Annotated in this window: 104 protein-coding genes and 1 pseudogene (2 of these 105 only partly in view); 55 read left to right on the top strand and 50 right to left on the bottom strand. The window is 40.9% G+C overall.

What is annotated here, in order from left to right:
• From xdhC to ACOI22_RS11210, 7 genes are all read left to right on the top strand, one after another.
• Window positions 1-226, top strand: partial view of a xanthine dehydrogenase accessory protein XdhC gene (xdhC, locus tag ACOI22_RS11180; protein WP_420672109.1) — the 3' end only. 650 nt of this gene lie to the left of the window's left edge; 226 of the gene's 876 nt are visible here — the last part of the coding sequence; its start codon lies off the left edge, out of view; the stop codon is at window positions 224-226.
• Window positions 223-741 (top strand): 2-oxo-4-hydroxy-4-carboxy-5-ureidoimidazoline decarboxylase, encoded by a 519-nt coding sequence (gene uraD / locus ACOI22_RS11185; protein WP_420672110.1) that lies wholly within the window; start codon window positions 223-225, stop codon window positions 739-741. The genes xdhC and uraD overlap by 4 nt, the downstream gene beginning before the upstream one ends.
• 2 nt (window positions 742-743) lie before the next feature.
• Window positions 744-1,067, top strand: a complete 324-nt coding sequence (gene uraH / locus ACOI22_RS11190) for a hydroxyisourate hydrolase (protein WP_420672111.1) — start codon at window positions 744-746, stop codon at window positions 1,065-1,067.
• Window positions 1,067-2,401, top strand: coding sequence for a guanine deaminase (gene guaD / locus ACOI22_RS11195; RefSeq protein ID WP_420672112.1), 1,335 nt, complete (start codon window positions 1,067-1,069; stop codon window positions 2,399-2,401). The genes uraH and guaD overlap by 1 nt, the downstream gene beginning before the upstream one ends.
• Before the next feature lies 1 nt (window position 2,402).
• Complete coding sequence (locus ACOI22_RS11200; protein ID WP_420672113.1) at window positions 2,403-3,632, top strand: urate hydroxylase PuuD; 1,230 nt, start codon at window positions 2,403-2,405, stop codon at window positions 3,630-3,632.
• Between the two features lie 185 nt (window positions 3,633-3,817).
• A complete protein-coding gene (locus ACOI22_RS11205; protein ID WP_420672114.1) occupies window positions 3,818-4,072 on the top strand; it encodes a hypothetical protein in 255 nt (84 codons plus the stop codon).
• 53 nt (window positions 4,073-4,125) lie between these two features.
• A complete protein-coding gene (locus ACOI22_RS11210) occupies window positions 4,126-4,515 on the top strand; it encodes a rhodanese-like domain-containing protein (RefSeq protein WP_420672115.1) in 390 nt (129 codons plus the stop codon).
• A gap of 296 nt (window positions 4,516-4,811) precedes the next feature.
• On the opposite strand, the gene ACOI22_RS11215 is transcribed toward ACOI22_RS11210, so the two are convergent.
• The 3 genes from ACOI22_RS11215 to ACOI22_RS11225 form a co-directional block, all read right to left on the bottom strand.
• Entirely contained in the window at window positions 4,812-5,387 is a 576-nt protein-coding gene (locus tag ACOI22_RS11215) for a YceI family protein (protein ID WP_420672116.1), read from the bottom strand.
• 27 nt (window positions 5,388-5,414) lie between these two features.
• Window positions 5,415-5,972: a cytochrome b gene (locus tag ACOI22_RS11220; protein WP_420672117.1), complete on the bottom strand. Its 558-nt coding sequence runs from the start codon at window positions 5,970-5,972 to the stop codon at window positions 5,415-5,417.
• A gap of 235 nt (window positions 5,973-6,207) precedes the next feature.
• On the bottom strand, window positions 6,208-6,630 hold the full coding sequence (locus tag ACOI22_RS11225) for a CBS domain-containing protein (RefSeq protein WP_420672118.1): 423 nt from the start codon (window positions 6,628-6,630) through the stop codon (window positions 6,208-6,210).
• A 289-nt stretch (window positions 6,631-6,919) separates the two neighbouring features.
• Here ACOI22_RS11225 and ACOI22_RS11230 point away from each other — a divergent pair, with 289 nt between their 5' ends.
• Both ACOI22_RS11230 and ACOI22_RS11235 read left to right on the top strand, forming a co-directional pair.
• Window positions 6,920-8,653, top strand: a complete 1,734-nt coding sequence (locus tag ACOI22_RS11230) for a M64 family metallopeptidase (RefSeq protein ID WP_420672119.1) — start codon at window positions 6,920-6,922, stop codon at window positions 8,651-8,653.
• A gap of 13 nt (window positions 8,654-8,666) precedes the next feature.
• A complete protein-coding gene (locus tag ACOI22_RS11235; protein WP_420672120.1) occupies window positions 8,667-9,119 on the top strand; it encodes a hypothetical protein in 453 nt (150 codons plus the stop codon).
• A 78-nt stretch (window positions 9,120-9,197) separates the two neighbouring features.
• On the opposite strand, the gene ACOI22_RS11240 is transcribed toward ACOI22_RS11235, so the two are convergent.
• From ACOI22_RS11240 to ACOI22_RS11255, 4 genes are all read right to left on the bottom strand, one after another.
• Window positions 9,198-10,394 (bottom strand): HD-GYP domain-containing protein, encoded by a 1,197-nt coding sequence (locus ACOI22_RS11240; RefSeq protein ID WP_420672121.1) that lies wholly within the window; start codon window positions 10,392-10,394, stop codon window positions 9,198-9,200.
• Window positions 10,395-10,516: 122 nt separating this feature from the next.
• Complete coding sequence (locus tag ACOI22_RS11245) at window positions 10,517-10,807, bottom strand: high-potential iron-sulfur protein (RefSeq protein ID WP_420672122.1); 291 nt, start codon at window positions 10,805-10,807, stop codon at window positions 10,517-10,519.
• Between the two features lie 253 nt (window positions 10,808-11,060).
• Window positions 11,061-11,729, bottom strand: coding sequence for a flavin reductase family protein (locus ACOI22_RS11250; protein ID WP_420672123.1), 669 nt, complete (start codon window positions 11,727-11,729; stop codon window positions 11,061-11,063).
• Window positions 11,729-11,920, bottom strand: coding sequence for a CPXCG motif-containing cysteine-rich protein (locus ACOI22_RS11255; protein WP_420672124.1), 192 nt, complete (start codon window positions 11,918-11,920; stop codon window positions 11,729-11,731). The genes ACOI22_RS11250 and ACOI22_RS11255 overlap by 1 nt, the downstream gene beginning before the upstream one ends.
• 152 nt (window positions 11,921-12,072) lie before the next feature.
• On the opposite strand from ACOI22_RS11255, the gene ACOI22_RS11260 reads away from it, so the two are divergent.
• The gene (locus ACOI22_RS11260) at window positions 12,073-14,226 is read left to right on the top strand and encodes an exonuclease domain-containing protein (RefSeq protein WP_420672125.1); all 2,154 of its coding nucleotides are present in this window, start codon (window positions 12,073-12,075) and stop codon (window positions 14,224-14,226) included.
• Between the two features lie 87 nt (window positions 14,227-14,313).
• Window positions 14,314-14,583 carry a TIGR03643 family protein gene (locus ACOI22_RS11265; protein ID WP_420672126.1) on the top strand — a complete coding sequence of 90 codons (270 nt, stop codon included), beginning with the start codon at window positions 14,314-14,316 and terminating at the stop codon, window positions 14,581-14,583.
• 1 nt (window position 14,584) lies between these two features.
• Here the strand turns inward: ACOI22_RS11265 and ACOI22_RS11270 are convergent, their stop codons facing one another.
• Window positions 14,585-15,625, bottom strand: coding sequence for a zinc-binding alcohol dehydrogenase family protein (locus tag ACOI22_RS11270; RefSeq protein ID WP_420672127.1), 1,041 nt, complete (start codon window positions 15,623-15,625; stop codon window positions 14,585-14,587).
• Between the two features lie 122 nt (window positions 15,626-15,747).
• On the opposite strand from ACOI22_RS11270, the gene ACOI22_RS11275 reads away from it, so the two are divergent.
• From ACOI22_RS11275 to ACOI22_RS11285, 3 genes are all read left to right on the top strand, one after another.
• The gene (locus tag ACOI22_RS11275; protein WP_420672128.1) at window positions 15,748-16,680 is read left to right on the top strand and encodes a LysR substrate-binding domain-containing protein; all 933 of its coding nucleotides are present in this window, start codon (window positions 15,748-15,750) and stop codon (window positions 16,678-16,680) included.
• A 76-nt stretch (window positions 16,681-16,756) separates the two neighbouring features.
• A complete protein-coding gene (locus ACOI22_RS11280; RefSeq protein WP_420672361.1) occupies window positions 16,757-17,416 on the top strand; it encodes a DsbA family oxidoreductase in 660 nt (219 codons plus the stop codon).
• 120 nt (window positions 17,417-17,536) lie between these two features.
• Window positions 17,537-18,520 carry an MDR family oxidoreductase gene (locus ACOI22_RS11285; protein ID WP_420672129.1) on the top strand — a complete coding sequence of 328 codons (984 nt, stop codon included), beginning with the start codon at window positions 17,537-17,539 and terminating at the stop codon, window positions 18,518-18,520.
• Window positions 18,521-18,597: 77 nt separating this feature from the next.
• Here the strand turns inward: ACOI22_RS11285 and ACOI22_RS11290 are convergent, their stop codons facing one another.
• Window positions 18,598-20,031: a methyl-accepting chemotaxis protein gene (locus tag ACOI22_RS11290; protein WP_420672130.1), complete on the bottom strand. Its 1,434-nt coding sequence runs from the start codon at window positions 20,029-20,031 to the stop codon at window positions 18,598-18,600.
• A 309-nt stretch (window positions 20,032-20,340) separates the two neighbouring features.
• On the opposite strand from ACOI22_RS11290, the gene ACOI22_RS11295 reads away from it, so the two are divergent.
• Window positions 20,341-20,781, top strand: a complete 441-nt coding sequence (locus tag ACOI22_RS11295) for a nuclear transport factor 2 family protein (protein WP_420672131.1) — start codon at window positions 20,341-20,343, stop codon at window positions 20,779-20,781.
• Between the two features lie 125 nt (window positions 20,782-20,906).
• Here the strand turns inward: ACOI22_RS11295 and ACOI22_RS11300 are convergent, their stop codons facing one another.
• The 3 genes from ACOI22_RS11300 to ACOI22_RS11310 all read right to left on the bottom strand — a co-directional run bounded on the left by ACOI22_RS11300 (window position 20,907) and on the right by ACOI22_RS11310 (window position 22,677).
• A complete protein-coding gene (locus ACOI22_RS11300) occupies window positions 20,907-21,593 on the bottom strand; it encodes a DUF4919 domain-containing protein (RefSeq protein ID WP_420672132.1) in 687 nt (228 codons plus the stop codon).
• 16 nt (window positions 21,594-21,609) lie between these two features.
• Window positions 21,610-21,936 carry a hypothetical protein gene (locus tag ACOI22_RS11305; protein WP_420672133.1) on the bottom strand — a complete coding sequence of 109 codons (327 nt, stop codon included), beginning with the start codon at window positions 21,934-21,936 and terminating at the stop codon, window positions 21,610-21,612.
• Window positions 21,937-22,011: 75 nt separating this feature from the next.
• Entirely contained in the window at window positions 22,012-22,677 is a 666-nt protein-coding gene (locus ACOI22_RS11310) for a TetR/AcrR family transcriptional regulator (protein ID WP_420672134.1), read from the bottom strand.
• 235 nt (window positions 22,678-22,912) lie between these two features.
• Here ACOI22_RS11310 and ACOI22_RS11315 point away from each other — a divergent pair, with 235 nt between their 5' ends.
• On the top strand, window positions 22,913-23,443 hold the full coding sequence (locus tag ACOI22_RS11315) for a DUF962 domain-containing protein (protein ID WP_420672135.1): 531 nt from the start codon (window positions 22,913-22,915) through the stop codon (window positions 23,441-23,443).
• 80 nt (window positions 23,444-23,523) lie between these two features.
• On the opposite strand, the gene ACOI22_RS11320 is transcribed toward ACOI22_RS11315, so the two are convergent.
• Both ACOI22_RS11320 and ACOI22_RS11325 read right to left on the bottom strand, forming a co-directional pair.
• Window positions 23,524-26,625, bottom strand: a complete 3,102-nt coding sequence (locus ACOI22_RS11320; protein ID WP_420672136.1) for an efflux RND transporter permease subunit — start codon at window positions 26,623-26,625, stop codon at window positions 23,524-23,526.
• A gap of 59 nt (window positions 26,626-26,684) precedes the next feature.
• Window positions 26,685-27,809, bottom strand: a complete 1,125-nt coding sequence (locus tag ACOI22_RS11325) for an efflux RND transporter periplasmic adaptor subunit (protein WP_420672137.1) — start codon at window positions 27,807-27,809, stop codon at window positions 26,685-26,687.
• Between the two features lie 164 nt (window positions 27,810-27,973).
• Here ACOI22_RS11325 and ACOI22_RS11330 point away from each other — a divergent pair, with 164 nt between their 5' ends.
• From ACOI22_RS11330 to ACOI22_RS11375, 10 genes are all read left to right on the top strand, one after another.
• Complete coding sequence (locus tag ACOI22_RS11330; RefSeq protein WP_420672138.1) at window positions 27,974-28,591, top strand: TetR family transcriptional regulator; 618 nt, start codon at window positions 27,974-27,976, stop codon at window positions 28,589-28,591.
• Window positions 28,592-28,666: 75 nt separating this feature from the next.
• Entirely contained in the window at window positions 28,667-29,218 is a 552-nt protein-coding gene (locus ACOI22_RS11335; protein WP_420672362.1) for a sigma-70 family RNA polymerase sigma factor, read from the top strand.
• Window positions 29,215-29,943, top strand: a complete 729-nt coding sequence (locus ACOI22_RS11340; protein WP_420672139.1) for an anti-sigma factor — start codon at window positions 29,215-29,217, stop codon at window positions 29,941-29,943. Before ACOI22_RS11335 ends, ACOI22_RS11340 begins: the two co-directional genes overlap by 4 nt.
• 169 nt (window positions 29,944-30,112) lie before the next feature.
• Window positions 30,113-31,705 carry a DUF4331 domain-containing protein gene (locus ACOI22_RS11345; RefSeq protein ID WP_420672140.1) on the top strand — a complete coding sequence of 531 codons (1,593 nt, stop codon included), beginning with the start codon at window positions 30,113-30,115 and terminating at the stop codon, window positions 31,703-31,705.
• Between the two features lie 11 nt (window positions 31,706-31,716).
• On the top strand, window positions 31,717-32,223 hold the full coding sequence (locus ACOI22_RS11350) for an Ig-like domain-containing protein (RefSeq protein ID WP_420672141.1): 507 nt from the start codon (window positions 31,717-31,719) through the stop codon (window positions 32,221-32,223).
• Window positions 32,224-32,271: 48 nt separating this feature from the next.
• On the top strand, window positions 32,272-33,360 hold the full coding sequence (locus ACOI22_RS11355; RefSeq protein WP_420672142.1) for a tetratricopeptide repeat protein: 1,089 nt from the start codon (window positions 32,272-32,274) through the stop codon (window positions 33,358-33,360).
• Window positions 33,357-34,484: a HupE/UreJ family protein gene (locus ACOI22_RS11360; RefSeq protein ID WP_420672143.1), complete on the top strand. Its 1,128-nt coding sequence runs from the start codon at window positions 33,357-33,359 to the stop codon at window positions 34,482-34,484. The genes ACOI22_RS11355 and ACOI22_RS11360 overlap by 4 nt, the downstream gene beginning before the upstream one ends.
• 362 nt (window positions 34,485-34,846) lie before the next feature.
• Window positions 34,847-37,762, top strand: coding sequence for a TonB-dependent receptor (locus ACOI22_RS11365; RefSeq protein WP_420672144.1), 2,916 nt, complete (start codon window positions 34,847-34,849; stop codon window positions 37,760-37,762).
• 165 nt (window positions 37,763-37,927) lie between these two features.
• Window positions 37,928-39,418 (top strand): tryptophan halogenase family protein, encoded by a 1,491-nt coding sequence (locus tag ACOI22_RS11370; protein ID WP_420672145.1) that lies wholly within the window; start codon window positions 37,928-37,930, stop codon window positions 39,416-39,418.
• A gap of 152 nt (window positions 39,419-39,570) precedes the next feature.
• Window positions 39,571-40,371 (top strand): MerR family transcriptional regulator, encoded by an 801-nt coding sequence (locus tag ACOI22_RS11375; protein WP_420672146.1) that lies wholly within the window; start codon window positions 39,571-39,573, stop codon window positions 40,369-40,371.
• A gap of 580 nt (window positions 40,372-40,951) precedes the next feature.
• Here the strand turns inward: ACOI22_RS11375 and ACOI22_RS11380 are convergent.
• From ACOI22_RS11380 to ACOI22_RS11410, 7 genes are all read right to left on the bottom strand, one after another.
• Window positions 40,952-41,245 carry a HigA family addiction module antitoxin gene (locus tag ACOI22_RS11380; RefSeq protein WP_420672147.1) on the bottom strand — a complete coding sequence of 98 codons (294 nt, stop codon included), beginning with the start codon at window positions 41,243-41,245 and terminating at the stop codon, window positions 40,952-40,954.
• 59 nt (window positions 41,246-41,304) lie between these two features.
• Entirely contained in the window at window positions 41,305-41,523 is a 219-nt protein-coding gene (locus tag ACOI22_RS11385; RefSeq protein ID WP_420672148.1) for a type II toxin-antitoxin system RelE/ParE family toxin, read from the bottom strand.
• 428 nt (window positions 41,524-41,951) lie between these two features.
• On the bottom strand, window positions 41,952-42,305 hold the full coding sequence (locus ACOI22_RS11390) for a hypothetical protein (RefSeq protein WP_420672149.1): 354 nt from the start codon (window positions 42,303-42,305) through the stop codon (window positions 41,952-41,954).
• A gap of 117 nt (window positions 42,306-42,422) precedes the next feature.
• Window positions 42,423-42,611 carry a hypothetical protein gene (locus ACOI22_RS11395; protein ID WP_420672150.1) on the bottom strand — a complete coding sequence of 63 codons (189 nt, stop codon included), beginning with the start codon at window positions 42,609-42,611 and terminating at the stop codon, window positions 42,423-42,425.
• 194 nt (window positions 42,612-42,805) lie between these two features.
• Window positions 42,806-43,204: a hypothetical protein gene (locus ACOI22_RS11400; RefSeq protein WP_420672151.1), complete on the bottom strand. Its 399-nt coding sequence runs from the start codon at window positions 43,202-43,204 to the stop codon at window positions 42,806-42,808.
• Window positions 43,205-43,606: 402 nt separating this feature from the next.
• The gene (locus ACOI22_RS11405) at window positions 43,607-44,653 is read right to left on the bottom strand and encodes a LacI family DNA-binding transcriptional regulator (RefSeq protein WP_420672152.1); all 1,047 of its coding nucleotides are present in this window, start codon (window positions 44,651-44,653) and stop codon (window positions 43,607-43,609) included.
• A 200-nt stretch (window positions 44,654-44,853) separates the two neighbouring features.
• A complete protein-coding gene (locus ACOI22_RS11410) occupies window positions 44,854-46,329 on the bottom strand; it encodes a tryptophan halogenase family protein (RefSeq protein WP_420672153.1) in 1,476 nt (491 codons plus the stop codon).
• Between the two features lie 250 nt (window positions 46,330-46,579).
• On the opposite strand from ACOI22_RS11410, the gene ACOI22_RS11415 reads away from it, so the two are divergent.
• The 4 genes from ACOI22_RS11415 to ACOI22_RS11430 all read left to right on the top strand — a co-directional run bounded on the left by ACOI22_RS11415 (window position 46,580) and on the right by ACOI22_RS11430 (window position 50,927).
• Window positions 46,580-47,968: an MFS transporter gene (locus tag ACOI22_RS11415; RefSeq protein ID WP_420672154.1), complete on the top strand. Its 1,389-nt coding sequence runs from the start codon at window positions 46,580-46,582 to the stop codon at window positions 47,966-47,968.
• A 19-nt stretch (window positions 47,969-47,987) separates the two neighbouring features.
• Entirely contained in the window at window positions 47,988-49,670 is a 1,683-nt protein-coding gene (locus ACOI22_RS11420; protein WP_420672155.1) for a glycoside hydrolase family 13 protein, read from the top strand.
• A 633-nt stretch (window positions 49,671-50,303) separates the two neighbouring features.
• The gene (locus tag ACOI22_RS11425) at window positions 50,304-50,759 is read left to right on the top strand and encodes a WapI family immunity protein (protein ID WP_420672156.1); all 456 of its coding nucleotides are present in this window, start codon (window positions 50,304-50,306) and stop codon (window positions 50,757-50,759) included.
• The gene (locus tag ACOI22_RS11430) at window positions 50,760-50,927 is read left to right on the top strand and encodes a hypothetical protein (protein WP_420672157.1); all 168 of its coding nucleotides are present in this window, start codon (window positions 50,760-50,762) and stop codon (window positions 50,925-50,927) included.
• 43 nt (window positions 50,928-50,970) lie between these two features.
• Here the strand turns inward: ACOI22_RS11430 and ACOI22_RS11435 are convergent, their stop codons facing one another.
• Both ACOI22_RS11435 and ACOI22_RS11440 read right to left on the bottom strand, forming a co-directional pair.
• Window positions 50,971-51,705, bottom strand: a complete 735-nt coding sequence (locus tag ACOI22_RS11435) for an SDR family oxidoreductase (protein ID WP_420672158.1) — start codon at window positions 51,703-51,705, stop codon at window positions 50,971-50,973.
• A gap of 67 nt (window positions 51,706-51,772) precedes the next feature.
• Window positions 51,773-52,039 (bottom strand): DksA/TraR family C4-type zinc finger protein, encoded by a 267-nt coding sequence (locus ACOI22_RS11440; protein ID WP_420672159.1) that lies wholly within the window; start codon window positions 52,037-52,039, stop codon window positions 51,773-51,775.
• Between the two features lie 492 nt (window positions 52,040-52,531).
• On the opposite strand from ACOI22_RS11440, the gene ACOI22_RS11445 reads away from it, so the two are divergent.
• From ACOI22_RS11445 to ACOI22_RS11465, 5 genes are all read left to right on the top strand, one after another.
• Window positions 52,532-55,264 carry an ATP-binding protein gene (locus tag ACOI22_RS11445; protein WP_420672160.1) on the top strand — a complete coding sequence of 911 codons (2,733 nt, stop codon included), beginning with the start codon at window positions 52,532-52,534 and terminating at the stop codon, window positions 55,262-55,264.
• A gap of 172 nt (window positions 55,265-55,436) precedes the next feature.
• Window positions 55,437-58,229: a M16 family metallopeptidase gene (locus ACOI22_RS11450; protein ID WP_420672161.1), complete on the top strand. Its 2,793-nt coding sequence runs from the start codon at window positions 55,437-55,439 to the stop codon at window positions 58,227-58,229.
• Window positions 58,230-58,505: 276 nt separating this feature from the next.
• Window positions 58,506-59,873 carry a serine hydrolase domain-containing protein gene (locus ACOI22_RS11455; RefSeq protein ID WP_420672162.1) on the top strand — a complete coding sequence of 456 codons (1,368 nt, stop codon included), beginning with the start codon at window positions 58,506-58,508 and terminating at the stop codon, window positions 59,871-59,873.
• Window positions 59,874-60,031: 158 nt separating this feature from the next.
• The gene (locus ACOI22_RS11460; RefSeq protein ID WP_420672163.1) at window positions 60,032-60,943 is read left to right on the top strand and encodes a 2OG-Fe(II) oxygenase; all 912 of its coding nucleotides are present in this window, start codon (window positions 60,032-60,034) and stop codon (window positions 60,941-60,943) included.
• A 225-nt stretch (window positions 60,944-61,168) separates the two neighbouring features.
• A complete protein-coding gene (locus ACOI22_RS11465) occupies window positions 61,169-61,834 on the top strand; it encodes a LiaF domain-containing protein (protein ID WP_420672164.1) in 666 nt (221 codons plus the stop codon).
• 61 nt (window positions 61,835-61,895) lie between these two features.
• Here the strand turns inward: ACOI22_RS11465 and ACOI22_RS11470 are convergent, their stop codons facing one another.
• The 3 genes from ACOI22_RS11470 to ACOI22_RS11480 form a co-directional block, all read right to left on the bottom strand.
• Window positions 61,896-64,247 carry a TonB-dependent receptor gene (locus tag ACOI22_RS11470; protein ID WP_420672165.1) on the bottom strand — a complete coding sequence of 784 codons (2,352 nt, stop codon included), beginning with the start codon at window positions 64,245-64,247 and terminating at the stop codon, window positions 61,896-61,898.
• 161 nt (window positions 64,248-64,408) lie between these two features.
• On the bottom strand, window positions 64,409-65,947 hold the full coding sequence (locus tag ACOI22_RS11475) for an NCS1 family nucleobase:cation symporter-1 (RefSeq protein ID WP_420672166.1): 1,539 nt from the start codon (window positions 65,945-65,947) through the stop codon (window positions 64,409-64,411).
• A gap of 577 nt (window positions 65,948-66,524) precedes the next feature.
• Window positions 66,525-66,950, bottom strand: a complete 426-nt coding sequence (locus ACOI22_RS11480) for a MarR family winged helix-turn-helix transcriptional regulator (RefSeq protein WP_420672167.1) — start codon at window positions 66,948-66,950, stop codon at window positions 66,525-66,527.
• 312 nt (window positions 66,951-67,262) lie between these two features.
• Between ACOI22_RS11480 and ACOI22_RS11485 the strand changes: the two genes are divergently transcribed.
• Window positions 67,263-68,129 (top strand): alpha/beta fold hydrolase, encoded by an 867-nt coding sequence (locus ACOI22_RS11485; RefSeq protein ID WP_420672363.1) that lies wholly within the window; start codon window positions 67,263-67,265, stop codon window positions 68,127-68,129.
• Between the two features lie 184 nt (window positions 68,130-68,313).
• Complete coding sequence (locus ACOI22_RS11490; protein WP_420672168.1) at window positions 68,314-69,120, top strand: CLCA_X family protein; 807 nt, start codon at window positions 68,314-68,316, stop codon at window positions 69,118-69,120.
• 53 nt (window positions 69,121-69,173) lie between these two features.
• Here the strand turns inward: ACOI22_RS11490 and ACOI22_RS11495 are convergent, their stop codons facing one another.
• Both ACOI22_RS11495 and ACOI22_RS11500 read right to left on the bottom strand, forming a co-directional pair.
• Window positions 69,174-69,974 (bottom strand): TIGR03915 family putative DNA repair protein, encoded by an 801-nt coding sequence (locus ACOI22_RS11495; RefSeq protein ID WP_420672169.1) that lies wholly within the window; start codon window positions 69,972-69,974, stop codon window positions 69,174-69,176.
• Complete coding sequence (locus ACOI22_RS11500; RefSeq protein ID WP_420672170.1) at window positions 69,974-71,242, bottom strand: putative DNA modification/repair radical SAM protein; 1,269 nt, start codon at window positions 71,240-71,242, stop codon at window positions 69,974-69,976. The genes ACOI22_RS11495 and ACOI22_RS11500 overlap by 1 nt, the downstream gene beginning before the upstream one ends.
• A gap of 338 nt (window positions 71,243-71,580) precedes the next feature.
• On the opposite strand from ACOI22_RS11500, the gene ACOI22_RS11505 reads away from it, so the two are divergent.
• The 3 genes from ACOI22_RS11505 (at window position 71,581) to ACOI22_RS11515 (ending at window position 74,479) form a co-directional block, all read left to right on the top strand.
• Window positions 71,581-72,510, top strand: coding sequence for a LicD family protein (locus ACOI22_RS11505; RefSeq protein WP_420672171.1), 930 nt, complete (start codon window positions 71,581-71,583; stop codon window positions 72,508-72,510).
• 69 nt (window positions 72,511-72,579) lie between these two features.
• A complete protein-coding gene (locus ACOI22_RS11510) occupies window positions 72,580-73,848 on the top strand; it encodes an HAD-IB family phosphatase (protein ID WP_420672172.1) in 1,269 nt (422 codons plus the stop codon).
• The gene (locus ACOI22_RS11515) at window positions 73,838-74,479 is read left to right on the top strand and encodes a class I SAM-dependent methyltransferase (protein ID WP_420672173.1); all 642 of its coding nucleotides are present in this window, start codon (window positions 73,838-73,840) and stop codon (window positions 74,477-74,479) included. Before ACOI22_RS11510 ends, ACOI22_RS11515 begins: the two co-directional genes overlap by 11 nt.
• A 78-nt stretch (window positions 74,480-74,557) precedes the next feature.
• Here the strand turns inward: ACOI22_RS11515 and ACOI22_RS11520 are convergent, their stop codons facing one another.
• Window positions 74,558-75,133: a uracil-DNA glycosylase family protein gene (locus tag ACOI22_RS11520; RefSeq protein ID WP_420672174.1), complete on the bottom strand. Its 576-nt coding sequence runs from the start codon at window positions 75,131-75,133 to the stop codon at window positions 74,558-74,560.
• 296 nt (window positions 75,134-75,429) lie between these two features.
• On the opposite strand from ACOI22_RS11520, the gene ACOI22_RS11525 reads away from it, so the two are divergent.
• Window positions 75,430-76,476 (top strand): oxidoreductase family protein, encoded by a 1,047-nt coding sequence (locus tag ACOI22_RS11525; protein WP_420672175.1) that lies wholly within the window; start codon window positions 75,430-75,432, stop codon window positions 76,474-76,476.
• A gap of 49 nt (window positions 76,477-76,525) precedes the next feature.
• Here ACOI22_RS11525 and ACOI22_RS11530 read toward each other — a convergent pair whose 3' ends face one another.
• Both ACOI22_RS11530 and ACOI22_RS11535 read right to left on the bottom strand, forming a co-directional pair.
• The gene (locus ACOI22_RS11530; RefSeq protein ID WP_420672176.1) at window positions 76,526-77,125 is read right to left on the bottom strand and encodes a nucleotidyltransferase family protein; all 600 of its coding nucleotides are present in this window, start codon (window positions 77,123-77,125) and stop codon (window positions 76,526-76,528) included.
• Window positions 77,126-77,206: 81 nt separating this feature from the next.
• On the bottom strand, window positions 77,207-78,235 hold the full coding sequence (locus ACOI22_RS11535; RefSeq protein WP_420672177.1) for an XdhC family protein: 1,029 nt from the start codon (window positions 78,233-78,235) through the stop codon (window positions 77,207-77,209).
• Window positions 78,236-78,473: 238 nt separating this feature from the next.
• Here ACOI22_RS11535 and ACOI22_RS11540 point away from each other — a divergent pair, with 238 nt between their 5' ends.
• On the top strand, window positions 78,474-80,204 hold the full coding sequence (locus ACOI22_RS11540) for an amidohydrolase (protein WP_420672178.1): 1,731 nt from the start codon (window positions 78,474-78,476) through the stop codon (window positions 80,202-80,204).
• Window positions 80,205-80,414: 210 nt separating this feature from the next.
• Complete coding sequence (locus ACOI22_RS11545) at window positions 80,415-80,777, top strand: hypothetical protein (RefSeq protein WP_420672179.1); 363 nt, start codon at window positions 80,415-80,417, stop codon at window positions 80,775-80,777.
• A gap of 120 nt (window positions 80,778-80,897) precedes the next feature.
• On the opposite strand, the gene ACOI22_RS11550 is transcribed toward ACOI22_RS11545, so the two are convergent.
• The gene (locus tag ACOI22_RS11550) at window positions 80,898-81,476 is read right to left on the bottom strand and encodes a TetR/AcrR family transcriptional regulator (RefSeq protein ID WP_420672180.1); all 579 of its coding nucleotides are present in this window, start codon (window positions 81,474-81,476) and stop codon (window positions 80,898-80,900) included.
• A 124-nt stretch (window positions 81,477-81,600) separates the two neighbouring features.
• Here ACOI22_RS11550 and ACOI22_RS11555 point away from each other — a divergent pair, with 124 nt between their 5' ends.
• Together ACOI22_RS11555 and ACOI22_RS11560 are read left to right on the top strand one after the other, a co-directional pair.
• Window positions 81,601-83,022, top strand: a complete 1,422-nt coding sequence (locus tag ACOI22_RS11555; RefSeq protein WP_420672181.1) for an NAD(P)/FAD-dependent oxidoreductase — start codon at window positions 81,601-81,603, stop codon at window positions 83,020-83,022.
• A gap of 24 nt (window positions 83,023-83,046) precedes the next feature.
• Window positions 83,047-84,111: a DUF2855 family protein gene (locus tag ACOI22_RS11560; RefSeq protein ID WP_420672182.1), complete on the top strand. Its 1,065-nt coding sequence runs from the start codon at window positions 83,047-83,049 to the stop codon at window positions 84,109-84,111.
• A 78-nt stretch (window positions 84,112-84,189) separates the two neighbouring features.
• Here the strand turns inward: ACOI22_RS11560 and ACOI22_RS11565 are convergent, their stop codons facing one another.
• The 3 genes from ACOI22_RS11565 to ACOI22_RS11575 form a co-directional block, all read right to left on the bottom strand.
• Window positions 84,190-86,676, bottom strand: a complete 2,487-nt coding sequence (locus ACOI22_RS11565) for an ExeM/NucH family extracellular endonuclease (RefSeq protein ID WP_420672183.1) — start codon at window positions 86,674-86,676, stop codon at window positions 84,190-84,192.
• A gap of 280 nt (window positions 86,677-86,956) precedes the next feature.
• On the bottom strand, window positions 86,957-89,140 hold the full coding sequence (locus ACOI22_RS11570) for a TonB-dependent receptor (RefSeq protein ID WP_420672184.1): 2,184 nt from the start codon (window positions 89,138-89,140) through the stop codon (window positions 86,957-86,959).
• Window positions 89,141-89,294: 154 nt separating this feature from the next.
• Complete coding sequence (locus ACOI22_RS11575; RefSeq protein ID WP_420672185.1) at window positions 89,295-91,235, bottom strand: glycoside hydrolase family 13 protein; 1,941 nt, start codon at window positions 91,233-91,235, stop codon at window positions 89,295-89,297.
• A 165-nt stretch (window positions 91,236-91,400) separates the two neighbouring features.
• On the opposite strand from ACOI22_RS11575, the gene ACOI22_RS11580 reads away from it, so the two are divergent.
• The 5 genes from ACOI22_RS11580 (at window position 91,401) to ACOI22_RS11600 (ending at window position 96,988) form a co-directional block, all read left to right on the top strand.
• Window positions 91,401-93,281: a M1 family metallopeptidase gene (locus ACOI22_RS11580; RefSeq protein WP_420672186.1), complete on the top strand. Its 1,881-nt coding sequence runs from the start codon at window positions 91,401-91,403 to the stop codon at window positions 93,279-93,281.
• 309 nt (window positions 93,282-93,590) lie between these two features.
• Window positions 93,591-94,208 carry a paraquat-inducible protein A gene (locus ACOI22_RS11585; RefSeq protein ID WP_420672187.1) on the top strand — a complete coding sequence of 206 codons (618 nt, stop codon included), beginning with the start codon at window positions 93,591-93,593 and terminating at the stop codon, window positions 94,206-94,208.
• Entirely contained in the window at window positions 94,192-94,821 is a 630-nt protein-coding gene (locus ACOI22_RS11590) for a paraquat-inducible protein A (RefSeq protein WP_420672188.1), read from the top strand. Before ACOI22_RS11585 ends, ACOI22_RS11590 begins: the two co-directional genes overlap by 17 nt.
• Window positions 94,818-96,434 carry an intermembrane transport protein PqiB gene (gene pqiB, locus ACOI22_RS11595; protein WP_420672189.1) on the top strand — a complete coding sequence of 539 codons (1,617 nt, stop codon included), beginning with the start codon at window positions 94,818-94,820 and terminating at the stop codon, window positions 96,432-96,434. Before ACOI22_RS11590 ends, pqiB begins: the two co-directional genes overlap by 4 nt.
• Window positions 96,434-96,988 (top strand): PqiC family protein, encoded by a 555-nt coding sequence (locus ACOI22_RS11600; protein ID WP_420672190.1) that lies wholly within the window; start codon window positions 96,434-96,436, stop codon window positions 96,986-96,988. The genes pqiB and ACOI22_RS11600 overlap by 1 nt, the downstream gene beginning before the upstream one ends.
• Window positions 96,989-97,038: 50 nt before the next feature.
• Here ACOI22_RS11600 and ACOI22_RS11605 read toward each other — a convergent pair whose 3' ends face one another.
• The 4 genes from ACOI22_RS11605 to ACOI22_RS11620 all read right to left on the bottom strand — a co-directional run bounded on the left by ACOI22_RS11605 (window position 97,039) and on the right by ACOI22_RS11620 (window position 100,390).
• Window positions 97,039-97,518 (bottom strand): hypothetical protein, encoded by a 480-nt coding sequence (locus tag ACOI22_RS11605; RefSeq protein WP_420672191.1) that lies wholly within the window; start codon window positions 97,516-97,518, stop codon window positions 97,039-97,041.
• A gap of 15 nt (window positions 97,519-97,533) precedes the next feature.
• Window positions 97,534-97,809, bottom strand: a complete 276-nt coding sequence (locus ACOI22_RS11610; protein ID WP_420672192.1) for a hypothetical protein — start codon at window positions 97,807-97,809, stop codon at window positions 97,534-97,536.
• Window positions 97,810-97,965: 156 nt separating this feature from the next.
• Window positions 97,966-98,268, bottom strand: a complete 303-nt coding sequence (locus ACOI22_RS11615; protein ID WP_420672193.1) for a hypothetical protein — start codon at window positions 98,266-98,268, stop codon at window positions 97,966-97,968.
• Between the two features lie 379 nt (window positions 98,269-98,647).
• Window positions 98,648-100,390 carry a hypothetical protein gene (locus ACOI22_RS11620; protein WP_420672194.1) on the bottom strand — a complete coding sequence of 581 codons (1,743 nt, stop codon included), beginning with the start codon at window positions 100,388-100,390 and terminating at the stop codon, window positions 98,648-98,650.
• Window positions 100,391-100,766: 376 nt separating this feature from the next.
• Here ACOI22_RS11620 and ACOI22_RS11625 point away from each other — a divergent pair, with 376 nt between their 5' ends.
• Complete coding sequence (locus ACOI22_RS11625; protein WP_420672195.1) at window positions 100,767-100,997, top strand: type II toxin-antitoxin system CcdA family antitoxin; 231 nt, start codon at window positions 100,767-100,769, stop codon at window positions 100,995-100,997.
• Complete coding sequence (locus ACOI22_RS11630; protein WP_420672196.1) at window positions 100,990-101,283, top strand: CcdB family protein; 294 nt, start codon at window positions 100,990-100,992, stop codon at window positions 101,281-101,283. The genes ACOI22_RS11625 and ACOI22_RS11630 overlap by 8 nt, the downstream gene beginning before the upstream one ends.
• 195 nt (window positions 101,284-101,478) lie before the next feature.
• On the opposite strand, the gene ACOI22_RS11635 is transcribed toward ACOI22_RS11630, so the two are convergent.
• The 5 genes from ACOI22_RS11635 to ACOI22_RS11655 form a co-directional block, all read right to left on the bottom strand.
• Window positions 101,479-103,536, bottom strand: coding sequence for a YncE family protein (locus ACOI22_RS11635; RefSeq protein ID WP_420672197.1), 2,058 nt, complete (start codon window positions 103,534-103,536; stop codon window positions 101,479-101,481).
• A 520-nt stretch (window positions 103,537-104,056) separates the two neighbouring features.
• Window positions 104,057-104,203 (bottom strand): hypothetical protein, encoded by a 147-nt coding sequence (locus ACOI22_RS11640; RefSeq protein WP_420672198.1) that lies wholly within the window; start codon window positions 104,201-104,203, stop codon window positions 104,057-104,059.
• A gap of 196 nt (window positions 104,204-104,399) precedes the next feature.
• Entirely contained in the window at window positions 104,400-105,434 is a 1,035-nt protein-coding gene (locus tag ACOI22_RS11645; protein WP_420672199.1) for an alpha/beta hydrolase family protein, read from the bottom strand.
• Between the two features lie 637 nt (window positions 105,435-106,071).
• Window positions 106,072-106,509 (bottom strand): nucleoside deaminase, encoded by a 438-nt coding sequence (locus ACOI22_RS11650; protein ID WP_420672200.1) that lies wholly within the window; start codon window positions 106,507-106,509, stop codon window positions 106,072-106,074.
• A 10-nt stretch (window positions 106,510-106,519) separates the two neighbouring features.
• Window positions 106,520-107,749 (bottom strand): helix-turn-helix domain-containing protein, encoded by a 1,230-nt coding sequence (locus tag ACOI22_RS11655; RefSeq protein WP_420672201.1) that lies wholly within the window; start codon window positions 107,747-107,749, stop codon window positions 106,520-106,522.
• Window positions 107,750-107,952: 203 nt separating this feature from the next.
• Here ACOI22_RS11655 and ACOI22_RS11660 point away from each other — a divergent pair, with 203 nt between their 5' ends.
• The 3 genes and pseudogenes from ACOI22_RS11660 (at window position 107,953) to ACOI22_RS11670 (ending at window position 110,696) form a co-directional block, all read left to right on the top strand.
• Entirely contained in the window at window positions 107,953-108,762 is an 810-nt protein-coding gene (locus ACOI22_RS11660) for a DUF2306 domain-containing protein (protein ID WP_420672202.1), read from the top strand.
• Between the two features lie 195 nt (window positions 108,763-108,957).
• Window positions 108,958-109,152, top strand: a pseudogene (locus ACOI22_RS11665) (OsmC family peroxiredoxin); the annotation flags it as partial.
• A gap of 422 nt (window positions 109,153-109,574) precedes the next feature.
• Entirely contained in the window at window positions 109,575-110,696 is a 1,122-nt protein-coding gene (locus tag ACOI22_RS11670; protein ID WP_420672203.1) for an energy transducer TonB, read from the top strand.
• Window positions 110,697-110,798: 102 nt separating this feature from the next.
• On the opposite strand, the gene ACOI22_RS11675 is transcribed toward ACOI22_RS11670, so the two are convergent.
• From ACOI22_RS11675 to atpD, 6 genes are all read right to left on the bottom strand, one after another.
• On the bottom strand, window positions 110,799-111,827 hold the full coding sequence (locus ACOI22_RS11675) for a serine hydrolase domain-containing protein (protein WP_420672204.1): 1,029 nt from the start codon (window positions 111,825-111,827) through the stop codon (window positions 110,799-110,801).
• Between the two features lie 367 nt (window positions 111,828-112,194).
• Complete coding sequence (locus tag ACOI22_RS11680; RefSeq protein ID WP_420672205.1) at window positions 112,195-112,677, bottom strand: hypothetical protein; 483 nt, start codon at window positions 112,675-112,677, stop codon at window positions 112,195-112,197.
• 238 nt (window positions 112,678-112,915) lie between these two features.
• Window positions 112,916-113,632, bottom strand: a complete 717-nt coding sequence (locus ACOI22_RS11685; RefSeq protein ID WP_420672206.1) for an SH3 domain-containing protein — start codon at window positions 113,630-113,632, stop codon at window positions 112,916-112,918.
• Between the two features lie 5 nt (window positions 113,633-113,637).
• On the bottom strand, window positions 113,638-114,171 hold the full coding sequence (locus ACOI22_RS11690; RefSeq protein WP_420672207.1) for a hypothetical protein: 534 nt from the start codon (window positions 114,169-114,171) through the stop codon (window positions 113,638-113,640).
• Between the two features lie 287 nt (window positions 114,172-114,458).
• Window positions 114,459-114,872 (bottom strand): F0F1 ATP synthase subunit epsilon, encoded by a 414-nt coding sequence (locus ACOI22_RS11695; RefSeq protein WP_420672208.1) that lies wholly within the window; start codon window positions 114,870-114,872, stop codon window positions 114,459-114,461.
• 46 nt (window positions 114,873-114,918) lie between these two features.
• On the bottom strand, window positions 114,919-115,343 hold the end of the coding sequence (gene atpD, locus ACOI22_RS11700) for a F0F1 ATP synthase subunit beta (RefSeq protein ID WP_420672209.1). The gene runs 958 nt beyond the window's last position; only the last 425 of its 1,383 coding nucleotides appear in the window; its start codon lies beyond the right edge, outside the window — the gene reads right to left on this strand; its stop codon occupies window positions 114,919-114,921.

Raw genomic sequence — 115,343 nt, forward strand, 5'->3', positions numbered from 1 at the left:
AGCTCATCGCGGGTTCACGCCTGAGCAAATTGCTCAGTTAATTAGCCCCATTGGCGATACCAGCATTCCAGGTAAGCGCCCTGTTGAGGTGTCGGTGTCGGTGTGTGCGCAGCTTATTAAGCGTTTACACAAGTTTGATACCAACAACAGCAAAGCGGTGCCACAAGATGCCAAACCCCATAGCGCCAAAACATTACAAGCAAGCTCGCTTGAGGACAAATTATGAAAACACTCGCTGCGCTAAATAGCGCGAGCAAAGAAGACGCCATTGCTTGGTTTATGCAAACATGTACGGCATCTAGTTGGTGTGAATTAATGAGTGAGGCGCGCCCTTTTAGCTCTGTTGATTCACTGCAATCATGCGCCGCTAAAATATGGCAAACCATGCAAAAAGCTGATTTTATGGAAGCCTTTGAAGGCCACCCCATGATTGGCGATGTTAGCACTTTACGTGCAAAATATGCCAACACCAAAGCACTTGCCAGTAACGAACAATCAGGCACAGCTAATACCACTGAAGCCACATTAGAAGCCCTGCACACTGGTAATTTAGATTACCTAAACAAGCATGGTTTTATATTCATTATTTGTGCTACGGGTTTGTCTGCTGAAGCAATGCTAGAAAAACTGCAAGCGCGCTTGCCAAATGAAACCAATATTGAAATGCAAACCGCGGCTAATGAGCAACTTAAAATTACTCAGTTGCGCATTAATAAAGCCTTAACACCCCAGGAAAATTAAGAATGAATAGCTTATCTAGCCACGTATTAGATACCACTACAGGGCGTCCTGCTGCCAACATGGCACTTGAGCTCACCTTACCAAATGGGATTAAAATTGCAGGTAAAACCAATGAAGATGGCCGCTGCAAAGATTGGGGCGATACAGTATTTGATGCCGGTATTTACTGCATGCGTTTTAAATGCAAAGCCTACTTAGAAGCCCTACACGGCGAAAGCTTTTATCCGTTTGTTGATATTCATTTTGAAATTAAAGAAAACGGCGGCCACTACCATGTACCTTTACTTATATCGCCGTTCGGCTTTAGCAGTTACAGGGGTAGCTAGTGGTAAATTCCCTTAGCCTTTACCGGGCAAGTATATTGCATTTTGCGCAAGCAACTGACGCACCACAAAACGATGCTCAGTATTTTGCCGACGGTGCATTGGTAGTAGAAAACGAGCGCATTGTTGCCATAGGGGATTACGCTGAGCTTGCCAAGCAATATGCCAACGCGCACTACGTAGATTACCAAAAGCGCTTAATTATTCCCGGCCTAATTGACAGCCACTTGCATTATCCGCAAACAGAAATGATTGCGAAATACGGTGAGCAGTTGTTGTCATGGTTAGAAAACTACACTTTTCCCACAGAAAACAAGTTTGCTTCGGTGCAATACTGCGAGCTTATTGCAAAGCATTTTATACAGCAGTTAATTGCTAATGGCACTACCACGGCCTGCGCCTACTCAACGGTTCACAAACACGCTGCCGATGCATTGTTTAAAGAAGCATCTTTGCACAATATGGCCTTTATTGCGGGCAAAGTATGTATGGATAGGCATTGTCCTAGTGCCATTCAAGACACACCTGAACAAGCCCAGCTCGACAGCCACAAGTTAATTGAAACTTGGCATGGGAAGGGGCGTAATTTGTATGCCTTAACGCCGCGTTTTGCCCCTACTAGTAGCGCTAAGCAGCTAAGTTTATTGGGCGAACTTGCCCAGCAATACCCTGATGTATTTATTCAAACGCATTTGTCAGAAAATCAAAATGAAATTGAGTGGGTGAAAAGCTTATACCCCCAACATTGCAATTATTTGGATGTGTATGACCATTACAACATGGTGCGCCCTAGGGCTTTATTTGGCCATTGCCTGCATTTGTATGATGAAGAATGGCAACGCTTGAGTGAAGCAAAGGCCACCGCAGTATTTTGCCCTACCTCTAATCTATTTTTAGGTAGCGGTTTATTTAATATTGAAAAAGCGAAACAAGAAAATGTATCTATTGCGCTGGCTACCGATGTGGGCGCGGGTACTAGCTTCAACATGCTAAATACTTACGGTGAGGCATACAAAGTAGGGCAACTTCAAGGCCAAGCCTTAAACGCTTTAGAGGGTTTGTATCTTATGACCCAAGGCCCTGCATGCGCATATAGCTTAAATGACCAAATTGGTAATTTAAACCCCGGCACATACGCTGATTTTGTAGTGCTAAATCCCAGCTTTAATCGTTTAGGCGAATTACGCTGTGCAAGTTCATTTGAAAGCCAAGCGAATGGCTCTAGTGGCGACGGCGAAGACATTCTTTTCGCCCTTAGCTTTATTGGTGACGACCGAGCAGTAGAAGCAACCTACATTGCAGGGACTCAACGCAAACACACTTTATTGGAGGGCTAGTATGCCTTGGCTTGAATGGTTATCACTTTTTGTTAGATGGTTTCACGTTATTGCAGGCGTTGCCTGGATTGGTGCTTCTTTCTATTTTATTTGGCTTGACAACAACTTACGAACACCGCCGCAATGGAAGCAAGATAAAGGCATTAAAGGTGATTTGTGGGCGGTACACGGTGGCGGCTTTTACGAAGTAGCAAAGTACGCCTACGGCCCTGAAAAAATGCCTTCTACACTACATTGGTTTAAGTGGGAAGCTTATACCACGTGGTTAAGTGGCATGGCATTGCTAGTGCTGGTTTATTACTTCGGGGCATCGGCCTACTTGATTGACCCAAGAGTAATGGAATTAAGCCCTGCTCAAGCGGTAACTTATGGCCTAGGCTTTATTTTTGGTGGCTTAGCTATTTACGAAGCCGCTTGTAGAAGCCCTTTAGGAAATTACCCTAAATTGTTCGCACTGTTTTTAGTAACTTTCGTAGTGCTAATTTGCTGGCTAGCAACATCATGGTTTAGCGGGCGCGGTGCATACATTCATGTAGGCGCGCTAATAGGCACCATTATGGTGGGTAACGTGTTTTTCAATATTATGCCTGCCCAACGTAAAATGGTAAAAGCGGTAAGCGAACAACAAGACATAGACCCAAGCTGGGGCGCAGGCGCTAAGCTTCGTTCAGTGCACAATAACTATTTCACGCTTCCCTTGTTATTCATAATGATAAGCAACCACTACCCTATGACCTATCAGCATGAACTAAACTGGTTGGTACTGGTAGTTATAATTGCGTTGTCGGCGTGGATACGGCATTTCTTTAACCTAAAACATTTAGGGGTAGTTAGGCCTTCTATTTTAGTTTCGGGTGCCATTGGTATGGCTTTATTGGCGCTTTGGGTGTCGTTTCCACGCAACACGCTAGAAACACCACAAGTAAATGTAGAGCAAACCAGCAGTACTAGCATAGTTGAAACCGCGAGTAATCTTAGCCCGCTTGAGCAACAAGCATTTGAAATCATTCAAACTCACTGTGTTGGCTGTCATTCGGCTCAGCCTACAGACGATATATTTCGCATAGCACCTTTAGGGGTTATGTTAGATAGTTGGGAGCAAATTGATGGCCTAGCGAGCAAAATAATCAATCGAACGGTAGTAACTAAAGATATGCCTTTAATGAATAAGACAAATATGACCGAAGAAGAAAGGTTAGTTTTATTAGCATGGTTTGAAAAACAAAACTAAAGTCGAGTTTTTACGTATAAAAGCATAGGTAAAACCCTATGCTTTTAATTAAATTGGCATGAAAGGTTTATTTTTCACCTTTTTTTGTGGTTTACTACAGTTATGCAATGTTCTGCCGATACAGTTACCGGATAGTAACGTATTGCCTTTTATCTTATTGAAACAATAACTAACAGGAGAAAAAAATGTATATACCTACACACTTTCTTCCCATAAAAACGAACAAACCAAAACCTACCAAACGTAGTGAAGTACAATTTGATAAAGCTGAAAGCAATCCTGATACTTCAAAGCAAATGCTACAAGCGGGCGTGCCAATGTACGACAACCGCCAAGGTGAAGACCGCCGTAAGCGTTCGGTTAAGCCATTGCTTGATACGCGTTCTGGCCGTGATCGCCGCTACGATCAAGACAACCCCCCAATAGATATTAAAGCCTAATATACTCAAACCTATTGCACTAAAACCTAGTGCATCCACTTAGGCACAAATTTATGAATACATTCAAACGTTTGATCACCAGCATATCAATTATGATTTCGGCGTTGTTAACGCCGGTTTCAAGCGCATACAGCACCAATATTTCTGCAGAAGACTTAAACAAACTTGAAGACGGCAATTACGTGTTGGTAGATGTAAGAACCGCTAAAGAATATCAACAGGGATACATTCCTGGTGCAGTTAACATCCCCTTACAAGCACTGCCTGAGCGTTTACCTCAACTAAAAGACAAAGAACAAAAATTAGTAGTGTATTGCCGTTCAGGGCGCAGAGCGGCTAAAGCTATAAATTACATGCATGAACAAGGGTATAAGAATATTGTGCATTTAGAGGGTGACTACCTTAAGTGGGTAGAACAAGGGCGCCCAGTTTCAACACCCTAATTGCGGTAGCATTCTGTATTCAATGAAACAGGCTTTGCACATTCTCTGAAGATATTACCTCCATTTTCTACGCTAGATACGTATTCCTTAACCTTTTCAAAATCGATAGTTATCTTTTCGTATTGCGATTCATTCAAATCAAATTTCTTACTTTTAAGATGTTGAGAGCCTTTCACTGCTTTTGTGAATGATGTGCATGCCTAAACGCGCGTTTTGGCGCTCAGAAACGATAACTAAAAAGGTGTAAACAACACTGACCCCCTTTTTTTAGGGGAGGGTTACACCAATATCAGTATTTACTTCTTAACGCCTTCAACAACAAGGCTTAGCTCTACGTTTGCAGAAGCAGGACCTAAGTCCATTTTCACATCAAAATCTTTCATCTTAAAGCTAGTAGTGCCCGTAAAACCTGCGCGATAACCACCCCATGGATCATCGCCTTCACCAATGGCAACCGCATCAATACTTAGCGGTTTAGTTACACCGTTAAAAGTGAAATCACCGTTAATCACAAACTTGTCATCGCCTTTGCTTTCAATTGAGGTTGAAGTAAAGCTAGCTTCAGGGTATTTGTTGGTATTTAAGAAATCAGCACCGCGCAAGTGCTTATCACGCTCGGCGTGGTTTGAGTCTACGCTTGTAGTATCTATGGTCACATTCACTTTCCCCTCTGATAGCTTGTTTGCATCATAAGAGAAATCACCTGAGAAATCGTTAAAGCGGCCCACAACAAAACTATAGCCTAAATGGCTTACACTAAATTGAATGGATGCATGAGCACCTTTGGTATCAATCACGTAGTCAGCCGCATTAGCAGCAAATGGCAATAATAATGATGAAGCAAATAGTGAAGCAATAATATGTTTTTTCATTTTTGGTTCCTTAAATTTTAGTAAAAATTAACGTTGGTCATTTGACACAGGCTTTAGCATTCTGCGTAAAGTCGCATCTTTATCTACTACATGGTGTTTAATTGCCCCAGCTGCATGTAATACAACCAACACAATTAAACTGTAAGCTGCATATTTGTGAATAGCGCCAGCAACATCGGCTTGATTATTAAAAAGCTCACCAGGAAACGGCACTTCAAACCAGTCGAATACCCAAATATTGCGGCCATCTGCGGTTGAAATCAAAATGCCTGAAAACATAATGCTTAGCATAAGCAAATAAAGTAACAGGTGCGTGAACGAGGCAACTTTTTGCTCCCATTTAGCATGAGAAAGTGCGTCAGGATTTTTCGAAAACCATCGCCACAATAAGCGTCCAAAACTCAATGCTAGTAACAGCAAGCCAACACTTTTGTGTATGTGCGGTGCATCTTGATACCACGCGCTGTAATAGGTTAATTCAACCATCCAATAACCCAATGCGAATAAGCCCAGTATTGTAAAACCTGACACCCAATGAAATATTATACTGATGAGGCCATAACCCTCAGGCTTGTTTGCTAACATCTGTTCACTCCCCAAATAGTGAACATTATTATAAGACTAATTTTGGGAAAGAAAATCACTAAAAATAGGCAATACCTTTCGATTTATTAGAAGGGTCTGAGTGCATTTTTTTAAAAGGAAATTTTGGTAGGTACGGAGTTTTTAGAAGATGAAGTTCACGCCACGCTAAAACATATGTAAACAGAGCAGCCCAAGCTACCCTGTTTGAACACTAAGCATACATGAAATGCTTGGCTTATCTCTTTTTGTTTTCATAACCCGAATGGAGCTGAACATCAATTGCGTTTAACACCTCCGAACGACTAATAGAACCTATTAACACACCTGATTCATCAAGCACTGGATATACTTTTGGCTTCTCTTTAATCATCATTTGTGCAAGTTCAATAATAGAATCGTTACCTTGAACTGATAACACTGGCGTTTTCATAATATCTTCAACACGAGCTACTTGTTCTCGGTAATAACTTGAGGTAATCATTTGGCTTAAGCAATCTTGTTCTGACAAAAATCCAATGAGTTCATTTTGCGAATTTACTACAGGCCCTCCCGTTTGCTTACTAAGTAATAAACGCTCTACGGCTTCTGCCACCGGCATACTCGGTAACAATTTTACAGCGCGACGATTCATATAGTCTTGAACTTTCAATGATTCCATTGTTTCTCCTCAATAGAGTACCGTGTTGTTGAGGGTGTAATTAGTCAAAAACACCTTGCTCCACAGCTTAGTCTATTTTTTGTTCATATTCACCACTTATTCAAACAAACAACTAAGCAAATAGTGGTATCTATTTGCCTGTAAAGTAATACGCTGAAAATGATTATTAGGCAAACGTCGCGCTAGTTAATTGTAAACACACGAACAGAACGCCATAACTTTATCTTGCAAATGAACTGAACTAAGTTTAAAACTGATAGTTTATGTAAGCCATTTTGGAGTCAACTATTTGCTTAAAATACAAAGAGTCATCATTCTAGGATTCTGCTTCTTAATATTTGCCTGTGGCGGCGGGGGAAGCGGCGACACAAATACAGTTGAGCTTCCTCAATCACCTGATCCTGATGTATTGCATACCCTAAGTGGCACACCTGCTACGTCAGTAAACGAAGATGAAGAATATGCTTTCCAAGTTACCGTCAACAACAGTGACAACGACCCTCTTACCTTTAGTTTAGATAACGCGCCATCTTGGCTTAGTATTTCAAATACGGGTTTGGTAAGTGGGATGGCAAACACCGATGCCGATACAGGCATATTTGCTGACATTGTGATTTCAGCCACCGATAACAAGCAAAATACCGTATCGCTGCCCGCTTTCACTCTCAGTGTTTATGCGGTTAATGACACTGCGATCATCACGCTCGAAAACAGCTCTTTTTCAGCTGATGGAAGAAGCACTTTTACTATACCTTATACAATAGAAGATGAAGAAAATAGCGCGTCTATAAGCTTAGAAGGCTTGGAAAACTTTATTAGTTACACTGTTTTACAAACCGAAATAGAAATTACCGTAGCCGATATCAATGAAGTCATTAGCGACACAATAACCATGGTTGCGGGTAATGGCGCTGATGCCTCAAGAGCAAGTATAGAATTACAGCTATATCCAATGAATGCCTCTGGTTTAGGGCGAACGATAAAAGGCAAGCGTGAGGGTAGCGGTGTTCACTTGCTAATTTTAGGAGATGGATATCAAGAAACTGAGCTAAGTACCTACGAAGCTGACGCATTTAAATTTATTGATATTTTATATTCAGACCCTGATATAAGCGAGCACTTGTCTGTATGGAATGTACATGTGGTAAACATGCCATCGAATGATTCGGGCATAGATGATACTTATAATACAGACACCGCAGACACTGTATTTAATAGTGGCTATAACTGCCAAAATATTCAGCGTTTAATTTGCGCTAATACCAGTACTGTCTTTGCAACTTTAGCTGATGAATATCCTTGGGCAGGCGAAGTGGTATTAATTGTAAACAGTGAGCAATATGGTGGCAGCGGTGGTGCTATATCGATTTACAATAGAACCTCTCCAGAAATAGCATTACACGAAATGGGCCACTCATTCGCAAGCCTTGCAGATGAATACGTTGATAGCCAGTTAGCCGATGATAGGGCTCAATCGTATGTACAAGGCAGATATGCGAATGTGTCGAATTCGAACGATCCCCTCGACGCGCCATGGGCGCATTGGATAGATGATCTTGAAAATTATCCTAGTGCTGCAGGCGAAACAGGAGTAGGGGTATTTGAAGGCTCGTATTACAACGCAACAGGCTTTTATCGCCCGCAATATGATTCAAGAATGCGTAGTAATAACGCTAATTTTGGCCCGGTTAACGCAGAACAATGGCTGCTTAATACTTATGCCGGTGCCGGCGGCGCAATTAATGAAGTATCGCCTGAGTCTGCCACTATTAATTTAACCAGCGGTGAATCTATAAGCTTAAGCGCTGTACCCACTTTTAATGTCCATGTTCAAAACATCTCATGGTTTTTAAATGGAGATGCCTTAAATAATGAGGCAGGCAATGAATCTATATCGCTTACACTCGCGCAAGGAACACATTCTGTAGTGGTAAGCCTAAATGATGCCACAGGCAAAATCCGAACTTCTGATTATTCCTACATACACGAGGAATCATTTGAGTGGACAATAACCGTTGATTAAATTAGAGTACTTTATGAAATTACAGGCTTTTCCTCTTAAGGCGTTAAGTACACTTCTTTTGCTTTGTGCTTTCACTAGTAAAGCCGATACTTTGTTGGTAGTAGAGTTTGAAGGCAACCACCATGTAATCACTAAAAAAGTAGAAGTACTTAGTGCATTGAGTAAAAACAAACAACAATTAAAAACAAGCTTGCAGCAACGAAGTACATTAAGTAGCACTGCAACCGCCTCAATCATCGGGTTTGCCGATTCACAAGCATTTGAGCTTGCAGTGCCAAATATACTTACGGTATATGCGCCCTTAAGTGAGGGCCAAGGACACACAGCCGCTCAGCTACAATCGGGGGCATACCGCCTTAGATTACCTACAGATAAGCTTGATATAGAGAGCCTAAGCCTTGTTATACGTTCAGGTAATGATAACGGCAAAGTACAAAAAACAATAAAATTAAGCAACGCTTTGTAATAACGAGAACACTGTAGCTAATTGGCCTGAGGATTTACTTATCACAATAGTGGTAAATAGGTAACTCAAGCATAGGCTCTAAAGTACATTGCTTAAATCTAGTTTGTATTGACTTGCCAACACAGGCTTTAGAATAGTGAGAGAATCAGGATATAGCACTAAATCTACGTTATTAGGCTTAATGTAGTGTTTTCCAATAGCCGAATAAAAAACTTTCACCTGGGGCTGAGTGGGTTTGTTTACGTTATTTTTTAAAACCACTGCAATGCGTTTATTTGATAGCATCACCAAGCTGCCAACCGGATATACACCTAAAGCACGAATAAACTGTAGTACTAACTTTTGATCATAACCATTAGCGGGCGTGCTTAAATGCTTTAGTGCCGATGTGGGTGTTATGGCATCTTTATAAACACGTTGGGTGGTTAAGGCATCATAGCAGTCAATCATAGCTAATATGCGGCTCCACTTACTTATTTTGGAGCCTGAATATGCACTTGGATATCCTGAGCCATCTAGCCGTTCATGATGCTGTTCTACCGCTAACATCATTTCGCTATCTAGTCGAAGTGGTTTTAAAATATCAAGGGAATGACGCACATGCGATTGCATAATACTACGCTCGTCAATATTTAAGGCACCGGGCTTTTTAAGTAGCGTAGCGGGTAACTTTAGCATGCCTATATCATACACATATCCAAGCAAACTCATGCGCTTGCAGTCATGCTCTGACATGCCTAATTGCTTCGCAAAATAACATGCTAATACCGACACACGCATTGAATGCTTAGAAATGTACTCATCACTTTCCATAAGCATGGAAACAATTAATAAGGCGTTTGGGTTGCGAGTTAAAGAGATATAAATATCGCTTACCAATTCACTCGCATGCAATACGTTAATTCCAAGGCCTTGCTTTAGCTCACGTACGAATGCTTTGTGCAACACTTTACTTTGTTTAACAAGTTTTGAGGCGTGTGCTAACTCTATTGATAGCTCATTGTGTTTTATTTTGTTGAAGGCTTCTTGCTTGTTGTGCTGTAAAAGCTGCTTTTTATCATTTAACTTTTGTAAAGTGTCATTTGATTTTAGCTTAGCTCGTTCAACATATACGGATATCACCCCATTTGAACTGAGTTGATCAATAAGAGTTAAGTGGCTAACTGTGCCTTTACTTTTTACCACGAGTTTACCTGCTTGCTTAGCAATACCGTGCACTACCATGCCAAGTTTTAGGTCACCTACCAGTACAGTTTCAAGTTCAGTTACAGCCATTTTTTTATTTAATAATATGCCCATCTTATAGGTATCGGCATTTATAAAATTCTCTGTAAAAAAAAAGGCCGGCTTAATGCCGACCTTGCTGTTTATTCATTTTTGTAGCTAGGTAAATTCAATTATGATTTTTTCAACCAAGCTGAACACCAACCCTTAGCGTTTACTACTTTACCTGGGAATATTGCGCAAGGACGCCATTCTGCGCCGGCTTCACCTTGTACGTACATACAATTTGCACAATTTGAACCCTCTACGGTTGAAGAGTGAGTGTATTTAAGTGCAACTGCAGTAGCATCTTCAGGAGATACTTTTTCTTGTGCACTCGCTTTTAGCGCAACACCGCCAAGTGTTAAACCAATTAAACTAGTGCCTGACAATTTTAAAAAATTACGACGGTTAACTGTTTTCATAACGCTTTCCTTTTTTACATAATGCAAATGATAATAATTCTTTTTTACTGCCTGTTTAAAACAACAAAGGCTTGCCATCATGAACGATATGCAAGCCTTTGTTATTATGCCAACCTAGCTCTTATGGAGTCAGGTACCACTGTGGGGCAACAAAAATATGTTTTGTAATGCTTATACTGTGTATCAAGCTATTTGGATTGTAAAGATTTAAAATTCAAGTTATTGATCTATGTTAATAAAACTGAACACTTTTTTAACTCTTTGTGCCTGAAGAAGCGGATACTGGCACAACACTTGGTTCAATATCGCTTTTTGCGTAGCTAAATCGCGCCAGTCTTTTTGTACTGTGGTAGCTATCTAAACCTGAGACCGCAACTGAACCAGAAGATTCAATATCAAGGTAACCATCTTCAAGTAAATGTTCATCATGGAATATCACCTCAACAATCTTGCCAATTAACATTTCGGTTTTATTGAGTTCAATTAGCGAAATTTGTTCTAATTCTAGTCCTATTTTAACAAATGATTCTGCCACGTAGGGTGCTGCAATTTTGCTCGATGGCTGCGCAGTTAGGCCAACTGCATCAAATTCACTTATATCACTGCCAAACCGCGCTGAACAATGGTGAGCCTGTTTAACAAAACTATGGTGCACATGATTAATAGTATACACGCCGGTTTGTTTAATGTTCTCAAGGGTATCGCGTACAACCGTGTGCGGCCGCATTATCATGCCCATTAAAGGTGGGCTGGCGCCAATGTGAAAAGCAGAACTTATAGTTGCCAAATTATGTACGCCGTGGGTGCTTTGCGTACCCACTAAATTTGCGCTCTTAAAGCCCGACAAGCTATTGACAAAATTAGCACGTACACGCTGTGGCAGCGCCTTAATATCATGCTCACTGAAGACTTTTTTAGCCATTACTCGTCATCTCTTTTCGCCACAATTTTAATGCCAAATTCAGAATCATAAACAGTGACCTCAATAGGTGAACAACATATTTGGCAATCCACAATTTGTTGTTGATTAAAATCGTTCACTTCGTCAACCTCAATATCGTTAATTGTCATACAGTAGGGGCACTCAAATCTTTCGGCTCTTGATAAGCTCATCCAATATAAGTCCTTCTTATAATGTAAAACTAAGTATACGAGCTAAGTATCAAAGTGGATTGATTCATTTACTGCAAATACTCATCAAACATGTGCAAATTTATCGCAAGCACTGTATATTAACACAGTGTTCGTTCATTTAAGATATTAATATGCCTCGCAAAACGTTGCCTACTTTTTATTATCACAGCCATTTTTTGGAGTTTTTAGAGTTTGTGCGCGGCCCAAGTGCCCACTTGCTCAACCAAGATCAAAAAGCGTTTTTATCTTTATTTGATACTTTAGATACCTTGTGCCAGTGCACCTTAGTTCGCTTACTTAACCGCAAAGGCCGCGTGGTTAAAATTGCGAGTTTAGTATTTGCAGAAATTCCTAGTATTGAACAAGAGCTTAATAAGCTAGCGCAACATGGGCTAGTAAGCGCCTTACAAACAAACCATCACTCTGATTTTATTGCTGCCTTAACAAAGGCGGAGTTATTTGATTTATACACTGAATGCGCTGATGCAAACATGCCTGCTATTAAGAAAAGCATTGCAAAACCTGCCTTGCTTGAAAGCTGCGCTAAGCTTAACCGTGAACACGTAGTGGCTAGTGTGCTTGCACAGCAGTATGTAGTGACACAATGCGAGCATCACATTGCTTATTTCTTGTTTCTTTACTTTGGCCACAACAAAGGTTTGTTAAACCAATTTTCAATGCGTGATTTAGGGCTTATGAGAACCCGCGATGAACAAGCGCAAATGCAATCAAGGTTCAGTGATTACGAAAGCGCATTTAGCAGCTTTAGCTTACAAAGTATTGCGCAAGCGCTTAAAAACCAATGCTTTAATAGTATTGCGGATATAGAGCAATTTTCACTCGCTTTACCAACAGCCCACGGCGAGCAAGCGCAGTCGTACTTAGATAAAATCAACTTCTTACTGGCTAAACTTATGCTTAACTTTGATGCCAATAAAGCGCTTAATATAGCCGCAGGAGTTAATTCGGCGATAGCGCAGGAGTTTTGGTGCCGCCAAGCCTATAAGCTTGGCTTAAAAAGTGACGTACAGGAAAAGCTTGAAGCAATCATTAATGACCCATTATCAGAACACATATTGCAGTTTGCTGAAGATTTCCTAGCGCGCAAGTACAAACAAAAGCGCACCAGTGTATTGACCGATATGCTGCGCGAAAATAACCGCCATTTAAGTATTGATGAAACCTACAAAGGTGCGGTTGAAAGCGGTGTTGTAGCTTACTACAAAGCGCGTAACATTGAAGCATGGCGCACCGAAAATACACTATGGAATAACCTATTTGGTTTAGTGTTTTGGCATGAACTATTTAATTTAGAGGGTTTGGGTTTAGCCACACCTTTTGATCATCTTCCCTTATGTATAAAGCAGCAAAACTTTATGTCCCTTGCTGAAAATGAAATTCAAACAAGGCTGGCCGCTTTCGATACAAGCAACGCTTTGTATTTACATTTAACCAAAAGTGCAGCAGCACATTTTGGGAAAAGCCAGGGTATAGTGCGCTGGCATCCATCTATGCTTGAAAAGCTGCAGATTTTAGTGACCCATGCACCGCTTGAAGGTTTAAAAAAGCAGCTTTTACTTATGTGCAGTAACTACAAACTTTATAACGATGGCTACCCTGACATAATGGTGCTTGAAAATAATAAACTGCGCTTTGAAGAAATAAAGGGCACCGGAGACAGTTTAAGGCGCAATCAACTCGCCCAAATTCAGGCGCTTAAACAACATGGCTTTGATGTGGGTATTACTACGGTGGAGTACCAAGTAGATCCCATGCAAGCCTATGCAGTAGTTGACATCGAAACCACCGGTGGACGTGCGGGAAATCATAAAATAACCGAAATAGGCATTGTTAAAATGGTTAACGGTGAAGTTGTAGACCAATGGCAGAGCTTACTTAACCCCCAGCGACGCATTCCTGGCATGATCACTCGCTTAACAGGCATAAGCGATGACATGGTTGCCGATGCGCCTTTGTTTATTGATATAGCCGATGAGCTTGAGCAGTTTACAGAAGATTGCGTTTTTGTAGCACACAATGTGAATTTTGATTATGGCTTTATACGTGAAGAATTTGCTCGAATAAACCGCCATTACAAACGCCCTAAACTATGTACCGTACAAACTATGCGGCAGCACTATAAAGGCCTTGCTAGCTATTCATTAGCTAACTTAAGCAAACACTTTAATATTAACATGCAGCAGCATCACAGGGCTTTATCAGACGCTATAGCAGCGGCAGAGTTATTGAAGCTAGTTAACCAAGCTCGCATGGCTGAGCAATAAGTTAAAAAATGTAAGCCGTGTGGGTAATCTAGTTTTGATTTAATTGCGTAAAAACAGTGAGTATATTATTAGTTAGCGATAGGCATAATGGATAAACACAATTTATCACCTGAGGATACATCACGAATCATTGAAATGGCGTGGGAAGATCGCACGCCATTTGAAGCAATTGAAAGGCTTTACGGTTTTAGCGAATCGCAGGTTATTAATTTGATGCGCAGTAACATTAAGCGCAAAACATTTAATAACTGGCGGGCCAGAGTAACAGGGCGTAAAACAAAGCACAGCAAGTTGCGCAGCCCCGATGTATCGCGCGGCTATTGCGCCACGCAATACAAGCCAGTTAGAAAACGCTAGTTTAGAAGCCCTCTAGTACCAGTTTGCCAATAGCCGTACCTGACTCAAGCTCACTGTGGGCTTGCTTTAAGTTTTCGGCGCAAATTTTGCCCAAGTTTTTACCTAAAGTGGTTTTCACTTTGCCTTGGTCTATGAGTTCGGCCACTTGGTTAAGCAAGTTGTGCTGTTCAATCATATCGCTAGTGGTAAACATAGAACGCGTAAACATAAACTCCCAATGCAAAGAAATACATTTGCGCTTTAATAAGCCAATATTAAAAGACGCAGGGTCGTCAATTAGCCCTATTTTGCCAAAAGGCTTGAGTACTTCGGTAAAAGCTTCTACGTATTTTTCAGTGCCGTTGAGGCTGGCTACGTGACTTACGTCGCCAATATTCAGCGCCTTAACTTGGCTAACTAAGTCTTTAGTGTGATCAACCACAAAGTCAGCACCTAAATCTTTCACCCAATTAGCGGAAGCCTCGCGTGATGCACTGGCAATAATGGTGGCATTCGTTAAAACCTTAGCGAGTTGAATAAAGATAGAACCCACTCCACCGGCAGCACCAATTACTAAAATAATAGGCTTGCCGTCCTCACCGTTTGCTTCATTGGATAGTGGAATAGATAGCCCGTTGAAAAGCAGTTCCCACGCAGTAATGGCGGTTAATGGCAAAGCCGCGGCTTGGGCATCGTTTATGCTTTTGGGTTTGCGCCCTACTATGCGCTCATCTACGAGTTGATACTCCGCATTGCTTCCGTCACGCGTTAAATCACCTGCGTAATACACTTCATCACCCACAGAAAACAATGAAACATCATTGCCTACCGCTTCAACAACGCCCACGGCATCCCAACCAATTACCTTAAACTCACCATTTTCTGGTGGCATGTTTTGTCTAATTTTGTAGTCAACTGGGTTTACCGATATGGCTTTTACCTTAACCAGTAGGTCTCGGCCGCTAGCCTGAGGTTTAGTAACTTGAATATCTACTAATGAATCTGCCTCACTAATCGCTAGGCTTTTTTGAAATCCAATGGCTTTGGTTTTTATATTACTCATGCTGCGCTCCATGTTTGGCAGTGGCTACATTACGAATTATTACTAGGACTACATACTACCGCTTGAATACAAAATTATTAACCGCATAATAATAGAATGATTATCAATAGATATTTGAAAATATGCTACTAGAAGATTTGCATGTAGTGCTAAAAGTGGCCGAGTTTAAAAGTATTACCGCTGCTGCGGCTAGCTTAGACATGCGTGTTGCTACGGCAAGTGCCGCGCTGAAAAGGGTTGAGGCTAATTTAGGCACAGAACTATTTACCCGCACCACGCGCAGCTTAAAGCTATCTAGTGCTGGCGAGCGCTACCTTCCGCAGTGTGAAGAAGCACTTGGCCTGTTGTTAAACGCCAAACAAAACATGAAAAGTGAACAAGGTCTAATAGACGGCGAATTACGTATTGGGGTGTCTTCTGATTTGGGACGCAACATAGTAGCGCCATGGCTTGACCAATTCATGCAACAGCATGCCGGCATATCGCTTAAACTTCATTTAAGTGACAGCAATATAGATTTTTACCGTGACCCAGTCGACATTGCCTTGCGTTACGGCCTACCTAATGATTCAAGTTTGTATGGCTTTAAAATTTGCAATGTTCCTCGCTTACTTTGTGCGTCGCCTACTTTTATAGAAAAGCACGGCGCGCCAAAACATCCTAATGAATTAAGCCAGTACAACGGTTTGTTTTATCAGCTTTACGACATTGTAAATAACCAGTGGGAATTTTCTAAAGGCGAAAACAACTTTAAAGTGAAAATGAAAGGAAACCGCGCAACAAATGACGGCGACATGGTCAAACGCTGGTGTTTAGCAGGGCATGGGCTAGCGGTTAAATCAGCCCTTGATACTTCTGAATTTTTATTAAATGGAGAGCTAGTAAGGGTAATGCAAGGCTACCAGCACAAACCATCAGAGCTTTGGATTGTGTGCGCTGGCCGCCAATCAATTACCCCAGCGGTAAGATTAATAAGAGACCAACTCCGAGAAAAAACACTTGGCGTGTTAAATGAACTTGCGCAAGCTAAAATACTCCAAAAGGGAGAGTTTTAAGATAAACAAGCGCAACTTTTTGTTACCTTCAATCGTTTCTGCAAGCAGAGGCGTTGAATCAAATTTAAGGCTATAAATTATGCAACAACTACAAATTGATATTGTGTCAGACGTTTCATGCCCTTGGTGCATTGTGGGTTACAGTGCACTTAAAATAGCACTTGAGCGCATTAAAGATGATGTTTCTGCCAATATTACTTGGCACCCGTTTGAGCTAAATCCACAAATGCCCAGTGAAGGCCAAGAAATTAATGAACATCTGGGTGAAAAGTACGGCATTGACCAAGCGCAAATTGATCAAAACAGAGAAATGATAAAACAGCGCGGCGCCGATGTTGGTTACGACTTTGGCGTGCGCGGTGGTGGTCGAATTTACAATACGTTTAATGCTCATAGATTGTTGCACTGGGCTAAAAACTTCAACAAACAAACCGAGCTTAAACTGCGCTTATTTGACTTGTACTTTCAACAAGCAGGTGACCCAAGTGATCATAAGCAGCTATTAAAATGCGTGGAAGATGTAGGCTTGCCGTTAAGCGAAGCGCAAAACATATTAAACAGTACTCAGTTTGAAGAAGATGTTCGCAAAGAGCAGCAGTATTATCAGTCTATGGGAATAAGCTCGGTGCCCGCAGTGATTGTAAACCAAAAGCACTTAATTAGCGGCGGCCAACCAGCTGATGTTTTTGAACAGGCGCTGGTTCAAATTAGTCAAACACAAGTACAACAATCATAATTCTAAATGGCTATTGTGCCTAAGTCGTATAGCCTAAATTAAAGATGGCATGTAATAGTAACGCTCATGTTTACACGTCTAATGATTTAGATTATTCAGAAAAGAAAAGCGAGGCAAATTATGTTCAATGCAGTAGTAATAAACAAAGACGACACCGGCTACTCGGCTAATTACCAAACAGTAAATGAAGGCGACTTACCAGCAGCTGACGTAAGCGTTAAGGTTGCGCATTCAACCTTAAACTACAAAGACGCCCTAGCAATTACGGGCAAAAGCCCTGTTGTGCGAAGTTTTCCAATGGTAGCCGGAATAGATTTTGCTGGTGAAGTCACGCATTCAGACTCGGCTGACTTTTCTGTAGGTGACAAAGTAGTGCTAAATGGCTGGGGCGTAGGTGAACGCCACTGGGGCGGGCTGTCAGAACAAGCCTGCGTAAATGCAGATTGGCTTGTTCCTTTGCCCAAAAGCTTCAGTACCGAGCAAGCTATGGCAATTGGTACCGCTGGATATACCGCTATGCTATGCGTAATGGCCTTAGAAAAACAAGGCGTGCGCCCGAGTGACGGCGAAATTTTAGTGTCGGGCGCAACCGGCGGTGTGGGTAGCGTAGCCATTGCCATACTAGCAAAACTGGGATACACCGTAGTAGCACTCACGGGAAAACTTAGCGACGAAAGCTACTTACGTAATTTAGGTGCCAGTGAAATCATTCACCGCGACGAATATTCATCTCCTGGCAAACCTATGATCAAAGAGCGCTGGGCAGGCGCAATTGACGTAGTGGGCAGCCATACGCTGGCAAATATTTGCGCATCACTTAAATATGGTGGTTCGGTAGCCGCTTGTGGTTTAGCAGGCGGTATGGACTTACCGGCTACAGTTGCACCATTTATTTTACGCGGTGTTAAGCTAATAGGGGTTGATAGTGTAATGTGCCCTAAAGCACAGCGCTTAGAAGCATGGGAGCGTTTAGAAAAAGACTTAGACGTAACTAAGCTAGAAGCTTTGAGCCAGTATATAGGGCTTAGCGAAGCTATTGAATATGCCAATAAGTTTATGGACGGCACGGTCAAAGGAAGGGTCGTTGTTGACGTAATGAAGTAAAATTAGAACGTAAAAAAAGGGCTTAAATAAAAATTAAGCCCTTTTTTATGTATCCGTTTTATTTCAGCCTACGCTATTTACATAAAGCGCGCTAAGTTGCTTTTTAGTTTATTGACGTTTGTTTCTAAGTCTTTAAAACTAACGTCGGTTTGCTCAGCATGATGCGATAAGCTTTCAGAGGTTGTTGCCAACATACTGGTAGACTTTGAAATCTCAGTAGATGCAATAGACTGTTCTTTAATGGCTGACGAAACCGACGCCATGTTGTCACTTACCGAAGTAATGCTTGCTACTACTTCGTCAATAATACTCAAGGTTGAATCAGAAGAAGCGCCCACCTTGTCAGAAGTACTTAAACATACTTTCATTTTCTCAACCGATAGGTTCGAATCTTGAATTAAAGAATGCGTAATTTCACTTATTTGTGCGGTATTATCTTTAGTACGCATAGCGAGCTGTCTCACTTCATCGGCTACTACAGCAAAGCCTCGACCATGCTCACCAGCTCGAGCTGACTCAATGGCCGCATTTAACGCCAGTAAGTTAGTTTGATCAGATATTGCCGTTATTGAAGCCATAACGCTTTCAATTTGCTGGCACTTTTCAGACAAGCTCATAATAGACGTAGATGTTGTGCTTAAATCTGTTTTAAGCGAGCTTACCTCATGATGCGAATCAACAATAATAGACTTTGCTTTATCACTGGCATCACGCGCTGTTTTTGAAATTGAATTAACATTTGCGGCTCTATCAGAAACCGATTCATTGTTCGCGGTCATTTCTTCGGTTGCTGCGGCAATGGTTGATACTTGCCCACTAGTATCTAAACTTGCTTGTTTTACGTCACTTGCTAGGCTGCTAACAGTACCTGATACGTCCCAGATATTTTCTGCAACTGCTTTAGTTTGATTGATAAATGTTAAGAACGATGAAATAAGCGTGTTAAATTGCTTAGATGTAGTGCTGTATTCTGGCACTTCTACATGCAAGTTAAACTGCCCTTCCGTTTCCATAATTTTGTGAATAGCGTCTTGCAGTTCTACCGCTTCTTTACCATCTTTAAAAGCTTGGTGGTTAATGACGCATAAAATTGCGCCCTCGGCGATAGCAAATAGTGCATGAATTGCTAATATTGAAAGCGTTAAGTATTGCTCTTCAAATATGTATACAGGCACATTTGATGTTTGCAGGTAATAGAATAGGAAATGATGCACTGCAACCACTACTACACTGGATATAACCACTTTCCAATCACGATACACGGTAGTGACCGCCATTATCGCAAATATTTCGAAGTGCATATATGTAGCGCCCATGCTTTGCTCAATGTGCAAGGCAACAAACAACTGCGAGGCAATCACAGCCGCGTGGCGAGTATAAACCGCGTTGGGGCTTATCTTAAAAAGAGCCAATGGTAAAGCAATAATCACAAGGCCGGCTATAATGCCAAGGCCAAGGCTATCGGTAAAAAAGCCAATTACGCCGCTCAATACCAATTGGATAATTAACACAATTTTATATGTTTGATTGCCCTTTTCGAACCATGGATATATTTTCATAAGATAGAAATAAATTAAGTGATTGATTTTTTTCTTTATCGGCTTTTTTCAGCTTATATTAAGCACCTATGTAGAGCACCTTAGTAAGCGTTTGTTTTTTATGCAAAAATATAATAAATAATGAACATCAAAAGGGCATTTAAATTATCTAAACCCCTTGTTTGTGTTGCCTTTATCGCTACACGCGCTTGCGATTAAGGGCAATATCATCAAGAATGGTTCAACTAACAGCGCTAGATTCCACTAGGAACCACTTAAACCATGAAGCAAAGCGTATTATTTATATTTGCTGTTTTTTCATTAATGGCTTGTGAGCCGGCTCCTAAAAATACAATAGAAGCCAAGGCACAGGAATATTTTAATGTATACACTGAACGCCAGTCATTTGAGCGCTTCATAGCATTTTATGCACCCAATGCTGTGCTAAAAGATATTGTTTCAGGCGAAGAATTTGAGGGTAAAGACAAAATCAAAGCATTTTTAGATTGGTCTAAAGGCGATTTCGTTATGCCTGAGCAAGGCAAATTAATGAATGTTGATAAACAAATAGTAAAGGGAAATACAGTGGTTACCCAAGGGACCTTTCATGCCTTTACCTACAACGGGCAAAGCCTTGGTCCATGGGAATTTGTGATAGTGCAAGAATACAATGACGCGCAATTAATTATTAAACAAAGTGACTGGATAAACTACGCGTATTAGCTGCGGCTGTTGGCCAGTTATTAATTACCGTCATCCCCCCCTCCTTTCGTCATTCCCACCCTCCTTTCGTCATTCCCACGAAGGTGGGGACCTCCTAAAGTACTCTCGCACCATAAAGAGCCAGCTCAACGCTCAAGTTGGTCTATTAATCCACGTCTAAATTGCGCAGTTACATCAAAGTACCAAGTTGAACTTCGCATGGTTTCTGGGTTTTGTACTTTTATCGCTTGAATAGGTAAGTCATTTACATAAGTAAACGCTTGGCCGGTTGCCACCATTTGATGAAGCTGAATAAAGGCATATAAGTCAGGCGCGCTATTAATCACAAAAGGCGTTTGCGGGGTTTGCCCATTACCCGTTCGCCAAATAGCCTCAATAAAGCTATCAAGCACAAAGTGGTGGTAACGCCCTGTATCAATATCACTCATTTCAGTGGCGCAAATAGCCGCGCCATAATGACCCGTTAAAGATGTGTAGTTAAGTGCAAGTAAGGCTTGGTTTAGCTCAAAACACTTCTGCCAATTTTGTGCTTCCATGGAACTCTGAGAAAGTAACTTTGCTTTTTGCTCATTTTTGGCTGACGCTCCGTAAAATGACGTTAAGGGATACAGCTTTAGCAGAGTGTCGTAGTCTTGGGCGCTGGCTGAATTGTTTTTAATTTTAGCAATAAGCGCTAAGTAATCAGCATCACTTTTTTCATAATTAAGCACTTGGTTTTTTGAGGGTTCGTTATTGCTGTTTAGTGAATCAGTTTGATTGCTCGCACATGCTTGCAACAGCATAAACAAAACAATAAAAAGTATATATTTCATGAAAAAATTAACGCAATTAATTGAAATGAGGATGAGTTTGTATAGGCATGTTAAGCTCAGCACCTACGCCTTTCATTACACGTGCGGGCCCTATTATAGAGCCTTCGTTAGTAAGTGACCAATTACATAGTAAGCTAATACTACCTTTACGCAGTTTTCCGCTCCATGCGGTATTCCCATCTAGTTGAAGAGACGTGTATGAAAACACTTCCCAGCCTTGATCATGGTATTGGTCAATGATAGCCGTGAATTCAGTAATTGAAATACCTTCAATAATGTTGCGCTTATGCTTTTTGTATTGCCATACTACATATCTACGGCGCAAAGTTTTAAATACATTCATAATAAGCTAGCTTCCATTGTACCAATTGTTAATACTTATAAGCCTGAAACTCATTAAAGCAACATTACCAATAACTTACAATGCTAATTCGTCAATTTTATTGAGCAAGATAGTATGCATTTCTTTGCTGGCGTCGGCCGCTAAGGTAACGTAAGCCGCGCTTAGTAACTTATGCTTATATACTTCTAAGCTGATGTAACCCCGCATCCAATCTCGGCGAACAAAGCGTTGGTTTTCAAACAGCATATGCGCAAGCAAGGTTTGGTCTATATTACCGAGCAATTCACCATTTTCTCGCGCAGATTTTACTATGCCAATAGCGGTGTTAATTGATTTTTCATAAAGTACATCGGGAATTTCATGCTCAAATAAATCTTCCGTTTCACCTATAAAAAAAGCAGCTTTGTACAGGGCTTCATCACCCCTATATAAGGAAATTAAAGACTCAGTAAGTTGTTCTAACGCGAGTAAAGGAGAGCTTAGGTCAAAATCAAATAAGGTGCTTTGTGTTTTTTGTATCATGCAATCTACAATCACTTGAAACACATCTGCTTTCTTACCCAATTGATTGTTTATAGTGGGTAAGGTTACTTCTGATTTAGCGGCCAAGCTAGAAAGCGTGAATTGTATTGGGCCTAATTCAGCAATTAACTCACAAGCATCGCGAATCATTTTTTGGCGGCGCAAATGTGTGTTTTCGGAACGTTTTTCAACGCCCCTTTGGGGTTGTTTAGTATTCACGTTTTGTCGTCCAAATTTAATACATGAGCAAGCATGTACAATATTTGTAAATTTTATGTTGACTAAAATCTATATGACATGTAGATTTTGGTTAAGATAAAATCTACCCAGTTAAGCTAAGTTTGATAGTAAACCACGTACTGGAAAAAGATTAATCATACACACAGTATACGGCCTTTTTACAACTAAAGTTGTGGAAATGCACGTATTCCATAATTCATAAAGAGGAAAAGCCATGACTTCGTTTATTGAACACATGTCAACGTATGCCAAATATCATCGCGACCCACGCAACATTTTAACGCACATATTTGGAGTGCCTATTATTGTGTTTTCAGTAATAGTGTTGTTATCGCGCCCTACTTTATTTGTTGTTGAAGGCTTTGCTATTACGCCTGCCGTTATAGGCTTTGTATTATCAATGGCATTTTATTTGCGCTTAAACCTAGTGTTTGGATTAATCATGGCAGTGTTAATGGGGGCGGGTTTGTATTTTGCGGCCACCATTGCACAGCTATCATTAACAACTTGGTTAGCAACCGGTATAGCCTTGTTTGTTGGCGGGTGGATTATTCAATTTGTTGGCCATCATTACGAAGGAAAAAAACCTGCATTTGTTGATGATTTAGTTGGCTTGCTTATTGGGCCATTGTTCGTAACCGCTGAACTGTTATTTTTTATAGGCATGTTCAGCGAATTAAAAGCAGACATAGAATCCCGCGCTGGCATCATTAAAAAGCAAACGCCAAAACCTGTAAACGCGTAAATATATCTTCTTACACACAAAAGCCAGTAACAACTAGATTGTTACTGGCTTTTTTTATTCGCGTTTTTTAACGCTCAGCCTTATTCAGCCTCTGTATTCTTCTTTCCTTTTTGTACCAATATAAAGAACATAGGTACAAAGAAGATAGCCAAGAAAGTAGCAGCACACATACCACCAATTACCGCTATACCAATTGCATTTTGTGACTCGGCACCCGCGCCACTAGATATAGCAAGTGGTGTTACCCCCAATATAAATGCCATTGATGTCATTATAATAGGGCGGAAACGCTGCTTAGCTGCATTGGCAACTGCTTCCATTTTATCTACACCTTGCTCGCACTGCTCTTTTGCAAACTCAACAATAAGTATCGCATTTTTAGCGGCTAAGCCTACCGTGGTTAAGAACGCCACTTGCAAGTAAACATCATTGGGTAAATTGAATATATAAGCCGCCACTACCGCGCCCAAAATACCAAGTGGCACCACAAGTATTACCGATATTGGCACAGACCAACTCTCGTATAAGGCGGCTAAGCATAAGAATACCACTAACAATGAAATCATATACAGTTGGCCTGATTGCGAACCCGCAGCCTCTTCCTCATATGACAAGCCTGACCAATCTACACCAAAATCACCCGGTAGTTCACTCACCATTCTTGCCATTTCAGCCATAGCTTCACCCGATGACACACCTTGTGCTGGATTACCTTGTATATTGACCGACGCTATTCCGTTAAAGCGCTCTAACTTAGGTGAGCCGTAAGTCCATTGAGTGCTCGCAAATGCGCTAAAAGCTACCATTTCACCCTTATTATTTCTTACGTACCACTTTTCTAAATCTTCGGGCACCATTCTATGCGGAGCATCAGCTTGCATATATACGCGTTTAATTCTGCCGTTATCAACAAAGTCGTTTACGTAACTTGAACCCCAAGCTATTTGCAAGGTACTGTTTATATCATTCAAAGGAATACCAAGGGCTGACGCCTTTTCGCTATCAATGTCTATTTTAAACTGCGCCACATCAGACAATCCATTAGGCCTAACACCGGTTAGTTTAGGGTTTTGCGCTGCCATACCTAGCAGTTGTCCTTTTGCTTTCATTAACGCCTCATGCCCTGCGCCGGTTCTATCAACCAGTTGCATATCAAAGCCTGTAGCATTGCCTAATTCACGAATTGGCGGCGGAAGTATAGGAAAGGCGGTTGCATCTTGAATTTGAGAAAACGCACCATACGCTTGATTTACAATTGAAAACGCCGAGCTAGATTCATCACGCTCGCTCCAGTCAACCAAATGTACAAAACCCATCGCCGCATTTTGTGCTTGCCCTGCAAAGCTAAAACCTACAACCGTAAATAAGTCAGAAGTCACGTCTTCATGAGTATCTAAGAAAAAGTCTTCTGCTTGTTTCACTGATTCAAGTGTACGCTGTGCCGTAGCACCTGGTGGTGCACTTAGCAGCATCATTATGCTGCCTTGGTCTTCGTTGGGTAAAAATGAACTAGGTAAACGCATGAATACAATAGCCATTACACCTACCAGCGCACCATAAACCACTAAATATCGCTTTATTCTGCTAGCAATGTGGGTAGTTGCACGTGTATAGCGATCGCGTCCTTTATTGAAATTCCGATTAAACCAACCCGCAAATCCTTTGTTCTTGTCTTTGTTTGGATCATGCGGCTTTAATAGCGTGGCACACAATGAGGGTGACAATACTATTGCCACCAGTACAGAAAACGCCATTGCCGACACAATAGTAATTGAGAATTGACGATAAATAGCGCCCGCAGAACCAGTGAAGAATGCCATGGGAACGAATACGGTTGAAAGCACCGCCGCAATACCTACAAGGGCCCCAGTAATTTGCGACATTGATTTTTTAGTGGCCTCTTTGGGTGATAAACCCTCTTCCTCCATTATTCGCTCAACGTTTTCTACCACTACTATGGCGTCATCCACTAACAATCCAATGGCAAGTACCATTGCGAACATGGTTAATACGTTGATGCTAAAGCCAAAGGCATATAACACGGCAAATGTGCCTAGTAAAACCACAGGCACAGCAATAGTAGGAATAAGCGTTGCACGCCAGTTTTGTAAAAACAGCAGCATCACTAGAAACACCAGTACAACGGCTTCTATCAAGGTTTGTACTACTGATTTAATTGACAATTCAATAAAGGGTGACGAATCCAAAGGATAAACTACTGTTACGCCATCAGGCAGTGTGCTTTTTAGCTCTTCAACACGTGCTTTAACGCGGTCAATGGTATCAAGTGCATTCGCCCCTGTTGATAGACTTACTGCCATACCCGAAGCTGGGCGGCGTTTATAACGCACAATTACATTATAAGATTCAGCACCTAGTTCAACACGCGCTACATCGCGCACTCTAACTTGTGAACCATCGGTATTTACCCGTAGTACAATGCGCTCAAAATCTTCAGCAGTTTTTAAACGCGACTGTGCTTGAATAGTGGCATTAATTTGCTGGCCTTCAATAGCAGGCATACCACCTAATTGGCCGGCTGATACGTCAGTGTTTTGAACCGTAACTGCGTTTCTTACATCCACCGGCGTTAAGTTAAAGCTATATAATTTGGCTGGGTCTAACCAAATTCTCATTGAACGCTGCGAGCCAAATACGCGCACGTTCCCAACGCCATCAATTCTAGAAATAGGGTCTCTAAACTGTGATACCAGCATGTCACTTAAATCAAACTGGCTAATATCTTCGTTGTCAGAATAAAAACCAACTACCAGCGCGAACGAATCATTGGATTTGGTTACCGTTACGCCTTGCTGCTGAACAGGGTTTGGGAGTAAAGAAATAATCCCCTGTACTTTGTTTTGGGTTTGTACCTGGGCAATGTCTGGGTCAGTTCCGGGTGCAAAACTCAAGGTAATAGACATGGAGTTGTTTGCGCTACTTGATGAAAAATAGCTTAAGTTATCAATCCCTGACAAACTCTGCTCTACCACTTGGGTGACTGAGTTTTCAACGGTTTCAGCTGACGCACCAGGGTATGTAGCTGTAATCGAAACAGTTGGCGGCGCTACTTTAGGATATTGCTCAATTGGCAACGAGCTAATAGCCAACACTCCCAGTAACATTGTGATAATCGCAAGCACCCAAGCAAATACGGGGCGGTCAATAAAAAAGCGAGCCATAAATAAGCCTTCCTAATACACGTAAATAGTAAAAAAGTGAATCAAACGAAACTAAGAGCCTAGCTCCCTTCCCACGGTTTCGTGTTAACGGTTTGGTCTGGTCTTACTTTTTGATACCCCGCCACAATAAGTTCATCGCCTGACTTTACGCCTGAACTCACTACATAATTAGCGCCAATACTTTTAATAGGTGTAATGTTAATTGCTTCAACTTGCTTGTTGGCATTCACAATATAAACACTTAGCTGGCCATTTGCTTGGCGCATAGTGGCACGCTGCGGCACTAGCACAGCCTCACGAGCACCAGTATGCACTCGCGCTTTTACGAATAAGCCTGGCAACAACATTCCATCTGGGTTAGGCACAATGGCACGCAAAGTAACGGCGCCAGTTGTTTGGTCAATTGTAACTTCTGAGAATTTGAGCTTACCTTTATGTTTGTATGTTTCGTTGCTGTTCTCATTAACTAACACTGAAACAGGCAATGCTTCTTGTTGCTGCATTTCACGACGTAACTCTAATATGGCTTTGCCAGACTCTTGCATGTCTATGTAAACAGGGTCAAGTTGGGTAATGGTGGCCAGTTGCTGAGCTTGGTTACCGGTTACAAGGGCGCCTTCGGTTACAAACGAGCGGCCAATTCGGCCATCAATAGGTGCGTACACTTTGGTGTAATCTACATTAACTTGCGCAACATCTACCTGCGCTTCTGCCACACTAATGTTGGCGTTGGCTTGGGCATTTTGTGCAATTACATCATCATATTCTTGCTGGCTAACCGCGTTTCTTGATACCAAGTCTTTATAACGTGCGGTTTTTGCTTGCGATGTTTTTTGATTAGCCAAAGCGCTTTTTACATCGGCAATGGCACTATTTAGCTGTGCTTTGTAGCGTGCATCGTCAATTTGATACAACTGCTGCCCCTGCTTAACTAATGCGCCTTCTTCAAATAAACGCTTAGTAATAACGCCATCAACCTGCGGGCGTACCTGCGATTGTTTGAAAGGAGTTACACGCCCCGGCAAATCCATAGAAAGATCAACTTTTTGCGTTTCTAAGGTAATAGTAGATACCGTGGGAGCTGGCTGCTGCGCTTGGGATTGAGCATTGTTGCTGGTGTCACCACATCCATAAATAGAACCAGACAATACTAGCGTAAGTACAGATATTCGAATTGAATTCATAAAGCAAAACCTTTAAGGCAAGAACATGTAAGTCAGAAAAATTGGGCTAGACAAGCACCAATTGATTAAGGTATCGTAATATACATACACGAATGTATGTTGTCAATTTAACGCTGCAAGAAATCGTGTTTTATAGAACACCTAACTTGGAGTTATTACTGGGAATGAGAAAAACAAAAGAAGATGCAGATGCTACCAAACAAGCAATACTTGATGCAGCTATCTTATTATTCAGCGAACACGGCGTAGCAAAAACCTCATTAGAGAAAATTGCCAAACAAGCAAATGTGACCCGCGGTGCGGTATATTGGCATTTTGCCAGTAAACAAGAAATTTTTGAGGCGCTACATGATCAATTACACAGCCCCTTTATTCAAACCATTGTAGATGGCTTAGAAAACATTACCAGTAATCCCATAGAGCAACTGCAAAAGGTGTGCACCGACATACTCATTGATTTAGAAATTAACGAAGCTAAGCGTAAAATTGCAACGCTGTTTTTATTGCGCTGCGATTATTCGGGTGAATTTGCAGAAAGCAAAGCGCGGTTTAATGCTAAAAAAGCGCAAAAGCATGCGTCATTGTCTAAATACTTTTCAAAGGCAATTGAACAAGGCATTTTTTCAAAAGACACCGATTCAACTATTTTAACCATTGGTTTAAGTGCTTATTTACGAGGTCTAGCCGTAGAGTACTTAGAAGACCCTTCAGCGTTTTCTATGCAGCGCAAGGCTGCCAGATTAATCCAAATGTATTTGGGCAATTTGCAATGTAACAAATAAAATGTTGTATTGGTGCATCCAATTTCTGACTCATCCCGTTTAGTGTAAAAATGGAAAAGGACATTGAGCATGACAATAGAACACGAAGATTTGTTACCGCTTTTACAAAAAACAGCCGCAGGTAACCAAGCCGCTTTTGAATCCCTTTATGCAAATACAAGCGGCCAGCTATATGCTGTAGCGCTCAAAATGCTTAAAAATCAAGAGAGCGCTGAAGAAGCTACGCAAGAAGCATTTATTAGCGTTTGGCATAAGGCATCATACTATCAAGAGGGCCAAGGCACCGTACTTACTTGGCTTGTTAGTATAGTGCGTTACCGAGCACTCGATATTATTCGCCACAAAAAAGTACGCAAAGAAGATGAGTTGAGTGACAACGAACTAGGCGACACTATGGAAGATAGTGCCTCAGATCAGGGCTTTCATGAACAAGGCCTTATAGCACACCCTAAGTTAGATATGTGCATGGATGAATTAGACAACCAGCAAAAACAGGCCATTCATTTAGCTTATTTTAACGGCCTTTCACATTCTGAAGTGGTTCAGCATTTAGCCTCACCCTTAGGCACCATTAAGAGCTGGATACGCCGCGGCTTAACCAGTTTACAAAGGTGTTTAAGCTTATGAATTATACTAATCCAACATTAATTTCGGCTTTATCAGCAGAGTACGTATTAGGCACATTAAGGGGTAAAGCCCGTGACCGGTTTGAACGCTTAAAGTTTTCTAATCCAAATATTTTAAGCGAAGTGGCTTATTGGGAAGCGCAGTTAAATCAAATGTCGTTGCACGTTAAACCTATGCAACCCCATGCGAAAGTTTGGGATGAAATAAGCAAGCGTATTGGTTTCACTGTCACAACTTACACAGAGCAGCCCCAAGTGAGTGCTGAAAAACCTGCTATTAAGCATATTGATGTGCAGCAAAATAGTGGCTGGAAGTGGTTATCGGGCTTTGCTACTGCAGCGAGTTTGGTACTTGCCATTTTACTTAGCATTAATTACACCAGTGAAGTTGAGCAACCCGTGCAAAGTGTAGCGGTAATTAGTAATCCTGACGAAGTGCCACTTTGGTCATTTGATATTACGCCTGAATACATAGGGGTTAAAACCACCAGCGAAGTACCACAAATGGCAAACAATGATTATCAATTGTGGATTGTGCCGGCTTCAGGGGAAGCACCCATTTCAATAGGCCTTATGCAGCAAAATGGTAGCTACAAACTTGATAAACCGGCTGTTTTTGATCAAATAGAAATAGCGGCTATTGCGGTTAGTAAAGAGCCTTTAGGCGGTTCTCCTAACGGTTCGCCCACCGAAGTATTATACGCTACAAAACTAGCCATACTTTAAGCTTACTGCAAAGCAAACTGCAAATTTTCAATGACTTAAAAGACCTTTAGATGCATCTCTAAAGGTCTTTTTTTTATGCGTTTAAATTTAATTTACTTTTTTTGCATCCAATATGAAACCCGCCGCGTTTGGCTTTTTGCAACTTAAATTAATTCCAAAAGGAACTGTTATGCAAAAGACTAAAAGATTGACTACCACGGCTACATTAGCCGCACTATTTGTTGCCGGAGCTGTAAACGCATCAAGCCACCGAGAAGCGCCAAACATTACGCGTTTCCCTACTTTAGATTCAACTGATTTTTACGTTTTCAATAGCTATGAAGATGGCCGTGAAGACTACGTTACGTTAATTGCAAATTACATCCCACTACAAGACGCTTACGGCGGGCCTAATTACTTTGCAATGGATCCAGCTGCCACTTACAGCATTCATATTGATAACGATGGTGACGCCGTAGAAGACATTACTTTTGCATTTAACTTTACCAAAAGCTTGCCTAATAACAACGAAGGAATAGCCTTAACAGTTGGCCCAGCTGACAACCAGCGCACTGTTGCCGTTCCCTTGATCAACATTGGTGGCGTAAGCGCTGGCAACACGCAAAATGCTAACTTTAGTGAGAGCTATGAATTAACGATGATTTCAGGTGACATGCGCACCGGCAGTAAAGAAACCATAGCGAATACAGGCGCTGGCACCAACTCATTTGGAAAACCACTTGATTACGTGGGGAATAAAACTTTCACTGACATGCAAGGCTATATGGCTTATGCAAATACCTTTATTCATACCATTAGCATCCCAAATTGCGATGCCGCTGGTAAAGTATTTGTAGGCCAGCGCAAAGACCCATTCGTAGTGAATTTGGGTAAAACCTTTGACTTAGTAAACTATGTGCCAGTAGAGGGCGATAGCGCGCCGGGTGCTGGCGATGCAGGTGGTTTTCCTAACGGTATTACGCAAAGTGATAGCAACGATGATTTAGCTGATAAAAACGTGACCAGTATTGCCATTGAAGTACCCAAAAGCTGTATTACAGGTTCAGGTAACGGCGTAGTAGGTGCGTGGACTAGCGCAAGTTTACCACAAGCGCGTATATTAAATCCCAATGCAACATTCTCTAAGCCCGATGTGAACGCAGGTGCACTAACGCAAGTGTCACGCCTAGGTTCGCCTTTGGTGAATGAACTGGTGATTGGTATTAGTGACAAAGATACCTTTTCGAGCTCACACCCAAGTAACGACGGCCAGTTTGCTGACTATGTAACGCACCCTTCTTTGCCTGAGCTACTTAATATCTTATTTAAAGATGCGGTGAATACTACTTTAGGCACTGATATTGAAACCCTAGCGCCAACTAATTTCCCGCGCACGGATTTAGTTGCTGCGTTTTTAACAGGTGTAGAGGGCGTTAACCAACTACAAACGGTAACACCATCAGAAATGCTGCGTTTAAATACCGGTATTGATGCAACTGTTGCGGCTGAGCAATCGTCTTTTGGTGTAGCTGGAAATGATTTAGCAGGTTTTCCAAATGGCCGCCGCCCTGGTGATGACGTAGTTGATATTGCCCTACGTGTGGTAATGGGTGCGCTTTGTCATGATATTCCCGTTGCCGGTGAACCAACCAACTTAGGTTTTTGTGCGCCAGAAGATGCAAGTGTTGGCAACGTGCCATTTACCGATGGTGCGCCTGTAAACGCTAGCATGATGATGGAAAGCTTCCCATATTTAGCTAATCCTATTGCTGGCTCAGAATAGGGGGTAACACTATGAAAACTATTCATTCTATGAAGAAAGTAGCATTGTTGGTGGTAATAAGCACAAGCTTAAGTGCCTGCTTTGATGACAACGACAAACCAAAGGTGAACCAAGCGCCAAATGCTGAATCAATTAGTGTAACGACTCAAACTGAGGTAGCCATTGTTGATTCATTGGAAGCGAGTGATCCGGAAAATGACCCGCTAACGTTTGCACTTGCTGACTCAGCCATGTTTGGTGAGGTAAGCATTACAAGCGCTGGGGTGTTTTCATACCAGCCTTTTAATGAAATTACTGGCAGCGATAGTTTTACGTATACGGTAAGTGATAACGCAGGCAACACGGCAAGCGGAACGGTAAGCATTGAGATAAACGCTTTGGAAGTATCCGCAAGGCAATTTGCCCGAAACGTTTTCGCAGCAGATGAAAGTGATGAACCCGCTAGAGTAAACGGAAGAGTGTTTATTCAAGACAGTGTGGATCAAGCTGACTTTCAAGATTTGCTCGATAACAATTAGTTGAGCTGGCCAAGGACGGCCCTTTTTTAATTATTCTAGGTACTTTTTATGCGCCTTATACTAACTGCAATATGCACTATTTTACTAAGTGCTAATAACGCTTATTCGCAAGAACCAGCTGAATTTGTGCCCGCTGATAATAACTTCGTGATTGCCTCTTTTGACCCAAAACAAGCACCCCAACACATAGACGAAATTCTCGAGCAACAAAGTGATGACACCTTAGGCCGCATTGCTTTTTTATTAAATAATGCAAAATACGTTGGCAATAGCCAGTTTTACGATAAAGCAAATAGCTTACTAGATACTGTTGAAGCCACCGGTGCTAAGGCTGCGCAAGTAATGTATTACCAAGCCATTATTAAACAACATTTTCATGAATTTGATGACAGTTTAGCTATATTAGACAAGGTCATAGTAATTGACCCAAGTAATAACAACGCACGCTTACTGAAAGCTAACTTACTTGCCATTAAAGGTGATTTTGCTAAAGCAAAACAAGCCTGTTCATCTTTAGTGGGCGCTGCTGAACCTATTGTAGTGGCAGCATGCAAGCTTAATACTGATGCGCAAGCCGGCTCAGATGAACAAATCGAAAAGGCACTCGCTGAGTTAACAAAATTCAATGAACGTTTTCCAAGCTCAAGCCCAGAAACAGCTAGCTACATAGCAGAAATTCAAGCCAGTATGGCCGTTTATATAAAGCAATATAGCCAAGCGAATGATATACTCACGCCTTTCACGCACACCAAGCAAACCGTTAGTTTTTGGGTGCTTTACAGTGATGTGCACCTTGCCTTAGGTGAGCCGAATAAAGTGCTTTCAACGCTTTCTTCCATAGTAGACCTAAGTGAAACGAAAGATGATGCATTACTTTTACGCTTGGCTATGGCCGAAAAAATGCGCAATGTAAACCCAGCAAAATGGGACGAGCAAATTCGCCAAAGGGTTAAGTTAAGAATTCTTCGACAAGATGAAGAACACGCGTTTGATATTGCTTTATATTATATGCATATTGAAAAGCAAATGGATAAAGCCTACGAATGGGCTAAAATTAACTGGCAGCAAGCCAAGCTGCAAGAAGACAGCGCTTTATTAAGTAAAGCGAAACAACTCGCCATGGACGAATCACAATGAAATACCTTACTCTTTTAAGTTTACTTTTTATTAGTTTTCAATGCATTCAGCAAGCCAGTGCGCACGAGTTGAGTACCAGCTACGTTAATGCAAACATTGAAGGCGATGGCCGTATTAACGGTAAACTCAAAATAGACGTAATAGAGTTAAAAGAAGTACTTAATTTAGACAGCGACAATAACGGCCAGTTAACTTGGGGCGAAATCACTGAGCAAAAGGCTCGTATAAAAAATTACGTTGAAAACAATTTTAGTTTTTCACAAAACGCACTGCAATGTCCTTTGCAAATAAGCCAAGATGCGTTCTCATTACAACAGTTATCTGATAGCTATTTATTGCACATACCTTTTAGTGCCGAGTGTTCTAATGAATCTCAGGCAGGGGCATTGGCTATAAAATACAGCTTACTATTTGAAATTTCGGATAAGCACAAAGCGATAGTCTCAATTTTAGATACGCAAAATACTCATGAATACTTAGTGGTGTTTGATAAAAGCACGCAAGAACACAGTATTTCAAGCTATTCATCAAACACGCTTACTACTTTTCTTACCTTTGTGTATCAAGGCATATTCCATATTCTTATTGGAATAGACCACATTTTGTTTTTGCTCACACTGTTATTAACCATTAGTTTGTACTATACCCATAAACGCTGGCAAGCTATTGATAGTAAGGCAGATATTGTGAAGCGAACCATTTGGGTGGTGAGTGCATTTACAATAGCGCACTCTATTACGCTGAGTGGAACCGCATTAGGATGGTTACCGGTATTTGGCAGCTGGGTAGAAGTTGTGATTGCCGCCTCAATCTTATTCAACGTGGTAAATAACCTGTTTCCAATGGTTAGGCGTTTAGGCTTAATTACCTTTATTTTTGGTTTGATTCACGGCATGGGATTTGCCGGCGCACTTGCAGAGTTAGGCTTTCCCGAACAGCAGCAAGTGGTATCAGTGCTAGCATTTAATATAGGTGTAGAACTCGGCCAACTGGCCATTATAGCAATTTGCTTACCTTTACTTCTTTGGTTAAGAAAAAAAGCTTTTTACGCCAAAATATTGATGCCAAGCATATCGCTGATCATAGGGCTTGTTGCCTTATTCTGGGTATTTGAACGCATTTAGCAAAGTAGTAATTGCACAAGCCCCTGCAAAGCCGATACATATATGTGTGTCGGCTTTTTTTATACTTAATAATAGCTTATTGATATTAGCCAACACTTTACGCGTTATTCTTGCCGTGTAAAACTCCTTAAAATTGTACACAAATGCACCATAAACAGCGCGATCTGCAAACAAATATTTACAAGGCTCACAAGCTAAATCAATTAAGCGAAAGCATATGCAAAAAGTAAATACCACAAAAATAAAGGCTACAACCTTTCTTAAACAATTAAGAAAATACTTGTAAGAATGTTTTCGTTAATATAGGATTAACAAAATGGCAACATAAGACCTGTTTAATTCACACACAAGGGTTAAAAAAAATGGACACAAAACATTTATTTAAACAAGCTGCTTTGTCTATAGCAGTTGCGTCAGCATTCACTACCAATTTAGCTTTAGCGCAAGAAACTAACACCCAAGGCGCTGAAGCCGATGTAGAAATTATATCTGTAAGCGGTATTCGCGGCTCATTAATTAGAGCACAAGCAGTTAAGCAAGATAGCAGCAGCATTGTTGAGGCAATTTCTGCTGAAGACATTGGTAAATTACCTGATTCTTCTATTGCTGAATCTTTGTCACGTTTGCCGGGCCTAGCGGGTGAGCGAGTTGGCGGGCGCACTTCTGGTATATCGGTACGTGGTTTTAAAGAAGACTTTACCGGTACTTCATTAAACGGCCGCGAGCTTATTGGTATTGGTGACAACCGTGGTGTTGAATACGATTTATACCCTTCTGAAATAATGACCGGCGCAACTATTTACAAAACATCTGACGCGAGCCTTATGGTACAGGGCATTGGCGGTACAGTAGATTTGCAAACAGTACGCCCTTTATCAGCATCTGAAACACTTACCGTTAACGGTACATACGAAATAAGTGGTTCAGATTCAGATAACCCAGAATTTGATAACAAAGGTAAGCGTTTATCTTTGTCTTTTGTTGAAAAATTTGCTGACGACACCATTGGCTTGGCGGTCGCTTTGGCCTCAACTGAGTCTCCAAATAATCAGCGCAAATATGGCGTTTGGGGATACGGAACTCGTGATGGCGATGCGGATGAAATATTGCTTCCAGGCGGTATAGATACCGCGGCAGTAAGCACAAAGCTTGAGCGTGACACTATTTCAACTGTTTTACAATTCCGTCCAAATGACGATATTGACATTGTAGTTGATTACCTTGATATCGACTATTCTGATTCAGGTGTATTGCGTGGTTTCATTGAACCGTTCAGTGCAACGAATGTTGTGGGTTCTGGTGCTAATTCAACGGGTACACAAGTGGGTTCAAACCCCGTACTTCGTACTGACCCATTACAGAAAGACGGTGACTTACAAGTATTTGGTTTAAACATTGAATACGCCTTAAATGATGATTGGACCCTTGAACTTGATGCTGCTCGCAGCGAATCAAGTAAACGCGACTTGCGCGGCGAATCATATGCAGGTTTAGCTCGTGCTAATACTTTGTCGAGTGATGATTTTGGTTCACGTGAATTTGTAATGAGCCCTGATGGCATTTTCTTTACAAGCTCAAGTGGTTTAGAAGCGTTTTCTGATCCAACTGCATTACAACTTACTGGCCCGCAAGAGTGGGGTGGTGGTTTAGCTAATTTGGCTGATGACTTCACCAGTGATGTTTTAGATGTAAACGGCAACGAATTTAATTACTTGTCGGCGCAAGACGGCTTCTTAAACTTTGCGGACTTTAGTGAAGAGCTAACAACCGTTCGTTTAGAAGCTCGTGGCTTTGTTGATTTCAGTATTTTTGAAGCCGTAACATTTGGTGTAAATTACTCTGACCGCTTTAAAGATAAAGACAACAAAGGCTTCTTTGCTACCGCCACTTCTTTCCCTTTCTCTACGGCTATTCCTAGTGAATACGTATACGGCTTAGCTGATTTAACTTGGGCTGGCTTAGGGCAAGTAGTAGCTTATGACGGTTTTGCACCATATGAAGATGGCACCTACGAGCAAAGAGACGCAGGCCTACTAGAGCCTGACCGTTTAGGTGATACTTACGAAGTGAACGAAGAAGTGTTAACGCTTTATGTTAAAGGTGACTTTGTAACTGAAGTAGCAGGCCTAGCAGTAAGCGGTAACGTTGGTTTGCAGTATGTACAATCAGATCAATCTTCTAGCGGCTTCTTCGGTATTGTGGGTGAAAACTTCGCAGTATGTGATGCTGATGGTAACGGTGAAATTGATGCCTCTTGCTACATTTCAGATGGCGATGATTACAGCCACGTTTTACCTAGCCTAAACCTAAGTGTTGAGCTCAACGAGAATCAGTTTGTACGCTTTGCGGCAACAAAAACTATTTCTCGCGCACGAATTGACCAAATGCAAGCATCTCGTTTTGTTAAATTTGACCAAAACTTAGATTTAATAGTTACCACTGATTCATACGTTGAAGAAAATGGCGGCGGCCCATGGTCGAAAGTATCAGGTAACCCAACTTTGCGTCCACTTGAAGCAAATAACTTTGATTTGTCATTTGAGCATTATTTTGAAGACGAAGGTTATGTATCAGCGGCTGTTTTCTATAAAGATTTAGTAAACTGGACGCGTGATGATCGCCAGCTAATTGATTTCACAAACGATGCAACTGACGATGGCGCTAACTATTTCATCCCAGGTTTTCATGACCGCGTAGTCGCCGCTGACGGCGTTTACGGCCCAGAAGATACAGCTGTTACCGCTGGCACGCTTGTTACGCCACCTAGCCTAGGCTCGTATTCTTCATTTAAAGATGGCTTAACGGGTTCAGTTACCGGTTTAGAGCTAACAGCAAACATTCCATTTGGTATGTTCGCTGATGAACTTGATGGATTTGGTATTGCTGCATCAGCTACCTTGCTAGATGCAGAGTTAGATGATGGCACGTCGATTCCTGGCCAATCTGATGAAGTGTACTCATTAACCGCTTACTACGAAATGGAAGGTTTTGAAGTTCGTGTTGCTGCAACTGATCGAAGCGAATACAGCACTTATGAGCGTGGTGGTTCAAATAAAATTGCAACCGCTACTCGTAACGCCGTTACCTTGGTTGATGCACAAATAAGCTACGACTTTAAATACTCTGACATGGAAGCGCTACAAGGTTTACGCATTTCATTACAAGGTACCAACCTAACAGACGTTGATGAAGAAACAGTAGATGGCAACGGTATTGTTACCACGCGCCGTCAGTTTGGCCCATCATACAGCGTTAACTTTAACTACGCGTTTTACTAAGGGCTAAAGTAAAGATGCTTTAGCATCAAAGGCTCCCTATTAAAGCCCCAATATAATTTGTTAGCGCAAATTAATTGGGGCTTTTTCCATGCTAAAACACGTATAAATGATATATTCGATAGTTATTAGTGCACCACAACAAATAGCGTTGATTAGAGGTAAGTTATGCAGCAAGCCATTCGAAAAGTAGTGATAGCCGGCGGCGGAACAGCCGGTTGGATGACCGCAGCTTTACTTAGTAAAGTGCTGGGTAAGCAACTTTCAATTACATTGGTGGAGTCTGATGACATTGGCATAGTAGGAGTGGGGGAAGCCACCATTCCGCCTATTCAAACCTTTAATAAATACTTAGGAATAGATGAAAAAGAATTCTTAAGAGAAACGAACGGCACCCTTAAACTTGCCATTAAATTTGAGAACTGGAAAAAGCAAGGTGAAAGCTACTTCCATACCTTTGGTGCGCCTGGTGCCAACATGGGTTTTTGTAGCTTTCAGCACTATTGGTTACGCGCTAAACAAGAAGGTTTAACGCAATCTTTATGGGATTTTGATCTAAACTATTTGGCTTGCCAAGCAGGTAAATTTGGTAAAATTAATAGCCAGCAAAACCCCCTGCATGAAATGCAATACGCGTATCATTTTGATTCAGCCTTGTATGGCCAATACCTTCGCAAAAAAAGTGAAGCTATGGGCGTAGTGCGCTGTGAAGGCAAAATTAAACGCGTGGATGTAAGCTCTGAAAATGGCTGTGTGAAGGGCCTAGAGCTAGAAAGCGGTAAGCAAATAGAAGGGGACTTATTTATAGATTGCACCGGGTTTAGAGGCTTGTTGATTAAACAAGCGCTTGACGTGCAATACGAAGATTGGTCACATTTATTGCCCGCGAATTCGGCAATAGCAGTGCCCACTAAACGCTTTGAAAAAACCTTGCCTTATACCCGAAGTATTGCTCACAACGCGGGCTGGCAATGGCGTATTCCACTGACCCACAGAAACGGCAACGGTATTGTGTATTGTAGTGACTACATGGATGATGCAAAGGCCGAAGAAACGCTTATGTCGAACCTTGATTCAGAACCATTAGATGAGCCCCGCAAAATTAATTTTCGCACGGGCAGAACTAGCCAACAATGGCATAAAAACGTGGTTGCTATTGGGCTATCAAGCGGATTTTTAGAGCCTTTAGAATCAACCAGTATTCATTTAATTCAATCGGGTATTGTTCGCCTACTTAAACTGTTCCCCAACCAAGGTACTAGCCAAGCCAATATTAACACTTACAATAGTGAATCTAAGCAAGAATTTGAGACCGTTCGTGACTTTATAGTTCTACACTATTATTTGACTGAACGGGATGATTCTGACTTTTGGAATGACATGCGCAACTTAAAAGTGCCTCATAGATTAGAAAGTAAAATTCAAATATTTAAAGATGCTGGCGCAATTTTTAATGACAACAATGATATTTTTAAAGATGCTTCATGGTTGCAAGTTATGTTGGGGCAAGGTGCAGTGCCTAAAGATTTTCACCCTGCCGCCTTGGTGCCATCAAAACAAGAATTACTGAACACTATGCAACAGCTTTTACAGCTAAAACAGCAACCTTTGCAAGCACTACCTAGCCATGATGCGTTTTTAGAAAAGTATCTTGCTTGAAAATAAAAGCACAAGGTAGTTAACGCTTTTACTGCACAGCCATAATCAAACAGAAAAAATCGAGTAAAATTACAATCAAAGTGTTGACTCTCACCTAAGGTAATACTTCAGGATAATCACGTTAGCAATTAATTGCATTGGTAATCAGCGAAATGAATAGTAAACAAATAAAGTACACCGTAGGGCAACTTAGTAAATTGAGTAATGTGAGCGTGCGAACCTTGCACTTTTACGACGAAAAAAATTTGCTAAAGGCCAAACGAGATAACAACGGTTATCGTTTTTACTCTGCCTACGATGCCGCTTTATTGCAGCAAATCATTATCTATCGAGAGATGGATATGAGTTTAACAGACATTGCTGCCACTATTAATGCTGGTAACTTTGACTTAATCAGTGCCTTGCAAAAACAGCGCAGATTGCTAATAGAGCGTCGTAAAACGACTAATGTAATGATTAAACGAATTGAGGTATCAATTATGATGGCAAAAGGCGAAGAAAATTTTGACGTAATCTTAAAAGGATTACCACAGGCGAAAGTAGATGAGTGGAAGTCAGAAATAAAGCATGGCGAAAATGGTGAAGAAGTATTTGAAGCTTACGGTAAAATATCAAATGATGAAATTCATGATTATAAACATGACGCCGATGAGTGGACCCAACGTTATATGGAAGTTACCCACCTACCCGTAGATGATGAAAGAGTACAAGCTTTTATGAAAGAGGCCTACATCATGCTAAATAGCATGTTATACAAAACTATGGATGATTTTAAGGGAGCAAATTACGAATTTTTAAAGATGACAAACACAGAGGGAAGAAAAGACACTGTGGTGGTCGATATTTATGAGACTTATCAAAAAGGTATGGCAAAGCACTACTTCGATGCCATGGACTATTTTGCAGAAAACTCATTAAAGGACAACGAAGAAAATTATATTCACTTGACTTAAAAAACTCGTTTACGCTAGCCGCATTTGTAAAGGCATAATGCTTATGCCTTTATTTGCCTTACAGTCCCCATGAACTAAAGCTTTTCTACCGCATGGAGCGACTATTTGCATGCATTGGAAGCGAGGGGCTAATCTTTGCTTAAGCTTGCGTTGGAAGCCGAGTATTGGGGATTGCGGCCCACCTCAGGGCGTGTTGTTATGTACGCTTATAAACATCAGATCTGTGGCCTACTTTTATTACCTGTACAATCAATTCTCAGTCTTTTATCTCGTACAATATGCGATAAAGGCATTTACGTATTCGGTACAAACGATTGCCGCTTAACTTTATAGCACCAACTCTTCGCGGATCCTCGGCAAGGCTATCAATTTTTGAGATTATCTTAATTACGTCTGATTTAGGTACAGACTTCAAACTTTTAAAACTGGTTTTTTAAACGTTACTTTATAGTTTTCCATCTGCTTCCAAACTATTAAGCAGCGATTCATAACTTATTTCTGGTTCATCAACTCGAGCTCTAACAGCAGCCAAAACTGTGACAGTTAAACATTTTCGGAGTTTAGGCGCTTGTTATATTCCTTACGCCATTGCAAAATGAATTTGATGAACTCTAGCTAAGTTTACATTATGTTTTGCTTGCCAAAGATCATAATTGTCTTGCATCGATAGCCAACTTTCAGGGCTACGGCCAAGCGCTTTCGATAGTCGTAAAGCCATTTCTGGAGTAATAGCACTTTTAGCTTTTAAAATACGGCTTAAAGTTGACGGAGAAACATCTAATTGCTTTGCAACAAATCGGCAACTATAGCCAAATGGTTCCATATAAACATCGGAAATAAATTCACCCGGATGCGGTGGATTATGCATATTCATTAGTGATAATCCTCATAATTTAAAATAAAATCATTGCCATCTTTAAATTCGAATGTGACTCACCAGTTACCATTTACAGTAATAGACCAAATTCCATCTCGTTTACCTTTTAAGGCATGTAACTTAAACCCAGGTAAGTCAATATCGTCTAAAACAGTAGCAGTATCAATAGCGGCAAGTTGCATTCTAAGTCGACGCTCATGCTTAGCTTGAATGCCAGCTGTTGTGCCTGACTCAAAGAACTTTTTCAGTCCTTCATGTTTAAATGACTTAATCATAACCGAAAGCGTAGCGTGTTGCGCAAAGAGTGTTGTTGTTTAGCGGTTTGTTATGCATCACCTTTCACTATGGAAAATAATGCGTTAATTTTTTTGTTTACCCGTTTCCTTTCACTATTTTGCTCGGCAATAACAATTGAACTAAATAGCAATACTACCCATAACATAGGACTACTACGTGTTTCGGGATATAACCAAAAGATGAAAAAGAGAATTATCAACGCAATAATTATTCTAATTGCACTACCTTTCCAATTGGGTTGAAGATCCTCTAGTTCTTTTATTATTTATTCTTTCTGATGTATTTTGGTATTCACTGATTAATTCCTTTTATTCTGTAATTTTTATGGCCGCTATACTATCGTGATTCATAACACTTACAATAAGCGGTTTTGGCCGCTCTTGCACAAATCCGGTTAATGGTTTTGTTAACTTTTGATATCAAATTGCCCCCAGTTCTTTTTCAACCATTTCAAATATGCGACTGTAAAAAATAAGTTTTGAGGAGGCGGAAAAAATGGAAAGATCTCACTAAGAAGATCTCCTAACTTTTTCAAGTCTGAATGTTCTTCTTGTTTATACAATTTGGCCTGCCAATGATTTTGAGAATCAAACCAAGAAATACCACTAGGATACTTATTTTTAACAAAACCGCTTGAAACTAGAGCTTTGTACTTATCATGGTACTCAATTCTCATAGTGAAAACATGAATTCCGCCAAGTAAACCCACAAATATATAAGCCAGCAAACAGGATATCGCAATGATCTTAAACAAATCCATCAAATATCCTTTTAGAAAGTTAACGCCTAACTAACGAGCATATACATGGCGCGCATAATACCCAAGGCGCGCCATGTATATGTCCCAGCGACCGAAGGAAGTGCGTTCAGTTTTTTGTTAGGTGCCCTCATATGAATACACTTTTTTACCTAATACCGTTAAATATTGCACTAGCTCTACATTCTTACCAACAGGACAAGGCTGATCGCATGTCACTGTTACAATGTTTCCGTTTGACAATAAAACTTTTGCCGTATTTTCGACCCCAATGCTTCTTCCACCATAAATTTTCTGTTTCGTCGACAAAATTTCTCCGTGGAGGCTAGCCTGTTCAAACCCTTTAAATGAAAATACTGCTATTAACAAAACGAATAGCCCACTAAATATCAAAATGTTTCTAGTTATAGGATTTCTATTGAAATAATCAGCTAAACTACCCATGACACCAAATTAAGCGGCGTTTTGGCGCTTTTCCAAAATGTCCGTCTTTAATTTCTTTGTTATAAGCCAAGTTGACACCAGTTCTTAATTTTTGAGATTTCCACTTCTGCTTCAATACCATTTCCCGTAGCAGGAAACTCCTTTATATACTTTATATTGTCATTGTTGAACCTTACATTTTTCACAAAGCCTTTATTGATTTGCTTAAACTCTGAGTAAGCATTTTCTTCAACGTTAATTAAAAACAGTCTAGTTTGAGGACCTTGAACATATTCCGTTGTTAGCCACTCTTCCAGTGCAAGAAACGTCGAGCAAGGAGACCATTTAAGCTTTTGTCCGAATAAACGGTCACTCAAAAATTGCCCGTTTAATTCTAATCTGCAATACGCAGGGCCAAATCTGATTTCATTTTCATAAATCAGATTAGCGGAATGTATTGAATTTGGGGATTCGCTCATTTCGACCTTGGCTTATAACACCTTATTATGAAGACTTCATAGTAACTGCGAGATAAGTTCATTTCACAAAGCCTCCATACTTATTCAATTTCAATAGCTTACTATTTTCTTGATGAGAATTTCTACAATTTTTTATGTATTTACCATGCACGCATAGTAACACCGCGTATCCATCTCAGAAAAGTTCTCAAAAACAAAGCTCTAGAAGGAAATGCCAAATATAGTAACGTGGTTACTATGCATTCATGGTAACAACAAGTTTGAATCTAGCCTTGAGTTTTAGAAATACCGACATGCAGGCTAATTGCCTATTTTGTAGAATGCGGTTCACTGAACACCATCAGTAATTACCCATTAAAAAGGAACCAGTAATGCCTCTATAGTGTTTCTAGCGATGGCGGGTTAATCATCTATAGCAGCTGTTTCGCCGGTTTTGATTTCACAGGGTAAAACAACACTTTCTTTAACGCCGCTTAGCAACATAGTGGCGGCAGACACACCTTTTTGCACGCTTGCTTGGCACACCGTTGAAATACTAGGGCTAACACGCAGTGCTTCATTTATGCCGTCAAACCCTGTTATGCGAAGCTCTTCTGGTACTTTTATGTTTGCCGCGGTTGCACAGTACAACACTTCAATAGCCACTAAATCACTCATGCATAGCACAACATTTGGCCTAGGGTGGGCAGATAGCACTTCAAGGGCAGCTTGTTTGGCATACTTATGATTATTTTCAGGAATATGCCAAATCATATCGTTTTGTACGCTGTTGCCTGTTTCCTCAATCGCTTTAGTAAAGCCATTTAAACGGCGGCGCGTGATGCACTTTTCTAGATCAAGCAAAGGAGAATCGTAAATTCTACAGGTTGTATTGGCCTCTATTAGCCTTAAGCCAATAATAGCTACGGTATCGGTTGGTTTTACCGCAAGTGATGCAACTTCGTAAGCCGAGGTTTCGTTATCAATATTAACCGATGGCCTATTTACAAGGTTAAAATCGACCGTTACTACAGGCTTTCGCTGAGCTTGAATATTGGCAAGTAATTCGTTATTACGAGGCGCCCCGTAGCAAATAAAGCCATCAACAAAATCTTCAACATCAGTAAGGGTTGATGAATCACCTGAATATAACAATAAGTGTTTGCCTTCTTCCTTAAGTACCTTTGAAACACCTTCAATAAACGAATTAGCCACAGGGTCTGTCACCATGTAATCAATACTATCGGCAAGTACCAAAGCAATAATATTTGATTTACCCTTTCGCAGTATTTGAGCCGCTTTATTTGGCCCTGAAAAGCCAAGTTCTTCGCACGCCTCTAGAATAAACTTACGCTTTTTAGCAGAAAGTTGGTCAGGGCGATTAAAGGCATTAGATATTGTAGCGGTTGAAGTCCCCAACTTGAGAGCAACGTCTTTTAAGGTCAAATTTCGTTTATTGGGTACAGTCATATTGATTTTCCTGTTTACAGCTTTGCTGCGCAGTTATTGCGGGCGTTATGCGTAAATTATCTATTATTATTATAAACGAATCAAACTTAAGATTAAGTTGATAAGAAAGCTTGCTCAACAAAAACACAAAGCAATATAAAAACAGTAAGTTAAAGCGTTTTTTTGGCACTAAAAACCGACTTAAACATTTAAGATATAAGCTAATGTGTTTTTGCAAAGTTCAGCGCACATTTATTTAAAAAATGCTCTATGTTGTTTTCCAAATACAAGTCACCTTGTTTTGCTTGCTTAGCCGCTAAGGGCGGGAAGGTGCCATAGCCAGCAAGCATCGCGTTCCATGAGTTTGCATCAAAATGGTAGGCAAGTTGTTGGCGGTTAATTTCTTTAAGCATATCTTTTTTGTTAAACCAAGCTTGAAGTATTTGTACTAATGAGTCTGACAGGTTCTCGTTGGCGCGATTATCTATCCAATATTGAGAATCATTGCGGGTATTTAATTTATAGTGCGCCACAATGTAGTCTCGCACGCGCTCGAACCTGTAGTGAATAGTCTTGTTAAATTCATCTTGAAATTCGTTAGATAAATTACCTTTTGTATAGTGATCTACAAACAGTTCGCAACTTACTTGAACTAAGTGAAGCGCCGTTGCCTCAAGTGGCTCAATAAAGCCTTGAGAAAGCCCTACCGCGAGGCAATTTTTCACCCAGTGCTTAGACATTTGCCCCACTCGCATTTTTAAATGCCTAGCCTCTTGGCTATCATCTATTCCAAGATGCTCCCTTAGCTCTTTTTCAGCTAGTTCGGGGCTTAAGTATTTACTTGAATAAACATATCCATTGCCCGTTCTGTTTTGTAAGGGTATTTGCCAAGCCCAACCTGCACTTAGTGCGGTTGCTTTTGTTTCTAGCGGTAAGGGCTTAAGTGCTGGAGTGGGAAATACTACAGCCGAATCGTTGAACAGGTTTTCACTAAATGATTCAAACGGTGTATTTAGCGTTTTGCCAATAAGCAAAGAAGCGAAGCCAGTACAATCAATAAAAAAGTCACCTTCAAGCACGCCACCTTTCTCTAAAACCAAAGATGCAATTTCGCCACTTGGAAGGGTTTCCGCGCTAGTGATTTTATCAAGTATGTGTTTCACACCCAAATCTTTACCTACATCACGTAAATAACTGCCTAGTAAATATGAATCAAAGTGGTACCCGTATTGGATGTCAAAGGGAAAGTTTTCTGAGGCATGAACAGAGCGCAGCTGTTTACTTAATACTGCATTTAAAAAGAATAAATCGGGTTGCGTGGTTGTATCTAAACCCATTCTTCGGGTTAAGCAATTCATGTTAAAGGCGCGGTACGTGTGCAAGTCTACTTGGCTTGAGAAAGGATGAGAGTAGGCGGGTACATTGGAGCTTGGGCTCCAGCCAGCAAATTGAATACTTAGTTTATAGGTGGCATTGCAGCGCGCCATCCATTCGCTTTCTTTTACTCCAAGAATGTCAAAAAAGTGCTTTAAATTTGGTGTAGAGCCTTCACCCACGCCAATAATGCCAATTTCGGGAGATTCAACTAGCGAAATATCAACCGGAAAATCAGATAGTTGCTTAGCAAATAAATTAGCAGCCATCCAGCCTGCGGTACCCCCACCTGCAATCACAATTCGATTCCGTTTACTGCTCATTTTTAACCGTCATAATAGCAACACCTTAATTAGTTAAGTCAGCATTGTATGAATAACGCGGCGTAATGTATAGTCGTCATAAAGCACATAGTTAAAAGAATGTAACTAAGTACTGACATTTTACGCGCATAAGTCTCAAAAGACTTGAACTCACAAGCTTAATCGTTTAAGTTAACGACTTGTTAAATGGCGCTCAATGTTGAGTAGGCATTGTTGATAAACAAAGATACATACGTAGTTAGGAATTTATATGACATTGCGCTCTGATTCAGCCCCTCTTTCGTTTAAAGAAAAGCTTGGTTATGGACTAGGCGATATGGCGTCTAATTTTTATCTAGGCTTTTTCGGCTTATTCCTACTTTACTATTACACCGATATATACGGCATAGCACCAGCAGCGGTTGGTTTAATGATGCTTATATCTAAAATTGTTGATGCCGTGAGCGATCCCGGCATGGGCCTAATTGCTGATAGAACCGAGTCAAAGCGCGGTAAATACCGCCCCTATTTATTATGGGGAGCCGTTCCTTATGGCCTTCTTGGCTTTGCTATATTCTTTGGGCCAGACTTCGGCCCTACCGGTAAACTTATTTATGCTTATGTTACCTATATAGGGGTAATGCTAGCCTTTACACTTATGAATGTGCCCTATTCAGCGCTTCTTGCGGTTATTTCCCCTGTATCAGAAGAGCGCACTAAAGCTACTACCTATCGCTTTATTTGTGCAGGTTTGGGCGGAATGCTAGTGGCCGCATTTGCAACACCCTTAAAAAACATACTCGGTGGTGGTGATGACGTACTAGGGTTTAGGCTCACCATGGCCATTTTCGCGGTATTATCAATTGCGCTTTTTTGGATAACTTACGCCACTACCAAAGAGCGTATTAAGCTTACGCCGCACAAATCTTCAGTGAAAAAAGATTTAGGCGTTCTATTTAAGAACGCATCTTGGGTGTTCTTAGCTATTTCTTGTATTCTTATTGTTGTGGGCCTAATTTCCAGATTTGGCTCAATTATTTTTTACGTTAAATACTACATGCAAGACAACGGCGAAACAGTATTTTTCATTTTTGATCGCGTAGCGTTAATAATGTCGGTGGGGCTTTTCGGACAAGTAGTAGGCGCAATATTTGCCACCAAAATAGCTAAGTTTTTTAACAAGCATAGCGCTGTGTTAGTAATGAGCTTAGTGCACAGTTTGTTCTTAGTATTAAGCTTTTTCACATCACCTAATGATTACTGGCTTAGCTTTACCTATCACTTTCTAGGCATGATCACATTTGGTGTATCTATTACGCTGTTGTTCGCCATGTTCACTGACTGCGCCGAATACGGTGAATGGTTACATGGCAGCCGCTCTTCTGGCTTAACCGTTTCAGCATCTATGTTTGCCCTGAAATTTGGCTCAGCCATGGGCGGGGCATTACCCGGTTTTATACTAGGTGGCGTGGGTTTTGTTGCCAACGAAATACAAACAGAAACTTCCATTATGGGTATACGAGTTATGTCTACCCTTATGCCCGCCGCTTTGTTTGCAGTAGGTGGCGCAGTGCTCTTCTTCTACAAAATTAATAGGGAATTGCTCGCAAAAATAGAGCACGAATTAATAGTTCGTAGAGCAAACACTATTACTGAATAATCATATTTTAGGAACTGTCATGACTGACTCTAACAAATTATCTTGCACGCCTACTTGGTGGAAAGAGCAAATTATTTATCAAATTTATCCGCGCAGTTTTAAAGACAGCAACGGTAGCGGCGTAGGCGACTTAAAAGGCGTAATTGACAAACTAGATTACATTAAAAGTTTGGGGGTTAATTCGGTATGGTTAAATCCAATTTACGCATCTCCAAATGATGACAACGGTTACGACATTAGTGATTACCGTGCAATTATGCCTGAATTTGGCACCATGGTTGACTTTGATGAGTTTATTAAAGGCTTGCATGAGCGTGGTATGAAATTTGTGATGGATTTGGTTGTGAATCACTCTAGTGACGAACACGAGTGGTTTAAGCAATCAAGAAGTTCGCGTGATAATCCTTACCGTGATTACTATCATTGGTGGCCTGCAGAAAAAGGGAAGCCACCTTACCGCTGGAGTTTCTTTGACGAAAAAGGCGAAGCATGGAAGTACGATGAGCAAACCGATGCCTACTACTTACATTACTTCTCAACTAAGCAACCTGACCTAAACTGGGAAAACCCAAAAGTACGCCAAGAAGTTTACGACATCATGAAGTTTTGGCTCGCCAAGGGAGTAGATGGATTCAGGTTAGATGCTTTTCAATTTGTATCAAAAGATCTTAGTTTCCCAGAGTTCCCTGTAGGCTATGAAAAAGACCTGGTTAATGTATTTAAATATCATGGCATGGGCCCGCATATTCACGAATACCTGCGTGAAATGAACAGTGAAGTGTTAAGTAAGTACGATACATTCGCTGTAAGTGAGGGTTGTGGTAGCGGCGTTGAAGATGCGCACCTTTTAGTAGATGAAGATCGTAAAGAACTGCAAATGGTTTACCATTTTGAAATTGCTGACTTAGGCCGTGATGTAAACAATCGCCACACCCTTGCTGACTTTAAACGCATTCATTCACACTGGGATAAGTCTTTTGAAAAGAAAGGCTGGAATTCAATATTCTTAGCTAACCACGATTGCCCTAGAATGGTATCAAGATACGGTGATGATCGCCCTGAATTTAGAGAAGCCTCAGCTAAGTTATTAAACACCTTCTTACTTTCTATGCGCGGTACATCTTACTGCTATTTTGGTGACGAATTAGGCATGACTAATTCACCGTTTAAAAGTATTGAAGAATACAAAGATATAGCAGCTATAAACGGATATAAAAAGGCCCAAGGCGAAGGCCAAGATATGGATGTGTATATGGCGAATTTGGCTGAGTTTTCGCGTGACCACAGCCGCACGCCCATGCATTGGGATGGCACTGAAAACGCTGGATTTTCAAGTGAAGCGCCTTGGATCCCTGTTCATGAAAACAAAGCCACCATTAATGTAAAAACACAAGAATCTGACCCTACATCAGTGCTAAACCACTTCAGAAAAATGACGGCTTTGCGCAATGAAAATAAAACCTTGGTTTATGGGGAGTACACAGAGTTAGTGCCTGAGCATACTCAGCTTTATGTATATACACGTGAATGGGAAGGGCAATCAATGCTAGTGCTGCTTAACTTCTCTGATACAACAGCCAGCTTTGAACTACCGAGTAATTTTGTTAGCGCTCAAGTGGCTATTAATAACTACGACAGTATGCAAACAGAGGGCGCTAACGTAAACCTTCAAGCGTATCAAGCAATTATTCTGCGGGCTTAATCAAATTTTAAAAGCGTAGTTTCTACACTTTTATATACCAGTAGTGTGTGTCTCGGTACTTAACGAAAAGGAAAGCGTTGGGTGCCGAATTTTACACTTATTCATGTGGCTGCTTTGGGGCAGATAGCGGACGGGTTGGACACATTTGATTTTCAAACATCCTAGACCATTACCAAGAACACCCTCGGTCATTACCGCGAACATCTTACGTCATTTACGCGAACCTCTTAGGTCATTACCGCGAAGGCGGTAACCTCCTAACCCCACCTGAAAACCCAACAAATCATACTAATTCAGTCATACCAATATATGCTCAACGCCAAATTCTTATTTGACATTGAGGCGCATATTATGAGATCACCGCCTTTGCGGTGATAACGTGTATGATATTTCTAGCGATGTGCAGCCAACGCTTTTAGGTGTTCCTGTTTATCGTCTGGTAATCGTATCGTTAACGTAGGTATGTTATTGAAAGAGCGTTTCTTACTTAATCGCAGCTGTAGGGTGCAGACAAGATCTGTTTTCTTATTTAAAGTTGTTACAATGAAAACTTACATATTTTTGTATAACAATGATGGCTTTGAACGAGGTGCAAAGATGGGAATTAATACCTTTAAGTGGCGGGACTAAAACATGAAATTCAGTGGTCAGAGACACGAAGAACTAGAGTTTAAAATATTAGGTTATGAACTTCCCGAAAATTTAGGACCATCATATGAAGCCAACTTTTTGTATATCGAATTAAATGTAAAAACCACTAGTGGCAACTGGCAAACAGACAACTGTGCACTTTCAACCACCGATGTTGAGCAAGTAATCGATTGGTTTCACAACTTAGCGCAAAATACAGTTGTAATACGAGACTTAAAATTTGTTGAGCAAGGAATTTCATTTGAATATGTCAAAAACACTGATGGCCAAGTGCAATTTCGCATATTGCTACATGCCGAATGTATCCCAAAGAATATGGAAGGCTTTCAAACGTACCCTATTAATTTCAAGCTGAATAAAAAAGAATTAGAAGTAATTCATGACAATCTACAAAAAGAACTAAATTCTTTCCCAACTCGTGGCTTTAAAAACCAGTAAATGGCAATCGAGTCACCCAAACTATATTTAGAAAACCACCCCGGAGAAGAACATATTTATGAGGATTCCGACAACATTGTAGAAAATCATTTTGTATTTTTACTGCATCGAGACATTGATAAAGATAGAGACAAATTCAAAAAATTTGATGATAGGCACACCTTATAATTCGAGAAGACTAGCTGCCTGACATAAAAGTTCATGGAATAAACTATACAATACCGCCATTAGCGCGCAGTACCTGCCCATTTACCCAATGACCTTCATCACTAGCGAGAAAAGCGACCACGTTAGCTATATCCTGAGGCTGTCCTAGCCTCTCCATAGGGCTCATTGATGCAAGCTTATCAATAAATTCTTGCGATTTTCCATCTGTAAAAAGATCTGTTTCGGTAGGCCCGGGTGCCACACAGTTTACTGCGATGTTTTTACCTCTAAGCTCTTTTGACAAGATAGCCGACATTGTTTCTACCGCCGATTTACTTGCAGCATATACACCGTAGCGCTCTAGTTTTAAACCTACCACGCTGGTAGACAAATTAATGATACTGCCGCCGTCATGAAGCGCATTTGCCCCTAAGCGCAGCATGTTAAATACACCTTTTAGATTCACATCAAATTGTTTATTGAAATCTTCGTCGCTTGTTTCACTTAGCGTTGAGAGCGACATAACACCTGCGTTGTTAACTAGCACATCCACTCGGCCAAACTCATCAAGTGCTTTGTTAAATAAATCTTCGGCTTGCCCAGCGTTTGATACATCAGCCTTTACGGCTAGGGCATGACCACCTTTATATTTTATTTGCTCAACCAGCGTATTAGCGGCCTCTGCACTGCTTGCGTAGTTAATTACAACGGCAAATTTATTCGCGGCTAATGTTTCAACAATGCTAGCGCCAATACCTTTAGCACCGCCGGTTATTAATGCGACTTTGGTATTTTTCATTACTTGCCTTCCCGTTTTTTTTAAGCGTATAGTTAACATTATTATGTTTTATGCCTAATCAAGCTGCCTACCTAAGCTGGCTATCTTTACTGCCTCTTCTATTAAATAAGGCCTCAACTTTATTCTCTTTTTCCATAAGTACTTGGCACTTGATGCAAAGTTTAACGCCGGGTACAGCTATGCGTCTTCGCTCTGGAATAGCGGCATCACATTCTTCACAATATTCAGCACTTTCACCTTGATACATGCTGTTTTTTGCACGTGCAACAGCGTCTTCAACGCTTGCGTCTATTTGATCTTGTACGGCACCGTCTTTAGCCCAACCACCGGCCATGTTTCCTCCTTTAAGGCTTAACATTCAAAATAAGTGTTAACTTTAGAAGCAAAGAAAGTGCCGAGAGTAAATATCTACAATTTTTACAATGACTTAGCAAAAAAAGCACCTCGAAGAAAGGCCTGTTTTTTAAAAATCGCTGTAAGCTTTACTAGTAGCAGTGAAATATTTGCACTCACGAAATAAGCTATCAATTCTAGCGAAGGTTAAATATATTTGGCTCAATAGCATTGAGCCATGGCTTTTAAATGCCGGTGTTTACCTCGTACTTTGTTATTTAATAACTATTTACTAGCAATGCACATATACCTTTTAATTTTTGAAAATGACAGTATGCTAAGAAGGTTTTTAAGTTATATACAGTGCACAAAAAATTTGAGGCTGTTCGCTAAGTTCTCAAAAAATATATTATTGCCAATAAGTTGGCAGTAATACTGCATGTGCTGGAGCATATTGTTCTTTACGAACATCCTTTTAAAAGGGAATGTGATAGTGAAACACTTAAGGTCTTTATCGTGGCCGTGGTACTTGGCTGCATTTGTTGCCTACTTTGCATGTGGCAATTTGTTGTCGAGCTTATCTCAGCAATCACAAATTGTGCCCATCTGGTTGCCGGCAGGCATTGCCCTTGTTGCCTGCTATATTTGGTGGTGGCGATTTTTCCCCGCGGTGTTTCTAGCCTCTTTCTTGTTTAACCTTAGCACCCACAATTTAGCAAACTTTACACAGCTACCTGCAAATGTTTTTTATGAAGCTGCGCTAATTGCAAGCGGGGCAACATTACAAGCAATTGTGGGAAGTTGGCTCCTAAAGTATTTTTTGGGCAATCCACTCACTTTATATTCAGAAAAACGGATTTTGGGCTTCATATTTATTGTTGGTGTATTGGTCAATCTTATTGCTGCCAATATAGGGGTGTTTGCCTTAAGTCAATATAGTGAAAGCTACAACCCCCAAAACTACTTAAATAATATGTTTACGTGGTGGATGGGAGATTCTTTAGGTGTATTAGTTGGCACGCCACTTATACTGAGTTTAATTAAGTTTACCAGCAGTGACGCAAACGCTCAAAAAAGCAGAATGTTCATAATTGTGATTAGTTGTGTGTTGCTAGTGTCGGTATACCTTACTACTTTAATGTTTTCTAATTACAGTTATAAAAATGGTATTGAAATAGCAAAGAAAGAAGTACAGGTGATTAACAACGCCATTAACGGTGAAATTAGTAAAAATCAGTCTCAACTGCAAATGCTCGCTCGATTTCTACAAACCAATCCTTCCGCTACACGGCAAGCATTTGATGCATTTTCCAAAAACATTGTTACAAAGCAATCTTCTATTAATGCATTATCATGGAACCTAGTGCTTGAGCAGGAACAGGTAAATGAATTCGTTTTACAGTTACAAGATATTTACCAACGTCCTATTTCCCTTATTGGAAACCCTATTGAAGAAACCGACCCATTAGTTGTTATCAAATACATTTATCCAGTTCAAGGCAACGAAACCGCAATTGGATTTAATGTAAACTCAAACCCACTAAGAAAAACAGCCTTGTTCAACATGCAAGCGCCTTTCAAGCTTATGGCTACTCCCGTTATAAACTTGGTTCAGGCTAGTACGCCTAAACCAGCATACTTACTATTTTCTTCGGTTTTCGAGCAACAGCAAAATGTAAGCAAATCACCAGAAATTATTGGCTATGCTACGGGTGTTTTCTTAATTGAGGAGATGCTACAGCAAGCGTTTCTTTCCGCTAATCCCGGTATTTTCACTTACGAACTGGTTGATAAAAATGCGGCTGAAGTGTTTGCTGGAAACACAGGAAAAACCACTATTTCGTTGCTGAATGAACCTGATTTATTCACTCTGTCATTTGATATAGCTGGCCAAATATGGCAAATGAATCTTGTGCCTAAAACGGCTTACCTTATCCATAATCAAAGTGACTTATTACTGTTATTGTATATTTTTCAAATCTTTTTTGTCGCGTTCTCCATGACGCTAGTTTTATTAATGAACAGCCGCCAGTCAGTGCTTAATCATTTAGTGGGTGAGCGCACAAATGAACTAGTACTAGCAAACCAGGCTAAGAGCCAATTTTTAGCGAATATGAGCCATGAATTAAGAACGCCATTAAACGCAGTGATTGGATTTTCTCAGCTAGCTAATCGCTCAACCGACACTAACGAAATAAACAAGTACATAGGTAGAATTGGCAGCGCTTCAAAAACGCTACTGTCATTAATTAATGAAATCCTCGACTTTTCTAAAAGTGAGTCAGGGAAACTTGTGCTTGAAGAAAGACCTTTTAGTATTCATGAACTGCTACAGCGCACCAATTCTTTGTTTGAGTCAACATCGCAATCTAAAGGTATAAATTGGAGCATTAAGCAAAACTTACCAGACCCTTTATGGTTGCTTGGCGATTCATTAAGGCTAGAGCAAATCATTAATAATTTGTGCAGTAATGCTTTAAAGTTTACCAAACAGGGTGAGGTCGAACTTGAAGTACAGTTAGTAAAAACGCCAGCTTCACTGAACCTTGAAAACGATGTTACCTTAAAAATAGCCGTAAAAGACTCTGGCATAGGGATGACACCGCATCAACAAGCTTCTTTATTTAGCGCCTTTTCGCAGGCAGATGCCTCTACAACAAGGGAGTACGGCGGCACGGGATTGGGCCTAGCAATATCTCAAAAACTTTGTAGCCTCATGGGAAGTGAACTTAAAGTCAAAAGCACACCTGGTCAGGGCTCTGAGTTTTACTTTACGGTGATGTTAAAAGTGTGTACGGCGCTACCTGGCGAGAGTGAAGCGGTAAGTTCTTCGATTAACACCGCGCTGTTGTCAAAGAAAAAAATATTAGTAGCCGAAGATAACGAAATTAATCAAATTGTGATAACTGAAATGCTGAAGAGTTTAGGCGCAAACTTCGTTGTAGTTGAAAACGGCCAGTTGGCAATAGACGCTGTAAACAAACTCTCATTTGATATCATTTTAATGGATTGCCAAATGCCCATAGTTGATGGATTTGAGGCAACCAAAATCATTCGACAAAAGAAAAGTATTTCTGAACTTCCCATTGTTGCCTTAACGGCTGACGTTATGCCAGAAAGTCGCGAACTGGCTGAAAAATTGGGCTTTACAGGGTACTTGAGCAAGCCAGTCACTATAGAAATTCTTATTGAGTGCCTTTTACAGCAGTTGAAAATTGAACAATAGTTATTGTTAGTTACTTGCGTGGGAATTTTATCAGCCCCCTAGGCTGGAAGAATCAAGCGACGTTTACCTTAACCCGTAATACGTTGTTACATCTTAGTTATTAGCATTCGGGCAACAATTTGGTATAAGTAGACCTTTTGTAAAGTGATTTAATATCAGGGAGTCATACCGAATGAAGATGTTTGCTAATAGCCAAAAATCAAAATTCGCTAAAACGGTGATTGCATCCGCTATGTTTATTGCATTAGCGGGTTGTTCAGCTACTCAATCAGCGAGTACTGCGCCAGAAGTTGACGTTTCTAATGCCAAAATGGAGTTCGTACGAAGCGTTGAAGGTATTCAAGAGTACACCTTAGCTAACGGCATGAAAGTGCTGCTGTATCCAGATTCAGCGCAACCTAAAACACTGGTGAATATTACTTACCGTGTAGGCTCAGTGCATGAGAATTACGGTGAAACAGGTATGGCTCATTTGCTTGAGCATATGTTGTTTAAAGGCTCTACTAGCTTTAAAGATATTGATAAAGAATTTAATAAACGGGGTATGCGCGTTAACGCAACAACGTGGCTAGACCGTACCAACTATTTTGAGTTGTTTGAGTACGATGAAAAGAACCTAGAGTGGGCGTTAGGTATGGAAGCTGACCGCATGGTTAACGCTACCTTTACTAAAGAGCAACTTGAGTCAGAAATGACAGTGGTTCGTAACGAAATGGAACGTGGTGAAAATAGCCCATTCCGTATGTTGTCTTCGCGTTTGTCATCAATGGCGTACTTGTGGCATAACTATGCCAACTCAACCATAGGCGCGCGTTCTGACGTTGAGAACTTCCCTTTTGAAAAGTTACGTGAGTTTTATGCTCGCCACTACCGGCCTGACAACGCAGTGCTAACCTTGGCCGGGCGTTTTGATAAAGAAAAAGCTATGGCCTTGATTGAGCAAACCTTCGGTAAGTTAGCGCAGCCAGAAACACCGATTCAGCCTCTGTATACGGTTGAGCCAACGCAAGATGGTGAGCGAGAAGTGAATCTTCGTCGTACCGGTGATGTTCCCATGATTGCGGCCACATACCATGTGCCAAGTGCCTTGCATGAAGACACTCCAGCACTGCAAGTATTAGCCAAAGTTTTGTCTGACAGCGCACGTGGTCGTTTACAAAAAGATATGGTTGAAACCGGCCTTTCAACCGGTGCTTTTGCTTATTCTTACTTATTAAAACAGCCATCAACGTTTACAGTATTAGCCCAAGGCTCGAAAGGCGTAAACACAGAAGAAATGGAGCAAAAGCTGATTTCTATGGTTGAAGACCTAAACTCAAATACATTGAGTGAAGAAGAAGTGGCAACAGCGAAGGCGGCTATTCTTAAAGAAACAGAAGAGTCGTTACGCAACGTAACGGGTGTTGGCATGGAATTGTCAGAGTTTATTGCGATGGGTGATTATCGTTATATTTTCTATTTCCGTGACTTAGTTGAGAAAGTAACAGCAGAAGATGTGCAGCGTGTTGCTGATCAATATTTTGTTGCGAGTAACCGCACACTTGGGCGCTTTATTCCAACTAAAGACCCGGTACGTGCGGAAATTTCAGAAGCGAAAGACATTTCTGAGATTCTTGCTGACTATAAAGGCCGTAAAGCCGTTGAAGGCGGTGAAGTGTATGACAACAGCGTTGATAACGTAGTTGCGCGTTTGCAAGAGTTTGAATGGGCAACGGGTACTCAAGTGAGTGTTTATCCGAAAAAATTACGAGCAGGTGAAGTACACATTGCAATGACTTTCCCTGTAGGTGATGTTGACTCGTTTAAAGCTTACGAAGCGGATTGGTCTATGCTTGGTGGCTTGTTGTTTAGTGGCTCACAGAAGTACAGCAAAGAAGACATCGCGTCGAAGCTTGATGCATTAAAAGCGTCGGTTAGAATTTCGACGGGTACAGTAGGTGAAATCAATGTATCGGTTAAAGCTGTAAAAGAGAACTTAGACGAAACCCTTAACTTCGTTCAAGAAGTAATGGCTAATCCTACGTTTGATGAAACGGAAATTGAGATTGATCGTAAAGCGATGATCACTAGTTTAGAAATGAATCGTAGTGAACCACAATCAGTGGCTGTGCGTGCATTGTCTAAATCATTAGACGCTACGGAAAAAGGCCATCCACTGGCATTTAAAACTATTGATGAAGAAATTGAAGGCCTTAACGACGTTACGCAAAAACGCTTAATGTTGCTACACAAAGCCTTATTTGACACAAGCAATGGTTTTGTATCAGTGGTAGGTGATGTTGACCCTGCAACCGTTTCTAAAGCCTTAGAGTCACGTTTTGCCAGCTTCAAAGGGACTGTGGACTTCACTGAAATGACTGACGAATTGAACGATGTATCAGGTTTGGACATGTGGTTAGAAACGCCAGATAAAGCCAACGCCCAACTATACATTGCCCATGTTATTGATTTGAACCCTCAACATCCAGATTACCATGCGGCTTTCATTGCTAACCAAATATTTGGTGGCAGCGGTTTCGCATCACGTTTAATGCAGCGCATTCGTGTTAAAGAAGGGTATAGCTATGGTACGGGTTCTGGTTTGTCACTTCAGTATGACGAAGAGCGCGGAATGTATTATATGTCGGCCATTGCCGCACCTGAGAACATGAAGCTAGTGGTTGAGGCATACAAAGAAGAAGTTCAAAAAGTAATTGATAATGGTTTCACTGAAAAAGAAGTGGCAGATGCAATTGACGGTGCATTGAAATCACAACGTGTGACCTGGTCTAGCGAAGCTTTTATTGCGCGCATGTTAAACAACAACAAGCAATTAGACCGCAATATTCTTTGGTTTAAAGAATACCAAGATAAGCTCGAGCAGGTAGATGTTGCATCGGTAAATGCAGCCTTTGCAAAGCACATTGCCCGCAAAGACTTAAACATATTTGCAGCAGGTGACTGGGCGAAAGTAAACGCAAAGTAAAATAGCGCTTTATTTATATAGCTGTTTTATTTAATAAAGTCAGCCTTGTTTGGTCAGTATTAACTGGTCAAGCAAGGCTATTCTCCTCCTTCCATGAGGTAGTCAAGCAAGCCTGCGCAAACAAAATCATCATCTAAAACTGACCAGTTATAAGCTTATTTGTATTACTGCCATTCCACTAAAGTTTCATTAAAAATTCAAGTTCTGCAATTCCATGTGAAAGTAAACTGCTGTACATTACATGCAGATTTTATTTTCTACACTTAGTTAAGATTTATGAAAAAAGCGCTCATTATTACAGGCTTAATAGTTATCACTTTTAGTGCTGTTTTTACTTGGGCGGTCAAGTTTCCACCTTGGCAAATAGGGGCGGCAATTAAAATATCTACCGGCTTAGGCGCAAAGCTAGCGTGTTCAGCCAAGCACATTTCAAAGTTAAGTGATGCACAAATAATAGAAGACCTTGCCAGTTACTCACCTGCTAATCGATTATTAGATATAGAATATATACACACTGAAAAACGTGTAAAAGCCAGCATGTTTGGCTTAAGTGAAGCCTCAGCTACATTTCGAGAAAACATAGGTTGTGCATTAGATTTTGGTGATACTAGCGCATTAGATGCTGTCACGGCTCCGTCATACAAGAGCCTAGCTGAAGCACAGCAAATGAAAATTTGGCCCGAAGGTGAAATAGTGAATACTATTTTGCCTACAGTGCAGTTAAGCCTAAATGAGCAGCTAATGCTTGATAACCAAGGCGGATTTGATACGCGTGCTCTGCTTATTGTTAAAGATGGCGTAGTGGTAGCTGAAAGCTATGCAGAAGGCTTTAGCGCCAATTCTTTATTGCTAGGTTGGTCAATGGGTAAAAGTATGACCGCCATGATGATTGGCCACTCAATACTACAAGGCCAATTGGCAATTAACGACACAAACTTGTTTCCCCAATGGCAAAATGACGAGCGCAAAGAAATAAGCCTTGAAGACTTACTCACCATGACAAGCGGTTTAGATTTTGACGAAGTGTATACCCCAGGCAGTGACTCAACCCATATGCTTTTTTCTGCTTATAGCGCGTCAGATGTAGCGCTAGCTTCACCTTTAAAAGAAATTCCCGGCTCACACTTTTCGTATTCATCAGGCACTACCAATATTTTGTCGCGCCTAATATATAAACGTGTTGGTGCCAGCGCACAAGCTAATATCGACTTTCTTCACACCCATGTGCTATCACCCCTTGGTATGCACCACACCCTATTTGAAACTGACTCTAGCGGCGTTTTTGTGGGTAGCTCTTACATGTATGCAAGCGCGCGAGATTGGGCTAGGTTGGGCCAAGTCATGTTAAACAATGGCAAATTAAACGGGCATAAACTCGTAAATGAAAGTTGGCTTGCCCAAGCCCATTCTCCAAACAATAGCAACAACGATGGGCGTTACGGCTATCAATTTTGGTTAAACCAAGGTAATGGTAATAACGAACAAGACTTACGCTGGCCAAATTTACCCGAAGATGCATACGCCATGATGGGAAATAGAGGGCAAGTTGTTATGATTATCCCTTCAAGCAAAACGGTAATAGTAAGGCTAGGATGGTCTGCTAGCCATTATAACGTTAACGAGCGCTTTGCTAGCCTTCTATAAGCACTAAATGCACGAGTAATACTCTCACTAAGCCTCTTATTATATGCATAATCTTAACTCTGTTTCCCCAAACCACCTGTTTATCTGCAAAGATAGTTGTAATAAATTGTTAATCAAGACTACAGATACAAATTTACTCGTAAGGAGTTAACCCAATTATGTCGATTAATAAATTACAACAGGCCCGAGACTTAGAATTACCTACACGCCAAGCAATGCTTGAACGAGATGCTTCTGTGCAGGCATTTTGGGATCATAATAACAATATTCTTAGCGAAGCTTGGAGCCAGTGGGAAACTAGCGAACAAGAAAAGCTACCATTATTAAGCAATGCTTTGCTTGATGACCGCTTGCGCGACGCTGTAATGCAAGCATGGGAAGACCCATCTAAAGAATCTGTCGTGAAAGACTTATGGAAGGAAGTAGCTCCCAACGTGTACGAGTGCCAATTCTTCAACCCAGAAAAGTTAACGGCCTTTAGAGATTATTTAGAACAAGTGTGGGATGCACAAATACCTTTGCGTCCACCCTATGGTATTGTGTTAAATAGGCGCGGAGCAATGCTTGACCCTCGTTCACAAGGGTATTTAGCAGCGCCCAGTTTTCAGCGATTTTATCAAGAGTTATTGACTACTTACATGCGTCCTATTGCTCGCTTGTTGTTTCCCGAAATTGTAGGTTATGACACTCAAAGCTTTGGTTTCTCAATTCAATATAAGCCTGGCACTGATACCTCTATTCGCCCACACACAGATGCTTCAGCGGTAACTTTGAATATTAATATCAATCCGCAACATGAGAAGTTTGAAGGGTCGGCACTTAATTTTTATGATTCGCGTATGAATTTAACTAGCGAACTTAGCTTTAAGCCCGGTACTGCAATGATCCACCGAGGTAACGTGCCCCATGCAGCGCAGCCAATTACAGGTGGTGAGCGTTCAAACATTGTATTGTGGCTTTATGGTGATTACGGACGTATACCGCAACGCAATACAATGGCACCTCCTACTGATGCACGTGAGCGTTGGTCAGTCCCTAGTAGTGCACCCGATGGTTTTGCTCCTTTTTAAAGGAGCAAAGGTATTAGAAAGAACAATTGACGCTATTCGTGAATTCATTTATCTATTAGCGAAATTCACCACTATTTTGCCTTTGAAATACTTATTGGTTTTTTAAAAAACTTAAGGTATTGTTTTAGTTGGTTTTTATTTTTGGCATGCGCTGTGCTTTGTAATGCACTATATAGCGTAATATTAAACATACTCACATTACTAAATAAAACAAAGGATGCTGTTATGCCGGTAAAGCTTGAAGATCGCCCTATTGAACAAGTTAAAGAAGAAGTGATTGACGTACTCATACATAACTTTAGCCACGGCATTATTTCTAGCGAAGCTTTTGAGCGACGTTTAGATGCAGTAATTGAAACGACTCAGCATCAAGTAATGATGGATCAAATAAAAGATTTAGACGCTGCGCCTAATGACGATATTAAAAAGCAGAAAGAGGCGCAGTTTTCAGTTAATTACGCTCAGCAAAGCACTGATGATTCAGAAACAATGCTCAATATATTAGGTGAAACCGATAGAAGCGGTATTTGGACGGTACCAAGGCACATCAAGGTTTTCACTTTTCTAGGCAATTCAACAATAGACTTCACCAATGCGCGCTTTTGTGGCCCCAACGTGACTATAAAAGTATATAGCCTTATGGGCTCTGATAAAATTTACATCCCTGAGAATATTAATGTTGTTTCAAAAGCATTTTGCATATTAGGCAGCACTCGAAACAAAGCGCCGTCAATTGCCAGCAACCAAGCTCCTACAATTACGGTAGAGGGCGTGGTTATTTTGTCTGAATTAAGTATTAAGATAAAAACAACGATGAAAGAGTCTTTCGTGGCTTTTGCGAATAAGATGAAAGCCATGCTTGATGGCGATTACAACAGCGCTAAGCGTTAAACGAAAATACACAACTCAACCAGCATATATGCCGGTTGAGTTAGCGTTAATATTTAACCCTTTAAAAATTTCTTTTCACTGTTAAGCCAACCGTTCTAGGTTTAGCGTAAGAAATTTGTGTAGTGCCGTAAAAACCAGTTACATCAAAACCAATTAAAGCATGATCAGAGTCGCTTAGGTTGTTTACATAGGCAATAACACTCCATTTGTCTTCGTTGTCAGTCCAACTTAGGTTGGCATCGGCTTTAAAGTGGCTATCAATTCTATGGGCTGTAAAGTTTCTAGCATTGTGAAATGTATGGGATTGATAAGAACCGCTTAGTTGCACAGCTACATTACCGCTTTGAATATCCCAGTTGTACCGAATAAGGCCAGATGCTTGTAATTCAGGTGTGTAAGGTGGGGTTGTATCTTCAAATACACCAGAAGCCACTTCAAGATCTTCCACCTTTGCATCGGTATAAGACATACCAAACATCAGGTCTAATCCTTCACTAGGGTTAACAAATATCTCGACTTCTGCTCCAGTAAATTTAGCTTGCTCGTTAAATACGACGCCAGCATTATTTACCCATGAAAATGACTGATAGTCTGAATAGTCATAGTGAAACAAACTTCCATTTATTTGAACTTTACCGCCATCTAACGTATGTTTAGTACCCGCTTCATACGAAACTAATACCTCAGGTTTATATGTACTGAATCCACCAAATAGTGGCGCGTTAAAGCTACCCGCTTTCACGCCTCGATTGATCCCCGCATAATAAAGCGTATCATCATTCGGAGAATAATCGAGTTGTACTTTTGCCGACCATAAATTCTGATCATTGTTTATGTGCGCTTCTTCAAACATAACTCCGTTTAAGTCCACTTCAATTACTCGGTCATCAGTATTGGTATTTGAAAAAACAAAACCGTCTAGACTTTTGTTTTCCTTAATCACGCGTGCACCCGCAACCAAGGTTAAGGAGTCAGATAAGTAATAATCTATTTGGCCAAATAATGACAATGAATCAGTACTAATATCTGCCAGCGTATTCACTTCTTCGCCAGCTAGAAAACCTGCGGAAGGAGAAGCGGCAAGGCCTTGAATATAATCGGTGTTAATCGCTAAATAATAAAGACCACTTACCCAGCTAAATGAATCACTTTCTCCGGAAAAACGAAACTCTTGGCTAAATTGCGCTATGTCTCCATCAGATTGAAAAATTAACTCCGGGGAGGCGGTTTGATCAGAATCAAGTCCAACAACACGAGTAAATTTTTTATAATCGGTAATAGACACCAATTGCATAAAATCAAAGTCATAATCAACTGTTGCCATTAACCCTTTTGATTCAATTTTGTTTTGGTCGTCAAACGCAAAATCTTTGTTAACTTTATTACCGCTACCGTCGGGGTCAAAATTCCCGTTGAAGTCGCCACCTTGCACAGGGCGCAGTGGGTCACCATTAAAATTAGCGTCAACGCATTCGCCAAGCTGTATTTTATCGCAACCTAGAGGGTCATCTGCGGCATAAATAACATCAATAATATTGCCGTTTGCATCAGCAATTTCTGTGGTATTAACTACCTGATAAGGGCCTTCACTTTTAGTTGTTTGCGCCCAATTTGCATTAAGCAACACCGTACCATTATCATTAATATCAAATTCCAGTTGGGCACGAATAGCTTGAGTATCATCATTATAACCGTCTTGTCCGCCCCCTACAGAACCCGCTCTCGTATCAGGCTCAGCGCTTTGTTGATAAACATTCTCCAGAATTTCACCTTGTTGATTAGATAAAACAGATATCCGCCCTCGAACAGAATCTGACAAACTACCTGAAACAGCCCCTTCAAAACGAAACTGCTCAAAGCTGGCGGCTGTGAATTCTACATAACCCTCGGTGTCTTCAGTAGGTTTTGCGGTAATTGTATTAACGAGTCCACCGGTGGCGTTTCGCCCAAAAAGTGTGCCTTGTGGACCTTTTAAAATTTCTACCCGAGATAAATCAAATATACCGAAGGTTTGAGCTTGCGTGCTAGCCAAATATCCACCATCAACATAAACCGCCACGGGCGCTTCTGCAATATCCGCATAGTCATTTTGTACTACACCACGGATATTAAAAATAGCGCGTTGGCCGCCTATATCACCCGCCATTGATACGCCAGGCGTAAATGCAATTAAATCGATACTGTCGTCAAATCCAAGCTTATCCATTTGTTCACCACTAAATGCGGTAACAGCAATACTTACGTCATTAAGATATTGTTCTCTTTTCTGTGCTGTAACTAGGATACGTTCGAAAACCCCAGTTGAAGTCGCCACTTCCTCGGTAGGCTTTGATTCTTGTGCTTGTGAAAGTGCCGTAATGACCGCCAGCGGCAATAAACTCAGCTTTAATTTGTATATATGTTTTTTTATCATTTTTATCATTCCCTGGTTTTTCTTGTTAATAAATGAAGCAGAATTGCCCACGTTTACCCTTGATCCAACTCACCGGGCCGAACAAAAAATTAATCGCCATGTTGCCAATGATAATTTTTTGAACGCCCTACACGCGTTAAGGTCTATCGCTGATGAACTGGCTACTGCCTTTTTAAGAAGTAATAAAGCGTTGCGCCGAGGATTGAACCGGTAAACCAACCGTAGTCATAAAACCAGTTCAAATACCCTGTTGTTAAGGTGAACAAGGACAGTGCTGCTGGCATTAGAAATGCCACCATTCCTTGATAATTAATATCTGCATATTTCCCGCCTCGTTGATAAAGAGAGACCAGATCTAACTGCTGCTTATTGATCACGAAATAATCCACAATCATGATCCCAGCTATAGGGCCTAGCAGACTTGAATAGCCCATTAACCAATTTGAATAAAGGGCTTCAACACTCACATCGGATTCAATCCAGTGCATTTTTCGCAATAGCTCCCAACTCATCATCAACAAAGCAATGAGCCCACTTAGTAAGACACCACGTTTTTCACTAATAAACTTAGGAGCTAGATTTTGAAAATCGTTTGTAGGAGAAACGATGTTTGCCGCACTGTTGGTGGAAAGTGTGGCAACAATAATTAAGATCATGGCAATACCAACAACGATTGGGTCACCAATTTTACCTATTAGGTTAATAGGATCAGATATGGTTTCACCTACTAACACTGTAGATGCAGATGTGAGGATCACGCCCAGTGAGGCAAAAAACAACATCGTTAATGGAAGCCCTATTACCTGCCCCACTATTTGGTCTTTTTGCGATTTCACAAAACGGCTAAAATCTGGAATGTTTAAGCTTAAAGTAGCCCAAAATCCCACCATAGCAGTAACACCTGCGAGTAAATAAGGAAATGCGAAGTCGTCTTCGGGTCGATTTGCCGGAGTAGCTAACACTTCCATTAAGTCTATTTTCGGTAGGGTCCAAAGCATTAAACAAACCCCTACAGTGAGTAATATAGGCGCTGACCAATTTTCCAGCTTTTTGATTGAATCAGACCCTTTCAACACTACGTACAAATTCAAAGCCCAAAACATTAAAAAACCGTAAACCTCACCCTTACTCCCTAGCGCAGCCCAATCGTCGGAAATATTTGCCAACAAGAGATGGCAAGCAATGCCACCGAATAAAGTTTGAATGCCAAACCAACCGCATGCCACTATTGCTCGAATTAAACAGGGTAGATTAGAGCCATACAATCCAAAGGAAGAGCGCAATAAAACAGGGAACGGAATACCATATTTAGTCCCTGAAAATGCGTTTAAGGTAAGCGGAATAAGTACAATTATATTGGCGATTAATATGGTGACTAAAGCTTCAATTACCGATAAACCAAAATATGCAGTCAATACACCACCTAAAGTATAGGTGGGTACACAAATTGCCATCCCGACCCACAGTGATGCCACATCCCATTTATGCCAAGTGCGCTGAGCCACTTTAGTTGGAGCAATATCGTCGTTATATAGTGAGCTATTACGTACGTCATTTTGAACACTTAACTCAATAAACGCACCTACTTCATGCATTTGTGATTCGACTATCTGTGGTTCTTTTTTATTATTTAGCACAATTTTTCTGCCTGCTGATATGGATGAATATTTAAGCTGCTTAGCCGTTTTTCTTTTTATCAATGACTCTATAGGCGCCTTAACTCAATGCGACTTCCACAGCCTTCACAGCTAGTTTTCGTGAGTAAATTAGACGGCTGAATGTCTACATTTTTCTTGCTTTTTGTTTTGAAATTACTTGAATCCATGCCGGAACATAAGATTATTTAGCCGAATGAAAATAGGTAAATATTTGATGGCTTGTGGAAATACAAAAGCACAAAATAAGCCAACTCAGAAAAATACAACATTTTCAGTCACTTAAAATAAAAAGAAGAAAGAATCAGACCAAACGGTCCATTTTGAAGCATTAAGATTGTGCAATAGATCGCCAAAATGATGCTTTAAGATTAGAAAAGTGTTTACGAACGCGCTTTTTATGTATTTGAACGTGAAAGCTTTATTCGGAACAAAACGTGACGTAGGAAATTCCGCTCCTCTGCATTCAATAGCGTTTAGAATCCCTTTGTATGACTGTAAGCCATAGCAGAATTAATATGCTGTTAGTGGATAACTAATTTATCTAACATTTGAGCTTTATAGTTATAAGAAAAATTGTTGTTTTAAATATAAAGGAGGCTTGCATCAGCTTCTGGTGTTATTAATTAGTTGATAACGATGTTACATGGTTTAAAAAACGCAGTACCACATCAAGCTCTTGTTCACTAAAATCTTTCGTTAATTGAAGGTTGAAAGCCTTAAGTAAACCTACTGCTTCAGACAAAATTTGTTCGCCTTTATCAGTGATTGTTAATAGCGACGCGCGAGCATCGCTTTGATGTGTTTCTCTTATAATCAAACCATTTGCTTGCATGCGCCTTGCAAGCCCTGTAACGGCTGACTTATCTAACATCAGAATCGTTGCAAGGTCTTTCATTAATAGCTCATTGTGTTTTTTTAGCGTCATTAATGCTGTAAGTTGTGTGGCGGAAATACCCAATGCGTTTTTTGCACCAATATCAAGGTGCTTCATCATGGCATGACGAGCTAAATTTAAGTGGTAAATTAAGCGTTTATCTTTAGGCATCTACAGCTCTTTATTACATATTTGTTTTAAGAAAAGTATATTTCACCCTGCATGTTACAGGATTTAAGTACCTTAATCGAAACTTAGTTGACATGTAAACTAAATTATATAAAACTGATCCGACCTTATGATATTGAATAAGATTGGTAGAGCTGCCTGTGAGCTTGTTGATAAAACTAAACTTGATAATCTTCATGTAAATATCAACAAGCTAGTTGCAGTGCGTTAGTCGTAATAAAAAGAAATGGAGAAGGTCGGATGAACAGTAAACCCGATGCTGGCAATATGTCTGCCACTATGATGAATACACAAATGACGTATTCAATTGAAGATACAATGGTGTCGTGTGCAGATGGCTATATGTTAGCAGCGAGTATTTATACGCCTAAAACTAATTATAAAGGTGCAATACTCATTGGCCCAGCAACAGGTATTAAACGACAATTTTACACGGGTATATCTGCCTACTTAGCTGAAAATGGCTTTGCTGTTCTCACTTACGATAACAGAGGAATAGCAGAGTCTTTACATGGTGACGTTAAGCAAAATGATGCAACGCTTCAAAGCTGGGGAGAACTGGATCAACCCGCCGCGTTATCGTACCTTATTAAATGTTTCCCTAATACGACTTATCATTTGTTAGGTCACAGTGCCGGCGGGCAATTGTTCGGATTGTTTCCCAGCGCACAGCAACTTAGCTCTGTTTTTAACTATGCATGTTCCTCTGGAAGCTTGAGTAATATGGCTAAAAGACACTTAGGGCAGGCGCATTTTTTTATGAATTTTTTTATTCCTGTTTCCAACGCAATTTTTGGTTATACAAAAGCAGATTGGGTAGGAATGGGAGAACCTTTGCCTAAACGCGTGGCGCAACAATGGCAAGAATGGTGTAACGGAAGTGGTTATGTAAAAATGGGGTTTAACAAAACTATTGATAAACACTATTTTGACTCACTCACATTACCCACTATGTGGGTGAACTCTACAGACGATGCAATAGCCAATAATACAAATGTGTTAGATATGATAAACGTTTTTCCCAATATAACAGCAGAACGTAAAACCCTACATCCAGCTGATTACGGACTAAAAGAAATTGGACACATGAAGTTTTTTAGCCGTAAAAGCCAATCACTTTGGAAGTTGCCTCTTTCTTGGTTTGAAAAACACTCAAATTAACCCCAACGCCCGTCAGTATATAGGCTAATGAATGGTTTTCTACATTAGCCCCATTTAACGAGGCAAATAATACGTTCGCTTCTAAACTTAAAATTACGAATGTTACTAAGCAATTGGGCGACTGCTGCCGCGTTATTCAGTATAGTAGTAGGCAATTTCATAGTATACGACTGTAGGTTGGGTATTGAGCACTACCAATGATAAAGGGCGATTGCACCAAATCTTCTATCGCAACGGAGAGCATCACCGCGGCGGCGCAGATGTCTCGTTTCGTGATATTGTAAAAGTGTTTGGTTTTCGTTCGGTAGAAATTGGCAAATGGGTCACAAAAGAAGAGCAACAAATTGCGGCTAACCTATTTTTTGATGCCCTGTGCGATTTAGTTGATATATTGCAAGTACCAGAACAAGTAATTTCCTTAAACAGCAGCCTTTCAATCGCATTTGGAAAGGGGGGAAATAAACATGCTAGCGCACATTATAACAGCGCAAAACGACAGTTAGCTTTGGCTAAAAATGCTGGCGGTGGTGCGTTAGCGCATGAATGGTTTCACGCCTTTGACCACTACATTGCCACCCGTTTTATAGAAAACGCAAAGCCCCATGATTTTGCCTCACAATGCTGGTTACAAAACGCCAAAGTCATTGAACACCCCATCAACGATTACTTAGAATTGTGCTTTCAACACGTATTTTTAAAACCACAAAGTGATGAGTTAAGTGAGCTTTTTACGCAAAGTGCGGCCGCTGATAAATCTTTCAACACATTTTACTATTCGCGCCCGCAAGAAGTGTGTGCTCGCGCCTTTGAAGCATTCATTCAAGACCACGCCATAAAGAATGCGTTTTTAGTACAAGGAACAAAGCAAACAAAAGAAGCGAAATTGGGGATTTATCCGTCAGGGGATCAACGAGATTTAATTTCAGCTTATTTCATTCGGTATTTTGAGTCGCTAGGTAAAGTGCTAAAACAAAAACCTCTTTCAAGGTGAATCCTAAATGTGATTTTTGTAAGCAATAAGGCCACAAATTAGCTTATTGCTAGTTAACTACCGCTATTACTTTTAATAATCATTTGCCGCGCTCGGGCTTCGGAATTTTTAAGCATGTCTTCAATTAGTACGGTTTCTGGCATATTTTTCCAATACTTCTTTGGCATTGAGCTTAACATGGCATTTTTTTTAACACGCGCAGGATTAAAAATGTTTGCGTAGTAAGTCAGCCAATATTTTTCTATGCGGTCAGTGTTAGGATAAATGCTTGGGTCAGGATTATTTTCTAGCACTAACTTGCTTTTGTCCCAGTGCGCCGCTCGATAAGGAGTAAGAATTGACCAACGCATATTCTTAAAGCGGTCTTGAAAAAAACCAAGCTTACGTTCAAGGCTATAATGCTCTGGTTCATACCAAGCAATAAAATATTCTTCGCCTTCATGGCTTACCTCACGAAAACGCAAATATGCACTCATTTTGTAAGTGTCACGCTTAACGGCTTTAACTAATGCATTAATGCGCAGAACGTCTGCATCGGTTTTTAATTTGAAAAGATTTCTATTTTCAAATATAAGCCGCCACAAGATCCGGTAGCACAAACTAAATCGTGTGGTATCACTATGGCACAGTGCCACTTCAAAAATTGCTAAAGCAGAGCTTGGAATTTTGTGTTGTTGCAATAGTTCTTGCTTAGTTTGAAGCACCGCAGGCTGATGACCAAACAAGTCATCTTGCAAGCTTTCTCCTGTTTGCCAAACAATGTTTTCGGGCGCTAAACCAGCAGCCAAGCATTCCCTAGCCGCTGTTCGCCATTCGGTATAGCCAGGCACAGCACTAATGGTGATAGTTTTCATTATTGCTGAATAGCGGTGTTTGCAGCGAACAGTTCCATTTGTTTTGGCTGCTTAAACCGTGCCTCAAAGTTAATTCCGTCAAGTAAATGAATAGCTGGGCGGTAATCACTAACGGTTATAAATGGCTTTAGCTTGTTAAGCGGCAAACGCATTTTCGTTAAGTCAAACCAAGAAAGCTTAGTGTAACTTCGAATAGACAACAGCTTTTGCACTGTACGCGCACCTAAGCCAGGCACTCTTAACAGAAGTTGTTTGTCAGCTTTGTTTAGGTCAATAGGAAATATATGTTTGTTTCTTAAAGCCCAAGATAGCTTTGGATCATGATCCATATCGAGCATATTGTCAGTTGTTCCTTGCAGTATTTCATCAAGCCCAAACCCGTAAAAACGCAACAGCCAGTCAGCTTGATATAAGCGGTGCTCTCGTATTAACGGCGCGGGTTTTAGCGGCAGAACTTCTGACGCATCAGGTATAGGAGAAAACGCAGAATAGTAAACTCTACGGAGTTTTTGCTGGCTATACAGCTGGGTGCTCGACGTTAAAATGGTTTTATCTGTTGAGCCATCAGCGCCTATAATCATTTGTGTAGACTGGCCGCCAGGGGCAAACCTTGCAGGGCGCCTACCGGTATGTGTTTTATCGCGCTTATGCTCGGTAATTTTATCTTTAATCGTGTTCATTGCACCGTGAATAGCGCCTAGGTCTTTTTCAGGGGCGTATTTATTTAAAGATGGCTGCGTAGGCATTTCTACATTAATACTAAGGCGATCAGCGTACAAACCGGCCTCAGCTTGCAGCTCAGGCGAGGCATTAGGGATAGTTTTTAAGTGAATATAGCCTTTGAAGTTGTGATCTAAGCGCAATGACTTAGCAATACGCACCATACTTTCCATTGTATGGTCAGGCGAACCTACAATGCCTGAACTTAGAAACAGGCCTTCAATATAGTTTCGTTTATAAAAATTTAGCGTTAAATCTACGGTTTCTTTAACAGAAAAACGTGCGCGGCGAACATTGCTCGAAACCCTATTAATACAATAATGACAATCGTATATACAGTAGTTGGTCATTAGAATTTTGAGTAGGGAAACGCAGCGTCCGTCAGGCGTAAAACTGTGGCAAATTCCCGTACCACCAGTGAGAGACCCTATGCCGGTTTTATCATCTTTACCCGCTTTACGCTTGCCCGCAGTGCCACTTGCACATGAAGCATCATACTTAGCAGCATCAGAAAGAATCTCAAGTTTTTGGGTTATTTTATCAATCATACTCGAACTATATTTACCTGAAGCCTCAAAACTTAAATTACACGGGCGAATATTTGACTCAACACGTATCAGCTACCCGTAACCCTATTTACGTAGTTCAGGGAATACAGCATGTATATATATACAGTACAATTATCCTAAGCTAAGAGGATGGCTCACTTAATAATAATAGCTTGTTTTTACATGGCGACACCGCTTTTACTTATTGCGCAAAACTTAGGCATAAAAAACTACCAATATACGCAACTATGCATACAGGGTATTTTGGCTTGCAATTTGCATTGCTGTAAAAAACATCAATTAATAATGCCAATTTTTTATTACATCCAGAGTCTAGTATGATGAAAACACTACTTTTTGGAACCGGTGGTTCAGCCGTTAACTTACTGGACAACCTGCCTGAAAACAGAGAGTACTTAGCTGCCATTGACAACGACGAAGATAAACACGGAAAAATGTTTCGTGGAATGCCAATTATCTCGCCGTCAAAAATCAGTCAGTATGACTACGACCAAATTCTAATAGCGTGTTACTGGGAAGGCACAATCAAAAAACAATTGATTGAAGAACTCGGTATTGATGCAAACAAAGTAGTTACGCCACATAAGAAGTATTTTAAGAATGCAGGTGAAAACCTACATCCTTTTCAGCACCCCCCTACTTTACAATTAGCCCATAAATTAATTGACAAAATTTGCGGTGGAGCGCTACAAAAGCAAATTCCACTGCATATTGATTACGGCACTTTGCTGGGAATAATGCGCGATAACGAGCTTATATTATGGGATGACGACATTGACTTAGCAGCCGATTTTCAACACGCCGATAAAATAGAAGCGCACCTGCTTTCATTAATTCATGAATTAGACAAAGACGTAGATTGGAGCCTTCACAAAGACGTTGATATTAATGGCCGTACTTTATATTTTCATCTTAGCTTTAGCCCAAAACAAGGCTGCTCGTATAAATCCTTCCCTATTTCTATTGCTATGAAAGGCGTGCAAGACGGCATGGCAGTTAAGTTAAGTAGTTTTGGCGCATGGTCTACCCCCGCGCACCACACAAACACTTTAGTTCCATTTCGCTGGCGCGATACTGACTTGTACATACCTACCGATTTTGATGGCTATTTACGTTTTACTTACGGTAATTGGCGCTCACCTAAAAAAGACCTTTCAGTGGGTGAAGGGGAAAATTGGCAAACGGTGCCAATTGAGGTCATTAAGCAAGCAAAAGTAACAAGCAAAAATTTGTTTGGGTCTAACTAAGAATGATTTTTACCAAGAAAAGTACATCTTTTGTGAAACAGCAATATACGATACTGGAAACTAATTAATATGGCTGCACAACGCGCTGCAAAATCGCCAATCTTTATATTTGATTTAGATGGCACAATCACTAAACAAGAAACCTTACCCGTAATTGCGAAAGCGTTTAATGTTGAGGGCGAAATTAACACGCTCACATCACAAACAATTGCTGGCAACATCCCCTTTGTTGAAAGCTTTATCCAGCGGGTAGGAATACTAGGTCGCTTTGACGTTAACGAAGTTCGGGCCACATTAAGCAAAGTCCCTCTTTTTGAAAACCTTCAACAATTTATTAATAGTCATGCTGAACAGTGCGTTATTGCCACCGGCAATTGTCAAGAATGGATTGGCGGGATTACCAGTCAATTAAAATGTACCACCTATTCTTCAACCGCCGTGGTGGAAGACAACAAAATAGTTAAGCTCAAAACTATTCTAAAAAAAGAGGATATTGTAAGGCGCTATCAAGCAAAAGGTCATTTAGTGGTATTTGTTGGTGATGGCAATAATGATATGGAAGCCATGCGAGAAGCTGACATATCAATTGCCTGCGGGTTAACGCATTATCCGGCCAACAGTATACTGGCAATAACCGATTATTGCGTTTTTGCTGAGGAAAGCCTACTACGATTACTCTTTCAAATTAATCAAGCTCAACCAGGTACTTCCGTTGTATTAAGCTGCGCAGGAATAGGCTCTCGCTTAGGGTTAGCGAAAACAAAAGCCTTAATAGAAATTGAAGGTACTAAGCTTATTCACTTACAGCTCAAGGCATTTGAAGAAGTAGAAGACTTACGCGTTGTGATTGGTTATCAAGCTCGCAGTGTTGTAGAAGCCGTGCTAGAAAAACGAAAAGACGTAGTGTTTGTTTATAATCACGATTATTTTCAAACAAAAACCGGTACAAGTTTTTACCTGGGGGCACGCCATGCAAATGAATATTGCGTAGCTTGGGATGGCGATTTAGTGGTTCACCCTAACGATATTCCCTTATGTATAAACTATGATGGTGAATATGTGGGTGGTAGCTATATTATTTCAGAAGATGCGGTATTTTTAAATGTAAATGAAGATATGCAGGTAGTTGCTTTTTCTCGCGAAAATGGGGACTTTGAATGGTCAGGCCCCGCCAAATTAAAACGCGATAATATTAAATATATTTCCTCTAATGTATTCAATCAAATAGAAGAATATCTTCCTTTACCATTTTTGAACATTAGAGCGCAAGATGTTGATACTTATGAAGATTATAAAAACGCAATTAAGTTTGTAAAGAGTTGGCAAGATGAAAAATAAAGACGTTATTACCTATTACGATAAAATGGCAGCTAACATCAAAGCGCCTGGTGAAACACGCAACAAAGCCAAAGATTTTTCTAAATATGATATTGAATTTATGCTTAAGCGTGCTTCAAAACAAAAACGATTACTCGATTTAGGCTCAGGTACGGGTTTGTTGGTAAATCATTTAATTGGCCACTATAAAGATATAACCGCGGTTGAAAAGTACCCCAATTTCTCCAAATTTATCCATGCGTCTAACAATGTGAAGGTAATTAACGCCAATTTAATAGACCTAGAACTCAATGACGAAAATTTTGATATTTTGTCGTTATTTGGAGTAATGAACTACTTTAATGATCAGGAAGCTGAATCAATATATCGTAATATTCACCGATATTTGAAAGAGGGTGGCGAGCTCGTTGTAAAGAATCAATTCGGCGTAAATGAAGATGTTATTGTGAATGGTTATTCTGAAGAAATTGGTTGCGATTATTTCTCAAACTATCGCAAGGTAGACAAAGAAATAAGTATGTTAAAAGCGTGTGGTTTTGACAATATTGAATATTTTGATATTTATCCAGCAGAATTTAATCGCTGGGATAACACGCACTTTTATGCTCTAACCGCTAACAAAATATGCTAGCAGATTTTTTATGTAAGCACTAAAACTGGCATAGCTAAGCTTTGTTCAAACTACTTACACATTGTTTTTTAGAGAGGCCTAAACAATCTCTTTAATTCGGTTTTGCAAGCAAGGTAATAAAGCACGTTCAAACCAATTGTGCTTGCTTAACCAGCGATTATTTCGACCTGAAGGATGGGGTAACACAATCGCCTCAGGCAAAAGTAATTCAAAATCTTCAACCGCGTCGGTTAAACGTTTGTACTTATTTAAATAAGCTTGCTGAGCATATCGCCCAATGTAAACCTTAAGGGCGGGCTTTGCTTTAGATAAAAAGGCATGATGCCACATAGGCGCACACGCTTTAATTGGCGGAGCATCGGCCCCATTTTTATAGCCAGGAAAGCAAAAGCTCATAGGTAAAACGGCAAAACTACCGCTTTGATAAAAAATGTTTCTGTCAACGCCTAGCCACTCGCGTAATCGCTCACCAGAGGCATCATTCCATGCGATATCTGACTCGTGAGCTAGTCGGCCAGGGGCTTGGCTAATTAATATGATTTTTGGAGAGTCAGGCCATATAAATATTGGCTTAGGAGCATGCGGCAGCACAGCATGGCAATAAGTACATGCTTTAGCTTGTTGGCGTAATGTTTCAATATATGCGTTATTCAAATTGCTTTACCTCTTTTCCCTAGCGTGCTGACTAAACACAATATAGCGCATTGAAGCCTAGGCCTTGTGTGTATTTATAGTAAGTGACTTAGCTCTACTTCTCCAACATTACTGCGCATTGTTAATACAGCATGCGGTTTGGGAGCTTACCGCCTTCGCGGTAATGACTGAAATTTGTGGCGGTAATGACGGGAATGAGTGGCGGTAGTGACGGAAAGCTAGTAATTTGAATATCCCAGTAGTGCATGTCAAACTTGCGGCTTGTTATTACCTAATAAATAAAACAACACTCTATTATGCCGACATTAAATAACGACATAGCCCTGCACTACCTGCAAACATTTTATAATGACACGCAAATTGTAAAGGTAGAGCGAATCCAGTCTCTTTGGAGTGCTTATGGCGAAATAGCTCGCTACCTTATTCCGAGCTTGTCGAAATCGGTAATAGTTAAACTGGTTTCGCCGCCAGCAAATACTGAACACCCGCGAGGCTGGGATGGTGAAGTTTCTCATCAAAGGAAGCTAGATTCATATATTAATGAGTCTATTTTTTACCAGCAATATAGCCAGCACACTAACCATTTTTGCCGAACACCAGCATGCTATTTTTCATCAAATTCTGATGCGTCTTTTATTAAAGCCGGCAAGGATGCGAGTTTCCTAATTATGGAAGACTTAGATCAAGCGGGCTTTTACAAACGATGTGATGAGCCAAGCCTGAAAACAATTAAATTAGGAGTACGCTGGTTGGCGTTTTTCCACGCCCAGTTTTTAAGCCAACCGTTGCCTAATGTATGGCCGGTAGGAACGTACTGGCATCTAAAGACTCGCCCAAACGAGTTTAACAATATGCCCAATAGCGAACTGAAAAGAAAAGCGCACACTATTGATGAGGTTCTGAACAATGCGAAATATCAAACCTTACTGCATGGCGACGCGAAGCTTGCTAACTTTTGTTTTAACGCTGATGAAAATGACTTGGCCGCGGTTGATTTCCAATACGTAGGGCAAGGCGCGGGTGTTAAAGACCTTATGTACTTTATGGGAAGCTGTTTAGATGATGCCGGTTTGCACATGCATGCAAATGATATTGTTGATGAGTACTTTGCGAAATTACGAGAGGCAACGCAGCTTTATAGTGTAGATGCAAATACAAGTTCAGCCCATAAGAATAAACTCGACCTTGATGCCCTTGAGAATGAATGGCGTGAATTACTACCCTTCGCATGGGCTGACTTTGAAAGATTTCTTGTGGGTTGGGCAAGCGAGCACTATAAATTAAATGGATTTATGTCAGAAAATACTCGCAATGCACTGGCGAAGTTACCGCCTGTGCTCTAATAATAAATCGTTATTATTGGGGCATGTACAGGCAAGTTGATCAAACGACTTATTTAATTGGCGATACACCAGAGATATAAGACAACAAATCACTTTTAGTGTCTATATCTTGCGCTGCTTCAGGTAAATCAACTCTCAGTACCGTGGCTGCGTTTTCACGCAAAATATCCCTAGCGCCTTTATCATTGCTAAGCGCAGCCAATTGACTAAAGAAGGCATGCGGGAAAATAGCCGGGGCACCTAACTTTTTATTGTACAGCGCTGCAACTATGTTTTTAGGCCGTTCACGCGACACCTTTAGCATAAGATTAAACTGCTTTGAGCTAATTGCTACTTGATCACTTAAGCCAATAAGTACATGGGTGTATTTTTTATCAAGCGATTTTACGCCCGCTGCAATAGAGGCTCCCATTCCTTGCTGCCAATTTTCGGCAGTCACGTATGAAGCTTTAACGTTTGAGTCTTTAAAAATATTGGCTTGGTTAAGTGCTTTTTCAATTGCTTGCGCCTTAGCGCCTAGCACAATTGAAAGGCTATCAATATTAGTTTGGCTTAACCTTTCAGCACTAGCAACAACCATAGTTTTACCATTTATTAAGGCAAGTTGTTTAGTATCGTTAAAGCGATTGCTAGCACCCGCAGCGAGCAATAGCGCCTTAATACAATATTGGCTTTGCGGCTCTTCTAATGACGTATTAATATTCTTAGCCTTGTTTGAACTTTATTAACCTTAGCTTAAGATGCCGCTAATTGATTGGCCATCCTTTTGTTCTATAAATGCATGCACCTCAGATAATATTGAAAGCGCTATGGATTCTGGCAACTCACCACCAAGCCTTAAGCCAATGGGATTTGCTAAGGGTTTTTTAAGTGGGTTTTGATTTGCATTGTCTGCATCGCGATTTAAGCCCGCTTCTTTTAGCACCCTGTCAGTTCGGTGAATTGGGCCTAACATGCCTACATATTTTGCTGCGCTGTGCTGCGCCAACGATAAGGCTTTAGCATCAAGTTTAAGATTGTGCGTCATAATAACAATAGCATCAATGTGCTCAAGCCACGCAAACTTTGAATCATCGCCAAAGGATGCTTTTTCAATGTATTTAGCGTCTGGAAATTGGGCTTCACGAGCATAGCCCGAGCGCGGGTCAGCAACACTTACGTGCCAGCCTAAATTGGCGGCCATTTTTGCCACAGGAATTGCGTCAATTCCGCCACCGAAAATAGCTAAGTTAGGCGAGGGCTTTATAATATGCTCAAATTGTTGGCTAGCTTCTTTACTTGATTGATGTTCATCAAATAGCGGTGCAGTATCGCTACCTAATATTTCAAGCTTGTTAACAGGAAAGCTTTCTTCTAGCGCCTGAATGTATTTACAGGATTGATTCTGATTAATTGCTTCACGCAGTTCAACTAGCTGTAAGTAGCTATTTGAAGCGCTAACTGGCTGTAATAAAATTCTGACTAAGCCCCCGCAACCTATACCAAGTTGCCAAGCAATATCTTCTTCTTCGCGCATGTCGTATTGAATAATACGATTTTTGTTGGTGTCCCAGCATTGGCGTGACTGGCGCATAATATCTGATTCTAAGCAGCCTCCACTTAGTAAGCCATGATACTGGCCCAAGCTATTAATCATCATCATTGCGCCAGGCTTTCGGTATGATGACCCTTCATTACCAATGATGGTCGCTAATACCCACTGCAATTCATCACGTTGCTTATACCAAGTATTCAAAAGTTGTTGTGTGTGGTTTGCCATATTTAGTCAGTAGTATCCTTCATAATAATGATGCTTTTTGTTGTTTTGCTAACTACAGCACGGTAACTCTGTATTGTGTATGTTTAGTAAGTAGCACACAAGGTGCAATATCGATCACATCGTTTATGCAAAAAATAAAATGCGTTAACAAGCGTTGAGCAAAATGATACAACTAAATAAGGCGATAGGATTAACTTTTACACCTAGCAAAGTGATAAATTACAACAAGGATTATTAAGTGACTACATTTACAATGAAGAGTATTGGTATATTGGCGTTTAGCATGCTGATAACGGCTTGTGACAATGCAAATGAAACCTCTGCTAGCAATACTTCACCCCTTGCCACTGCGCAAAGCTGTCAGCAAGCCAACATGGTAATGCACAACACCACTATTTATACAGCCAATGATGAACAAGCGATAGCTCAGGCCGTTGCCATACTTGGCGAAAAAATTATATTTGTGGGCTCAAATGAAGACGCTAAAAAATACATGTGCGGCAATGCCAATGTAATGGATATGGCGGGTAAATATGTGTACGCCGGTTTTTCGGATAGCCATCAACATGTAGAAGGGGTTGGCCAACGCCCTAAAACCTTAAGCTTGTTTGGTATAACGACCTTAGCTGAAACCCGCGAAAAAATAAAAGCTTTCGCGCAAAACGTTCCTGCCGGTAACTGGGTAGAAGGCAGAGGTTGGATTGAGCGAGAATGGACTGACGAACAACGCTTTTTAAATAAACATGACGTTGACCCTTTCACCGCCAACAAACCTTTGTTTATGCCGCGAGCTGATGGAGTTTCAGCGCTTGTTAATTCAAAGGCTCTTGCCTTAGCTGGGATTACTAAAGACTCACCCGATCCACAAGGTGGCAAGTTTGAACGCGATCAAAACGGTGAACCAACAGGTTATGTGCTGGCCACCGCTATGGAGATATTCCGAGCTCTTATTCCACCTAAAACAAAAGCGTATATAAAAGATAGTTTAGTACAAGGAATGGCTCAAAACGCCAAGTTAGGTTGGACGGCCACACAAGACGCCGGTATGCCGTTTATTAATGTTGACCTTATGCAAGAAATTCATCAGCAAGGCAACATGGCAACGCGCATATATGCCGCCGCAAATGTACAAGAGGCGGCACTAATGTTTTCTCGTAAGCGCGAAGTTACCCCTGACAACATGTTTGATTTACGCGGTATTAAAGTGTACATCGACGGTACTTTAGGTTCACGTGGTGCTGCGCTAATAGAAAACTATGCTGACGCGCCACATAACGGGTTTATGAACAGAACCACGCAAGAAGAGCTAGAGCCCATTTTACGCAAAGCATTACGCGAAGGTATTCAAATACAAACTCACGTTATTGGCGATCGCGCAGTAAAAACCTTATTAGATTGGTACGAGGCGGCATTTAATGACGTGCCCGAAAGTGAACGCGCGGTTGCTCAGCCACGCTGGCGCCTTGAGCATGCACAAATTATTCGCCCTCAAGACCAGGCCCGCTTAGTGAGTTTAGGCATTCTACCGTCTATGCAACCTAGCCACGGAATTGGCGACTTAAACTTTGCACCAGCTCGTTTAGGCACTGAACGCTTAGCCCATGCTTATCCATGGCAGCAACTAATTGACCGCGGCTCCATTATATTAGGCGGGTCAGATGCCCCTGTTGAAGTAGGTGATCCTCGTATTGAGTTTTATGCGGCGGTAGCCCGCAAAAGATTAGACGGAACAAGCGGAGATGGATGGCACGCAGAACTGGCAGTAAGCCGCCAAAGCGCGCTTAAGATGTTTACCATTTGGCCTGCCTACGGGGCGTTTCAAGAAGATATTAGAGGCTCTGTAGAGGTAGGTAAATATGCTGATTTCACCATATTTAACAAAGATTTGATGACCACACCTGAAGCAGAAATATTACAATCTGAAAATGTAATGACAATAGTAGGCGGCAGAATCACCTATCAAAAATAGAATAAATAAGTGTTATAGCATATGAAAACTTTCAAAAGTTGATTAGAGGCGCTAATACTTTTAACACTTTAATGACAATTTGAGCTAAACTAAAACATCAATGATTAGTAATCACGGCCGGGAGTTATTTCGCGCGTCGCGCTAATTATTGAACACAGTTTTATTAATAGTTTTAACACTTGCACTAAATTCGGCAAAAGGAGTTTCACCATGAAAAACAAAGCGATTGCATTAGCATTATTACTTACTGTTGTAGGCTGTTCTGAGTCAAACGAAGAGTCAGCAGCGGAAGCTGAAAAAGAAGCCATGATGGAAATGGAGAAGGCTGGCGACGCAACAGCTGAAGGCTTTGAAGAAGCAAAAGAAAAAGCAGCTGATGCTTGGGATGAAACTAAAGATTCTGCATCAAGTGCCTATGAAGATGGCAAAGATATGGCTTCTGACGCCTATGAAGAAGGCAAAGAAAAGGGCGCTGATATGATGGATGCTGGCGCTGAAAAAGTGCGTGAAGCATGTATCGCAATGAAGAAAAAAACAGGTGGTGACGAAAGCGAGTGCGATAGCAAAGACTAACTAACCGCCTTTAGCACTGTGGCTTTTGCGCTTATTGGATTCTCGTGTATTTCAATTTGGGCTGCAGCCACAGCCGCTATTTTGTTTTGATTGTGTAACATTACTTATCAAAAAAGATGATTAATGTTCGTTAATAAGCGCAATTGCATGAATACGGATGGCATTTAGAGCCCTACTTTTCCAATCATCCCATTGTATTCTATTGCGTATTTCATGTTGATTTAAACTAATGTAGCCGTGGCACAAAGCCCATATTTGCATGGCTATATCAAGGTTATCTTCTGGCTTCAGTTCCTTTTCAATAATTGACGAAACCTCTTTAGTTAAGGTTATAAAAGCCTTTTCCCCAGCGGCTATTGCTTCATCGTTTGGCGAGTAATCTTTAAGGTTTGAGCCAAATATTAAATTGTAATGAGCCATGTTAGTTTGTGAAAACACGAGTACTCGCTCACACGCATTTAACAGCCTTTCTAACGCCGAGTTGCCTTCGGCTGCCCTCATCATGTTATCAACAAGCGTAAAGCCCTCAATATAAAGCGCATCAAGAATTCCCTGCTTTCCTTTAAAATGGCTATATATACCTATGGTAGACATCCCTGCCCCTTCGGCTATAGCGCGCACGCTTAAAGCATTTGTTCCGCCTTTTAAAAACAGCGTAGAAGCTGCATCAAGAATTTTCTGTCGAGTATCTTTTTTCATTTACATTGCATTTACATGTTGCGAAACATAACAGTGTTATATATATTAAATATAACACTGTTATATCAAGTGATGAATTCACAAACCTATTTACATTACGGTTCATACTTTAAGGACATAATATATGAAAGCGGAGCAATTAACTTGCGATTATTTAGTTGTTGGCAGCGGAGCGGTAGGCATGGCGTTTGCCGACGTACTCTTAAACGAAACGAAAGCCAACATAATTATTGTTGATAAGTACGCCAAACCCGGTGGTCATTGGAACTTAGCTTACCCCTTTGTAACGCTGCATCAGCCTTCAGCGTTTTATGGGGTATGCTCGCGTGAATTAAATCGCGGTGTAATTGATAAAACCGGCATGAACAAAGGATTAATGAGCTTAGCCTCGGGCGCAGAAGTTAGCGCTTATTTTGATGCTGTGATGCAAGAAACATTTTTACCTTCTGGCCGAGTTCAATATTTTCCCTTATGTAACTACGAGGGTGATGGCAAATTTACCAGTATCACTGGTGGCAAAACGTTTGAAGTCAGCGTAAACAAAAAAGTAGTGGATGCTACGTATTTAAATACTAGTATTCCACTGACCCATAAACCAAGCTTTACTCGTGATGATAAAGTAGATTTCACGCCGGTAAACACGCTTACGCAACACGTAAAAAAACAGGAAAACTATGTGGTTTTAGGCGGTGGCAAAACAGGTATAGATACTTGTCTTTGGTTACTCAATAACTTCGTTGAACCAGAAAACATTCATTGGGTAGTGTCACGTGATGCATGGCTATTAAACAGAAAAAACACGCAACCCTTAGACGAATTTTTCTTTGATAGTATTGGCGCGCAAGCTAATCAAATGGAGGCTATTGCGCAATCAAGCTCTATAGACAATATGTTTGATAAACTTGAAGAAAAAGGCGTGATGCTACGCATTGACGAATCGGTACGTCCGTCTATGTTTCATGGTGCAACCGTAAGCGAAGCTGAACTTGCTGCGCTTAAAAGACTGCCAAACATTATTCGCCATGGCCGTGTTAAGCACGTGGGTGAACATGCATTGGAGTTTGATAGTGCTAAGTGGGTTATGCCTAAAAACACCCTAGTAATAGATTGCTCTGCATCAGCCATTACGAATTTAGATATTAAACCTGTATTTAATGGCAACACCATTACGCCGCAAACTGTTCGCGCGTATCAACCTGTGTTCAGCGCCGCATTAATTGCCCATGTTGAAGCCGCCTATGATGATGAAGCCACCAAACAAAAACTGACCCAAGTAGTACCCTTACCCAACCGAGATATTGATTGGGTGCCTATGACAGCTGCAATGCTTCGCAACATGCATATTTGGAGTGAAGCGCCTGAACTTCGTGAGTGGATTCGCAATTGTCGCTTAGACGGGTTTTCAAAAATCGTGCATGGCGTTGAAAAAGACGATATGGCTAAACTACAAGTACTAGGCCGCTTAAAAGGTGCGTCACAGCCAGCCATGGCTAAACTTATGGAATTTATGCATATGCTCAGGGCTAGCGAGCAAATTGCATCTTAATGCACACTAATGGGAGAGTAAAAGATGCAACAATTTCAAGTGAACAAACAAGATTTAAGTATAAATAGAGTAGCGTCAGGCAGCAGCGAAACACTTACAAATGAGGGTATTAGCTTTGAAGTAGAACGCTTTGCATTCACCGCAAATAACCTCACTTATTTTATGGTAGGTGAGAAACTCGGCTATTGGCAATTTTTTCCGCCAATAGATAACAGGGCTGATGAAAATTGGGGAATTATTCCTGTGTGGGGTATTGGTAAAGTAGTGGCTTCAAACAATAGCCTTGTTGAAGTTGGAAGCCGTTATTTTGGGTATTTTCCACCGGCAACGTATCTTCATATGGATTCGATTGCTTTGGCGCAAGGTAACTTAATTGATACAAGCGCACACAGAAAGCCTTTGCCTCAAGGCTATAATCTATATCGACCGTTAGAACAAACCCAAGGTGGGAAACAAGCACATATTGAAAACTTACAAATGCTGTTGTGGCCTTTGTACATAACTTCATATTGCTTGTGGGACCTAATTGAACAATCAAGCGCTAAGCCAGAACAAGTTGTGGTATTGAGCGCTTCAAGCAAAACCAGTTTAGGTTTAGCACATGCGCTTAAAAAGAGCGGCTACCACACCATAGGTATTACTTCATCTAAGAACGAAAGTTTTGTGAGTGAACTCAATATTTACAGCGAGGTATTGCATTATGATGGCATTGAGCACTTAAGTAGCAAGCAAACTATTGTGGTTGATATGTCGGGTAATGCTAAGGTTAAAAATGAACTTAAAGCTAAGTTAGGCGGCGCGCTTATGCGTTATGTTCAGGTGGGTTTAACTCATTGGCAGGATGCTGTTGAAGATGAGGATGGTGAGTTCTTCTTTGCTCCCGCTCATATTCAAGCTCGAATAGCCGAATTAGGCGCCCAAACCTTTCATGCACAAAGTGGTGCTTTTATAAAAGAAGCAATGATGTGGAGCGCGTCATGGTTGAATGTGAAAGAGCAGAGTGGCATTCATACTTTAGCTGATGATTTTGATGCCATATGTAAAGGCGATATTCCGGCTAATGTGGGTTTGGTATATACCCCTAGCTAACATATAAAAAGGGAATTGAATAAATTCAATTCCCTTTTACCTTAGCTACAAAGTGTAGATTATGGTGTTAAGCAGTACTTACGATTTACGGCGCATAGCAACCAAACCAAGTAGAGCTAACCATATAAAGCCTAAGCTACCACCTGAATCATTGTCATCTTCTTCAGCTTCATCTTCTTCCTCAACCACTGGCGCATCAAGTTGCAAGCTTACTAGAACAGGATCGTGGTCAGACATACGATATGCATCTGCAGCATAGTAAGCGGTAATTTGGCTATCTGACTTAAAATCAGTGTTGTAATCTAAGGCAATGGGTTCATCAGCGTTAATATGCCATTCGCTCACATCTACGGTTTTTGCAAGCGCTGCAGCGTTGCCCAAGGCATGATCTAAATACCCTAGTTGTCCATCAAATGAATACGAATACGCTTGTGCACCACCAAACTCATTTACAAGATTGGTATAGCCAGCTTCTTCTAAAGCTGCAATAGGATCTTCTTTTGCATATGCGTTTAAATCACCTAATATCAGTGTTGGCATATCAGGGAAAGCGTCACCAATAAAAGTAGCTAAGGCTGTAGCTGCACGAGTACGGGTTAGGTTACAGTTACCTTGGCCTGTGCTTGTATCATCATCGCCTTCACCACAACTAGAACCTTTCGATTTAAAGTGGTTTACGCTTACCGCTAAGGTTTCATCGTTTTCAAGCAAGCTGAAAGCTTGTACTAATGCAGGGCGGTTGCGCGAATCGTCAAATAAGGCTCCGTCATCATCAGTACTTGAATTATCACTTGTAAGAATGGCTACATCGCCTTGTGGGCTTACAACGCCTGATTTATATATTAACGCTACGGTAATTGCATCGGTACCAACTGATGCACCAGCATCTACAATAGAGTAGGTGCCATCGCCCATAACAGCATTAATCCCGTCTACAAGGTCATCAATGGCCGAGCCATCACCAAAACCATTATTTTCAATTTCCATCAGGCCTAGTATATCGGCGTCCATGGCAACAATAGCGGCAACTGTTTTCGCTTTTTGGCGTTCAAATTCAAGTTCGCTATCAGCACCACGGCAATCTTGGTCAGATGCAGGGCCACAAGTAGCGTCACCATTGTCAATGCCGTTAAAATAGTTAAGCACGTTTAAGCTTGCTACTTTTACGTTACCTAGGTCTAAATCAGGCTCACTAGTACGTGCATTTGATGCAGCAAAAGTTGGAGCGCTAGTGGGGATTACGCGATACTCGCTAAAGTTGTAGTCAACCACGCCCGTTAGGGTGCTAACTGTATCACCCGAACGAAGAGTATTGCTTGCTGATAAGTTACCTGTAGGATACGGCACTACATCCGGGTTTTGAGCGCTGTTAGCATCATCAAGCAAAATGCGATCAAGTTGGTTCGCTGCTTCAAGGGCTATAGCTTCATCAGAGCCTGGCGTATGAATATTGGTAGGCGTATACAAGCGTGTAGATGACAAAGTCGCTTCACCAAAACGGCCAAGCGTGTAGTTATCAGTTACTACCAATTCTTGCGTAGATGACACAAGCATTCCTTCAATGGCTTCAGCTTCATCCATAGAAGTAAAAGGTAATGTGAGTTCAGCCGCTACAACCGTTTCAGTACCACAACTTGCAGATACTTCGCTCGCTGAAATTTGTGTTTTATTGTAGTACTCGCTTACAGTACCTAGTACACGTACCACCGTGCCGACTTCTGGTAGGGTATCGTTGTAATAAACGAAAATACCTTCTGAGGTAGCACTATCGCTGTCCATATCTGCACTTTCTTCTTGTAAGAAGAAGCCGGTAAGGCTATCAACTGAGGCAGTAACAATTGCCTCTACTACCACATCATCACCGTTTAATTCAGATGCATCACCGCTACCTTGTACCGCACTAATTAAAGTAGCATCGGCTGCACAAGTGCCTATTTCTAGGGCGTCAACTGGGTCATCAACAACTATATCACCTTCGCCGGTGTACGATTTTAAAGGGAAAGGGCTGTTAGACGTTGCATTAGTGGAAGCACCATCGAGTGCATCTGCACCACTGTATTCCCAATTAGTTTCAACAAAATTAGTACCGTCAGGGCCGGTATCTGCTTTTCTATAAGCCCAGCCGTCAAGGTATTCCCAAGCCGTGCCGCTGCCATCTACATTAATATCACCGAAGGTATCAACTACAGCATCATTACAGAATAATTCAACGGCATCGTCACCGTTTACGCCCATTGAGCCATCAGTGTAATCAGGTGCGAAACCAAAGAAGGTCATAAAATTGTCTTCTTCGGTAGCTATGTATATATAACTTCCTTCGCTTGCGGCAACAGCAGGAAAAGTAAATTCTTGCCCATCTGTTCCGCCGCCATTATTTGCAGATCCCAAACCACATACTGACAAATCAGCAATATCATTCGCTACATATAGTTCAACTGCTTTAGGGGTACCGCCGCTAAGCGTTGCATCAGCTACACCAGTAATTATGATATCGCTTGAATAGGCTGCCGATGTGCTAAGTGCGACTAGTGACACTGAAAATAGTGTCGAGAGTGAAAATTTCATCGTTACTCCTTCGTTTTGAAATTTATGTATCTTTTATTTTTATTGTATATTGCTTAAAAAATAAGCTGACCATGCGGTCAAATTAACCAATCTAACGTTATACGACGAAAGTATAGCTAATTAATATTTACTAAATCACGAAAACCCAGTTTTTGCAATTGTTCAATTTCTCATTAAACAAGTTAAATACAATCATGGATAAGTTGAATTTCACAAATTGCAGGCATAAAAAAGCCGGTGCTTAATTAAATAAGAACCGGCTTTTTATTATGCTTATTGTTTAGAACGTTGTGCTAAATCGTACGCCAAATTCACTCGCATCATTGCTCAAAATTTGTAGTATGTAGTCACCCGTGTTTAGGCGAGCATTGTCATAGCGTTCATCAAAAATATTTCGACCATATGCTGACAATGTCCAATCTTCACTTGCCGGTGTATATGAAATGTTCACGTTGGTTAACTTGCGGCTTTCAACCAAAGTTAAGCGGCCTGGATCTGAAGTAGGCTCACCATACATGTCATCGCGGTAAGAGAAATCTAGACGAGCTGTTACATTAGCGCCCGATTCTAAATCAAGTGAATAACTTGGGCTAATTGAGGCCGTTAAATCAGGTGTTAACGGAGCAACAGGTTTAACGCCATCTTGCTCATCTACATCAACATCCATATAACCTAAGCTAGAGTGCACTTTTAGGTTCTCAGTTAACTCAAGTGTGCCTTCAAATTCAATACCACGAGAGGTTTGCGACACTACTAAGTTACTTGTGTCAAAACCGCCTTCAGAGGTGGTACTTACCTGATACGGTAAATCATCAAATTCGGTATTAAATACAGCAACGCTTAGGCTGAAGTAATCAGTTAGTTCGCCTTTAAAACCTACTTCATAGTTAATTGCAGTAATGTTTTCACTTGCCACGAAGCAGTTTATGTCACCAAACAAGCAGTATGGACGGGCAGGGAATTGACCAGACTGGTAACCATTTTGAATGCTACCATATACGTTCATGCCACTTGCTAGCGTATAGTTAGCTGACAAATCAAACGACACTTCATTCCAGCTATCTTCGGCAAACACTTCACCAATACCTACATTAGCCGATGCTTCTTTTTCATCTTGTGTATAGCGCAAACCACCCGACACTCTTAAGTCATCAGATACGTCGTAACCCACGTTCACGAATATTGCTTTACTCGTGGTTGTTTGTGTAAGTGCCAACAAGTTACCGCCAGCATTAAATGCTGAGCCTTCGTCTTGAAGGTTATCGCCTTCTTCTTCAAACCAATATAAGCCTGAAACGAAATCCATGTTGTCGCCAATAAAGCCGTTCAATTGGAATTCAATAGATGTTTGATCAGCGCTACCTTCTTCTGGAAACTGATCTAGGAAGAAAATTGTACCGTCATCATCTAATCCAGCTTTGTACTCTGAACTTCGGTTACTCACAATAATTTTTGATGAGTAATCGTCATTCCAATTCCAATCAGCGGTTAATGAAATTCCGCTAGCTTGGTTGGTTACCGTAGTCACTTCTTTAGCGCCCGTGGCGTTATCGTATGGATCAGCAGCGGTGTCAGCATTTGACAAAGCGCCTGATGGCAATGGTGAACCAAAGCGAATACCGGTTGCATATGCACCGTTTGGTACTTCGTCAATTAAGGTTTGATAAGGGCGTAAACCACCTTCACCGTCATTATGATCAGCCGTTAGCACTAAGCTAAAATCATCGCTGTGAACATATTTTACTGACAAACGGCCGTAAATTTCTTCCGTTTCGCCTACGTCATATTCAGCATCAGGAACGTTGGTAAACTCACCTAAACCATTACGTGAGTTATAGCCAGCATTAAAGTTAAAGGCTAATTTGTCATTAATTTCGCGGTTTAAAAATAAGTCAGCTTTTGCGCGGCCACGAGTACCAAATTCAGTACTAATAGTGGTTGTGTTTATTTCGTCAGGTTCTTTAGTGATGATATTAATAGCACCACCAATAGAGTTACGTCCGTAAAGCGTGCCCTGAGGCCCACGTAATACTTCAATACGCTCTATGTTATTTAGATTCCAGTTTTGTCCAACCTGGCGTCCTAAATACACGCCATCAACGTAAACACTTACGCCTGGGTCAGTGGTAATAAGGTGATCTTGCAAACCTATGCCACGAATAAACGGGTTGGCAGAAGATGTATGGCCGGCAGAAAAACCCGTTACGTTTAGGTTGGGCACAAATTTACCCACATCTGTTAAGTCTGTAATGCCTTGCTCGCCTAGTGCATCACCGCTAAACGCACTCATGGCAATTGGCACTTCATAAATAACTTGCGCGCGCTTAGTGGCAGTTACGGTAATAGCTTCAATTAGCTCTTCTTCAGCGTTTTCTTGAGCAAAAACTTGCCCAGATAAGGCAAGCGAAACAGCAGCCCCTAATAAACTGAGTTTTTGAATCGTGTTGCGTCGTTCAATTGGCAAAATATGCTCCCTATGATACAAAGTGTTAGTTGAGGTAATTATTTTTCTTTTTTTTTCGGCGCAATTATACTTATTGCGCTAAGTTTATCCTAATCATTTACCTGTATGTTGTCACCCCTTTTAATCACTAGTGCTAGGCCGCGCTAACAAACTTTTATTGAGCGAATATAATCAATGCTGAATGTTTATCTAATATAATGGTTTCGGCAGGTATAGCTGAAACCAGTTCAGCGCTATTTGATTGCCATACTTGCCATGATTTAACTCCTACAATATTAGTAGGCACCACCAAGGTTTGTGGCTTGCGACTCATGTTAAATGCTACGAAGGCTTTTTCGTTGTATGTGCCGTCACGAGTATAGGCAAACAAACGATTCGCATTATCTATTACACTAAAATCAATATTGCCATCAATCAAAATAGGATGGTTTTTACGTAGGGAAATTAACGACTGATAGTAAGCAAACAATTCAGTATTAAAGCCTACTTTGCTAGTGGTGTTGTAGATACTGTTAGGGTGCGAACTTTCGTCATCAAAATTCATATCAGGCCAGGTTAAAGGCTTACGGTTATGCGGGTCATCGCTTCCCCACATGCCCATTTCGTCACCCGCCCATATTTGCGGTGCGCCAATATAAGTAAACTGATGCGCGAGTAATAGCTTTGCATTGCTGACTGCTTGTGCATCTGGTTTGCTACTTTTATAGCGCGAATTTTGTGATGCTTTAGCATTAAATTTATATTTATTAGAATTGAACATAGATGTTAGCAAGCGCGGCGAATCGTGGCTTGCTGACATATTCATCATGGCAAGATTATTTTCGCTATTAATATTCTTACTCAATGAAGCGAGTTTGTCAGCAAACGCTAAGGGAGATAGTTCATTTGGCGCACTCGCAAAGAAGTGGCGGGCGGCTCGGTACCATCTATAGTTCATTACTGCGTCAAATACATCACCTTGAAGCACAGGCTCAGGGTTAAACAAATCATCAGGGTATTGTTCCCACCAAATTTCGCCAATTAAATACGCTTCTGGATTAATAGTTTTAACAAAACGGCGGTACTCGCGCCAAAATCCAATGGGCATTTCTGCCGCTACATCTAGCCGGTAGCCGTCAACGCCGTCACTTGGGTCACCGTCATTATTTGGGTCGAGCCAGCGCTGGGTAACATAAAAAATGTGGTTTTTCGCCGCTTCGCTATAAATATTACCTTCGCTTAATGTCACCTTTTTAGTGTGATCTGCATAAACCGTCTCTTTTATTTCAGGTAAATCATACACACCAAACCAGCCGCTATATTCAAATTCATTTTCGCTAGTGTTGGGATCATCAAATTGTTTCACCCAGTACCAGTCAGAATATTCTGATGCTTTTTGATTTTTAAGCACATCTTGCCACGCCCAAAATGTGTGGCCGGTATGATTCCAAGAATAGTCAAGAATTACCCGAATGCCTCGTGACTTTGCTTGTTCAAGTAGTTCTAAAAACAGTTTGTCAGCACTGGTGAATTCCCACGTACTAGGATCGGCAGGGTCTTCACGTTCAATAATGCTAATATCCCCTTGGGGATCAGGGCCAAAATTTACGTCTATGTGCCGCCAGTGCCTTGCATCGTATTTATGTAACGAAGGCGCATCGTTTAATGGATTAAAATATAGCGCCGTAACGCCAAGGTCTGCAATGTAGTCAAGTTTGTTAATTACGCCTTGTAAATCACCGCCGTAGCGCCTAAGTGCGGTTTTGGCATCAAAATCAACAACGGGCTTACCAGAAAAATCACTTTTTGCATGTACATTGTTAAAGTACACATCTTGCGTGTACCAATCTTGCGTCCATGGGGTTAATTCCCAGTTATTAGGTACAAAGCCCGGATAGGCACCGGCAATAGATTGTTTAGTTGGGTCATTTGATGAATCACCATTATTAAAGCGTTCAACAAAAATTTGATACCAAATAGCGTTTTTGGCCCACGCTGGCGGAGTAGCGCTAACTGTTTCTTGTATTTCGGGCAACTCAGGCCCCTGCGAGCAAGCCTGCAAAAACAAACAAACTACACCCATTAGTGCAGCTACAGCTGTAACATTCTTAAGCATTAATATTTCTCTAAAACAATTAAACTTACTAGGCTTGGGCGGCATGAATATTTACGCTTGTGTAGCCACTTAGCAATGCGTGAACTATATAAGGAAAAGCGTTGATATAAAAAGGGCTTTCCTATAATTTATGGCATAAATAACGATAATAAACGAGAGACCACCATGTTAGCAAATCGCTTAATCCTATTTACCTTTAGCATCATGCTATTTGCCTGCAGCGAACCTGCAACAAATACTGAACAAAAACCAAGCCAAGCAGCTAATAGCAATATTGAAGTGGGCAAAGACTACCACTCATTTTCAAACCCTGAATCAATTAAAGTCACGCATATTGATTTGCATTTAAAAGCGGATTTTACAAAACGCGTGTTGCTTGGTTCGGCCAGCTTAAACGTTGAAAGGCAAGTAGAAAATGCCAATGAACTTATATTAGACACCCGCGGATTGAGCATTGAGAACGTTAAAGACGGCAATGACCCACTTAGTTTTACATTAGCTGAAAATGACCCTAATTTAGGCGCGGCACTTCATATAACACTTAAGCCCACTACCCAAACCGTAACTATAGACTACGCCACTTCGCCGCAAGCTTCGGGCGTTCAATGGCTTACGCCGCAGCAAACTGCTGGTAAACAACACCCATTTTTATTTACCCAAGCTCAAGCGGTTCATGCACGTAGCTTTATTCCTTTGCAAGACTCTCCGCAAGTGCGCGTGACTTATACTGCCACTATTACAACGCCACCTGAATTGCTTGCGGTTATGAGCGCGGCGAATGATCCAAATACACCGCGTGATGGTGTGTATGAATTTAATATGCCTCAAGCCATTCCTTCGTACTTAATCGCTTTAGCCATTGGTGATTTAGAATTTAAAGCCATGGGTGAGCGCACAGGCGTATATGCTGAACCTTCCATGTTAGAAGCGGCCGCTGCCGAATTCGAAGATACCGAAAACATGCTTGAGGTAACCGAAAAAACCTATGGAGCCTATAGCTGGGATAGATATGATTTGCTTATTCTGCCGCCGTCTTTTCCTTTTGGTGGTATGGAAAATCCTCGATTATCATTTATTACGCCAACCGTAATTGCCGGTGATAAGAGTTTAGTGTCGTTAATTGCTCATGAGCTTGCCCATAGTTGGTCAGGCAATACCATTAGCAATGCTACATGGAGAGACTTATGGCTAAATGAAGGATTTACCACATATTTAACCTACCGCATCATGGAAATGATTTACGGTACAGACCGTTTCAATATGGAAGCTGTGCTTGGCTATCAAGACCTGCAAGCTGATATAAAGAGCTTGCCTGAAAACGACCAAATTCTGGCTGTAGATTTGCGTGGCCGTAACCCTGATGACGTGTTTTCGAACATACCATACGAAAAAGGTGCATTATTTTTACGTGAACTTGAGCACAAAATAGGCCGTGAAAATTTTGATGCTTTTCTGATGCAATATTTTGAAGACTTTGCCTTCAAAAGCATTACGACTGACCAATTTACCGCTTATTTAGACAAAACCTTGCTGACTCAATATGCAGATACACTCAGTAAAGAACGCATAAACGAGTGGATCTTTTCTCCGGGTATTCCAAGTGGAGCACCTGTACCAAGTTCAAACGCGTTTAGTGTAGTAGATGATGCACGTGAGCAATGGTTAGCTGAAGAGGTACAAGCGAACAGCATAGATACTAAAGAATGGACCGTTCATCAATGGCTCTATTTTTTAAACAACATGCCTCGCGAGCTTACCAGCAAGCAACTGCTTGAGCTTGATACTTCATTTGCATTGACGCAAAGTAAAAACAACGAAATTGCACATAGTTGGCTAATGATAGCCGTGCATAATGAGTACAAACCCGCTTACGATCGCCTTTATGACTACTTAGTGAGCATTGGACGCAACAAGCTTGTTAAACCCCTGTATAGAGAGTTATCAAAAACCGCTGAAGGTAAAGCCTTTGCAAAGCGCGCATTTGAAGAAGCTAAGCCGGGATACCATCCATTAACGATTAGCGCAAACGAAGGCTATGTAAATTAAGCCTTGCATGTGACTATTAATTCACACGCAATTTTGTATACTAAATAAAACACGGCCCTAGCACATACTTGTTGGGGCCTTTTTATTTGCCAAGGGAATGCAATGTTTATTTTTCTTTTTGTGGTGTCTTGCTTAGTCTTTATTACCACTATTACATGGTTAAGCTACCAATTAAGCAAAACGAAGAAGCGAAGCCCTGTGAGGTGCGCCATAATTGGATTTATACTTGCGTTTTTTCCTCCCTTCGCATTAGGATACATTGTATATTTAGCATTTGCTGACAACCCATAATTTAGTAGAGTCACTGCGGTGAAATTAAGCCAACAACATGCTTGCCACGAATGCGATTTGTTAATGGCCTTGCCCGAGAAATTATCACCTAAACAAGCCTTAGTTTGCCCAAGGTGTAAATCAGTGCAATATACCCATTACCCCAACGCTCTTGAGCATGCTTTATCGTTTAGTATAAGCGCCATAATATTACTCATTATCGCTAGCATGTTCCCCTTCCTGTCATTTGACTCACAAGGCTATATTCGCACCATTAATTTGCTACAAACTCCTTATGAGCTATATCAACAGGGCTTTGTTTTACTTAGCTTTTTAGTATTCGCATTTGTGGTATTGCTGCCTTTTTTATATTTAGCGTGTGTACTGGCGTTATTGCTGCCTATTCGCCTTCAAAAAATGCCCTTAGCCCCAGTGCAACTAGGTAAAGCAATCAGTTATTTTTTGCCTTGGAGCATGGCTGAGGTATTCATAGTGGGGGTATTAGTTGCCCTAATTAAGGCAAGTGAAGCCGCCGATATTATATTTGAGGGCGCTTTTTGGGCCTACTTGGCTTTTGTGGTGTTTTTTGTCGCTACAGCAAATGTACTAAGTAAACAACAACTATGGGCGTGGATAGATAATGCAAAACCAAGGTAAGCATTTTCCGCGTTGCACTGCGGCCCATGAAGGCTTAGTGAGTTGCCATGTATGTCATAAACTGGCACCCGTTAAGCAAAAAACGTGTGATCGTTGCCACACGCCACTGCATGTAAGAACGCCGAATAGTATTCAGTACACGCTCGCCTTTTTAGTTACCGCCATGATATTTTACATTCCGGCAAATTTGTATCCTATTATGAATACAAGTTTGCTCGGCGAATTAACCGAAAGCACCATTATTGGAGGTGTTCTGTTATTTATTGAGCACGATTCCTATTTTATAGCCGCAATAATTTTTACTGCCAGTGTGCTTATTCCCATCGCTAAAATGCTCATTCTCATTTGGTTATGTTACGCCACATCAAGCGCCTCACATTTAAGTGGCTCTGAACTCACGCGTTTATATCGCGTAACAGAATTTATAGGTAAATGGTCAATGATTGATATATTTGTAGTAGCGATACTAGTTGCGCTTGTACAGGTTACTGGCATTATGAGTATTACGCCTGGCCTTGCCGCACGCGCCTTTGCACTAGTGGTAATATTAACAATGCTTGCAGCAACAAAACTTGACGTGCGTTTAATTTGGGATAAACAATTACAAACATGAATACCACTAACGAAAATTCACAAGCCTTAGTTCGCAGTAAATCAAGAGTATCTGCGATTTGGATTTTGCCTCTTATTGCTGCCTTAATTGGTATAGGCATGGTGTACGAGCAATGGCGAAACCAAGGCATTATGATTGCCATTACCTATGATAACGCAGAAGGCTTAGAAGCGAAGAAGACCAAAGTAAAATACCGCAACGTGGATATTGGTACGGTCACCAATATAAGCTTTACCGAAGATGGTAATTCAGTAAAAGTGGGCGTTGAAATAGACCGCAACATGCAGCAATTTTTGCGCACCGATACGCAGTTTTGGGTAGTTAGGCCTCGCATTGGTTCCCAAGGCATAAGTGGCTTTGGCACATTGCTTTCAGGTGCGTACATTAACTTGGAGCCTGGCACATCAAATGAATACGCTGAGCTGTTTTCTGGCTTAAATACACCACCACTGTCATCGCCCTCTAACGATGGCTTAAAATTGCGTTTAGAGTCTGCAGGAGGAAAATCTCTACGAGAAGGCAACCCTGTTATATACCGAGGTTTTGAAGTAGGCGTAATAGAATCTACCGATTTTGATATTTCAACACGCCAAGTAAGCTACGACGTATTCATACGTGCCCCATATGACGCCTTAGTTACTAGCAATACTTTTTTCTGGAACTCGGGAGGTTTGTCGGTTTCTGCTAACACTAAGGGATTAAAAGTCGATTTTGCTTCACTTGAATCATTTTTGTCAGGCGGTGTGCAATTTGATGTACCTGAGGATTTACCCTTGGGAGAAAAAGTAACGCAAACCCGCGCATTCAAATTATATCCTTCGCAAAGCAGTATTACAGAAGATCGCGAATATGAGTACATAGAGTATGTAATATTGGTAGACGATACCGTAGGCGGCTTAGAAATTGGTGCTCCCGTAGAATATAGAGGCATTAGAATAGGCCGCGTTCATCGCCCCTATTTAGGCTTTCACCAAGTTAATTTGATTGACCCAAAGGAAAAACGTATACCCGTAGTGATTCACGTGGAACCAAGCCGTATTACACAAAATAGTAACTATGGAAAAGAATGGTTTGAAAAACAGTTCACCCAATGGATTAGAGAAGGCTTAGCCGCGCAGCTAGAAACAGCAAACTACTTAACTGGCTCGTTAAAAGTAAGCTTAAATCTACATAGCGAAATTCCTGATGAACTCGAATACTTCGGTGATTACATGGTCATTCCATTAGCTCAAGGTGGATTTGCTAGCTTAATGAGTAAAACCGAAGCACTTTTAAGTAAGCTCAATAGCTTACCTGTTGAGAATTTGCTAAGTGACGCAAATACGGCGGTTAACTCAATGAACACGGCAATATTAAATGCTAATGAAAGCATATTGGGCGTGCAGTCTTTAGTGAGTTCAGTAGAACAAACCCTAGTTGAAACACGTAAAACGATGCAAGGCCTGCAAAGTGATTCACCTATTTACATGAAATTAGAAAGCAACTTGCAAGAATTAGAGCGCTCACTGAACTTGATGCAGCCCTTGTTGCAAGAAATACGAAATAAACCTAGCACACTCATATTTAGTGATACGCCACCTGCCGATGTAGAACCAAAAGGGAAAGCACAATAATGATAAAGAATATTTTGCTAATTGTACTAAGCGCAACAATTATGGGTGGCTGCGTTAACTTAGATAAGCCCCCTAGTGCAAAACATTACATTTTAGACGCAAACCCAAGCACTTTTGCCAATGAGGGTAAAAGCACTAATGTAAAAGTATTACCCATTCGAATACCTACTTATTTAAACCAAGCCAACTTGGTTTTAAAGTTAGATGATCATCAAATACAAATTAGTAACTATCACTTTTGGGCTGACGACTTACGCCAAAGTATTCAGCGCGTGATGATTAAACAACTTAATATGCCTGACAGTGAATATAGCTTTGGTGAAAAGTGTAGAAGCTGCAAGCAAATTGGTATTCATATTGACCACTACTATCCATCACAAAGTGGGGAAGTTTATCTTTCAGGTACCTACACCATTACTGAATATAACGAGTCGCAAACGCAGCACGCTTTTAGTTATTCACTGCCGCTGGAAAAGGGCGGCTTTGATGAATCAGTTAAAGGCATGCGTAGCTTATTAAATGAGTTAGCAGCGAATATTATTTCAAATATGTAAATATGGTTTGAGCATGTGCAAGTGGGCGTGTGAAAGCGGGTAATTCGAATTTATTTGCAGTCGTATTTTGCCGCAAGCACATAACGCTGGGCAGGCAAGCTGGGGTAGTCAGGCGAATAAACGGTAACTTTATGCTTATGTTTCAGAATGTTGAGTGATTCACATTTAAGACGAATACTTGCATCACCTTCAAGCAGCAAGCTTAAATGCTCTTGCACTGCCGCGTCATCTGCAAACAAGTGTGCAAAATAAAGCGCACTTCGGCTTTTCAAATCATCGTCTTTTAGGTTTTTTAACATGGTTAGCATGCTTGCTTTTTGCTGCGGATCAGATGCAATCATGTTTTTCGCATAAGCATCTATTTTATTAGTTTTAAGAAAAGATTCTTCACTACTTTGGGAATAACCCGACACCAAACTTAAGCCGGTGAATAACCAAGCATTAAAAGGCAACACAAACCGATGAACAAATATGAGTATGGCGCAAAGCGCAAAAGTAAGCATACTTAGGCGCCCAAATAATTTGAACATTAATAAGCCTTGGGCTTATCTTTGCCAGCTAGAACCACGCATATTATGCGCTTCTGCTTGAAGTGCTTTTACTCTACTTAAAATATTAAATGTTCCGCCAATAGCAAAAAGAACAATAGGTAAGAAATAGAAAGACAGTTTGATTGCCATTACTTCGGTTTCATTAACCGCACCTGAAGTATCTAAAGGCCATATTCCCGTTAATTTGACTATTGCATTTAAGGCGGCTAAAAAATAAAAAACATAAGCAATTTTTTTTCGAGAGTTGGCTTGCTTTCGCGCTTTGAACACAGCTCGTCCTTATTATAAAAAGTGGGTAGTACATGTGTGATTACACAGATTCAAATTAGTTCAAAATTTATTCGAATTAATTCAATATAGAGATGCGCTCAGCAATTATTTACTGAGCGGGCGTAATACAATTCGCGATACTAAAAGCGATTGCGCCTATTTGCCGTCAGTTTGTGGTTTTTCCTCTGGCTTAGTTTCAGGTTTTGGAGGAATAACCTTCTGATTCTCTAACGCTTCTTTTTGCTTACTCTTTTTGTAGTTTTTCAAATCTTCTTTGTAATCATCAATCGTAACCGCTTCGCCGCGTAAACAGGTATCGCGCTGTTCATCTATATATTGGTCACACCTAACCATACGCTTTTGCTGTTCGGTTCTAGGGCCTGTTTGCGGCGTCATGCATCCACTTATGAATATTGCAGAGATGCAAGCTAAGGGAAGGGCGCGTGTTAGTAGTTTCATAAAGACCTAAGTAGTTAAATTATAAGTTCATTGTTATTTATAACACTTAAGCGGGTAAAAGTTCACTCTAGTGAGCTTAAAACTGCTATTTAGTACTTATTTGGCTATTCGCAAAATCATGCCGGTGTGAGCAGATTTGACGGGCAGTTACGAGGCAGTTTCTTGCCCGCCACCACCGCGCAGGCGGTGGTCTGCTAAGAGGCAGATAGCGGACGGATCTATTTCCGTCGTTCACTTCTAGTTTTGCCTGGTCGTTCACTTCTAGTTTTGCCTGATTGCTGACGAAAGCTATTGTTGAATTTACCAAAGTCACATTTTTAGGAGCAGTGTAAAAAAAAGCACACTATGAGGCTCGAATAATTTTTACTTTACGCCTGTTTTACTCAACTTCAAGCCCATTATTTTGCTCAAACCTCATGTAAGGTAATACTTTAGGCACAGAACGTAAACACTTGACCTCGGCAACCTTCACGTTCTCCTGACTATGTAATTCGATCAACCCGCTTTCCTGGCATTTTAAGCGGAAAGAGTTGTAAGCTGCTATACCATCTTTGAATATATCCAAACCATCGACAAATTGTATGTTTTTTGGCTTTCCAAAATGCTTACAGCCATCCAAAGAATATGTTTCAATGTAGTCATCATAACTACTGAAACTAACTCCGTTGCAATGCATCTGCATAAGTTTGACCATAATTTCTTTTCCCCAATGCCTAATAACCGCCAATGGGTAGTCACGAGATTGAGTGACATTTACCGATGAATTGTCAAACCAAGACGAAACGGTAGAAAAATTATCTATGTCAGTTTGAGTGCTGAAGTATTCAAAAGAATTCGAAAGAGCGTTTGATTTTGTTAACTCAGACAATGAGTCGAAATAGTCCTGTTGATCGTAGCTTCTGTCTTGATTATTTTTGTCAAAGATTTTTCTCCAAACATCAAAGATGGATTGAGAAGAATTAGTAGCTTTGACTGCCATGTCGCTTGCCAAAGCCATGGTTGCACCACACGTATAATAATTACGATACTTCCAAAGTTCGGCAGACTGCGTTAGCGACTCTTTCCCCTTATTCAATAAACAGCTGTTAGCGGCATCTTCAAATTTTTCTATCATCTGATTATTATCGATAAAACCGAACTCTCTCATCGCGAAGTTGGCAAAAGCATCTGCCCCGCCTTCATGCATCCAAGAATGTTCGTTATCTTGAAATGAAAACATTTGTCCATTCCAAAAGTGAGCGGCTTCATGAGCCAAAAAGTGGAACAACTTATTGAATTGTTCTTCACTTTGCCTCTCCCAGCGCTTACCGTTAATTGTGAGTTGCACCAATCCATCTAGCGTTCCACCACTATAGTTTGAATAGTCTCCCTCTATATTGTCATAGTTGAAAAAAACCACGGGCGTGAACGTCAACTTTTGACCCGTTCTTTCTTGATAGTAATCAAATAACTTAGGGAAGTATTCCTGAGTTTTATTCCATGCCCACTTGGGCAACTTAGGGTCAACAATTGCGATTAAATTATCTGTTTTGATCGGTGAGATGTTGCCAAAGTAGATGTAAGTTCCGTTACCTTCTAGACTCCATTGTGCTTCGTCTTTATGACTGTTGCCGAGAAACACTATATTTTGGTTTGGTGAATAAAAATGAAACTGAGTGCCGCTAAACGACATCCCAATAGGGCTTATATTTTTATCCTCAATTATATTAGCGCTTAGTGCAAGGTGGTTGGTGTATAGGAGGACGCTACCGTCGCTATACCGCAAATTATGTGTATAGTCTTTTTGTATAAAATCGTAAAAAGAAGCAAATGTCAGTTCAAAGGTTTTAAACGCACTTCCGTCGACACTTCTTATCAATAAGACTTCGCCCGCCATATCCCATTTAAACTTGCTTCCATCTATTTGATAAAGCTTTCGACGGTCGAAATTACTAGAACGACCGAAGGCAACATGGTCAGTAGCTAAAGGCAATTTGTAAGTTACTTTCCAAGTGTCAGATTTGTGTTGACGCTCTACATGGATGTGCAACTTGTAATCAATATCTTCTGCAAAACATTGGCTTGTAAACACTAGTAGCGTAAAAAGCATCACCCAAAGCAATGCGTTAACTCCATTTACCATTGATTCTAATCCGTTACTTTTAAAAATACAGTCAAAACAATATAGGAATATACTGTTAATTCCAAGCGCTGCATTAATATGGACTACCTAGACTTAGCTAGACAGTCTGTTGCCCCAACTATGCGACTCTTCGAAGTTAGCAGGTGAAACATCGGATGTAAGCGAATCGCGTTATTTTCAAATTGTGGTGTCACAGAGTTTGCAAATTCATCTCTAAAACGTTTTGACATCGCTATGACCGCAATTGGATGTTTGCTGATACACATCGCGCATCCCAATGACCAATACAACTCTCACACTATCAACATTGAATAAGCAATTAAAGTCGAGTACTATTATGCGCATACTTTATGCGCAATAGTTAAGTAGTAGAATTATGTCTCAAAAATCTGCATGTAATACGACAATCAACAGTGACTTACTGAAAACTGCCAAAGCTCTGAATATTAAACTTTCTGTAGTTTTTGAATCGGCTTTGGAAAAAGAAGTCGCGGTTAGAAAACAAGCTCTATGGATGAAAGAGAATAAGTCAGCAATTGAACTTCACAACCAAGAGATCCTTAAACAGGGAACTTTTTCCGAGTCTATTGGGCAACTAGATGATTGAGCAATTTCACCTGTATAACTACTCTTCCCAATTGGTTGTTGTTTTGACTAACACCATTTTTAATGATGTAGAATCCATATTAGTAGCTCCCTTAAAGAAGAACAGTAGGACCTTAATTCGTAACCTTCAAATACCATGTGTTTTAGAAGGTGAGGAGTATTATGTAGACCTCCTTGATATAGCAACCGTATCGCAGAAAAGCCTAAAAACGAGCAAGTTTTCCCAAATTACTCAAAAGCGACAAGACATAAAATACGGTCTTGATCTGCTTATTGATGGGTTTTAGCTAATTCGTAACGTGATGTTACCAGCTCACTGTAATGGCTGAGAAAATGGCCTATGAAAGCGATAAGTTATAAAGTTTATAAGCCGGCAATTTTACTGGATACCAAAACCTAGTCAGCTTGACTTTGAATGTAAAAAAAAGCCCAACGCAATAGCGTCAGGCCTTTTACTCATCATAACAATGTGAGTTTTCGTCTTAGTAAATAGGCAGTACCGAAACCGATTCAGGTGCCGTGAAAGACGCACTGTAATTAGGCGCTATATCGCCTGAGCCTGCGTTCAAAATATTGTCGAATCGCAAGATAGCACCGTTCGATTTTTCCGCCACATAAACATGTCCATTGCTCAGCATTAAATCTACTGGGTTACCAAGCATAGAAGCGGGGCCAGCAATATTTACTGATACGTCTGTAATGCCGTCTGCCGACTGCGCACCTGAAATTACATAAAGTTTGCCATCGGTAGCATCAGCCGCACTGCCCACATCAGAGATAACCAAGCTATCGCTTTGACTATCGTAATCGATGCCATGAATGTTAGTAGGCGCTGAAAACGCAGTACCACTACTTGCCGGTACAATGAGTCTGTCTTCTCCTGTCAGCACAGATTCACCACTATTCAAGCGTCGTACTACTTCTTCAAACACGGCAACCGTACCATTTGTTAGTGCTAGGTAGGCGCTGTCAGTTGTTGGGTCGTAGTCTACATCCCACGGACGAGCGCCGTTTGATGCTTCAAGGGTTAATAACGGCGCTACATCACCTGATGCACAGGGTGAAAACACGCGTACCGCTGGTGTTGTCTCATTCACATCAGCAACAAAAACAAGGCCCTCTGTTGATGCAATATCAAGCCCTTTAGGGGCAATGAGTCCAGTGTTAGCTCCTACTATCATGTGATCGTAGCTGTCGCTGTACATCATGCCATCACGTTGTGAGGCCAGTCGATTTACCACTAACAGCCCGCCTGTTGATGTAACTGGGTTGTCGAAGGTAATAACGCCATCGCCTTGCGAGGTATATGACGCACTTTCGATGCTCATGCCGCTATCAAAGCTGCGTAATTCGCTGCCTAAAAGCGCACTAAGCTGTGCAACCTGCCCAGTTGTATCGCCCTCTGCAGCTGGATTACTCGATACAGAAAGCCCTGAAATTGGCATGGTGGTTATACCTTCATCCGACGCATCCCACTTCACCATCGCGTCAGTAAACTCAACAAGAGACTCTGGTTTAACTGATGGTGTAGAGAGCGTTGGCGCAACATCGCCACTGGCGCCGGTAAAGATATTTGAAAACACTAAAATCGCGTCATTTGATTTTTCGGCAACACGAAGGTCTGAGCCCGATAAAATGATATCGACAGGATTACCTAATTGCGTACTAGCGCCGCCCACTACTCTTGTGGGTACTACCATGCCATCAGCAAATGCTGCACTTTCAATGACAAACAACTGACCATCGTCAGCCACACTTGCATCACCCACATCTGACACAACAAGTCGGTTTGACATTGCTTCATACACAATACCGTGAAGGTTGATCGAGATTTGGTTTCCGTCGGCATCTGACGGAACAATCGTTCTTGTTACCGTTGGCGCAAAATCAGAAGAGGTTACATCGTCATACACAGCAACTGTGCCGTCGGTTAACGCAACAAACAAGCGATCAGCGTCTTCGTCAAACGCTAAGTCCCAAGGGCGAGCAGAGGTCATGATTTCGGCAATAGGTGCTACATTGCCCGCTGCTTGGCCGCCGAAAACACTGACTCGTTGCCCATTAAAGTCGGCAGCCATAACAAGGCCTGGGGCTTCAGCAAATACAATACCTTTAGGGTTTACTAGACCAGTTTCTGCCCCGCTAATGTCATGACCAAAGTTTGCATCAAAGTCGCTGTTTCCTGTAAATGAACAGAATGAGCGAATAAGAGGAAGGTCGCTATCTCCTGCTTGGAACAGCGTATTGCTTTGAGATAACGCGACGCCTTCGTTAGCGCCTGTTGATACTGTATTTATTACGCTAGCGTTTTGATCCACCGTCGATACGGTATTGCGATTGCTATCGCCATTATTAGCCACTAAAAAAGTCGCAGCTGCAAAGCCTGGGCTTCCGTCTTGTCCTGGCGCGCCGTCTTGACCATCGGCACCATTCACGCCGTCAACGCCATCATCGCCGTTACAGGCTGATAAAGAAAACACAACTGCCGCTGCAAGAAGTGAAAGTTTGATATTGCGCTGTGAAGTATTTGATAAATCCATAACCGTCTCCGTTGTTTTTGATGTAGTGACGCTGTACTACTCACGTCCAGTTCAAAAAGCCAAACGACCGAAGATAACGATTGGATGCAACAGAGTGTATAAGAAGAATAAAATCTATTTACCTAGCCCTTGGTTACAGTTGTCTTTTAGACTAGCTCAGTTTGTTGAACAGTAAAATCGTTTGCGGATTGTTCTTTAGGTGGTACCGCATAGGTGGCAATTTTGTTGGTTGCGCAGACTTTAGGTGCTTTTTATCTAAATGCTTTAGTATTTTGTGGATGGCAGGCTCTGTGAGACAAGCAATTATCGTTACATTGTGCTGATGATTTTGCCCTCATAACAGCCCGTCGATGCTTAGATTGTTATTTAGTCTTAGGTCTCATTTGAATTTTGCAAGCGAATGGACGTTATTGGTTGATTTGCGACGGCCTCTAATCTGGTAAGTCAGAGGCAGATTGGTCATTGCCTCGTACTATGTTCCATTTAACTGGAATTAGCTTGCCGATTAATTTAGAAAGCACTATTTATTCGATTCTAAAACGTGCTTCACAGTATCTTGTATTTTAGCTATTACAACTTCAGGCGCATCAGCCGGAATGTTGTGAGTGGTATTTTTTACAATAATTTGCTCTGAACACGGTTTTGCACCAAAGAGCGAAGCAGTCACTCTTTCTCCAGCTAAATTTATTCACCTTTGGTTAAAGCGCGAATCTGGTGAATGGCGCCTCGCCAGAGTGATGAGCTACGATCACCTATGATAACAATTGTTTGTAGCCCTAACGTGGACAGGCATTACTAGAGCGTCGCAATTTGTGCTCAAAATGGTCGGAATTGCAGGCTTATATATTTTGGCCAATGATGGCCTAATTTGAATAAACAAATTGAAAGAGTGACGGGTAAATATTTTGATGTACTAAGTCTCGGTTTATGCTCAGTTTGTCCTCGCAAAGCGACACTCCCATCGCTTTAAATTTATGATCGCAGCTATCAAGGTAGACAAAATGTCCTTCACCCTTATCTAACGATAACAATTGCGTATTTGGTATGGTTTGGGCGTAGACACCTGCATGAGAGTCAAACGGCAAAAAGTCATTCTCAGTCGAACCAATGATTAAGGTCGGTACCTTGATGTTTTGCAAACTTTCAGTTGTCATAACATGGCCCAGTGCGGGGTCTAGGGCAATTACTCGTGCAATTCGGGGATCTAAAAAATCAGTATTCGAAGTATTTTCATAGTTAAATGATTTCGTTAGATGGCGCATATACTGGCAACTTTTATCTCCCGTAGAGATTTCTTTCGCACAGTATTCCAACGACTGTGTCAGATCTACTTTTCCTCCAATTGCTGCAATCATCGTTGCACCACCAGACGAGTGCCCAATTCCAATGACATTGCTCCAGTTTATATTTTTATTGAAAATTTGTGCGTTTTGTTGGTTTTCGATGACATTTTTACTCAAGATATCGAGCACAAAGCTAACGTCCCGCGGTCGTTGCCAAAAACGCAATGCGGCACTGTAATCAACATGTTCCTGACCATACAAATATGACTCGCCATAATGATTCACACCAGCAACTACAATACCTTGTGAAGCAAGTGCATAACCTATCCAATTGTAATCTTTTGCAGATCCCATTGCTCCGTGAGAAAGAATAACGGCATGGTTTAGTTGAGTACTATTGGCTAAACATATTCGCGCGTTATCGCACTCTGACTCAGCAGGATACCAAAGGGTTATCTTAACCGGGCGGTTACGAGCATTATCAAACACGTCCAGCGTTTCAACTTCTACTTTGTGCTGTGCAATTTGGGTTGGATTTGCTTGCGCAAACTTACCGACGGCCACCCATAACATTATAAATAGCACTAATGTTAGTTTCTGCCTTAACTCTCTCATTTTTATTCCTTTTTTATTTAAGTCATGTGCATATTATTACAATCAAAGGTTGCTTAAATGTGCCAAAAGTAATGAGCTTACATAGACAGTGAGTGGTCAAAGACCTGTTAGAAAGACAAAGGGGATGATGTTCTGTGTGGTCGAAGTCCCGAACATCTATAAAGACAGCAGTGATCAAAACGTTGATTTCCCATCAACTTGGACAGGCATAGTTAAATACTTGCAGTGAACTTTACTTTTCCTGAGTACAGCAGACCATTCACTCCCTTAAAAAGACTGATCACAGCTCAAGTCAAGCTGGAGTGGTTGGTGATTTAGTTTGTGCCTGTCCATGTTGTTATCAATTTTTTGGGAATTAACATGCCTGTCCTGATTATTTTCAGTCATTACAATGGCTCCTTGGTAATGTTGATTTACCAAAGATGGACTGCGATCATGGACATTTAAGTGCTGCACTAAGCTGAAATTCACGGAGAAATGTTGTCGTTTACCAATACCACAGGAGACGATAGAGTATTGCCAACAAAAATTATTTATGCACGTTTAATTGATATTTTAAATCGCTAACCCGTATTAAGTTAAACTCAACTTAGGTCATCTTCTCTTAGGTTTTATTGCTTATGCATGCCTATGATAGTTAAACGCCAATGTCTTCATTCCATAACTCTGGATGCTCTTTAATAAAGTTTTTCATAAGAGCAATACATTCCATATTTTGCAGTACTTGTATATCTACGCCTCTATCTTGCAGCAACGTTTCTTCGCCTAAAAAGGTTTGGTTTTCGCCAATAATGATTTTGGGGATCTCGTACAACAAAATTGCACCGGAACACATTGAGCATGGCGACAATGTTGTATATAAAGTGCATTCTTTGTATACCGCAGCGGACTGGCGCCCTGCATTTTCAAAGGCATCCATTTCTCCGTGTAAAATTGGACTACCAGATTGCACTCTTCGATTATGCCCTCTTCCTATTATTTTACCCTTATGCACAATCACCGAGCCAATAGGTATCCCCCCTTCAGCTTTGCCCTTTTGAGCCTCTTCAATTGCTGCTTGCATGAACTTGTCCAAGACTATCTCCTTAGTTTGATGTCTGTGCCACCAAAAATTGCTCATCATTGTTTGCATGTACTCGATAAGTACTTGGATTAGTACCCGATAGATGTTTAAACGCACGATTGAAACTGACCAAAGAAGTAAACCCTGACTCAAGTCCAATCACTAAAATACTCCAATTTGAAGTGTGTTTAGAAGCCAGTAATGTTTTAGCATACTCAACGCGGTAATGATTTACAAAATGATTGAAATTAGGACTGTCAAAATGCGTTCGGATCAGCCGACTTATCTTATATTCAGGCGCATTTAAAGCTTTTGCGAAATCGAGTAGTTTGATGTTAGCTTGCAGATAAATTTTATCTTCTTGCATTAGCTCTGATATCTTTGCAACCAGCGCAGCTTCTTCAGTGGAAAGTGGCTTATTTATTTTAATGAGATCTTTTTCGATAGCAGGTGTAAGTTGGGCACAAGCCATAGTTGCACTCACAGGTGCGTGGTTTGCTGTATTTTTTTCAATATTTGTTACGGTGCTTTTTTCTGTATTTGTTACGCTATTGGTCGCAGTACTGTATAACCTCGTTTGCTGTTTTTGCAGCAATAAAACCCACTCGATAGCAAAAATGATCATACTTGCAGCGGCAAATACGAACCAAGGGTAAGCCTCAGCCTGCGCCTCTTTAGCTACAAACACATTGACAACAAAGGTGGTCGAAAACACTGCAGTAAAAAAGGCGACAGCAAAAATAATCCGTTGATATTTTTCAGTTTTATTTTTTACCGAATACCCTCGCAAGGCCTCCCAAAATGATAGCAACAAAATGGTAGAAGACAGTAAATTCGTAGTTTCACCCATTCCCTTTTGGAGCGATATCATCAGTTCAGAGCTTAAAACACTGCCGTTTAAGTCATTGACCATATGCCAAGCTTGATTGGCAACAATTAACAATGCAATGAGCGCTGCAACACATATATGTCTTTTGCTAATAGCATTTTCTTTTCTAAATAGCGCTCTGGAGATCAGCCATGCCACGTTGCATGTAGCGCATGCAGCAAAGCCAATGACATATTGATAAATACCCACACTTGAAGCGGTCATTTTTTGAATGGTCATCATGCAAAGTGAGGCGCAAAAAATGGCAAATAAAATGTGCACTACTTGCTTTTGTTGTGTAAATGCTTGCTTCACTAAAAAGCTAAACGCAACCACAAACAAGCAAAAATAGGCGAATTCAGAATTTGAAAAATTAAACAGCATAATAACGACCGGTTTATTTAGTTAAAAGTATGACGCGTACTTCTGATGGTCTTAGCTTATACACCTGTAGTTAAGATGGCAATAAAGCTTTGTTAGCGAATGTTTCGGTATACAAATTCCAAATATGATAGGACTAATGTGCTGATTAAGCGCATTCTTAGTGACATCCGATAGCGCGCAAAATTTGAAAACGAGGTGTACTCATGACTCTTTCAAACAAACTCATTCATCCATTAAAAACCCTGCAATTTAGCAAAAAAGCTTGGTTTGTTAGCCTTTTAATTGCTCAGTGTGTATTTGTGACTTACCTCGCACTTGGCTACGGATTTTCTGCTGCCACTGCCAATATTGATGCTTGGAATAAGTTCAATCAAACAGCCTACGTTGAGAATGACATTTTAGGAAATACGCTATACGGCTTGCACGTGTTGTTAGCAATAGTGATGATTATTGGTGGAAGTATGCAGCTTATTCCCCAAATAAGACAACGTTTTAGCCGATTTCATCGCATAAACGGTAGGGTATTTGTGTTGTTTGCTTGCATTATTTCTATAGCAGGTTTAATCCTGATTAATACGAGGGGAACCGTTGGTAATTTTTTAATGCATAGCCTGACTTCGTTCAGTGGATTGGTGGTCCTTACCAGTAGTTATTTTGCAGTAATGGCGGCAAGAAAGCATAAAATTGCGATTCATCAAACTTGGGCTATCCGCTTGTTTTTAGCAGCAAATGGTGTGTTGTTTTTTAGATTAATGTTGTTTGCGTGGTTGTTAGGCTTTGGCACCTTAGGCATAAACTTCGAAGACTTCACAGGCCCAACGGTTGTGTCCATAAGTGTGTGCTCATATGTTGTGCCCTTATTAATTTTTGAGTGTGTGAGATTTGCTGAAAAATCAAAAAAGAGTGTGCTGTGTTACTTATGCTGTGCTCTATTGATAATGATTAGTCTTATCTTTTTAGTGGGTTTGTTTGGTATCAGTGCCGGCAGTTGGTTTCCTGCAGTAATGGCCTAATTAAATTTCGTAGAGTACACAACTAGATTGGTGTATTTGTTGCGCCGTTATAGGGGTAAATAGCGAAGAGATAATGATTTGAGCTTATTCCTTAACATTATTCAAAGCACGAGCAGTTTTTACATACCTTTTTGCATTGGCACAACCTTCGCTATGAAGGCTGTTTATCTCATACTATCAAAAGAGGCAAACTACATGACTATTAAAAAATCAGCACAATCGACTTGGTCTGGCGACATAAAATCAGGAAAAGGCATTATTAGCACAGAAAGTGACGCACTCGAACAACAACCTTTTGGATTTAACACTCGATTTGAAGGTAAAGCAGGAACCAATCCAGAAGAGTTGATAGCGGCAGCCCATAGTGGATGTTTTAGCATGGCACTCTCTTAGCGAATTATTTGTCGTTGAGCTGAGTAGTCAAGCTGACCTATGGCACTGAAATCTGAAAAAAGAGGCGCGAAAGCCTTTGCCTCAGCATATGGCATGTTCAAGCATCATTGTGTTTCTCGTGTGTCATGCGTCGGTGACCGCCCCAGCAAAGTCAAAATCTCTTTGGATGATGAAACTATCACACATAAGCGTTTGCACTAAAGCCATATTTGGCGGTGCTCTGGTATTGTTGCCAGTAATGGGTGAGCCTTGTTTGTCTAAATATAACGCATTTTATCTTTTGGCGTGGGTGCTTTACAAACGACGTATCTTTATAAAGCTATAAGTAGTTTCCTGCAGCTATGGCGACTTGCTGCTGTTTTCTTTATACTTAAGTTACGTTTCGAAAAACGCTCTGCAACTTTCAATTAGGATGAATCATGCAAAAGATCAAATCGAGTTTCACCACCCTTTTTTCACTTTTAGTTGCTTACGTTTTATTTAGCGCTACTACGTACGCCCAGCAGCCTTTATTGCCCTGTGACGAACAAGAACAAAAAATTATTGAGGCTACCGCCGCAGACAAAGTTCAGCTGATCACTTCTTTTACACCTGCAAAACCCATAGAACGAATTAGCGCTCGATATCCCAAAAACGCAGCTAGAAAAGGCGCGGAAGGTTGGGTGCAATTGAGTTTTGTTGTAGACGAAAATGGCGATGTTCAAAACCCGATTGTCGAAGACTCTGGCGGCCACAAATCGTTTGAACGCGCAGCGATGAGCGCCGTTAAAAGATGGCAGTATGAACCTGCAATTAAAAACGGTAAGCCAACTGAAATATGCAATCAAAAAATCATGTTAGATTTCACCTTAGCGGGTAATGAGGGCGCTAGCCGAAAATTCATCAAGCAATATAAAATTGCTGAAGAGTTGGTCCAAAATAATGATCTAACAGGGGCAGAAGCAGCAATCGATTCGTTACATAAAATGGATAATCTAAATAGATATGAGAACGCATGGTTGTGGAATGTTGACGCGATTTACTCTGGCAAGATTGAAAACCACAAACGGCAGCTAATTAGCATCAAACGCCTTATATCCAGCAGCAGAATGCATGAGAAAAATGTGTTTAATGATGCTCATATGGGTGTCATGCACCAGCGTTTGGCCGTTTTACAAGTAATGCTAGCGCATTACGCAGATGCTCACGACACCATTGAAAAAATTAAAGAACTCCCCGAGGGTGAACAATTGCTGGCCCAGATTACTAATTTGACTGCGCATGTGGAAGAAGTAGCAAGTTCTGGCAAAAACATCGCTGTTAGTATTGAGCTTGACCAAGAGTCGGCCTACTTTCATAAACTGCTCCGCAATAATTTTGCTTTTGCCAATATCAATGGTGAGTTAAACAAAGTCGAAGTATGGTGTGATAGTAAAAGAGAAGTTTTTACTGTGGCCGAAGATCATATCTGGAAAATCCCTGAGTCGTGGGGGCAATGCCGAGTGCTTGTCAGCGGCGAAAAAAACACGCAATTTGAATTAATTGAAGTGGGTAAAGTTTAGTATAGTTAGTGCTTAAAAAGAAACATGCACAGCCTGCACTGGGGCTGCTTAACAGTATCTTAAAAATGAGTGCTTTATGTCTTATTCAAAGGCACTCTAAACTTATTCATTTTCAAGTATGTCAAATATTCTACCCAGTATAATTTGCGACAAATTCCATTCATATCCGTTAAAATCGGTTGTATTAATAAACTGCACAACAACGGTATCTATTTCTGCGTTATATTCGGCAAGGCTCTGATAACCTGGTACAAGTCCGCCATGCTCATAAACATATATCGACGAGTATATTGCTTGCTCACCTTCATCAAAAACGGAGCCATCGTTTAAGGCTCTCAAAAATATTCCGATATCTTGTGCCGTTGCCAGCATGCCATTTTCCACTGATTTATAGTCTGTGTCGTCGCCAACATAGTAGCCGCTCATTACATCGTCTAAGTTAACTTGCGCCAATGAACTATAAGTATTTTGAAGTTTGAGGCGGTCTAATATTTCTTCTTTAATAAACTGCTGATGACTGTACCCAACAGTTTGCTCGATTATGCGCCGTAAAAATAAATAATTGGTGTTTGAATATTCATAGTCTTCACCAGGCGCAAAACTGGTTGGCATATCCAAAGCGTAGTCTAAGGGGTCTTTACCTTGACCTTGATTATCTTGCCAATACGCGCCGCTATACGTAAAGTCAGGCATACCGCTACGATGCTGCACCATTTGACGAACGGTAATCTGCTCTGCATAAGGGAGCTTGCCCACTAGATCAGGGTAAAAGTCGGCAATGCTTGCGTCTAGAGATAAACGCTCTTTGGCCACCAGTTTCGTGATAGATACAGCCACAAAGAGTTTGCTGATACTGGCTATTTTGAATAGCGAATGAGGGTCGGCGGGTGTTTCTGTTTTACGATCCTTAAAGCCACCGGCATAAAAACGTGGGGTTTGATCAGCCTTTTGCACATAAACAATCATACCGTCAAAGCCATGCGAGATTGCCTCATCGACTTGATCTTGAACAGTGTTAGGTAAAGGTAAAATCCAAGCTTTAACAAGTATCCAAGGCACAAAAAACAATGAAACGACGGTAGCGCTGAATAACAAAACCCTAATAATAAAAATGGCACTTGGCTTCTTCAATTGGTCTTACCTTTTAATATTGACTGACATTAACTATTGGTAGGTAACAGAAACAAAGCCTCCTTTATTGTCAAATGATACTGTGCACGATTTGAAATTTAATAAGAGCATACTACTGTGCTTGATTTGTGTAACATTATTTTGCTCATCAATAATGTATGACGAAAACGTGCTTGTGTCTAACTGTCGTTTAACATTTTCAATCGTGCTGGCAGTACCAAAATTACCACACAGATAATAAATTTCTTTGCGTGCTTCGTTTGCAAAAAATGCATAAACCACAGTAACTATTAATATGCATAGCAGTAAGAGGCCTGTAATCCTGAGTGACTTTCGTGTTTTAACATTCATGAGCTTAATGCTTACCTTATCTACCTTGTTCCCTCACTTCTTTTACCAATGCATTAAAACCCGCAGGATCATCAAGTTTTTGCGGAATGAGTTGGTAGTTTACGTCACCTAAGGCCCCCTTTACCGTGACATCGAGTATTCTGTCGCCGGTTAACTCTGCTCTTAGTGGCCCTTGCAAGGGTAGGTCATCACTGACAAAAATACCCGGAAACTGCTCGGTAAAAGGGTGAATAACCACCGTACCCGGTTTTATATTGAGCACAAACATGTGCAACCAACCATCAATAGCATAAATACGCCCACGGTCGATACGGACAACTTTATCGATACTCGACACGCTCCACAAACCGTCTACCACCGATACTTCTTTGGGTTTTACTTTAGTGATTGATGGAAAGAATACGCCAATTTCAGGTATTTGAACTTGTTGGGCATTTACCTTTGTTGACAAGCATAATACCGTTATAAAAACGGAGGCTAAAGTCATAGTTTTAAACATACGGAGCTTCCTTTTTTTGAGTATAGGGCAAATTAACACTATAGAGTCGCCACTTTGCCAGCTGTATTTGAGGATGGGTTTATGATTACTCATTTGTGGTGTTGGATAAATTAGCGAAATATTTGTCGTTGAGCTGAAGTCAAGCTGACCTAAGTCACTGAACTTAAATACGACCCGTTTTATTGTTTAATCTAGGCTCAGGGATTTAGTAACACTGACCCCCTTTTTAGTCTTTTATTTAAGCATTCAGTTGCTGCACTCTACTGAGTAATTTAGCCTTATACATAAGCTGATTCCTAAAGTAAAAATTATCATCAATATGCACCGGGTCTTCGGTGTTGAAGTCACCGCCCCAGCGCAACACTGGATCATCTTGAATACACTGAATAAATGTACTTACCCCATCAGGCAATTGGCTTAAGTTAGACTTTTTAAGCAATTTTGAATTATATAATTTACCTGCATACATTACATTCATATCAATTGCATGACCTACAAAATGGCAGCTTTTCGTAGCAGGAGGAACTATTGCCCCCAGCACCTGCTGATTAATATTACGAGTAGAAGACGTAACCCATATTTTTACTTCACACTGTTTTGCGTAAACGTTCACTCTATTAAGCTCTGGCACAAAATCACAATCAACGTTTGCTCGTTCACCTATAAACTCGCTGCCACTAAATATCGTCGTTTTATACATTTCAGAAGGTGCTAGTAAAGACTGCGCACCTAACTCCTGACCGGTGAGCGTGTCGTCAATTTCAGTGGGCGGTATTTGTTCGACGTAGTTCCCATGCACGTAGCCAATTTCGCCGCTTTTACTTCGTACACGGTAAAAGGTCACTTCGTCGGTAATTTCAAGTACTTGGTTGTGGCGTAGTACGGTCACTTTTTTACCGTTGGGTTTATCTCGTAGATTTAAGCCAGAATCAGGTTTAACACGTGCTTGCTTCATCGATGTTATCCTTTTGGCTCTTGCTCAAAAGAAGACACCATGTTTTTAAGTGTTGAGCTATTCTGCTTTGCTGAACGAATTTTTTGGATTTTCTCAAATCCACGGGAACCAAAGTAAAAACCATAAATTGTTAACATAACGGTTTGGAAAAACGGTATCCAGTCTTTTACCATGGAAATTTGTTCAGCGTTAAGCACTCCGCTAAATATGGTGCTAAAGGCAAGTAAGCTCACCACTACGGTCATAAATATGAGGGTCATAGGCCGAATATTCTTCGACAGCCAACTATCGCTTTTCATATCTAGTCTTAAGCGTTCGGTAAGTTCTTGCTCCATATTTTCTTCATGAAGGGCAGCCTCTCTATCCATTTGCATCAGTAATTCTTGCATACGAATACGGTAAGCCGTTTTGATTTTTTGCTGCTGAACTTCGGTAAGTGCTAGCTCTTCGTCAGAAGTAACTAGATCGTCTAATGCTTTGCCTACAGTGCTAACTAAATCAACAGTTGTACCACTGAATATTTTACTTAACCATCCCATTTTACTATTCCTTGTTGTTGTATTTAATACTCAACAAGCCAGCCATACAAAAGTACTCGCGTGTTAATTTTTATTAAAGGAATGGCAATCAACACCCCAAATTACAACAAGAAGACCTCCATGCCTTGGTATATAGTTTTCCATATTGTACAAAATTTCAACAATTATTTTCATTTTGTATTGTTATAAGTGTGGCTTGAATTAAGATTTTTAAGCTAAGTTACCAATTTTCAAGCAAAAAAAACCCAGCTAATGCTGGGTTTTTATATATGTTTTTAACTAAAAACTTACTTTTTAAGTTTTTGTATTAAACGTAGTTGTGCAATTGCTTCTGCCAGTTCAATGGCTGCTTCAGCGTAATTTAAGTCTGCGCCACCTTGCGAAATTTTATCTTCCGCATGTTTTTTGGCATCAGCCGCTGCTGCTTCATCTAAGTCTTCAGCGCGCACAGCGGTGTCGGCTAACACAGTTACTGAACCTGGTTGTATTTCTAAAATACCACCAGCAACGTAAATGAGTTCTTCTTCACCATGCTGCTTAACAACTCTAACCATACCTGGCTGCAAGCTGGTAATCAAAGGTGCATGGCCAGGATGGATACCTAGCTCACCTTCACTACCTGTTACTTGGATAGTTTCCACTAAACCTGAGAATATCTCAGTTTCAGCGCTTACTACGTCCAAGTGTACTGTCATTGCCATGTTGGGCCTCCTTTAAGGCAGCTTACGCTGCACTTATCTAAGTAGATTACTTCTTAGCTTTTTCTAAAGCTTCGTCAATTGAACCAACCATGTAGAAGGCTTGCTCAGGAAGACTATCGTAATCACCATCAAGAATGCCTTTAAAGCCACTTATGGTGTCTTTCAAAGATACATACTTACCAGGAGAACCAGTAAAGACTTCAGCTACGAAGAAAGGCTGTGACAAGAAACGCTGAATTTTACGAGCGCGTGAAACCACTTGCTTGTCTTCTTCAGATAATTCGTCCATACCAAGAATCGCAATGATATCTTTAAGTTCTTTATAACGCTGTAGAACTGACTGTACGCCACGTGCTACGTCATAGTGCTCTTGACCAATTACGAGTGGGTCAAGTTGGCGTGAAGTTGAATCTAGTGGGTCTACCGCAGGGTAAATACCTAAAGATGCAATGTCACGTGACAATACAACCG

Source organism: Glaciecola sp. 2405UD65-10, assembly GCF_048820975.1.
In the GTDB taxonomy this organism is placed as follows: Bacteria; Pseudomonadota; Gammaproteobacteria; order Enterobacterales; family Alteromonadaceae; genus Glaciecola.

What these genes read in the sequence shown, in the direction of transcription:
- ACOI22_RS11385 (WP_420672148.1), bottom strand. Translation starts at nt 41,523, where the DNA reads ATGATTAAGTCATTTAAACATGAAGGACTGAAAAAGTTCTTTGAGTCA.
- ACOI22_RS11375 (WP_420672146.1), top strand. Translation starts at nt 39,571, where the DNA reads ATGAATAGTAAACAAATAAAGTACACCGTAGGGCAACTTAGTAAATTG.
- ACOI22_RS11390 (WP_420672149.1), bottom strand. Translation starts at nt 42,305, where the DNA reads ATGGATTTGTTTAAGATCATTGCGATATCCTGTTTGCTGGCTTATATA.
- ACOI22_RS11360 (WP_420672143.1), top strand. Translation starts at nt 33,357, where the DNA reads ATGAAATACCTTACTCTTTTAAGTTTACTTTTTATTAGTTTTCAATGC.
- ACOI22_RS11630 (WP_420672196.1), top strand. Translation starts at nt 100,990, where the DNA reads ATGATTGAGCAATTTCACCTGTATAACTACTCTTCCCAATTGGTTGTT.
- ACOI22_RS11590 (WP_420672188.1), top strand. Translation starts at nt 94,192, where the DNA reads ATGCAAAACCAAGGTAAGCATTTTCCGCGTTGCACTGCGGCCCATGAA.
- ACOI22_RS11275 (WP_420672128.1), top strand. Translation starts at nt 15,748, where the DNA reads ATGCTACTAGAAGATTTGCATGTAGTGCTAAAAGTGGCCGAGTTTAAA.
- ACOI22_RS11265 (WP_420672126.1), top strand. Translation starts at nt 14,314, where the DNA reads ATGGATAAACACAATTTATCACCTGAGGATACATCACGAATCATTGAA.
- ACOI22_RS11235 (WP_420672120.1), top strand. Translation starts at nt 8,667, where the DNA reads ATGAAATTACAGGCTTTTCCTCTTAAGGCGTTAAGTACACTTCTTTTG.
- ACOI22_RS11330 (WP_420672138.1), top strand. Translation starts at nt 27,974, where the DNA reads ATGAGAAAAACAAAAGAAGATGCAGATGCTACCAAACAAGCAATACTT.
- ACOI22_RS11625 (WP_420672195.1), top strand. Translation starts at nt 100,767, where the DNA reads ATGTCTCAAAAATCTGCATGTAATACGACAATCAACAGTGACTTACTG.
- ACOI22_RS11465 (WP_420672164.1), top strand. Translation starts at nt 61,169, where the DNA reads ATGCCGGTAAAGCTTGAAGATCGCCCTATTGAACAAGTTAAAGAAGAA.
- ACOI22_RS11560 (WP_420672182.1), top strand. Translation starts at nt 83,047, where the DNA reads ATGCAACAATTTCAAGTGAACAAACAAGATTTAAGTATAAATAGAGTA.
- ACOI22_RS11220 (WP_420672117.1), bottom strand. Translation starts at nt 5,972, where the DNA reads ATGTTAGCAAACAAGCCTGAGGGTTATGGCCTCATCAGTATAATATTT.
- ACOI22_RS11225 (WP_420672118.1), bottom strand. Translation starts at nt 6,630, where the DNA reads ATGGAATCATTGAAAGTTCAAGACTATATGAATCGTCGCGCTGTAAAA.
- ACOI22_RS11515 (WP_420672173.1), top strand. Translation starts at nt 73,838, where the DNA reads ATGAAAAATAAAGACGTTATTACCTATTACGATAAAATGGCAGCTAAC.
- ACOI22_RS11620 (WP_420672194.1), bottom strand. Translation starts at nt 100,390, where the DNA reads ATGGTAAATGGAGTTAACGCATTGCTTTGGGTGATGCTTTTTACGCTA.
- ACOI22_RS11450 (WP_420672161.1), top strand. Translation starts at nt 55,437, where the DNA reads ATGAAGATGTTTGCTAATAGCCAAAAATCAAAATTCGCTAAAACGGTG.
- ACOI22_RS11480 (WP_420672167.1), bottom strand. Translation starts at nt 66,950, where the DNA reads ATGCCTAAAGATAAACGCTTAATTTACCACTTAAATTTAGCTCGTCAT.
- ACOI22_RS11455 (WP_420672162.1), top strand. Translation starts at nt 58,506, where the DNA reads ATGAAAAAAGCGCTCATTATTACAGGCTTAATAGTTATCACTTTTAGT.
- ACOI22_RS11605 (WP_420672191.1), bottom strand. Translation starts at nt 97,518, where the DNA reads ATGTTCAAATTATTTGGGCGCCTAAGTATGCTTACTTTTGCGCTTTGC.
- ACOI22_RS11405 (WP_420672152.1), bottom strand. Translation starts at nt 44,653, where the DNA reads ATGACTGTACCCAATAAACGAAATTTGACCTTAAAAGACGTTGCTCTC.
- ACOI22_RS11325 (WP_420672137.1), bottom strand. Translation starts at nt 27,809, where the DNA reads ATGAATTCAATTCGAATATCTGTACTTACGCTAGTATTGTCTGGTTCT.
- uraH (WP_420672111.1), top strand. Translation starts at nt 744, where the DNA reads ATGAATAGCTTATCTAGCCACGTATTAGATACCACTACAGGGCGTCCT.
- ACOI22_RS11200 (WP_420672113.1), top strand. Translation starts at nt 2,403, where the DNA reads ATGCCTTGGCTTGAATGGTTATCACTTTTTGTTAGATGGTTTCACGTT.
- ACOI22_RS11415 (WP_420672154.1), top strand. Translation starts at nt 46,580, where the DNA reads ATGACATTGCGCTCTGATTCAGCCCCTCTTTCGTTTAAAGAAAAGCTT.
- ACOI22_RS11410 (WP_420672153.1), bottom strand. Translation starts at nt 46,329, where the DNA reads ATGAGCAGTAAACGGAATCGAATTGTGATTGCAGGTGGGGGTACCGCA.
- ACOI22_RS11495 (WP_420672169.1), bottom strand. Translation starts at nt 69,974, where the DNA reads ATGAAAACTATCACCATTAGTGCTGTGCCTGGCTATACCGAATGGCGA.
- ACOI22_RS11425 (WP_420672156.1), top strand. Translation starts at nt 50,304, where the DNA reads ATGAAATTCAGTGGTCAGAGACACGAAGAACTAGAGTTTAAAATATTA.
- ACOI22_RS11315 (WP_420672135.1), top strand. Translation starts at nt 22,913, where the DNA reads ATGACTTCGTTTATTGAACACATGTCAACGTATGCCAAATATCATCGC.
- ACOI22_RS11430 (WP_420672157.1), top strand. Translation starts at nt 50,760, where the DNA reads ATGGCAATCGAGTCACCCAAACTATATTTAGAAAACCACCCCGGAGAA.
- ACOI22_RS11505 (WP_420672171.1), top strand. Translation starts at nt 71,581, where the DNA reads ATGATGAAAACACTACTTTTTGGAACCGGTGGTTCAGCCGTTAACTTA.
- ACOI22_RS11295 (WP_420672131.1), top strand. Translation starts at nt 20,341, where the DNA reads ATGAAGCAAAGCGTATTATTTATATTTGCTGTTTTTTCATTAATGGCT.
- ACOI22_RS11435 (WP_420672158.1), bottom strand. Translation starts at nt 51,705, where the DNA reads ATGAAAAATACCAAAGTCGCATTAATAACCGGCGGTGCTAAAGGTATT.
- ACOI22_RS11420 (WP_420672155.1), top strand. Translation starts at nt 47,988, where the DNA reads ATGACTGACTCTAACAAATTATCTTGCACGCCTACTTGGTGGAAAGAG.
- ACOI22_RS11500 (WP_420672170.1), bottom strand. Translation starts at nt 71,242, where the DNA reads ATGATTGATAAAATAACCCAAAAACTTGAGATTCTTTCTGATGCTGCT.
- ACOI22_RS11255 (WP_420672124.1), bottom strand. Translation starts at nt 11,920, where the DNA reads ATGAGCTTATCAAGAGCCGAAAGATTTGAGTGCCCCTACTGTATGACA.
- ACOI22_RS11205 (WP_420672114.1), top strand. Translation starts at nt 3,818, where the DNA reads ATGTATATACCTACACACTTTCTTCCCATAAAAACGAACAAACCAAAA.
- ACOI22_RS11635 (WP_420672197.1), bottom strand. Translation starts at nt 103,536, where the DNA reads ATGGATTTATCAAATACTTCACAGCGCAATATCAAACTTTCACTTCTT.
- ACOI22_RS11525 (WP_420672175.1), top strand. Translation starts at nt 75,430, where the DNA reads ATGCCGACATTAAATAACGACATAGCCCTGCACTACCTGCAAACATTT.
- ACOI22_RS11250 (WP_420672123.1), bottom strand. Translation starts at nt 11,729, where the DNA reads ATGGCTAAAAAAGTCTTCAGTGAGCATGATATTAAGGCGCTGCCACAG.
- ACOI22_RS11440 (WP_420672159.1), bottom strand. Translation starts at nt 52,039, where the DNA reads ATGGCCGGTGGTTGGGCTAAAGACGGTGCCGTACAAGATCAAATAGAC.
- ACOI22_RS11245 (WP_420672122.1), bottom strand. Translation starts at nt 10,807, where the DNA reads ATGAAAACAGTTAACCGTCGTAATTTTTTAAAATTGTCAGGCACTAGT.
- ACOI22_RS11260 (WP_420672125.1), top strand. Translation starts at nt 12,073, where the DNA reads ATGCCTCGCAAAACGTTGCCTACTTTTTATTATCACAGCCATTTTTTG.
- ACOI22_RS11695 (WP_420672208.1), bottom strand. Translation starts at nt 114,872, where the DNA reads ATGGCAATGACAGTACACTTGGACGTAGTAAGCGCTGAAACTGAGATA.
- pqiB (WP_420672189.1), top strand. Translation starts at nt 94,818, where the DNA reads ATGAATACCACTAACGAAAATTCACAAGCCTTAGTTCGCAGTAAATCA.
- ACOI22_RS11580 (WP_420672186.1), top strand. Translation starts at nt 91,401, where the DNA reads ATGTTAGCAAATCGCTTAATCCTATTTACCTTTAGCATCATGCTATTT.
- uraD (WP_420672110.1), top strand. Translation starts at nt 223, where the DNA reads ATGAAAACACTCGCTGCGCTAAATAGCGCGAGCAAAGAAGACGCCATT.
- ACOI22_RS11400 (WP_420672151.1), bottom strand. Translation starts at nt 43,204, where the DNA reads ATGAGCGAATCCCCAAATTCAATACATTCCGCTAATCTGATTTATGAA.
- ACOI22_RS11575 (WP_420672185.1), bottom strand. Translation starts at nt 91,235, where the DNA reads ATGCTTAAGAATGTTACAGCTGTAGCTGCACTAATGGGTGTAGTTTGT.
- ACOI22_RS11240 (WP_420672121.1), bottom strand. Translation starts at nt 10,394, where the DNA reads ATGGCTGTAACTGAACTTGAAACTGTACTGGTAGGTGACCTAAAACTT.
- ACOI22_RS11370 (WP_420672145.1), top strand. Translation starts at nt 37,928, where the DNA reads ATGCAGCAAGCCATTCGAAAAGTAGTGATAGCCGGCGGCGGAACAGCC.
- ACOI22_RS11355 (WP_420672142.1), top strand. Translation starts at nt 32,272, where the DNA reads ATGCGCCTTATACTAACTGCAATATGCACTATTTTACTAAGTGCTAAT.
- ACOI22_RS11550 (WP_420672180.1), bottom strand. Translation starts at nt 81,476, where the DNA reads ATGAAAAAAGATACTCGACAGAAAATTCTTGATGCAGCTTCTACGCTG.
- ACOI22_RS11345 (WP_420672140.1), top strand. Translation starts at nt 30,113, where the DNA reads ATGCAAAAGACTAAAAGATTGACTACCACGGCTACATTAGCCGCACTA.
- ACOI22_RS11285 (WP_420672129.1), top strand. Translation starts at nt 17,537, where the DNA reads ATGTTCAATGCAGTAGTAATAAACAAAGACGACACCGGCTACTCGGCT.
- ACOI22_RS11380 (WP_420672147.1), bottom strand. Translation starts at nt 41,245, where the DNA reads ATGAATATGCATAATCCACCGCATCCGGGTGAATTTATTTCCGATGTT.
- ACOI22_RS11535 (WP_420672177.1), bottom strand. Translation starts at nt 78,235, where the DNA reads ATGGCAAACCACACACAACAACTTTTGAATACTTGGTATAAGCAACGT.
- ACOI22_RS11660 (WP_420672202.1), top strand. Translation starts at nt 107,953, where the DNA reads ATGACTCTTTCAAACAAACTCATTCATCCATTAAAAACCCTGCAATTT.
- ACOI22_RS11215 (WP_420672116.1), bottom strand. Translation starts at nt 5,387, where the DNA reads ATGAAAAAACATATTATTGCTTCACTATTTGCTTCATCATTATTATTG.
- ACOI22_RS11655 (WP_420672201.1), bottom strand. Translation starts at nt 107,749, where the DNA reads ATGCTGTTTAATTTTTCAAATTCTGAATTCGCCTATTTTTGCTTGTTT.
- ACOI22_RS11460 (WP_420672163.1), top strand. Translation starts at nt 60,032, where the DNA reads ATGTCGATTAATAAATTACAACAGGCCCGAGACTTAGAATTACCTACA.
- ACOI22_RS11365 (WP_420672144.1), top strand. Translation starts at nt 34,847, where the DNA reads ATGGACACAAAACATTTATTTAAACAAGCTGCTTTGTCTATAGCAGTT.
- ACOI22_RS11685 (WP_420672206.1), bottom strand. Translation starts at nt 113,632, where the DNA reads ATGAAGCAAGCACGTGTTAAACCTGATTCTGGCTTAAATCTACGAGAT.
- ACOI22_RS11555 (WP_420672181.1), top strand. Translation starts at nt 81,601, where the DNA reads ATGAAAGCGGAGCAATTAACTTGCGATTATTTAGTTGTTGGCAGCGGA.
- ACOI22_RS11615 (WP_420672193.1), bottom strand. Translation starts at nt 98,268, where the DNA reads ATGAAACTACTAACACGCGCCCTTCCCTTAGCTTGCATCTCTGCAATA.
- ACOI22_RS11470 (WP_420672165.1), bottom strand. Translation starts at nt 64,247, where the DNA reads ATGATAAAAAAACATATATACAAATTAAAGCTGAGTTTATTGCCGCTG.
- ACOI22_RS11320 (WP_420672136.1), bottom strand. Translation starts at nt 26,625, where the DNA reads ATGGCTCGCTTTTTTATTGACCGCCCCGTATTTGCTTGGGTGCTTGCG.
- ACOI22_RS11350 (WP_420672141.1), top strand. Translation starts at nt 31,717, where the DNA reads ATGAAAACTATTCATTCTATGAAGAAAGTAGCATTGTTGGTGGTAATA.
- ACOI22_RS11680 (WP_420672205.1), bottom strand. Translation starts at nt 112,677, where the DNA reads ATGTTTAAAACTATGACTTTAGCCTCCGTTTTTATAACGGTATTATGC.
- ACOI22_RS11565 (WP_420672183.1), bottom strand. Translation starts at nt 86,676, where the DNA reads ATGAAATTTTCACTCTCGACACTATTTTCAGTGTCACTAGTCGCACTT.
- ACOI22_RS11670 (WP_420672203.1), top strand. Translation starts at nt 109,575, where the DNA reads ATGCAAAAGATCAAATCGAGTTTCACCACCCTTTTTTCACTTTTAGTT.
- ACOI22_RS11305 (WP_420672133.1), bottom strand. Translation starts at nt 21,936, where the DNA reads ATGAATGTATTTAAAACTTTGCGCCGTAGATATGTAGTATGGCAATAC.
- ACOI22_RS11510 (WP_420672172.1), top strand. Translation starts at nt 72,580, where the DNA reads ATGGCTGCACAACGCGCTGCAAAATCGCCAATCTTTATATTTGATTTA.
- ACOI22_RS11485 (WP_420672363.1), top strand. Translation starts at nt 67,263, where the DNA reads ATGACGTATTCAATTGAAGATACAATGGTGTCGTGTGCAGATGGCTAT.
- ACOI22_RS11210 (WP_420672115.1), top strand. Translation starts at nt 4,126, where the DNA reads ATGAATACATTCAAACGTTTGATCACCAGCATATCAATTATGATTTCG.
- ACOI22_RS11690 (WP_420672207.1), bottom strand. Translation starts at nt 114,171, where the DNA reads ATGGGATGGTTAAGTAAAATATTCAGTGGTACAACTGTTGATTTAGTT.
- ACOI22_RS11645 (WP_420672199.1), bottom strand. Translation starts at nt 105,434, where the DNA reads ATGAGAGAGTTAAGGCAGAAACTAACATTAGTGCTATTTATAATGTTA.
- ACOI22_RS11340 (WP_420672139.1), top strand. Translation starts at nt 29,215, where the DNA reads ATGAATTATACTAATCCAACATTAATTTCGGCTTTATCAGCAGAGTAC.
- ACOI22_RS11600 (WP_420672190.1), top strand. Translation starts at nt 96,434, where the DNA reads ATGATAAAGAATATTTTGCTAATTGTACTAAGCGCAACAATTATGGGT.
- ACOI22_RS11545 (WP_420672179.1), top strand. Translation starts at nt 80,415, where the DNA reads ATGAAAAACAAAGCGATTGCATTAGCATTATTACTTACTGTTGTAGGC.
- ACOI22_RS11270 (WP_420672127.1), bottom strand. Translation starts at nt 15,625, where the DNA reads ATGAGTAATATAAAAACCAAAGCCATTGGATTTCAAAAAAGCCTAGCG.
- ACOI22_RS11300 (WP_420672132.1), bottom strand. Translation starts at nt 21,593, where the DNA reads ATGAAATATATACTTTTTATTGTTTTGTTTATGCTGTTGCAAGCATGT.